Here is a 113941-nt window from a genome sequence, read left to right on the forward strand (position 1 = left end):
CGATCTTCGCCGAGCCGCTGCCGCCGCGCGGAGCGACGTACGTGAGTGATCTGCCGTGGACGGACGAGGTGAACGGCTACGGGCGACCACAGCAGCGCGACCACAGCCATGGCGGGGACCTGCCGCCGGGGACGCTGACGATCGCGGGCAAGACGTTTGCCAAGGGCATCGGAGCGCATGCGGCGAGCTCGCTGACCACCTGGCTCGGTGGTGTCTGCACGCGCTTCGTCGCGGATGTCGGCGTCGACGACGGGACTGAGTCGAGCGAAGGCTCGGTCACGTTCGTCGTGGTCGGTGACGGGCAGACGCTGGCCAACACCCCGGTCATCCGGGCCGGCGACACCGCGACCCATCTGGATCTCGACGTCACCGGCATCAAGAGCCTCACCCTGGCCACCACCGACGGAGGCAACGGCAAGAACAGCGACCACGCCGACTGGGGAACCGCCTCCCTGGCCTGTGCTCCTTAAATCACTGAAGCTTTAAGGATGCGTTGGCCGAGCACGTGGAGCGCATCCCGCAACTCCTGTGGCTCGACCACCGAGAAGGTGTGTTCGAGGGAAGCCAGGCGGTAGGCGTACCAGTCGGGCTCGTTGGTGCTGCCGATCAGCCTGGTGTGGGTCTCGTCGATCGCCTCGAGCCGGCCGAGCTTGCGGGCGAGCACGATGTCGGCGAGCGGCGCGTCGATCACCACCTCGATCTGGTAGCGCCAGCCCTGCGCGAAGTGGTCCTCGATGGCGGTGACCGGATCGATGTCCTCGACCGGCGTGAAGGTGTCGGCCAGCGTCTCGGTCGTGGTGACCCGATCGACGCGCAGCACCCGCTGCGCGTCTTTCGTGTGCGACCAGCAGAGCAGATACCACAGCCCCTGGCGCACGGTGACCGCCCAGGGGTCGACCTCCATCGTCACCGCATCGCGGTCGCCCCGGCGGTAGCCGATACGCAACCGGCGGCCCGCAGAACATGCTTGGACCAGCGCAGCGGTCGTCTCCGGATTCGGATAGGTCCCCTCGGCTGCCTGCCGTGGCGTGATGAGGCGGCGCATCGACTCGGCCGGCTCGGCGACCGGCCTGGGCAGCACCCGGATGATCTTGTTGAGCGCGCTCCCGGCCGGATCCTCGGGGTCGGACGCGCGGTGATGCCCCTCCAGCGCGGCCATCATCAACCCGAGCGCCTCGGCGGTCGAGAACATCAACGGCGGCAGCCGGAAACCTCGCCCGACCCGGTACCCGCCGTACCGGCCTGGGGTGGACTCGATCGGGATCCCCGCCTCGCGCAGAATCCCGACGTACCGGCGCGCGGCCCGGTCGGTCACGCCGAGCTTGAGCCCCAGCCGCTCCCCTGTGATCCCCGGGCAGTCCTGGATCAGTTCGAGCGCCAGCAACGCCTTGGCCGTCGGGCTCAGATCATCCATGAGCACAGTAAACCCGCCTTCCCGGAAGCAGATCGTCCGCATTGCATATTAGCGTTCCGGAGCATGACCGAGCACAACCTGCCATCCGAAGCCCCGATCGCCGGGTCCGAGGTCGACACCCTGCTGGGCTCTCTCGAGCGCCAGCGCGCGATCTTCGCCTGGAAATGCGGTGGCCTGGACTCCACCGGCCTCCGGACGACCCACCCGCCGTCGACGCTCACGCTCGGCGGTCTGGTCAAGCATCTGGCGCTGGTCGAGGACGAGTACTTCACCCGGCGACTGCTGGGCGCCGAGCTCGGAACACCGTGGAACGCGGTCGACTGGGACTCCGACCCCAACTGGGAGTGGCATTCGGCCGCCGACGACACTCCGGCGCAGCTGTACGGCCTCTGGCAGGACGCGGTCGAGCGATCGCGAGCCGCTGTCGCCGGCGTACTGACCGAGGGTGGACTGGACCAGCTGGCGCAGTTCAAGACGTCTCGCGGCGAGTCGCCCAGCCTCCGGCGGATCATCATCGACCTGATCGAGGAATACGGTCGTCATGCCGGCCACGCCGACCTGATCCGGGAGACTGTGGACGGACTGACCGGAGAGGACCCGCCGCGATGAGCATCGAACCACTCGACGACAAATTGACCTTCCGGCCGGCCAACGAGGCCAGCTGGGAGGACCTGCAGGCGGTGATGGGCAAGAGCGATGCCGGGCAGTGCCATTGCCAGCGATTCAAGACCCGCGGGTGGATGTGGTCGGTGACCACCGAGCCCGAGCGGGCGGGGCTGCTGCGGGAGCAGACCAACTGCGACAACCCGAAGGCCAAGCAGACGAGTGGGCTGGTCGGCTACCTGGACGATGAGCCGGTCGGGTGGTGCGCGGTCGAGCCGCGTACGGCGTACCCGCGACTGCTGAGCGGCCGTACGCCGGTGCCGTGGAAGGGTCGCGAGGAGGACAAGGACGACGACTCGGTCTGGGTGATCACGTGCTTCGTCACGCGCCTCGGGTACCGGAAGCGCGGGGTCAGCTACGCGATGGCCCGGGCGACGATCGACTACGCCAAGCAGCAGGGCGCTCGGGCGCTGGAGGGTTATCCGATGCTGCCGGCCGCGGGCAAGGATGTGCCGTGGGGCGAGCTACATGTCGGGCACTACAGCGTCTTCGAGGAGGCCGGCTTCAAGGAAATCAGCCACCCGACACTGCGGCGCTACGTGATGCGGATCGACTTCTAGAACGGAAGCTTGGGCTGCGGCGGAGCGTGCGTCGGGTCGACGCCGTCGAAGAGGCTGCTGACCGACTCGCCCTCGTGGATCCGCTTGATCGCCTCCGCGAACAGCCCGGAGACCGAGCTGACCTGCAGCTCGGGGAAGCCGTCCGGCCGCGGGACCGTGTCGGTGCTGATCACCTCGGTGATCGACGGGTGCGACCGCAACCGCTCGACCGCCTTGCCGGCGAACAGCCCGTGCGTGGTCGCCACCGCGGCCTGGGTGCAGCCGAGGTCCTTCAGCCGGTCGAGCAACTCGATGATCGAGCCGCCGGTGGCGATCTCGTCGTCCAGGATGATCGCCTTCTTGCCGGCCACGTCACCGACGATCGCGTCGATCACCACCCGGTCGTCGGCCAGCCGCTGCTTGCTACCCGCGGCGACCGGAAGCCCGAGCAGCCGGGCGAACTGGGTCGCGGTCTTCGCGTTGCCCAGGTCCGGGCTGACCACGACGGTGTTGGTGAGATCGGTCCCGCGGAAGTGCTCGGCCAGGACACCGATCGCGGTCAGGTGGTCGACCGGCACCGAGAAGAACCCGTGCACCTGCGGAGCGTGCAGGGCCATCGTCAGCACCCGGTCGACGCCGGCCGCGACCAGCAGGTCGGCCACCAGCCGGCCGCCGATCGAGATCCGCGAGGCGTCCTTCTTGTCCGAGCGCGCGTAGGCGTAGTGCGGCATCACCGCGGTGATCTGCGCCGCCGAGGCGCCGCGCGCGGCGTCGATCATCAGCAGCAGCTCCATCAGATGCTCCTGCGTCGGCGGCACCAGCGGCTGGACGATGTAGACGTCCCGCTGCCGGCAGTTCACCTGCAGCTGGACCTGTAGGCAGTCGTTGCTGAAGCGGTGGATCTCCACCGGCGACAGGTCCACTCCGAGATCAGCACAGATCTGCTGAGCAAGGATGGGATGGGCATTTCCGCTGAACACGACGATCTCTCGCACGGCTCTCCCCGGATGCTGTGACCAGACAGCGCAAGCCTAACCGGCCGGGTGCTCGGCCTTGGTCTTGAGGGAGTCCAGCAAACCCTGCAGAAGCGTGACGGTATCCTCGTCGGTCAGGTTGCCGCCCTCGTCGAAGCGCTCGGCCGCCTTGAAGACCATCACCTCGGGCTTGACCACCAGATCCGAGTGGGTCCAGACGAAGACCTGTCGCAGGGCCAGCTGCGCGCGGACGGTGCCGAAGTTTCCCGGTGCGGCACCCATGATCGCCACCGGCTTGTGCAGCAGCGACGAGGTCGCGGCCGGCCGGGAGGCCCAGTCGATCAGGTTCTTCAGACCGCCGGGGATCGAGTAGTTGTACTCCGGCGTCGCGATCAGCAGCCCATCGGCAGCGTTGATCTGCTCGCGAAGCTCCCGAACCTGGGCCGGCAGCGTCTCCTCGGTGTCCAGGTCGCCGTTGTAGAGCGGCAGGCCCTCGAGCCCTTCGTAGATCGAGATCTCCAGGCCGGACGGCGCGTACTTCTGCGCTGCGCGCAGCAGGGCGGTGTTGAGGGATCCGGTGCGGAGGCTGCCGGAGATACCGAGAATCTTGAGGTCAGTCACGTAATGATTAAAACATAAACTACTTCAGCAGGTGCGCGACGGTCTCCGCCGCAGTACGACAGTCCGTGGTTGAGGCGTCCAGGTGAGTGACCAGCCGGAGCTGGGTGGCGCCCACTCCCCCGACCAGCACACCCTCGGCCTTCGCCCCCGCGACCACCTCGGCGACGGTCTTGCCGGTGGCTGCCAGGTCGGCGACGACGATGTTGGTGTCGACCTGGTCCGGCTTGACCGACCCAGGCGCCGCATCGGCAAGGATCTCGGCGATCAGGCGAGCATTGGCGTGGTCATCGGCGAGACGGTCGACGTTGTTGCGGATCGCGTAGAGCCCAGCCCCAGCCAGTACTCCGGCCTGACGCCAGCCCGCGCCCAGTCGCTTGCGCCAGACTCGCGCCTCCTTCACCAGCTCCGCCGAGCCGACCAGTACCGATCCGACAGGTGCACCCAGCCCCTTCGAGAGGCAGACACTCGCCGCCGCGGCGCGCGACGCGTAGGCCGCCATTGATACCCCAGAGGCCACCGACGCGTTCCACAGCCGGGCCCCGTCGAGGTGGAGCGGAAGGCCGACCCGGTCCAGCTCGTCGGCCAGCGCGTCGTACGAGCGCTGGATCGCGCCGCCGCCGAAGTTGTGCGTGTTCTCGACCGAGACGGCGGCCGTCTGGACGAAGTACGGGCCGAGGTCGGGGGCGATCAGCGCGCGGATCTGCTCCAGGTCGATCTGGCCGCCCGGCGCGCTCCAGGTCCGGGTGGTGATCCCGCTGACCGCGGCGTGCGCGCCCAGCTCGGCGCGCGCGATGTGCGCGCTCGCCTCGCAGAGCACCTCGGTGCCGGGCGCGGCCAGGGCCCGGACGCCGAGGATGTTGGCCAGCGAACCGGTGACGGTGAACAACCCGGCCTCGTGCCCGAGCAGCTCGGCGACCGTCTCCTCCAGCTCGGTGACCGTGGGGTCCTCGCCGTACACGTCGTCCCCGAGGGGAGCGCTCGTCATCGCCGCCAGCATGCCCGCGGAGGGCCTGGTGACGGTGTCGGAACGAAGGTCGATCACGATGTCTCCCCTTCGGCCGCCGGCGATCTCACCGGCGGCGTTGCTTCCGGCCGGCCCGAAGCCGGGCGGCCTTCGTCAGGCGCGCGCGGCGCGCAGGCGCTCGGCGACCAGGAAGGCGAGCTCCAGCGACTGGTGCCGGTTCAGGCGCGGGTCGCAGGCGGTCTCGTAGCGGTTGACCAGGTCCTCCGCGACCAGTGCCTCGCCGCCGCCGAGACACTCGGTGACGTCGTCACCGGTCAGCTCGATGTGCAACCCGCCCGGCCAGGTGCCGACCTGCTCGTGCGCGTCGAAGAAGCCCTGCACCTCGTCGATCACGTCGTCGAAGTTGCGGGTCTTGTAGCCGTTCGGCGTCTCGTAGGTGTTGCCGTGCATCGGGTCGCACACCCACGCCACCGGCGAGCCGTGATCGCGGACCGCCTCCAGCAGCGGCGGCAGCCCGGCGCGGATCTTGCCCGCGCCCATCCGGGTGATGAAGGTGAGCCGGCCCTCGATGCCCTTCGGGTTCAGCTTGTCGATCAGCGCCCGGATGTACTCCGGGGTGGTGGTCGGGCCGATCTTCACGCCCAGCGGGTTGCTCAGCGTCGACAGGAACTCGACGTGCGCGCCGTCCAGCTGGCGGGTCCGCTCCCCCACCCAGAGCAGGTGGCCGGACACGTCGTACGGCAGCTCGGTGCGGGAGTCGATCCGGGTCAGGGCGTGTTCGTACTCGAGGATGAGCGCCTCGTGCGAGGCGTAGAAGTCGACCGTCTTGAACTCGTCCGCGGTCGCGCCGCAGGCCCGCATGAAGGCGAGCGCGCGCTCGATCTCACCGGCCAGCTGCTCGTAGCGCTGCCCGACCGGCGAGGACTTCACGAAGTCGGTGTTCCAGGCGTGCACCTGGTGCAGGTCGGCGTAGCCACCGGTGGTGAACGCGCGGGTCAGGTTCAGCGTGGCGGCGGCCGCGTTGTAGACGCCGCGCAGACGCTCCGGGTCCGGGATCCGGGACTTCTCGGTGAACTCCAGGCCGTTGACGGCATCACCCCGGTACGACGGCAACGTCACGCCGTCCCGGGTCTCCTCGCCGGAGCTGCGCGGCTTCGCGTACTGCCCGGCGATCCGGCCGACCTTCACCACCGGCACGCTCGCGGCGTACTGGAGCACGACGGACATCTGCAGCAGCACCCGGAGCTTGGCCCGGATGTTCTCGGCGGTCACCCCGTCGAAGGTCTCGGCGCAGTCGCCACCCTGCAGCAGGAACGCCTCACCCCGCGCCACCGCGCCGATCTTGGTGGTCAGGTCGTCGCACTCACCGGCGAACACCAGCGGCGGCAGCTTCCGCAGCTGACCGATGACCTGGTCGACCGCCGCCTGGTCCGGCCACTCCGGCTGCTGCAGGGGCTTCAGCGCCCGCAGCTCGTCCAGAGTCGGAACCCCAGGTACTTCCCCCGCACTCAAAGTCGCAAATTGCATAGCCCAACCCTATTCCAGGCGGCCCAGCCGCCGCCCGCCCGTCTCAAGTCAGCGAGCTGAGATCCGGCGGAACGTCCACCGCGTGGCTGCGCAGCACGCTCAGCGGGATGGTGTCGAGCGACCGGGCATGGGTCGAAGCCAGTACTACGGGAGCCGCCGCGCCGGCGTGGTACGCCTGCAGCCAGCGCGCGGCGACCACACACCAGCGGTCCCCCGGCGTCAGGCCGGCGAAGTTGAACTCCGGGCGTGGCGTGGTGAGGTCGTTGCCGACCCGGGCCTGATGGTTCAGGAACTCCGTCGTCATCACGGCGCAGACAGTGTGACTGCCCAGATCCTCCGGCCCGGTGCTGCAGCAGCCGTCCCGGAAGAAGCCGGTGACGGGATCGGTCCCGCACTCCTGCAGCGCCTCACCGAGGACGTTCAGCTCGCTCTCCATGCGCCCCATCCTGCGGTACCACGAGGCGCCTGCCGGTCAGGAGGCCTTGGTGTCGCCGAGCCGAGGCTTGAGGTGGTCGTCGATCTTCTCGCCGGCCTTCAGCAGGTCCTTGGCCTTCTCGGCGTACATGTCGACGTACTCCTGGCCGGACAGCTCCATCATCGCGTACATGATCTCGTCGGTGACCGAGCGCAGGACGAACCGGTCGCGCTCCATCCCCTCGTAGCGGGAGAAGTCGAGCGGCTTGCCGATCGCGACGCCGGGCCGGATCAGCCGGGGCAGCCGGCGGCCGGGCTCCTTGATCAGGAACTTCGGCCAGACCGTGCCGGGCGGGTTCAGCTTCTCGGTGTCGATCATCGCCACCGGGATCACCGGCACGCCGGCCACGATCGCCATCCGGGCCACCCCGGTCTTGCCCTTGTAGAGCCGGCCGTCGGGCGAGCGGGTGCCCTCGGGATAGATGCCGAACAGCTCGCCCTTGGCGAGGATCTCCAGCCCGGTGTTCAGCGCGGCCAGCGAGGCCCGGCCACCGGAGCGGTCGATCGGGATCTGGCCGATCGAGCGGAAGAAGGTCGCCATCAGGCGGCCCTTCAGCCCGGGCGCGGTGAAGTACTCCGACTTGGCCGGGAACACGATCTGCCGCGGCACCGCCACCGGCAGGAACACCGAGTCGGTGAACGCCAGGTGGTTGCTGACCAGCAGGGCCGGCCCGGTCGAGGGAATGTTCTCCAGCCCCTCGACCCTGGGACGGAAGAGGAGCTTCGCAATCGGTCCGACGAAAAACCGCCTGAGGAACAGGTACAGCACGCCTTCACCTCCGTCACTCGGCCGACACACTACGTTCCACTCTCCACCACAAGCAACGTGACCGCCAGGAATAGCGGGATCGCACTCTGTGTTGGGGGTTGGTTGCAGACTGGGTGCGATGTCGGTCACGACTGCCGGGCGACACTCGTCCGGGGGTGGGCGGGTGGCCCTGCGGCTGCGACCATTGCGTCTGAGGATGTCTGCGACCTGTCGAGGAGTATTCGTGCCAGTGCAAGCTCACGCGGAGGAGTTCCGCAGCCCGGGGACCGGCGCGAACGCCGCGACCGGGGTGCTGCTGAGCCACGGGTTCACCGGCTCGCCGCAGTCGATGCGCCCGTTCGGCGAGCACCTCGCTGCCGAGGGTTTCGGCGTCGCCGTACCGCGGCTGCCCGGGCACGGCACCCGCTGGCAGGAGATGAACAACACCCGCTGGCAGGACTGGTACGCAGTACTCGACAACGAGCTGGAGCGGTTGCGCAAGGAGCACGACCAGGTCTTCGTGGCCGGTCTGTCGATGGGCGGCTGCCTGGTACTGCGGCTGGCCGAGCAGCACGGCGCCGACATCTCCGGTGTGATCTTGGTCAACCCGTCCGTCCGCACCGACGACAAGCGGCTCGCGCTGCTGCCGGTGCTGCAGCGGGTGGTCCCGTCGTTCCCCGGCATCTCGAACGACATCAAGAAGCCCGGCGTCGACGAGGGCGCCTACACCCGGATGCCGCTGCGAGCGCTGCACTCGCTCTCCCAGCTGTGGACCCTGACCCGGGCCGACCTGGCCAAGGTCACCCAGCCGGTGCTGCTCTTCCGGAGTACCGTCGATCATGTCGTGGAGCCGAGCTCGGGCCGGGCGATCCTGGCCTCGATCTCGTCCCGCGACGTCACCGAAACCCTGCTCGAGGACAGCTATCACGTGGCCACTCTGGACAACGACGCACCGCGCATCTTCGCCGACACCACCACCTTCATCCACCGGGTCGCCGCCGATGCGTGACAACGGCCTGACCGCGTCGACGTACACGTCGATGGGCGGCATCGACCCGCAGCTCGCCGAGCCGGTCCTGAATGCGCTGGCCGAAGCCGGTATCGCCGCGTACGCCGGTCCGCCGGCCGACGGCTCCTCCCCCACGCAGTCAAAGGGCAAGCCCCCTGCGTCTGGGCTGAAGGTCGAAGGCGGTGGCGAGACAACGGGCTCGACTTCGTCCCCCACCCAGCCGAGCGGCGCCGAAAGCGACGCGAAGGCGGACGCGGAAGGCGCGGGTGCGCCGGGCGGCGAGCCGGTGCTGTCCAGCCGCAAGGCTGAGGCCGCCGATGGCGCAGCCGAGGCCGCGGCAGATCCGGCGGCTGATGCTTCCTCCCCCGCCAAGCCGAGCGGCGCCGAAGGCGCCGCGAAGGCGACCGCGCGGATTCCAGCTGGCTTCGAGGAGATTTTTGTTGATGCCGAGTCGGAGCTGCGGGCTCGCGGGGTGATCGCCCGGAGTACCGAGGATGCCGAGTGGGCGTCTTTGGTGGAGCAGTTCAACCTGCCGTCGGCCGAGGGGCACGACGCGACCCCGGTGCCGCGGTGGCCGGCCAGCGAGGACGTGGACGAGAACTCCTACGAGCCGCTGATCGACGTACCGGCCGGGCTGATCGTCGGCGACACCGACGAGGACCCGCCGGAGGAGCCGCCGGCGCGCAGGCACGAGGAGCACCACGACCACTATGTGCCGCCGGAGCCGCCGCGCGGGCCGAAGCTCGACTGGATCAGCCGGATCGCCTGGCTCGGGCTGATCGGCGGCCCACTGCTGCTGATGGCCGCCGCGCTGCTCGACTTCGACACCGGCCGGACCACCACGATCGCCGTCATCGGTTTCATCGGCGGGTTCCTCACCCTCGTCATCCGGATGAAGGACCGGCTGCCCCCGGAGGACACCACTGACGATGGCGCCGTCGTCTAGCAGTTAGGCTGCGGATCGTCGGACAATCCGACGTCAGTACGCCGAGGGAGGCACCCCGTGCAGGTCACCGAAACAGTCGAGATCACCGGTCATCTGATGGACACCGGGCTGCTGTCCCGGGTGCTGGACGACATCCGCGGGTACGGCGGTGAGTACACGCTGGACAAGTTCGACCTCGGCTACGACAAGGACGACCCGTCCACCGTCCGGATGACCGTCGGCGCCGAGGACGAGGAAGCCCTCCAGCGGCTGCTGATGCGGATCCAGACCAAGGGCGCCAACCTGGTCAACCCAGGTACGCCGGAGATCTCCGAGGTGGTCCAGGACGGCGTCTTCCCGGACGGCTTCTACTCGACCACCAACCTGCCCACCAGCGTCCGGCTGAACGGCCACTGGGTCTCGGTCCGCAACCCCGAGATGGACTGCGGGCTGCTGGTCGAGGGCGAGGACGTCCGGACCATCCCGATGTCCGAGGTGAAGGCCGGGATGCGGATCATCTCCAGCGCCCAGGGCGTCAAGGTCACTCCGCCGATCGTCGCGCACAACGAGGAGTCCTTCGGCTTCATGGAGTCCGAGGTCTCCAGCGAGAAGCCGCAGCGCGTCCTGGTCAAGCAGGTCGCCGACGGCATGCGCGAGGCGAAGGCGGCCGGGCTGAAGGTGCTCTGGGTCGGCGGCCCCGGCATCGTGCACACCGGCGCCGCACCGGCCATGGTCGCGATCGTCGAGGCGGGTTTCGTCGATGTGCTGTTCGCCGGCAACGCGCTCGCCACCCACGACATCGAGTCGTCGCTGTACGGCACGTCGCTCGGCGTCGACCTGGCCCGCGGCCGCGGTGTCGAGCACGGCCACGAGCACCATATCCGGGCGATCAACACGATCCGCAAGTCCGGCTCGATCGCCGCGGCGGTCGAGTCCGGCGTGCTCACCTCGGGCGTGATGCACGCGCTGGTGAAGAACGACAACACGTTCGTCCTGGTCGGCTCGGTCCGCGACGACGGCCCGCTGCCCGACGTCTACACCGACGTGCTGGCCGGCCAGCGCGCGATGCGGGCCGAACTGGAGGGCGTCGGCTACTGCCTGATGGCCGCCACCATGCTCCACTCGGTTGCCACCGGCAACATCTTGCCGGCCTCGGTGCCGCTCACCTGCGTGGACATCAACCCGGCCACCGTCACCAAGCTCGCCGACCGCGGCTCCTCGCAGGCCCGCGGCATCGTCACCGACGTGGGCCTGTTCGTCGAACACCTGGCCCGCGAGCTCTCCCCCTCGTACGCCGAGACGAAATAACGTTCCTCCGATGGCACTCAGAACGAAATCCCACTGGTTCGGCGTCGTCCTCAACTCACCGCAACCCCAGGCGCTCGGGCAGTTCTACCACCGCCTGCTCGGCTGGAAGATCTTCACCGACGAGCCCAACTGGGTCACCCTGGCCCCCTCGAAGGACGCCGGCTACAACCTCGCCTGCCAGCTCGAGGAGCCGTACCAGCGCCCGGTCTGGCCCGCCGAGGACGGCAAACCACAGATGCAACTGCATCTCGACCTCGAGGTCGACGACCTGGACGAGGCGGTGGCGCACGCGGTCACGGCCGGCGCCGAGCTGGCGGAGTACCAGCCGCAGGAGCGGGTTCGTGTGATGCTCGACCCAGATGGCCATCCGTTCTGCCTGTACGTCGGCTGAGCAGGCAAGATGTCGGTATGACGGAACTGGTGCACCTGGCTGTCGTTGACGGCGTCGCGTCGATCACCCTCGACTCGCCGCACAACAAGAACGCGCTCTCCCAGCAGCTGACCAGCGAGCTGCTCGACCACCTGGCGGCCGCGGAGGCCGACGACGCCGTCCGGGTGATCGTGATCCGGTCGGCGCTGGACGTGTTCTGCTCGGGCGCAGACCTGTCCGAGGCGACCTCGGTCGGGATGAAGGTCGGCGCGCAGCGGATGGTCGACGTGCAGCGGGCGATCGTGGCGAACGCCAAGCCCGTCGTCGCCCGGGTCACCGGGCCGGTGCGCGCCGGTGGGATCGGCATCGTGGCCGCCTCCGACATCAGCATCGCCGGCCACAGTGCGACCTTCGCCTTGACCGAAGTACGGCTGGGACTCGCGGCCGCGACGATCTCGCTGACCGTGATCCCCCGGCTGACCGATCGCGCCTCGTCCCTGACTTTCCTCACCGGTGACAGCTTCGACGGCGTCGAGGCGGCGAATCTCGGCCTGGTGACCAAGTCGGTGGCGGACGCGGAGCTCGACTGGGCGCTGGACGCAGTACTGAAGTCGCTGCTGAAGGGCGCGCCGCAGGGCCTGCGCGAGTCGAAGAAGCTGCTCAACCGCGAGCTGCTCGCCGACATCGATGCCCGTGGCAACGAATTGGCCGAGCTGTCGGCGTCGCTGTTCAGCTCCCCCGCGGCGCAGGAAGCGATGCTCGCGTTCCTGAACCGCAAGAAGAAGTAGCCGTTTAATCAGTTGCTCGCGCAGCGTCGCGGTTGGTCCACTGGGTGCCATGACGATCACCGCGACGATGCGTACGACGTTCCGCGAGCAGGGCTTCGTGGTGGTTCCTGGTGTGCTCACCGACGAGCAGCTCGCGACCGGACGGAAGCTGGTCGCGGCAGAGCTGGACAAGACCCCACCGGCGCCCGGACACGTGGGTTTCCACTTCGCCTGGCCGCGTTTCGAGGACGGGCCGCATCCGCTGCTCGACTTCTATCGGGAGACGGTCGCGCCGCTGGCGGCCGAGCTGGTGCTGCCTGAGCTCGGAGTCGACGATCCCGACTTCGCGCAGATCGCTACCACGGTTCCGCCCTGGTCGCATCGGCCGGGGGCGCCACATGTCGACGGGGTGAGTCCGCTCGGGCCGGACGGTACGCCGTACACGTTCTCGGTGCTGGCCGGCGTGTGGCTGAGCGATCAGCTGGAGGAATACCACGGCAACCTGCATGTCTGGCCTGGCACGCATCGACGGTTCGGCGAGTATCTGGCCGAGCACGGTGCCGACGCCCTGGCCGAGTTGTCGAAGGACACCAGCGGTGCGCCGTACCCGAAGATCGAGCTGGGTGAGCAGATCCAGACCTTCGGCACGGCGGGGAGCGTGCTGTTCGCGCATTACCTGCTCGGGCACAACATCGGTGGCAACACCGGGCCGGATCGGCGCGAGACGATCTACTACCGGTTGCAGGCGCACGGTCACCGGGATCGGTGGCGCGACGTGGTCACCAACCCGCTGAGCGAGTTCAGGGAAGCTTGAGCTCCACCAGCATCGGCAGGTGATCCGAGCCGGCGATCAGGTCGTCGCGGGTGATTCCCTCGATCGAATCGAGCGGGATCACCCGTCCGGCCAGTCCCGGTGACAGGTGCGCGCCGTCGATGCGTTTGACCGGGTTGTCGGAGTGGAAGGTCGGCCCGGCGTCGACGCCGAGGTCGGTCAAACCCTCTGCTGCCAGACGATCCCAGACCGGGCCGCCTGGTTCCTCGTTGAGGTCGCCGACCAGCAGGTAGGGCAGGTCGAACGACTTGCAGCCGCGCAGTACCTGCTCCAGCTCGCGCTGCCGGCCGAGAATGTGCAGCCCGAGATGGCAGACCACCAAGGCCAGCGGGACGCCGGCGAGCGAAGTACGGCCGCCGACCGAGCCGCCGGGCAGCTGGGTCGCGATGAACCGGAAGCGACGGCGGACGAACGGCCGCCAAACCCTCCAGTGCAAGGGATCCGCGACCTCGATGCCCTCGGCAACCAAAATCGCGTTGCGCGCGGACGCGGCGATGTAGCGCAGCCCGAAGGTCGCTGCCATCGCCCGGCGCTTGCGGCGGGTGCCCCACCAGGTCGGCGCTTCCTGGACCAGCATGATGTCGGGCGCGCAGGCGCGTACCACCCGGGCCAGCGCTTCGCGATCGTCGCCCCAGCGGTGCACGTTGTACGACAGCACCCGCAGCGACGGGCTTTCGGTCATGCCTCGGTGTCGCCGTTCAGCTCGGCGGGGGCCGGCTCTTTGACCGGTTCCTTGAGGGGCTGCTCATCCGTCCGCATCCCCGTACGCCGTCCGACCGACTTGCGCGCCGCCCGCTCGAGCCGGGTCGACCGGCCACTACGCGCAGCCGCCGTCTTGGCCGTCACAGCGGTCGTCTTGACCCGCACCCGGCGCAGCCAGGTCGCCTCTTCGCGAGCCAGGTCAGCCGCGCCGACCATGCCCGCCTCAGGACCCAGTACTGCGCGCACGATTCGCGCCTCGGGCCGGAAGCCACGGCCCGTCAGGGTCCGCTTGAACGCCTCGCGGGCCGGAGCGAGCAGCAACTCCCCCGCGTCGGACACGCCACCACCGATGACGAACGTCCCGGGGTCGAGCGCCGCGGCCAGGTTGGCCAGGCCGATGCCGAGCCAGCGGCCGACGTCTTCCAGCAGCTCGATCGCGACCGGGTCGCCGTCCTTGGCGAGCATGGTGACCATCGGTCCGTTGATCTTGCGCGGATCGCCGTCGGCCGCCTTCAGCAGGTTGTACGCGACCGGCGAACCGGACAGCGCCAGCTCACGTGCTTCGCGGGTCAGCGCGTTGCCCGAGGCGTACTGCTCCCAGCAGCCGCGGTTACCGCACTCGCAGCGATGCCCGCCTGGCACGACCTGCATGTGCCCGAACTCGCCCGCGATGCCGAACTTGCCGCGCTGCAAGGCGCCGTCGTTCAGGATGGCGCCGCCGATCCCGGTGCCGAGGGTGACGCAGACCAAGTGGCTCTCACCCTGACCACCGCCGAACCGCCACTCCGACCAGGCGGCCGCGTTGGCGTCGTTCTCGACCACCACGGGGAGCCCGAGGCGGCGCTCCACCGCGTCGCGCAGCGGCTCGTGCCGCCAGGCGAGGTGCGGCGCGAACAGCACGGACGAGCGGGTGCCGTCGACGAACCCGGCCGCACCGATCCCGACCGCGATCACGTCGTGGCGCGACTCGAGGTCGTGCACGATCTCGGCGATCGCGTCCTCGGTCTCGCGCGGATCCTTGGTGGGCGTGTCCCGGCGCAACCGGTCCAGGATGTTGCCCTCCGGGTCGACCACACCGGCCGCCACCTTGGTGCCACCGATGTCGATCCCGATCGTCAACGCCTGCGTCAGAGCCATCTGCCGACCCTCCTGGTGAATCCCCCGGACTCGCCTGAAAGCCTACTCAACGGTGCTTCTCCGGTGCGGGAGCCGGCTTGCGCGCTAGATCTGCGGCACCGATGAGGCCGGCGTCGTTGCCCAGCTCGGCAAGGCCGAAGGCCGGGTGCGGGCGGTTGGCCTTGGCAGGCAGGTTCTTCTCGAAGGCGACCTGCGCCGACTTCAGCAGCAGCTCCTTGGCCGCGCTCACGCCGCCGCCGATCACGATCGTCTTCGGGTCGAACAGCGTCGCGATGCTCGCCAGCCCCTCGCCCAGCCAGCGACCGAGATCGTCCAGCAGCTCAACGGCGCACGGATCGCCCGTCGCCGCGGCCTGGGTGATCATCGGGCCATCCAGCTTGGCCGGGTCGGTGATCCCACAGACGCTCAGCATCTGCGCCGCCGCCAGCGAACCGGACTCGGCCTGCGCCCGCCCCTCGCGGACCAGCGCCCGCCCCGACGCGTACTGCTCCCAGCACCCGCGAGCTCCACAGCCACACCGGTGCCCACCAGGCACCACCCGCATGTGCCCGAGCTCAGCAGCTACACCGTGCGCGCCGCGCAGCAGCTCGCCATCGATCACCACGCCGCCACCGATGCCGGTGCCGACGGTCACGCAGACCATGTGCTCGACGTCCTTCGCGGCGCCGAAGGCGAATTCGCCCCAGGCTGCAGCGTTGGCGTCGTTCTCGACCACGACAGGCACCTTGAGCGCCTCGCCCACCCGCGCGCCCAGCGGCTCGTCCCGCCAGGCGAGGTTCGGTGCGAACAACACGGTCGAGCGGTCCGACGAGACGAAGCCGGCCGCGCCGATCCCGACCGCCTCGACCTCGTGATCCTTGATCAGCTCAGCGGCCGCGTCGATGATCGCCTGCGCGGTCGCGTCCACCGAGTCGGCCGGGGTGTCGCGATGGGTGCGGGCGCCGATCGTGCCGTTCTCGTCGACGATGCCCGCGGCGATCTTGGTCCCGCCGACATCGATGCCGATGCTCAATCCCATGGTTCGGGGTCCTCACTCACGTCGATCCGGTCCACCCGGGACCGGGCGGGCCGCTCGGGTTCCTGCGTCTTGGCGGTCCGCGACTCTGCGTCCTCCCGGGCCTGGCGCGCGGCCTCCGCCGCGGCTTCCAGCAACGACCGCACCGACCCCAGTACTCCGGCGGCCGCGGTCGACAACTGCTCGATCGTCTCCGGGCTGGTGGTGCGCACCTTCGCGATCAGCTGGCAGACCGGACACCATTGGCACTCCGGCCCGCCACTGCGCGCAGTACCGTGATCGTGCTCTTCCGGTGAGGAGTCCTCAACTTTTTCTTCAGCTGGGGGCGGTTCGTGGTCGTGCCGAGCGGACTGCTGCAGGACGGCGAACAGCTTGGCCGCCTCTTCCGCGACTGAGCCCACGGGCTCCTTGCTCATCGAGTGCCCTCCGAGATCGCAGTCGGCTCGTTGTCGAACTGCTGGCTCATCTGCTCGCGGATCTCCTGCGCCAGCCCCTCGACCGAGTCGAGCGAACTCGCGACCGGCAGGTCGACCGGCTTCGGCAACGGCTCACGCGGGGCGAAACGGATCTGCAGCCGTCCGTCGTCCAGCCTCGCCCCAGCGACCACACCGCGAGCCAGCGCGGCAGGCAGCGGCAGCACGCGACGGTACGACCCGACGGTGATGATCAGCTCGTCACCATGCCGGGCAAGCTCGAGATCACTCGCCGATGCGAGCGGCAGCGGCATCGTCAGCGTGTACGTGCGACCGTCGGTGTCGATGTGCCGATCAACCCACAGCGACGTCTCGTCGGTGGCCCGGGTGAACGGGTCGTCTTTGCCGTACATCTCGACAGCGAAGGCAGCGAGCTCCTCCACGCCGACCGGTTCACAGGCACGGTACGGCGACTCCCAGATCGGCAGCGGGCGGAAAGAGTCGGCGACGTCGTCGAGGATCCCCCGCTGCGCCGCAACCCATTGGCGGCGCCAGTTGTCGGCACCTGCGGCCGGGAAAACGCGGTTGGCGATGACACCGTCGACGCGGTACCCGAACAGGGACAGCGTCGTCAGCGAGCGCCGGGCCTCAGCGACAACGACGGCTTCGGGCGTCAGCACGAGCCGCACCGACGCATCCGGCCCGGTCAGCAGCGTGCGGATGTCGGCCAGGTCGCTCTGCAACCGGCGCAGCGCGTCGAAGACGGTGTCGTCGGGCATCGGCAGCCCCGACGCCTTGCTGAGCAGCGGCCGGAAGGTCCGCACGACCTTGCGCTCGGCGTTGAAGATGCGATCCATGTACCAGCTGAGCGCCTCCGGCAGCGCGAGCAGCCGCAGCGTCTCGGCGGTCGGCGCGCAGTCGACGACGATCACGTCCCAGCGGCCGGACCGGACGTGGTCGCGCACCTCGAGCAGCGCGAGCACCTCCTCGGCGCCCGGCAGCACGGTCAGTTCCTCGGCCTCGATCGGGTCGACGCCGATCACGTTCAGCACCGACCGCAGATACGCCTGGATATCACTCCAGGACCGCTCGAACCGGCGCTGCGCGTCGATCTGCTGGACGAACAGCAGGTCGTCGACCTCGGTCGGCTCACCACCGACCTCGGAGTCGAACGCGTCCGCCAGCGAATGCGCCGCGTCGGTGGACAGCACCAACGTGCGCAGCCCCCGCAAGGCGGCAAGCGTCGCAGTACCGGCGGCCGACGTGGTCTTCCCTACGCCGCCCTTGCCTGTGTAAAGCAGTACCCGAGTCACTGGAATCAGGACTCGACGCGCTTCTTGAGCCCCTTCAGGGCCGTGTCGATGATGACCTTTTCGGCCTTGCGCTTGAGCAGGCCGATCATCGGGATCGCGACGTCGACCGCGAGCCGGTAGGTCACCTCGGTGCCCTGGTCGCCCAGGTCACGCAGTACGTACGAGCCGTCCATGCCCTTGACCATCTTGGCCTGGACCAGCGTCCAGGTGACCTCGTTGCGGGCCCAGACGTAGTCGAGCGTGTACTCGTCGGAGATCGCGCCGGCGTCCACCTTGAACCGGACCTGTTTCGGCCGGCCGGCCTCGTCGGTGGACAGCACCTGGGTCTCGCGCATCGAGTCGGCCCATTCCGGATACGCTTCGAAGTCCGCGATCACCGCCATGATCGCCTTCGGGGTCGCATGCACGACGATGGTCGAGGTGGTCTGCTCTGCCATCGATTCACCTCTTCGCTGCCGGGACGGGTTCTCCACGCGAGAGACTATCGCGGGTTCGGAGCCTGGCCTGCCCTCGCCCGCGGCGCGGCCCTGTTCGAGTTCGTCCTTCAACCGCCAGATGTGTTCACGGTACTGCGCGACGTACCGCTCCCGCAGCCTGCGCAACCGGCGCGGACCGGCCGCGCGGGTGGGGTCGGCCCGCAGGTACCAGTGCACGACGACGCCGTCGCGAACTTGTTCGAGCCACCACTCTGCGGTACCGATGGCCGCGCCGGTGACGGCCCAACGGACGCCTTCGAGGCCGCGGCGCTCGGACGGGGTCAGGGTCAGGTCGGGCCACCATTCGCGCCAGAGGGTGTCCGCGCCGAGCCGCTGGGCGACGTAGGCTGGATCAGCAACGACCAAGTCGTCGCAACTGATGTCGAGCGCCGGCATGCCTGAGTCCTAGGTGTCCTGTGTCCTGTGGGTCACATTAATCTGGCTACTTACGGGTAGCTGACTGTAGCGTGCGCCGGAGTCGACCCTGTCTTGACCGAGGAGACGCCGATGCGTGAGTACACCACCCCTGCTGTGATCGAGCCGCCGACCAGCGGCAGCCTGAGCGATCCCGTCTGGGCGAACGCCGCCTCCCATCCTGACACCGCCGTGTTCAGCCGGCGGGTCGAGGGCGGCTGGCTGGAGGTCAGCGCGGCCGAGTTCGCCCGGCAGGTCAGCGGGGTGGCGAAGGGCCTGATCGCGGCCGGGGTGAAGCACGGCGAGCGGGTCGCGCTGCTGAGCGCGACGCGGTACGAGTGGACGCTGATCGACTACGCGATCTGGAGCATCGGCGCGGCCACCGTGCCGATCTACGAGACCTCGTCGGCCTCGCAGATCCAGTGGATCCTGACCGACTCCGAGGCGGTGGTGGCGGTGGTCGAGAACGCCGCGCACGGCGCTGTGGTCGAGTCGGCCCGGGCCGAGGCGCCGACCCTGCAGGAGGTCTGGCAGATCGAGGCGGGCGCCGTCGACCAGCTCACGGTGCTCGGTCAGGACGTCTCCGACGCCGAGCTGGACAAGCGGCGTACGGCGGTCGTGCCCGGTGACCTCGCGACCTTGATCTACACCTCGGGCACCACCGGCCGGCCGAAGGGCTGCAAGATCAGCCACGCCAGCTTCCTGGACGAGCTCGGTACCGCGACCAAGATCCTGCCGGACCTGTTCCGGCTGGAGGGCGCGTCGACGCTGCTGTTCCTGCCGCTGGCGCACGTGTTCGCGCGGATCATCCAGGTCGGCTGCGTGATGATGCGGGTCAAGGTCGGGCACACCGCGGACGTGAAGAACCTGGTGGCCGACCTCGGCGAGTTCAAGCCGACCTTCATCCTGAGCGTGCCGCGGGTGTTCGAGAAGGTGTTCAACACCGCCAGCCAGACCGCGCACGCGGCCGGCAAGGGCAAGATCTTCGACGCCGCCACGGCGACGGCGATCGCCTACTCGGAGTCGCTCGACAAGGGCGGACCGGGGCTCGGACTGAAGGCCAAGCACGCGCTGTTCGACAAGCTCGTCTACGGCAAGCTGCGCAACGTGCTCGGCGGCCAGGTCGACTACGCGGTCTCCGGTGGCGCGCCGCTGGGCGACCGGCTCGGTCACTTCTTCCGCGGTATCGGCGTACCGGTCCTGGAGGGCTACGGCCTGACCGAGACCACCGCCGCCGTCGCGGTGAACCTGCCCGACGACATCCGCGTCGGCACCGTCGGCAGGCCGCTGCCGGGGGTCACCGTCGGGGTCGCCGAGGATGGCGAGCTCTGCTTCAAGGGTGGCCAGGTCATGCTCGGCTACTGGAAGAACGACGAGGCGACCGCCGCCGCGATCGACCCGGACGGCTGGTTCCACACCGGCGACCTGGGCGAGTTCGACGCCGACGGGTTCATCAAGATCACCGGCCGCAAGAAGGAGATCCTGGTGACGGCCGGTGGCAAGAACGTTGCCCCCGCAGTACTGGAGGACCGGATCCGGCTGCACCCGCTGGTCAGCCAGTGCATGGTCGTCGGCGACGGCAAGCCGTTCATCGCCGCGCTCGTGACGATCGACCCGGAGACCATCGGTGCCTGGGCCACCAAGCACGGCAAGCCAAACGAGATGTCGTCGCTGGCCACCGACAAGGACCTGATCGCCGAGATCCAGACCGCGATCGACGAGGCCAACACCGCGGTCTCGAAGGCCGAGGGGATCAAGAAGTTCTCGATCCTGGAGGACGACTGGACCCAGGAGAAGGGCGAGCTCTCCCTGAAGCTCTCGCTGCGCCGCCACATCGTGATGAAGAAACACGAGGCCGACGTCGAGGCGCTCTACCGCAAGTAACTGAACCGCACCTCGGCGGCGCGCTCGACCTGCTCCAGCTCGTCGCCGAGGGCCCACTCGGCAACACGGGAAACGACCTCGGCAGAGACTGCCGGGGTCGTTGCTGTTGCGGGGATGCCGGTGGTGGTGTGGGCGTCGTGCGGGAGGACTACGCGGAGGCCGCGGGCGAGCGCAGTACGGGCGGTGGCGCTGACGCACATCTCGGACATCAGGCCGCAGAGGGCGACCGATTTCACGTCGTGGGCGGCGAGGAGGTCGGACAGCGGGGTGTCGGCGAAGGAGTCGTCCTGGAGTTTGCGGAAGGTCGTCTCCCGGGCGCCTGGCTCGACGGTGAAGTGGAGGTCCCAGCCGGGCTCGCCGGGTGCGTCGGGCGTTCCTGGGGCCCCGTCGTTCTGGACGTGGAGGACCAAGGCGCCTGCTTGGCGGGCTCTGGTCAGGAGGTCGCCGGCTCGGTCCAGCAGGCGGGGTGCTTCGGGTACTGCGGCGAGGCTGCCTAGCTGCAGGTCGATGAGCAGCAGGGCCTGTACTGGTTCGAGCATGTCGCGATCATAGGGACGGCAGGAAACGGGTGATGGTGGTGATGCGGTCGTTGGTGACGGTCAGGGCCAGAATGCCTGTGTTTGTTCGGGTTTCGCCGTTCACGAAGTAGCAGGTGAACGCGGGGTGGAGGTTGGCGCCGGTTGGCTCGAGGGCGAGAGTCGCGGTACGGGCTGAGGCGCTGGCTCGGAGGAAGGCGGCGATGGCCGGCGGTCCGAAGTACTCGTGTGGTGCGGGTGGCATGGCCAGCCAGGCGTCGTCGGTGAGCAGGGTGGTGATGGTGGCGATGTCGTCGGCGACGAAGGCTTCGGCGAAGCGTTTGGCGACGGCGTGTTCGGTTGCGGTGTCGCGGGGTGCGGGGTCGCGGAGCGCGGCCGGGGTGTTGAGTGAGGCGCGGGCTCGTTGGAGGGCGCCTTTGATTGCGGTCGGGGTGGTGTCGAGGAGTTCGGCGACCTCGGTCAGCTGGAAGTCGAGGACGTCGACCAGGATGAGAGCGGCCGTCTGGCGTGGCGGCATGCGTTGCAGCGCGGTGATGAAGGCCAGCTGGACGTGCTCGCGTTTCACCAGCCGATCGTCCAGGTCTTCGTCGGGGTAAGGCTGGAGCCAGGTGACATCGCCGCGACGCGTCGGCTCGGGCGGTTCGAAGGGTGGCAGCGGCTCGGCGGGCGGGCGGCGTTTGCCGTCGCGGATCGCGTTCAGGCAGCGGTTGGTGGCGATCTTGTAGAGCCAGGTGCGCAGCGACGAGCGGCCGGCGTACGCGTCTAGTCCGCGCCAGGCAGCGAGCAGGATCTCCTGCATCACGTCGTCGGCGTCGGTGACCGAGCCGAGCATCCGGTAGCAGTGCAGGTGCAACTCCCGCCGGTACTGCGCGGCGATCTCCTCGAAGGTCTGCTCCCCCATCGCCACATCGTGCCAGCCCGACCGTTCCGATCGGCGCCGGTGTGGTGTCTGTACCTGCATGACGACACCACTGGAGATCGTGCTCAGCTACCACCGCGCCTGGACCAGCCAGGACTTCGACCTGGCGATGACCTACCTCGCCGACGACATGGTCTGCCACGCGCCGGCCGGGCGACTGGTCGGCGCCGAGGCGTTCCGGGGCTTCATGGAACCGTTCTCGCAGATCCTGGTCAGCTCGGAGCTCGTCGGGTCCTTCGGCGACGAGACGACCGCGATGCTGATGTACGACACGAGCACCCGCCCGGTCGCCGACGCCCCCGGCGCCGAACTGCACACCGTGCGCGACGGCAAGATCGTCGAGCTGCGGATCATCTTCGACCGGCTGCCTTTCGAGCAGGCGCGTACCGTGGCAGCGACCAGATCCGCACCCCCGGAAGGCGCCCAGACCGAGTGACCGTTCTCATTCTTCAGCATGTTCCCTGGGAGAAGCCCGCTGCCTTGGGCAACTATCTGACCGATGCCGGGGTGCCGTGGCGCCTCGACAATCTGACTGCTGCGGTTGACGTTGTTGACGCGCCGCGCATCAGCGAGCTCAGCGGGCTGGTCCTGCTCGGCGGTCCGATGGGTGCCCACGACACCGACCGCTACCCCGGCCTCGCCCTCGAAGCCGATCTGGTACGCCGAGCCGCCGATGCCGGCCTGCCCATCCTCGGCATCTGCTTAGGCCACCAGATCGTCGCCTCAGCCCTCGGCGCAGACCTGCACCCCGGTACTGCGGCCGAGGTCGGCGTCGGCGAGGTCGAGGTGGTGGCCGACGGCATCTTCGGCCGGGCCGGTGACCGCCAACCGGTCCTGCACTGGCATTTCGACGTCGTCGACGCACCGCCTGGCGCCGTAGTACAGGCCTCGACCCCGCAGACCCCGAACCAGGCGTTCACCCTCGGCGACTCGATCTTCGGCACCCAGTTCCATATCGAGGTCACCCCTGACAGCCTCGCCGACTGGCTGGCCGAGCCCGCGATGATCGCCGACCTCCCACCCGGCCTCGCCATCACCCTCCTTGACGACCTCGCCGCGGCTTCGGACGCCATCAAACCGTCGGCGAACCGCCTCTTCGAAGCCTTCGCCAGCGGCCTTCAGAAATAGCTTGGAAAAGTGCTCAATTGGTGAGCACTTCTGGGGCGCATGATGGTGTCAACGAGGTGGACGACCACCTCGACACCGACCCAGGGAGTACCGATGTTCCGCGGATTCGCCACCATCAGCTTCTACGCCGACGACCTCGCCGCCGCCCGTGACTGGTACGCCGAACTGCTCGGCCAGGAGGCGTACTTCGCCTTCCCGCCCGCCCCGGCGCCGCCGGCGTACGTGGAGTTCAGGGTCGGCGACGACGCCGACGAACTGGGGTTCATCGACCGGAAGTACGCCCCGCCCGGCGCCTCCAACGCCCCCGGCGGCGCGGTGATGCACTGGCATGTCGACGACCTGCCGGGCACCTTCGAGAAGCTGCTCGCGATGGGCGCCAAGGAGTACCAGCCGATCACGAAGCACAGCGACTCGGACTTCACCACCGCGTCGGTCGTCGACCCGTTCGGGAATGTGCTCGGGATCATGCACAACCCGCATTACCTGGAGATCGTCGAGGCGCGCGCGGGGAGGTAGCGGAGGGGTGCAGCGCGGGCTGCGGGGCGGTCATCACCACCGGCTCAATTCAATGCTCGTCTGGCCAGCCACAGACACACGACGCTGCCGACCAGTCCGGCCAGGCAGATGGTGAGGTTCGGGCGGAGTACCGTGCCGATCGCGCCGGCCAGCGCGATGCTCAGGCCTTGGATCGCCATCATCCCGCTGGACTGGATGGTGAAGACCCTCCCCCGGTACTCCGGTCCGCTGGCGGCCAGCACGAGCGGATCGATGCCCTGGTTGAAGGCGAAGCCGCTGCCCGACACGGCCAGCAGCATCGCGGCCACCGGGATCGACGGCTCGGCGATGAACGCGATCGCCGGGACCTGGCTCAGCAGGATGAACGGGATGACGAGGCGTCGTCTGGTCGCCGGGGCGAGACGGGTTGCGGCGAGTTCGCCGAGGATGCCGCCGGCGGAGTACCCGGCGAAGAGTGCGCCGGCGGCTGTCGCGGCGGCGCCGGTTTGGGCGGCGTACGCGACAGCCAGGCCGTCAGGCATGGACGAGAACGCGGGGACTACCCAGGTGAGCAGGATGAGTCTGCGGAGTGGGCGATTGGCGCGGAGATAGCGCAAGCCGGTCAGCGAATCCTGCAGCGTGCTAGCGGTTCTTCCGGCCGCAGGCGTGAACGGGGTACCGAAGCCGATCAGCGCGGCCGAGGCGACGAAGGTGACGACGTCCAGGCCGAGCAGCCAGGTTGGTCCGATCGCGGCCACCGCCACCGCGCCGAGCGCGAATCCGGCCAGTACCGTCACCTGAGAAATTGCCCTAAGCAACGATCTCCCGATCGGGAACAGCTCCGCGTCCAGCAGTTGCGCCAGGCTGGCGGCCCGCGCGCCGGCGAAGATCGGCGCGATCAGCCCGGTCAGCAACAAGAGCCCGAGCAGCCCGCCGACTTGCATCCCGGGGATCAGCATCGCGCCGACGCAGGCCGCGCTCAGCAGATCGCAGCAGACCAGGACTCTCCGAGCTGGGAAACGGTCAGAGATCGAAGAGAGCACGATCCCACCGAGCGCGTACGGCAGAAACGAACAGACCAGCACAAGAGCCGACAGCAACGCCGACCCGGTCCGCTCGAACACCAGGATCGACAACGCCACCTGAGCGGCCACGGTGCCGGCCATCGACACGGCATGCGCGACGAACACGCTCCGCAGGCCCGGAACCCGCAGTACCGCGCTGTAGCCGACCGCTGAAGACGTTGTTGTGCTCACCTGCGAAGCCTCCACGCATCCGCGCGACCGGAGTACAGTTTCGGTTGTGGCCGAAAGTTTGCGATGACCGTCCTGCGGTTCAGCCAGGCTGATGCGCTGCGGGTCCGGTTCGGGACGTCGCCGTTGTGGGAGACGATGTCGGCGGTCCGGGTGCTCAATCTGCGGACCGACCGCCCGCTCTATTCACCGTGGATCGCGGGCCGGGCCGAGGTCGCGGCGACGCTGGAACTGGGTTTGCTGCGGGCGGTGCAGCCGCGGAGTGGGTTCACACCTGACTTCCTGACGCCGCCGCCTCGGGCGTCGCGGGCTTCGTTTGCGACAGAGATCGGGCGGGTGCGCAGTACGCCGCTGGATCGAGTGCGGGCCGAGCTGATCCGGTCGCGGGACGAATTGCAGAACCCCGGTGCTGTCGAGATCGACAGGATGCTGGACGATCTGGCCGGCACCCGGGAGCAGTTGGCAGATCAGATCGAGAGTGCGTGGGAGGCGTTGATCAAGCCCGACTGGCCGACGATCAACCGGGTGCTCGACGACGACATCGCGCATCGCGGCCAGCAGTTGACGACCGGCGGGCTGGCAAGACTCTTCGACGACCTCCACCCGGCGCTGACCTGGGAGGACGACCAGCTGATCGCCGCCCGGCACCGCTCCGCCGACGCCGAGCTGACCGGCCAGGGCTTGCTGCTCATCCCCGGCGTCTTCGCCTGGCCGTACCTTGTGATCGTGGTCGAGCCCGGCTACCAACCAACGCTGGTGTACCCCGCGCGCGGTGCCGCGCGACTGTGGTCCGACGTACCGGCTCCGCCTGATCCGCTGGCGACATTGCTCGGGCGGACGCGGGCGACCTTGCTGGTTGCTTTGGACCCACCCGCAACGACCAGCGCGCTGGCGACGCAGTACGGGCTGGCGCTGGCGACCGTGGCAGAGCACCTGGCTGCCCTGCACGGCGCCGGCCTCGCGACTCGGCGCCGGACGGGACATCAGGTGCACTACCGGCGTACAGAGGTCGGCCAGGCGGTGGTCGACGCATCAATCGGCTGACTTAGGACGGCCAGCGGTAGATCCGGCAGGCGGGGTCGGTCGAGGTGGACTGCGGGGTGGTCGGCTTGGGCTGGCTTGGGTTGCTGGGTTGCCAGCCTTGGCCTGGGCACGGCGTCGTTCTCGGTGGGCTGGGGCGATCGGACGAGGTGAGCTCGTGACCGGCTGCGTCGTACGAGCGGACCACATAGTTCTGCAGTTCGGGGTCGTCCTCGTCGTACGGGCTCCAGTTGGTTCGGCCCTCGGTCGGAGCGAACCAGAAGCCGCCTTGCAGTAGGGCTTCGATCGGCGCCATCCCCTTGGGCTGCACCGTCACGCGGGTCACCGGCGCGGCGTACACCCCGGCGTTGCGGGCCAGCGGGTGGATCGGGGAGCCCATCATCGTTGCTCCCTTGCTCGATCTGACGCTCGACTCACTGATCACGCCGCCGGCGGTGCGGCTGCAGAACCAGTACGACGGGATCGGATCGACCTTGACTCCTGCCGGGTCGTCGGGGAATTTCACCTTGCCGTCGCCCATCAGCCAGGTGCTGACGATCTTCGGGTTCTTCACGTCCACGAACTCGAAGGCGCGGACCACCTGGTAGTCCACGAACGGGCGCTTGATGCCGTTGGCCGTGATCCGGTTGGCCTCGGCCAGGCACTGGGTCCTGAGCTTCGCGGCGTCGGCCGCCGAAAGCTCTCTGATCGCCGGCTGCGCCTGTGGTTCGCCTGCCGCCTGTGGGCTGTCCTCCGGTTTGAGAGCCGGTATTGCGAACGCAACGCCGGCGGCGACTGCGAGCACAGCCGCGGCTGCGGCGAGCGGGACCAGCTTGCGGTGCGGCGTACGGGTCTCTTCGGTGTCGATCGCATCCAGCAGCTCGGCGCGAAGCCTCTCGTGCCGGCCGGGCGGGAGCGGGCGTTCGGGACGGCGGTTGAGCAGGTTGTTCATGACAGGTTCTCCAAAGACTCGGCGCGGACGGCGTCCTCCGGTACGGCGAGGCTGAGCTCGCGCAGGTGTTTGCGTGCCCTGGCCAGCCGGGACTTCACGGTGCCGAGCGGAATGTCGAGCGCGACCGCTGCGGACTGCGCGTCGAGCCCGGTCCAGAAACAGAGCTCGACGATCTCGCGCTCGTGCCGCGGCAACTTGCGCAGCAACGCTCGCAGCTGCTTGGCCTCCCGCTCGTCGTCAACCCGAGCCACCACCCGATCGGCATGATCCGGCTCATCGGCCGCCGGTGTCTGCCGCGCCAGACTGAGCCACCGAAACCGCTGCCGTCGCTTCTCGTTCCGGATCACGTAGTCAGCTGTCCGCAGTAGCCACGGCAGCGCCGAGTCATGCACCAGCACGACCTCCGCGCGCCGCCGCCAGGCATGCAGGAAAACCAACGAGGTCAGATCCTCGGCATCACTCCACGACGCGAGTCGCCGGAACACAAAGTTGTAGACGCTCTTGGCATGCCGATCGAACAACGCCCCGAACGCCTCCGACTCCCCCTCCACCGCCCGCCGCCACAACTCCGGATCACTCATCCCCACCGGCAACCCCTCGGGTCTACTCGATCCCACCAGCACAGCCGTCACATCTCCACCTCCGGATAGTCCCCCATCGGGGGCTCTCACCGGATATATGTCCCGACACCGAAACCGGGGTTCCGGAAGCAGGCCATCCGTGCCGCATCACCCGTGTCCTGCCTTCCCCAGCCAGGCAGCCAGCCGCCACCTCCGGCACCTGCAGCAACCCGGCGCCGACGGGGGCACTGTCTGTTGCTCTTGTGGTCCCGGGGTTGGCGGGGTGGTTGAGCGAGAATGCGGGGATGACCAAGGTTCGGAAGGCGCCCGCGGCGAGTAGTCGGCATACCCGCAGGTGGCCTGCCTCGTTGGCGGTGTTGGTCGCGCTCGGGTTGCAGCTCGCGGTGCCGCCGCAGGTGATGGGGACGCCGCGGTGGATCATGCCTGCCATCGGTGTCGCGTTGCTGGTCCCGCTCGTCTGGACCAATCCGTTTCATCTGAAGCGGGACGAGGTCTGGTTGCGGTGGATCGAAGTCGTGTTGCTGGCGGGGCTGGTGGTCGTCAACGCGGTCTATCTGGCCAGCTTGATTGTTCTGCTCGCCTCCGGTGATACCGCGGATGGCAAGGTGCTGGTGAAGGCAGCACTCCTGATCTGGGTGACGAACGTGGTTGCGTTCGCGCTCTGGTACTGGGAGATCGATCGGGGTGGGCCGTTCGCGCGGATGCCTGAGCATGAGCACGAGGAAGAGCGCGCCGATCTTCTCTTTCCGCAGATGACCGTTGAGCTTCCTGGCTGGGAACGGTGGATCCCGGGGTTCACCGACTATCTGTTCGTTGCGTTCACGGCGGCTACTGCGTTCAGCCCGACGGACACGATGCCGCTCACCGCTCGGGTCAAGACGTTGATGGGGATCCAGTCCGGGATCTCGTTGCTGACCATCGCGGTGGTCGCGGCGCGCGCGGTGAACGTGCTCTGAACGGCGGGAACGGCGGGAACGGCGCGGCTGTCCAGTTGCTGAGTATCTCCCTCGACGCCATGTAATGGGTGTGACATGGTTATGCCCATGTACAGGTTCCCGGGTCGTGACGGCCGGGTGGAGTGGTGGGAGGTGGCAGGGAGATGGCACAGGATGCTGCCCGGACCAAGTCCGTCGGGCTGGGGTTCGCGGTGTTCTCGGCGATCACGTTCGGCGGATCGGGGCCGTTCGCGAAGGCGCTGATCGAGGCCGGGATGTCGCCGCAACAGGCCGCCTGGTTGCGGATTCTCGGTGCTGCCGCCCTGCTCGTTCCGCTGGTACTGATCTTTCGCGGCCGCGCCGGGCTGCGCGCCGCCCGCGCTTCGTGGCCGCAACTGGTGCTCTACGGCCTGACCGGGATCGCCGGTTGCCAGACCCTGTTCTTCATCGCCGCCAGCCGGCTCCCGGTCGGGATCGCGATCCTGCTCGAGTTCTCCGGGCCCGTTCTCGTGGTCGCGTGGCTGAAGTTCGGCCGGAAGGTAGCGGTGCCGAAGTCGGCCGCGCTCGGCGTCGGGATCGCGCTCCTCGGGCTGGCGATCGTGGTCGAGATCTGGTCCGGCCTGCAGCTCGATCTGATCGGTCTGCTCTGCGGGCTGGGCGCCGCGGCCTGCCAGGCGACGTACTTCATCCTGATCGACAAGCTCACCGGCGTGGCCGATCCGCTGGTGATGACCGCGGCCGGCAGTGTCGTCGGCGCGATCCTGCTGACCGCGATCTCCGCGCCCTGGGCGATGCCGTGGCACGTCCTGTCCGACACCATCGCGATCGGCGAGCGGTCCGCGCCGGGCTGGATCTTCGCGACCTGGCTGGTCGTGGTCAGCACCGTGGTCGCCTACCTCGCCGGCGCCGCCGCAGTACAGCGGCTGTCCGCGGCGATCGGTGGTGCTGTCGCGTACGTCGAGGTGGTCGCGGCGAGCCTGTTCGCGTTGCTGCTGCTGAACGAGAAGCTCACCACCAGCCAGATCATCGGCGGCGTGATCGTCCTGCTCGGCGCGTTCGTCGCGCAGTCGTCCGTCGGCAAGGTCACACCGCCGGCCATCCCAACTGACGACAGTCCGCCGACGGTGGATGATGAACTCTATGGACTCCATCGCGGTGACATCGTCGGGGCAACTCCGGGGCACGACCACTGACGGGATCACCGCCTATCTGGGGATCCCGTACGCGGCCGACCCGGTCGGACCGAAGGCCTTCCAGGCTCCCGAGCCCGCGCCCGCGTGGGACGGAGTACGGGATGCGACGGCGCTCGGTGCGACCTCGCCGCAGCCACCGTACGAGCCGCCGTACGACGTACTGCTGACCAATCCGCTCAACCCCGGTTCGGAGTATCTGAACCTCAATGTGTGGACGCCAGGCGGTTCCGGCCTGCCGGTCCTCGTCTGGCTGCACGGCGGTGCCTTCCGCAACGGCTCGAACGCAACACCGGCGTACGACGGAACCGCGTTCGCGCGCGACGGCGTGGTCCTGGTCAGCGTCAACTACCGGCTCGGCGTTCAGGGCTTCGGCGTCCTCACCGATGCACCGAGCAACCGTGGACTGCTCGACCAGCTGGCCGCGCTGCGCTGGGTGCAGGAGAACATCGCGGCCTTCGGCGGCGACCCGGGCCGCGTGACGATCGCCGGGCAGTCGGCCGGCGGGATGAGCGTCGCGACGCTGATGTCGATCCCTTCCGCGAAGGGGTTGTTCCAGCGGGCGATCGTGCAGAGCGGTTCGGCGACGGCCACGGCGCTGGCCGCCGATGGCGCGATCATCACCGCCGAGGTAGCGAAGCGGCTGGACGTCGAGCCGACCGCGGCCGGGTTCGCTTCAGTTACGACAGATGACCTGCTGGCGGCGCAGCGCGTCGTCGCGCTCGAGCTGCGGCAGAGTCCGGACCCGACGCGGTGGGGTGCGACCGTGGTGAGCGCGGGTGGCGGCATCATGCCGTTCTTCCCGGTGATCGATGGTGAGCTGATCCACGAGCGGCCGATCGACGCGCTGACCGGTGGCGCTGCCGCGGGCGTCGATCTGCTGACCGGCGTGACCTCGGAGGAGATGCGGCTCTTCTCGATCCCTTCCGGGCTGGCCGCGGGCGTCACGGCTGAGGCGTTGCCGGTGCTCCTCGGGCGGCAAGGTGTCCCGCCGGCGATTGTTGCGGCGTACGTCGCGAACCGGCCTGGCCTGACACCGGGTGAGGTCTACGGCGACATCGTGGGCGACGGGTTCTTCCTGCTGCCGACGCTGCAACTCGCGGCGGCGCAGCGGGCGCATGCGACGGCGTACCTGTACGAATTCGGCTGGAAGTCCCCACTGGAAGGGCTCGGGGCGTGCCACGCGCTCGAGCTGCCGTTCGTGTTCGACACGCTCGCGACCGCCACCTCACCCCTGTACGGCGCGGAGCCTCCGCAGCAGGTGGCCGACCAGATGCACGCGGCCTGGGTGGCCTACGTCGTCACCGGCCGGCCGGGCTGGTCGCCGTACGACGCGACCACCCGGCCGGTGATGACGTTCGGTCAGCCGGATTCCTTGCTGGTCGAGGATCCGCGCGCCGCGGAGCTCGCACTGTGGAGTCAGCCGACCAGCGACTGAACGAGGTCGCGCGGGAGACCGTGGGTTTCGTGCAGGTACTCGAAGTCGCTGTCGTCCAGCGTCTTGTGGAACCTCTCGTGGTCGAGGATCCGGCGGCCGCGCTCCAGCAGGTTGCTGAACCGGATCTCCTCGTCGATCAGGATCCGGCGGACCAGGGTGAGCACCTCGCCCTGGTGGAAGTGCGTGCTGGTGTGCTCGAACAGCTCCATCGGCAGATCGGACAGCGTCCGGGTGTCGTCGGAGCGCCAGAGCAGGGTGAGCACGCGACGGATCAGTCGGCGCAGCACGTAGCCGCGGCCGGTGTTGGAAGGGTGCACGCCGTCGCCGATGATCACCATGCTGGAGCGCAGGTGGTCGATGACGATCCGCTCATCGGTCCGATCGAGCTTCCAGAGTTCGGGAACGATGCGCGTCCACGGCTCGAACAGCTTGGTCTCGTAGACCGACTGCTTGCCTTCCAGCAGCATCGTCAGGCGTTCGAGACCGAGGCCGGTGTCGATGTTCTGCTGCTGCAGCGGTTCGAGCGAACCGTCGTCGAGGCGGCGGTAGCGCATCATCACGTGGTTCCAGACCTCGACCCAGCGGTCGTCGGTGGTCGGCGTACCGTCCGGGTCGCCGTCGCCGGTCCAGACGAAGATCTCCGAGTCGGGGCCGCACGGTCCCGTCGGGCCGTTCGACCACCAGTTGTCGTCGGTGGTCAGCTCGATCGGCAGCCCGAGGTCCTGCCAGGTCTTGAGTGATTCCTGGTCGAGGCCGACCTGGTCGTCGCCGCCGAACACGGTCACGTGCAGCTGCTCGGGTTTGAGCCCGAAGCCGTTGGTGAGCAGCTCGTAGCCCCAGCGCAGGGTCTGCTCGGAGCCGTAGTCGCCGAGCGACCAGGAGCCGAGCATCTCGAACACGGTCAGGTGGGTCGGATCACCCACCTCGTCGAGATCGGTGGTGCGCAGACATCGCTGCACGCCGACCAGCCGGCGGCCGAGTGGATGCGGATCGCCTTCCAGGTACGGCGTCAGCGGATGCATCCCCGAGGTGGTGAACAACACCGGGTCGCCGGGTCGCGGGATCAGCGAGGATCCCGTGGTGGGGATGTGGTCGCGGTCGGTGAAGAAGTCGATGAAGGTCTGGTCGATGGTCATCGCGGTGGTCCTTGTCTGGGTCAGATGACCGGAACGGACCTACACCGGGGCAACAAAAAACCGGCGGACCGTTTCCGGTCGCCGGTGGAGGTGGAGAAGATGTCAGGCAGCGGCAGCCGGAGAGCACGAAGCTCGTACGGCTACTGCGAGGAAAGACATCGGATGCATGGGGAACACCATACAACACAGATCTGCCGCCGCCCCAGGCTGCGCCTGGGGCGGCGGAGGAGGAGAAGCGGAGTGCCCTGGGCGCTGGGGGTGCTGGGTGCTGGGTGCTGGGCGCTGGGTGCTGGGTGCTGGGTGCTGGGTGCTGGGTGCTGGGTGCTGGGTGCTGGGTGCTGGGTGCTGGGTGCTGGGCGCTGGGCGCTGGGCGCTGGGCGCTGGGCGCTGGGCGCTGGGCGCTGGGCGCTGGGCGCTGGGTGCTGGGTGCTGGGTGCTGGCGGGGAGGTTAGCGGAGGTCCAGCAGTTCTCGCAGGATCTGACCGGAGCTGCTCCACGTCCACTCTGCTTGGACCCAGGTGCGGCCGGCCTCGCCCATTGCCTTGGCGCGGGCTGGGTCTGTGAGCAGTTCGGTGATCCTGAGCGCGGCGGCGACCGGGTTGTACGGGTCGACCAAATAGCCCGTCTCACCGTGCCGGACGGTGTCAGGAGCACCACCCGAGTCGCCGACGACGACCGGCTTGCCAGCAGCGGAAGCCTCCAGCGTGACGATGCCGAGCGCTTCGGGCTCGAGCCCGAAACGCCTTGTTCTGCAGGGCATTGCGAAGACATCCGCAGCATCGACGTACGGCGGGACGTCCTCCCACGGCACCGCGCCGGTGAACCGGACGGCATGCGAGACACCGGTCGACAGCGCCAGCTCCTCCAGCCGAGCGCGATCGGGGCCGCCGCCGACGAGCAGCAGAACGGCGTCCGGCACGACGGCGAGCACCCGCGGCCAAGCCTGGATCAGCGTGTCCTGCCCTTTGCGGGCGACCAGCCGCGAGACACACGCGACGACCGGCACACCCTCGAGGCCGAGCCCCTTGCGCACCTGCTCTCCCCCGCAGTCCGGGAAGAAGCGCGACGTGTCGACACCAGGTGTCAGCCGCCGCATCCGGGCCGCCGCGTCCGGTGAGAGCGCCGGCGCGATCTGCTCCTCGCACCACGCTGACACCGACGTCAGCGTGTCGGCCGCGTCACCGATTCGCCGCAACGCCCGCCGCGCTCCCGGCGTACCGGCCCACCAGGTCTCGTGCCCGTGGGTGAGCGCGACGATCCGCCGGGCACCGGCCTTCCGAAGGCTCGAACCCATCAACCCGAGCGGCGCCGCGGCCCCGAACACCACCCGATCCGCGCCAACTCGCTGCATCACCCGTACGACGTCCCGCGTGACCCGTGCCGTCGGCAACAACATCGACGTCCTGTCCCGAACCACCGGAAACGGCAAGGACGAGTCGTACTGCGCAGCGCCCGACGTCCGCGACGTGTAGACCACCACGTCAGACAGCTCGTCGCACAACGACCGGACGAAGGTCTCGATCCCACCCTGTCGCGGCGGGAAGTCGTTCGTGACGACGAGAACCGTCACTTCTGGACCAACGGCGGCACCGGGGCGCCGTGCTCCACTCCCCACGCCCGACCCATCGCGATCCGCTCGGGCGGCGTCGGGTGGCTGGCGAACATCCAGTACCGCCAGCGACTCGGCTCCAGGCCGGAGATGTTGCGCACGGACAGCTCGTGCTGCATCTCGACGAAGTCCGCCGGGTCGTCGGTCAGCCGGAGCGAGTGGTAGTCCGCCCGGGCCTCGATCTTCCGGCTGATCAGATTCTGCACCGGCGCCGCGAGCGTCGTACCGGCGACGATCAGCGCCAGCAACATCGCGGTACGCCGCGGATCCGCCATCCGGGCCCCGAGCAACAATCGCAGCAGCACGATCGCGAATGCCGAGCCGAGTGCCCCGATCAGCGTGCCGTGCAGAACATCACCCTCGGCCGCGTGCCCGAGCTCGTGCGCGACGACCAACCGCACCTGCTGCGGGGTCGCGCTGGTCAGCAAGGTGTCGTAGACGACCAGCCGCCGAGTCGATCCGAAGCCGGACACGTAAGCGTTGACCGTGGTCGTCCGCTTGGACGCGTCGGCGACCAGCACATCCTTGACCGGTACGCCGTCCTGCCGCGCCAGCTCCATGAACTCGTCCCGCTGCGCACCGGCCGGCATCGAGGTGAAGTCGTTGAACCGCGCCTCGACCAGCACCGGGTAGCCGAACGAGACACCCAGCACCAGCACAGCACCGGCGATCGCGGCCGGCGCCCACCACCAGTTCTTCCAGCGCTTGGCCAAGGCAACGAGTCCGAGGCTGATGGCAACCAAAGCCGCTGACATCAGCAACCAGTTCACCGCCCGGTCGCGCAGCCACAGGTCCCAGGCCTCCGTGGACAGCCCGTACTTCCGGGTCACCCGCTCGGCCATCACGTCCGTCGGCAGGGTGATCACGCTCGCGATCAGACCGAGCCCGAGAACGAGCACCGGAACGGCCAGCCACCAGCGGCGCAGCCGCGTCACGACGTACAGGCGGCGGCCGAGCGGGCTGAAGCCGATCGTCAGCGGAACCAGCAGCGACAGGATCCACGAGGTCGTTGACCACGGCAACAGTTCGTGACGGAACCGTTGCTGGCGGTCGATCTCGGCCGTGGTGAAGTCGAGTGCGGCGTCCGGCTTCGGGAGGTCGATCAGGTGCCAGGGCGTGGTCGTCGCGATCACGACGACGAGGGCGGCGGCGAGCACCAGCGCGGCCCATCGGGGGGCCCACCGGATGGCTCGCTCAGACACCGGCGAGCCTCTTCAGGTACTTCTGCCAGTCGGCGGTGAACTCCTGCTCGGTGGTGCCGAGGACGGTGCGGAACGCGTCCGCCAGCCCGGTCGGGCTCTTCGACGCGTGCACGGCCCGGTAGAACTTGACCAACTTCGCCTGCCCCTCCCGCTCCTTGATCAGCCGGCAGGCCAACCAACCCGACTCGTAGGCCTGGGGCAGGTCGGCCGACGAGGCGGCGAACGCTTCCGGGGTGGGCAGCGAGTTCGGCACCTTGCCGGCCCGGACCGCCTTGAACAACTCCTTCGCCGCCGATTCGTCCTGGACGGACACCGCGGTGAAGGCGACGTAGTCGGCGAAACCCTCGGCCAGCCACAACGGTACCGGCGAGGCGGTAGCGGTGGAGGCGACGTGGGTGGTCTCGTGGGTCAGCACGATCCGGCGGCCCTGCTTGCCGAGCTCCTCGAACAGCTTCGGGTTGGCCACGATCCGCAGTGGCGCGCCGACCATCGGGGTGTCCAGCTCGGCCATCGTGACGGCGGCGATCTGGGTGTAGGTGCCCGGCTGGGCGCCCAGCACCGACTCCATCTCGGACTGCTTGGCGGGTAGGTAGATGACCGCCTTCTGCTTCCAGTTCTTGCCCCAGACCTTGGTCACCGACTCGACGGCGCGATCCGTCACGGTCGCGTAGTCGTCGGCGTCGGCCTGCGAGTCGAGGCTGATCACCAGGCTGTGCTCGCCCTTGGCGACCTCGATCCCGCCGAGCGCCCAGATCGGCCGGCGCTGACCGGCCACGAACCGCTCGGTGAAGGACGTCGCGTACGTCGTACCGTCGCGGGTCACGAAGGTGACGGGCAGAGTCTCGCGGGCCGGCTTGGCGTCGAAGCCGGTGAGCTGCCAGGAAACCTCGACCTGTGCGAGCCAGGACTCGGACCCACCGAGCTCGGCCTGCCGGTCCGGGGCCAGCGCGCCGGTGTCGTCGCTGACGTAGCGCAGCTGGAAAGTGGCCAACGGCAACTTCCCGAGATTGCTGTAGATCGTCCGGGCCTGCTGGTCGAACTCGGTCGCCTTCGGGTCGATCGTGTCCAGGAAGCTCGACTTGCGCTCGTCCTGGATCGCGTCGGCCATCTTCTGCAGGACGGCCTGGCCCGCGGCGGCCCGGCGTACGCCCTCGGCTGCTTCGTCGGGAGTCGACTTGTCGGCGCCCGGGGTCTGCGCGGTGTTGCCGACGGCCCCTGGATCGGCGGGCGCGTCGGCGATCTTGCGCAGACCGGCGAAACCGGCCACCCCGACCAGGCAGACCGCTACGCCGAGCGCGACCTTCTTGATGATCGGCCCGTGCGCCGACGTCCAGGTGTTGACCGTCTGGATCGCGGTCGGCCGGCCCGGCCCTTCGCCCACCGCGTGCTGCGCCGGGATCTGGATCGTCGTCTGCTCCGACGGCGATACCCGGTCCGCACCGTCGCCGGGCGGGAGCGCGCTGCCGCGTTCGTCGACCACCTCGGCCCCTCGCTGCTCGCCTGCCCCAGTCAGGGGAGTCACTTCAGGTGCCTCCAGGGACAGTGAAACACGAGCGAGGGCGGGGGTGACAAACGAACCGGCTCCGAGGGGCTGTGTCCCTCGGAGCCGTCAAACATGTCTGACCTGGGCTCAGCCCGGGCGGACCGCGCCGACGTAGCCGCTCATGTAGTCGAGGTCGTCGGTCTTGACCGGACGGCCCGGGTTCGGCGCGTGCACCATCCGGCCGTTGCCGATGTACATCCCGACGTGGTGGATCGACGGGCTGCCGTAGAAGACCAGGTCGCCCGGCTTGAGATCGCCGCGGCTGACCCGGCGGCCCTCACCGAACTGCGCCTTGGAGGAGTGCGACAGCGAGACGCCGGCCTTGCCCCAGGCGTACATGGTCAGACCGGAGCAGTCGAACTGGTTCGGGCCGCTGGCGCCCCACACGTACCGGTCGCCGGTCTGCGCCATCGCGGCGGCGACCGCCGCGCCCGCGCGGCCGTTGGCCGGTACCGGGGTGTCGTCGCCCGAGTCCTCGGGGTCTTCGGAGGTCCGGTCGCCGTCGCGGGTCGGCCGCTCGGCGCGGGCGTCCTTGGCTTCCTTCTCGTTCTCTTCCTTGATCCGCTCGCGCTCGGCGTCGCTCAGCTTGCTGAGCACCTTCTCGGCGGCGTCGACGTTGGCCTGCAGCTGCTTCTTCAGCGCGTCCTGCTGACCCTGCACGGCCTGCAGCGCGGCGAGCTCGCTCTGCTCACTGGCCTGCAGGTCGGTGAGCTTGCCCTGCGCGGCCTGGAACCGGCGGAGCGCCGAGTTCTGCTGGCCGGCGAACGCCTGCGCGGTGGAGGCCTGGCTGAGGAACTGGTCGGGGTTCGACGAGAGCAGCAGCTGCGCCGTCGTCGTCATCCCGGAGGTCTGGTAGCCGGCTACCGCGATCGAGCCGATCTGCTTCTTCACACCGTCGACCTGGGCCTGCTGCTTGGCAATCCCGGCCTGGAGGGCCTTGACCCGGATCTGCGAGGCGGTGATCTGGCCCCGGAGGTCGTTGGCGGCCTCACCGGCGATCGCTGCCTTGTTCTGCAGATCGGCCACCTGGGCCTTCGCCTGCGCCAGAGTCGGCGCCGGATCGGCATCCGCTCCGGTCTGAATGAAGATCACTCCAGCGACGACTGCGGTGGAGGTGATAGCGGCGAGAGCAATTCCCTTGAAGCGCTTCGTGCGGCCGATGGACACAGCCCGGTCGGTCCCTTCCTCTACTCGTGCCGTCCCCGTCAACCCACCTGGTCGGTACGACCGGTCGGTCACCCCTCGGCGCTGAATCTTCGTCACCCGTCCGGTCTGGTCGACCGACACTGTGAGGCAACGAGAGGTAACAGTAGTAACCGATTCGTGACCGGTGCAATCCGCCCCTCTGGTTTGATCCAAACTTAACGTCGGAAAACCCTTCCTCGGCAGCAACCCAGCGTGATCCCGCCTTCTGCAGCAGCAACCGGCCCGACACTACTGACCGTCACCTCCGCGCGCCCGGGTCGGCAGGGGTCCGTAGGATGGCGGTTCGGAGATGCCGCCGCCCCGTGAAGGATGGAATTGACCGAGATCGGCCAACAGTTGCGTGCGCTTCGCCGGCGGACGGGACTGACCCAGGAAGAGCTTGCCGAGAGGTCCTCGCTGTCGGAGCGGTCGCTGCGCGATCTCGAGTCCGGGCGGGTGCAGAAGCCGCGGGCGAAGTCGATCCGGCTGATCGCGACCGCGCTCGAGCTGTCCGACGAGGAGACCCGGCAACTGCTCGCGCTGATCGCCGACGACACTCCCCCGCCGGTCGCCAAGCCGCAACCGACCCGGCTGCAGCAGCTGCCGGCCGCCGACGTGCACTTCACCGGCCGTTTCTCCGAGCTGCGTGAGCTCGACGATCTCGTCTCCGACCGCCCGTCAGCTCGTATCGTCACGATCACGGCGATCGGCGGGAGTGGTAAGACCGCGTTGGCGGTGCACTGGGCGCATGGGGCGTCGGCGCGGTTCCCGGACGGTCAGCTGTACGTCGATCTGCACGGGTTCACGCCGGGGCAGCTGCCGCTCGACCCGGCTGAGGCGCTGGGCAGGATGCTCACCGCGCTCGATGTTCAGCCGGGCGATCAGCCTGCTTCGGTGGAGGAGCGCGCGGCGTTGTTTCGCTCGCAGATCGCGGATCGGCGGCTGCTGATCCTGCTCGACAACGCGGCGACCGCCGAGCAGGTTCGGCCGTTGCTGCCTGGGTCGCCCAGTTGCGCGACCATCATCACGAGTCGCGAGCGGCTTGCCGGGTTGATCGTTCGCGACGGGGCGCGGCCGTTGCTGCTGGACGCGATGACGGGGTCGGAAGCGGGCGAGCTGCTCAGGGGCATCGTCGGGCCGGCTCAGGTGGACGGCGATCGGCGGGCTGCCAGCGAGATCATCGAGCTCTGCAGCAGGTTGCCGCTGGCCATTCGGGTGGTCGCGGCGGGGATCGCGCTCGGAGACCAACGCACGCTGCGCGAAGCAGCGGATGCCCTTGCAGCGCCTGACCGGCTGGAGCGCCTCTCGCTGCCCGACGACCCGGCGGCCTCGGTCCTCCCCGCCTTCCAGGTTTCCTACGACCGGCTCTTCGACGAGCTGAAGTTGCTCTTCGGCCGACTCGGCCTGCTCCCTGGTACTACGTTCGGCCCGAACGTGGTGGCCTCGCTAATGGCGTCGGACGTCGCAACGGCCGCCGAATCGCTGCAGCGACTCGTCGCGCTCAACCTGGTCCAGCCGCGAACCGCCGGACGTTACGGCCTGCACGACCTCGTCAAACTGTTCGCCCAGCGCTGCTCCGGACCCGACGAGCCCGCACTGCGCCGCGCCCTGGACTACTACCTGCAGGCTGCCGACGCCGCCAATCACCAGCTGCGCCCGTCCCGTGTCCGGACACCGATCGATCCGCCGCTGGACGGCGTCGTCACCGAGACCTTCAGTACTCCGGACGCCGCCGGGCAATGGTGTACCGACGAGCTGGTGAACGTCGCCGACGCCGTGGAGCTGTCGATGAGCACCGGCCAGTACCGGTTCGCGGTTCAGCTGCCGACCAGCATGATCGACTACTTCGCCCGCCGGAAGGTGTGGCCGGTCTGGCTGGCGACCCACCAGCGCGCGCTGGTGGCCGCCGACCTGCTCGGCGACAAGGAACGCGAAGGCATCCTGCGCTGCGCCCTCGGCGTCGCCCATCGCGAGCTGCGCGAGCTCGACCTCGCCCAGGAGTACCTCGAAGCAGCCGCCGCCATCGCTCGCGAAGGCAACCACCGGCTGCCGCTCGCGCGGGCGTTGAGTGCGCTCGGCATCCTGGCGGCGGACCGCGGCGAGGACGACCTGGCCGTCGGCTACTACGCCGAGTGCGCCCGGATCGCCGAGGAGGACGGCGACGAGTACGGCGCGATGCTGGCGATCCTCAACGCCGGTTTCCTCCATCTGCGCAGTGAGCAGGTCGGCAAGGCCAAGGACGCCTTCGAACAGGTCCTGCCGATGTGCCGGCGACTCCAGGCCGCCGAGGTGGAAGCGGCCTGTCTCGGCGCGCTGGCCGAGATCATGCGCCTCAGTGGTGAACCGCACCAGGCCCTCGCCCTGTTCCGGGAGAGCGCGGTGCTGGCGGAGCGGACCAACAACCCCGACGGCCTGATCAACGGCCACGAGGCCGCCGCCAAGACGTTGGTGCAGCTCGGCCGGATCCCCGAGGCGAGATCCGCGTACCTGTCCGCCCTGCGAGTCGCCGAGGACCTCGGTGATCCTCGCCGGCTGGACCTGCAGACCGCTCTCGATCGGTTGACGCAGGCCGGGTCCTGATCCCGTCGAGGTGACCGGCCGGCTCGGACCGCGCCACCTCACCACGCCAACTCCCGGCCGTCAGCGGCCGCTCAACCGTCCCCAGCTCGTGTCCTGCATCTTCATCTCCCCAGTAGTCGTTCGACTGACGGGGACGAAGCTATTTCGGCGCGACTGTGGGTAACAGGCGGATGACCGGCAGTTCTCAGGCAGTCGGGGTCAGGCCGAACCGGCAGCGGCCTGTGGACCGGTTTGATCTTGCGATTGCACGCTCTCAACGGCGTGAACCAGTCGCAACGGCGGCACCAGACCGGACTGAGCCAGCACGCCGAGCGCGGCCAGCTCGTCGTCGTCGACCCGCAGCGAACTCTGCTCGGGCGGCATCCCGAGCACCACGCTGACCACGCAGTCCGAGCAGCCGGGACCTCTCATCACACACGCGTCGCAGTCGATCAGCACAACGTCCTCCAAGGTGGGGAAGCACCCGGACTTGCATCCGGCTGAGAAGGACGCTAGAGAACCCCACCGACAGTTTCGGAGTACGGCGGACAGGCGGCCGGTTTCGGCCCCGGATTCGGGCGGGGTTTCAGCCGCGCGCGATGCGGTTGATCAGAGTCGTTGCGGACAAGGCGCGGGCGCCCATCGTGACGGTGCTCTCGGCAACTTCACGGTCGGTGGAGACGACCACGATCGGCCGGCCCGGCGGCTCGGCGCGGACCAGTTGCCTGATCACCTCATCGGCGATCACGCCGGCCGGGCTGAACCGGACCCGGACGCCGCGCGGCGGGTTCAGCTGGACCGGGCCGGACAGCTCGGCGCCGTCGAAGACGACCGTGACCTCGATCCGGCGCTGCGCCACCAGGGCGCCGAGCGCGGTGACCAGCCGCTGGCGCTGCGAGTGCAGCGGTGTCGTCGGCCAGGCTGTCTTGGTGACGTTGTAGCCGTCGATGATCAGGTGGACCTGCGGCAACGCGAGCAGCTCGTCGAACAGCGCGGGGTCGTCGTCGGGCGCAGTACGGCCGACGGGTGCTGTCGCGGGCTCGACGCCGGCCACTGTGTCGGCCGGGCGGAGGTCTCCCCCGGGCGGCAGGGTGAGCTCGCGACGGAGTCCTCCCGCTGCCTCGACCAGCGTGTCCAGCAGCAGGCGGGTGCGGGTCGAGGCCAGCTCGCGCTCTTGGCCCGCAGTACGACGGGCCGCGTGCTCGACCGCTTCCAGTTCGGTGATCCGGGCGCGGAGTTTGCGCAGTTCGCGATCGACCTCCGAGCGCGCCGCGTCGACGCGTTCGTCGGCGGTCTCGGCCTCGGTCGTGCGCAGCTCGAGATCGGTCTGCAGGCCGGTGATGCGCAGGCGGGCTTCGTTGAGCTTGCGGCGCAGGGTGACGTTCTCGGCCTTCAGTTCGGTGATCTGCTCACGCAGCCGGTCGCGCACCTGGCGGGTCTCGGTCCGGGCCTGGTCGAGTTGGTCCTGCAGCCGGTTGACCACGTCCTCGTCGACAGCGGGCTTCTCCGGCGGCAACTGGGCGGCATCGGCGACGCGCTGCTCCCAGTCGTCCGGCCTGAGCAGATAGGCGAGCGCGGCGACCTGGGTCGGCTCCGCGGCCGGTACGGCGAGGCCGTCGGCAACTGCGTCCCCCAGCTCGGGGTGCTCACGGCGTACCTCGAAGGCGACCAGCTTGCGGAAGTGATCGTCGGTCTCCAGGATCGGGCCGAGCACCGAGGCGGACAGCTTCGCGCGCTTGCCGGGAGCGAAACTGGCGAACCGCCGCAGCGGGGGTGGGATGTCTGTCGCGGGCAACTGCCCCAGCGCCTGGGCGGCCAGGTTCAGAACCCGTTGCCGAACCGGTTCGGGCAAGGTGGTGGCAGCGGAGCTCGCGGCGGTGCCTGCCTCAGCCACCGGTCCGCAGTCCGGTCGGAACGGCCCCCTGGCACAGCCAGTGATGCAGACCACAGCGACCGGGCAGGGAGCCCGGATTCACGGTGATCGCTTGTGTACGCATACCCAGAGCGTAGTCGGTACTGCCGCGTGTCCGGAGCGGAATTGTCGGTGGCGGCTTCTAGCGTCGTCGTCATGAGCAGCTCACCGCCGGATCGCGCCGCCGCCCCGGCCTTGCCGATCCGCGGTGTGCAACCGAGTTTCGACGATCTCGGGACGCCGCTGCGCGATGTCACGTTCTGCGTGGTCGACCTGGAGACGACCGGTGGAGCGCCGGGCGAATCGGGGATCACCGAGATCGGCGCGGTGAAGGTGCGCGGTGGTGAGCTGGTCGCCGAGTTCCAGACGCTGGTCAATCCGGCCGAGCCGATCCCGCCGTTCATCGCGGTGCTGACCGGGATCACCGACGGAATGGTCGCGGCGTCGCCGCGGATCGAGTCGGTGCTGCCGGCCTTCCTGGAGTTCGCCCGCGGGTGCGTGCTGGTCGCGCACAACGCGCCGTTCGACGTCGGCTTCCTCAAGCACGACACCCAGGTGCACGGCTACGACTGGCCCGACTTCGTCGTCGTCGACACGGCGACGCTGGCGCGCCGGGTGCTGACGCCGGACGAGACGCCGAACTGCAAGCTGGGCACGCTGGCCAAGCTGTTCCGGACTACCGTCACGCCGAACCACCGCGCCTTGTCGGACGCGCGCGCCACGGTCGACGTACTGCACGGTCTGTTCGAGCGGGTGGGTTCGCTCGGCGTGCAGACGCTGGAGGATCTGCAGACGTTCTCGTCCCGGGTGGCGCCGCAGGTGCGGGCGAAGCGGCATCTCGCGGAGTCGTTGCCGCACGCCCCTGGTGTCTACCTGTTCACCGACGATCGCGGCGAAGTGCTCTACATCGGCAAGTCGAAGGACCTGCGCACCCGGGTCCGGTCGTACTTCACCGCCTCGGAGCAACGCACCCGGATCGGCGAGATGATCGGGATCGCGTCCGGCGTGCGCGGGATCGAGTGCGGTACGGCGCTGGAGGCCGAGATCCGTGAGCTGCGGCTGATCGCCGAGCACAAACCGCGGTACAACCGGCGCTCGAAGTTCCCCGAGCGGCAACACTGGCTGAAGGTCACGGTCGAGCCGTTCCCCCGGTTGTCGCTGGTGAAGCAGGTGCGTGACGACGAGGCGGCGTACCTCGGGCCGTTCACCTCCCGCAAAACGGCCGAGCGGGCGATGGCGGCGCTGCACGAGGCGTTCCCGATCCGGCAGTGCACGGACCGGATGTCACGGTCGCCGCAGGGATCGCCGTGTGTGCTGGTCGAGATGGGCCGCTGCGTGGCGCCTTGCGACGGGCGGATCTCACCGGAGACCTACGGGTCGCTGGTGAACGGGTTGCGGCTGGCGCTGACCGTCGACCCGGCGCCGGTGGTGGCCGCGCTCGACCAGCGGATCGATGTGTTGTCGGCGGATGAGCGGTTCGAGGATGCCGCGGTGCACCGTGATCGGCTGAGCGCCTTCGTCCGCAGCAGCGCCAAGATGCAACGGATGTCGTCGGTCACCGGGTGCGCGGAGATCTGCGCGGCCCGGCGTACCGATGACGGGGGTTGGGAGCTGCACGTGATCCGCCGCGGCCGATTGGCGGCGGCCGGGATCAGCCCACGTGGCACGGATCCACGCAAGTACCTCGAGATGCTCCGCGCGTCCGCCGAGACGGTCCTGCCTGGCATCGGCCCGGTCGCCTCGGCCTCCCCGGAGGAGATCGAGCTCGTACTGCGCTGGCTCGACTCCCCCGGTGTCCGCCTGGTCGAGATGGACGGCACTTGGACCTGCCCGGTCAGCGGCGCCGGCCGGCACGTGGCCCGGCTCGACAACTCGCACTCCGAGGCTCATCACCACCCCAGTGAGCGCCGTCGCCGGATGCGGCCGCTGGGCGCGACCGCTCGCTCTTAATCGGTCGCACAGCGCGGACTGCCGTGAAACTGTTCGGCATGGAACCTGCTGACTTCTACTCGGGCATCGTGGTCGACGCCTACGCCAAGCTGAAGTCGACGAGCTTCGACGCCGGGCCTTATCTGGAGTTCGTCCGGCGGCACGGCGAGCCTGGGTTGGAGATCGGCTGCGGCGATGGTGAGCCGCTGCTCGAGCTGTGCGCGGCGGGGCTCGAGGTCGACGGAGTCGATTCGTCCGGCGACATGGTCGAGCGTTGCCGGGAGAACGCGTTGCGGCGCGGGATCGGAGTACGGGTCTTCCAACAGCGGATGGAGGAACTGGAGTTGGAGCGGCGTTATGCGTCGGTCTACTTCGCCGGGCCTACGTTCAATCTGCTGGCCGATGACGAGACCGCGCTGCGGGCGTTGGTTGCGATCCGCGAACATCTGACGGCTGACGGGTCGGCGCTGATTCCGTTGTGGGTGCCTGATCCCACGTCTGCTGATGAGCTCGGGGTAGCACGGACCACGGAGGACGGGCCGGGGGTTGAGCTCAGGTACACGCCGTTGGCGGAGAGCTATGACAGTGGCGAGCGGACGCGGGTGACGACTACTCGGTACGAGCGGGTCACTGCCGAGGGGGTCGAGGTCGCGGATCGGGAGTGGGTCATTCATTGGCATACGCCTGAGACGTTCCAGCGGTTGTGTTCGGAGGCGGGGCTGCAAGTGACCCGGATCGTGGATGACGAGACGGGCGAGACCGCTGGTGGTTGGTCGACCAGCTTCACCGCCACGGTTCGGCGTTCCTGATGGGGAGGGCTATCTCACGAAACGGCCAGTCAACTGCCTGATCGTCCGGGTGTCAGGCAGAGTTGACCCCGTGACTGATCCGTTCCAGTTCTTCACGCCGGCGCATCTGCACGACGGTTCGGCGTACCGGGCTCCGGTGGAGGCGGTCGACAGTTGGCGGAAGCTGGCCGAGGAGGTGCGGCGCGAGCTGGACCGGATGGGGTTCCCGGCGTCCGTCGTACCGGGTGGGGATCCGAAGGGGCTGCCGCCCGGCGCGCACATCTGGGTCAACGCGATCGCACCGTTCGGGGTGACCCTGGACTGGGACCCGCCGGTGACCGGCAGTCCGGAGTACGTCGAGAAGGTGTTGACCCAGGACATGACGAGCGGGCTGTTCTCGTACGTGGTGACCGCCTCGGAGATCATCGTGCGGGCGCTGTGCAGTGTCCTCAAGGAGGCTGGGTTCACCGTGCTGATCGACCACGCCGAGGGGCGGATGTACAACTACCGGGTGCTGGACGCTCCGCGGTTCCCGAAGATCTGAACCGGCCCGCGCGCACTATGCTTCAGCGCGGTAGGGCTGGATTCGAGGAGAGGACGACATGGTCACCGCGATCGTGTTCATCAAGGCCGACGTCGCACGCATCCCGGAGGTCGCCGAGCAGGTGGCCGCGATCGAGGGCGTCAGCGAGGTGTACTCCGTGACCGGTGGTCTGGACCTGATCGCGATGATCCGGGTGGCACACCACGACGACCTGGCCACCGTCATCCCCGACCACGTGAACCGGGTGCCCGGCGTCCTGAGCACCGAGACGCACATCGCCTTCCGCGCCTACTCCACCCACGACCTGGAGGCAGCCTTCAGCCTCGGCGAGGAATCGGGTTTCTGAAGGACGAACGGCCCGACAGACTGACACGCGCTGAAGTTACGGTGAACGCATGAGCAACCCTCCCGCCGGCTGGTATCCGGACCCCACCGGGCAGCCCGACACCATTCGGTGGTGGAACGGGACCCAGTGGACGAATCGAACTGAGCAGGAAGGACCGGAACCGGGGGCTGGTGCCGGTGGCTCGGGCTCGGGCTCCTCCGGCTCCGCCTCGGCGGATACTGCCGGTACTTCGTCGACAACCAATGCGGGTACCGGCTCGAACGCTGCCGGAGCCGACACACCGGCTGGCGGGACGTCCAGCGCTTCCTCCGGTTGGCCGAGCTCGGGCTCGTCGACATCGTCCGCCACTCCGTCGTCTGACACCTCGGCGCCTAACAACCCAGCGGCGGACAACTCGACAGCGACTTCTGCCTGGCCGACCTCGACCGATTCTGAGCTGTCCCCCGCGGAAAAAGCCAAGTCGACCTGGAAAGCCCCCGCCGAGATATCAACCGCAGCAGGCCACTGGACCCAGCGCCCCCTCCCCCCGGAGGGCGCCGAGCCGATCACCCGCGAAGAGGCAGTAGCGGCCCAGCAAACCGGCTGGAAGCTCCAACTCGCCCCCGACGCCCCCAGCACGACGCCCGACCCGGCCACCGACCCTGAGCCCGAGCCGCAGTCCTGGTCGACAACCAACTGGACAGAACCACCAACGGTTGCTCCGACCCCCAAGGACCCCGCGCCGACCCCCGACGCCGACACCACCCAGGTCATCCCCACCACGTCCCCCCAGCCCACCAGCGGCTGGAGCCAGCAGTCGGGTACTGCAGCGGGCGCGGCAACCGGTGCACCCGCCTGGGGACAGTCAACCGACGCGGAGACCACCCAGATCGACAACTCGGTCCACCAGGACGTCGACTCCCCCGAGCAGACAAGCGACTCCGAGATCACCCAGGTCGCTCCCTGGGGACAGCAGCCCGCCGACAGCCCATGGTCCGCCGGCGACGACCTAGCTACTTCTGGCCATGAGCCAACAGCAGGCAAGGCACAGACCGGTACTACGCCGTGGACGACTCAGGCGGACGACAGCACGGCCCAAGGCGCAACCAATCAGCCGCCTTCAGAGCAGCCGAACGACGCGGACAACCCCCAGTGGGCCTCCAACCCCCAGCAGACCGACACCAGCCCGTGGGGCGGACCAAACGCAGCCCAGACCGGCACCGGCGGCTGGAACGAGTCCGGCGCAGCCCAGACCGGCACCAATGGCTGGGGCGACTCCGGCGCACCGCAGGCGGGCGCCCAAGGTTGGGATAACTCCGGCGCACCCCAGTCGGACGGCCAGGACGCACCCCAGTCAGATGGACAGGGATGGGGGTCCTCAACCCCACCGCAGACGACTGCCGGCGACCACGACGGGTCCGGCGTACAGCAGACAGGTTCCGAGGGCTGGGGTGCTTCTGACGCACCACAGTCAGGTGGCCAGGGCTGGGACAACTCCGCAACGCAGCAGACCGGCAGTGGTAGCTGGGACAGCTCCGCGACGCAGCAGACCGGCAGCGGTGGCTGGGACAACTCCGCGACACAGCAGACCGGCACCGGCAGCTGGGACAGCTCCGCGACACAGCAGACCGGCACCGGCGGCTGGGGCTCCTCCCCCTCGCCCCAGACAGGTGCTGGCGATCACGACGGTGCTGCAGCGCCGCAAACCGGCAGCGACGGCCAGGACGCCTCTGCGTCTCAGGCAACTAGTGGCGACGGTTGGGGCGGGTCCGGCACGCAGCAGTCTGCGGACGACAAGACCGGCGCCTCCGAGACGCCAGCAGCCAATGCCACTGGGTGGGGAGCCTCCGGCTCGCAGCAGCCCGGCGCGGAAGGCTGGGGTACCTCCGGCACACAACAGACCGGCAGCGAAGGCTGGCCTGCATCCGGCACGCAGCAGGGTGGCAGCGAAGGCTGGCCTGCATCCGGAACCCAACAGGGTGGCAGCGAGGGCTGGGGCGCGTCCGAGACCCAGCAGACCGGCGGCGAAGGCTGGGCTGGATCCGGCACCCAACAGGGCGCCAGCGAAGGCTGGCCTGCATCCGGCACGCAACAGCATGGCGGCGACGGCTGGGGCGCGTCCGGGACCCAGCAGACCGGCGGCGAAGGCTGGGCTGGATCCGGCACCCAACAGGGCGCCAGCGAAGGCTGGGGTGCATCTGGCACGCAGCAGGGCGGCACTGGCGGTTGGGGTAGCTCTGCCACACCGCAGACAGGTGCTGGGCAAGACGCAGCTGCGGCGCAGCAAGCGGGTGCTGGTGGGCAGGACGGTTCTGCTGCTCAGCAGACAGGCGCCGGCGGCCAGGGTGGTTTTGGCTCGCAGCAGTCGGGTGGTGATGGCTGGGGTTCGAGCGGTGGCCAGCAAGGTGGTGTGGCAGGCAGCCAGCAAGGTGATGCGGCTGGGAGCCAGCAAGGTGGCGCGGGTGCGAGCCAGCAGGGTGTCTGGGGTAGCACTCCCACCGCGCAGACCGGCGACGGTTGGGGAACTGGCGGAGTACAGGAAGCTGATGCGGGCCAGTGGGGTAGCTCGGCCGCGCAGCAGGCGGCTGGACCGCAGACCGGTAATCAGTGGGGGTCGACCGCGCAGCAGCAGGGCGGTGGGCCTTGGCAGGGTGGTGAGGCCTCGCCTTGGCAGGGTGGTGAGGCCTCGCCTTGGCAGGGTGGTGACGGTCCACAGGGTGGTGGGACGCGGAAGCGGAAGGCCGGTGGTGGTGACGGTGGCGGAGGCGGTTTCAACAAGACTTCGCTGATCATCGGTGGTGCGATCGCGCTGGTGATCCTGATCGTGGTGGGCGTGTTCCTGATCACCAACCAGGGTGACAAGAAGACCGCCGACCCGACGCCGACACCGCAGCCGACCGGCAGCGGGCCGACGACGCCTGGTGCCAACGCGGGGCAGTCGAAGAATCCCAAGCTGCACGAGGGTGACCGGATCAGCTCGGACGCGATCTCGTTCCCGCGGCAGGCCGGCGACTGGTCCGACCGCAAGCGGCTGATCAAGCAACTGGTGAACTCGAGCGGGCAGTACATCACCCTGCAGACCGACTTCGACGGCACCAACGACTGGTACGCGGACATGTTCGTCGGCGGGCTCAGCAACGCGACGCCGTTCAGCGGCGACCCGAAGGTGACCGCGACGACGCTGCTCGGGCAGGTGCAGAAGAGTGCCTATGGCAACATTCCGGTGACGTTCAAGACGCTCAAGAGCGGCGCGGTGAAGCGCTCCGACAAGGCGGGCTGGTACTTCCAGCAGTCCGTCACGGCGAAGTCGCCCAAGGTCACCTCGGTACTGGTCCTGACCGTCGCCGTCTTCGACCTCGGCGACGGCACCGCGGTCGCCTACATCAGCGACATCCCCGCCAACCGGCCGGACCTGAGGACGGTCGAAGGCAAGGTCTACGAGGGAATCAACGTTGGCTGAGAACGAGAACACCCCGCCCCCACCGTCTCCGCCGCCGCCCCGCTCGCCTGCGCGGCACTCCGCGCCGCCGCCTGCGCCTGCCGATCGCGTCGACCGCGTCGCCCCGGTGGACGAGGGCACTGCTGAGGAGTGGTTTTCCTCTCAAGAGTCGTTGCCTGCTGACAACTGGTTCTCCACTCAGTCTTCACCGGCTGCGGCTTCTGAGGCCGCTGACTCGGCTGAACCTGCGGACGGTTTGGAGGGCTCGGGAGGTGCTTTGGGTTCTGATGATCCGTTGATGGGTCAGTCGCGCGCGCCTGCGCCGCCTCCTCCCCCGCCGTACCGTGCGAGCACGGCGCCGGCTGTCGGGGGCCCGCAAGCGCTGGAGCAGGAGCAGGTGCCGAGGTCGCAGTCGCAGTCGCAGTCGCAGTCGCAGTCGCCCCAGGCTCAGCCGTCGGCGCAGGTGCCATCTCAGCCGCAGGTGCCGCAGCAGCCAGCGCAGTCGCAGTCGCAGTCCCTCGCACCGCAGGCTCCGTCGCCGCAGGTGCAGCAGCAGTCATCCCGATCGCAGCAGCCGCAGGTGGCATCGCAGTCACAGGAGCCGTCGTCGCAGTCGGACCAACCGGAGGCGCCGCAGCAGCCAGCGCAGTCGCAGTCGCAGTCGGATGCTCCTGCGCCAGGTAGTCCGCGGTACTCGGGTCCGCAGCAGGGTCCGGCGGTAGGTGGTGCGCAGGGCGGGTCAGCTGCCGGCGGTACGTCGTACAGCCCGGCGCCTCGTGGGCCGGTGAGCGGACGTGTTGAGGACGGAGCGGCGAGTGGCCGTGATGGGGACGGGTCCGCGCCTGGCCGTGTAGCAGGCGGGCCTGCGGCGAGCGGGCCGGTGGCAGGTAGTGCGCCGTACGCGCCGCCGCCGGTCGGGTCGGGGACTGGTGACGGGCAGGGGGTGTACGGGCCGTCGGCTGGTGAGCAGCGGCAGGCTGGTCCGCGTCAGGTTGGTGCTCAGGGGCAGCCGGGTGGTCGAGGGCCGGTGGGGCCGCCGAGTCAGGCGGGCTTGCAGGGGCAGGCCGGTAGTCAGGGACAGGGCGGCGGTGCGCAGGGACCGGCGCCGTATGGACAGGGTGGCCCGCAGGGACCGGCGCCATATGGGCAGGGTGGCCCGCAGGGACCTGGTGGTCCGCAAGGGCCTGGTCCCCAAGGGCACGGTCCGCAAGGACAGCCGGGGCCGAATGTGCAAGGCGGGCAGCCCGGGCCGTTTGGGCCGGGCGGGCAGTCGGGGCCGTACGGGCAGGGTGGTCAGCGGATGCAGTCCGGGGCGCCTGGTTCGCAGGGATCTCGTCAGGGTGGTCCGCAGGGGCAGCCTGGCGGGTACGGCGTGCAGGGGCAGCCTGTGGATGGCTGGCAAGCGCAGGCGTTGAGCGGTGGACGGGTGCCGCATGAGGGTGGTGGCGACCCGCAGCACGGCGCGCCGCGTGGAGTCGGCGGGGATCCGCGGTACGGAGCGCCGGGTGACGGTGGCCGGGGCTCGCAGTACGGCGTGCCGCGCGACAGTGGCCAGGCCTCGCAGCACGGCGTGCCGCGCGACAGTGGCCAGGCCTCACAGCACGGAGTACCACGTGACGGTGGCTCGCAGTACGGCGTACCGCGCGACGGTGGCCAGGCCTCGCAGTACGGCGTACCGCGTGACGGTGGGGTGCCGTATGGCGGTGGTGACGAGGCCTACGGGATTGTCGATGACGTGCCACCCGGCGGCGACGGCGGCAAAAGCGGCCGACTCGTCGGCCTTGTAGGACTGGTAGTCGGTGCCCTGCTGGTGACCGGGCTCAGCGTCAACTGGATCTGGGACAAGGCTGACGCCGTGACGCCGGTTTCGTTGCCTTCGGCCAATCCGGCGCCGTTGGAGACTGTCAGTCCGTCGGCGGCGCCTACTACGCCTCCGCCGCCGGAGGGGCGGGTGCTGGGGTCCAACATTGTTGCTTTCAACAATGACTCGATGCCGTTGATGACGTCGGCCTGGCGGGACAACGGGAAGGCTGACCGGATCGGGCTGGTAGGCGGGGCTTCTGCCTGGTTGACCGTGCATGAGAAGTACGACGGCAAGAAGGCGAGTTGGGGCAACTATGTTGCCTTTGGTGGGCTCAGCAACAAGGTCAAGTACGTGAACACCCCGGCCGGGCGGAAGGCTGCGACCGTTCAGGCCGCTACTACCGCGATCGTCGAGTTGTACGACGAGAAGGTGCAGTTCATCGGGAAGGCCGCGCATGTGCCGGGGACCGTGGCCGGGCATCCGTCGCATGAGCTCAGCATCAAGGTGGTGGTGAACAAGCCGATGTTGAAGGAGACCTTCTCGACCGTGCTGGTCACCGTGATCGATCGGGGTGACGGCACCGCGGATGTCGCGGTCGCGGACATCGCCGGCAGCACGCCGACCCAGATCACGGACTGGCGGGCCAAGGTCCAGGAGATCAAGATCGGCGGCTGAGCCGGCCAGTAGGAACAGAGAGCTAGGAACGGACCTCGGCGCAGGCGGCGATCCAGCGGTCGAGGACGTTCTTGGCCTCGCCGGAGTCGATCGCCTCGGCCGCGCGGTCCATTCCGCTGCGGATTCGGGCGACCAGTGGGCCGGTGCTGCCCTCGTGCGCGGCCAGCGCCGCGCCCGCGTTCAGCAGTACTACGTCGCGCACCGGTCCGGGCTCGCCGTCCAGCAGCGCCCAGACGACCTTCGCGTTGAACGACGCATCGCCACCCCGCAGCGACTCGGGTGCCGCCGGCGCGATCCCCAGCTCTCGCGGGTCCAGCGTTTCTGGCCCGTCGACGACCCCGCGGCCGACCGTCCACACCTGCGACGTCGTCCGGGTGGTCAGTTCGTCCAGCCCGTCGTCGCCGTGGAAGACCAGCGCGTCGATCCCGCGCCGGGCCAGTACGCCGGCCATCAGCCCGGCCACTCGTCCGTCCCCGACGCCGACGGCCTGCGCCGACGGGTTGCCCGGGTTGGCCAGCGGGCCCAGCAGGTTGAACGTGGTCGGCACCCCGAGCTCACGACGCGGTACTGCGGCATGCCGCAGCGCCGGGTGGAACGCAGGAGCGAAGCAGAACGTGATCCCCGCCCGCTCCCCCACCTCGGCGACCTGCGCAGCAGTGAGGTTGAGCGGGATCCCCAGCTCCTCGAGCACGTCGGCAGCACCACAGGCCGACGAGGCGGCCCGGTTGCCGTGCTTGAGCACCTTCGCTCCGGCGCCGGCCGCGACGATCGCCGACATTGTGGAGATGTTCACAGTGTGGGCCTGGTCACCACCAGTACCGACGACGTCGAGCGTCCGGCCCGGTACTTCGATCCGGGTCGCGAACTCGCGCATGGTCGAGACCATGCCCTCGACCTCGGACACGGTCTCGCCCTTGGAGCGCAGCGCGATCACGAACCCCGCCAGCTGCGCGGGACTGGCAGCGCCGGACAAGATCTGCTCCATCGCCCACGCGGTGGCGGAGGCGTCGAGATCCTCGTGCCGCAGCAGCGGGTTGAGCACCTGCGACCAGGTCAGCGAACGCCCGCCAGGCGTAGTACCGGCGGGTGAATCCAGCGGGGCGGCCACGACGCCGGGATCAGGTCGTCGCGGGCAGCTTGGCGACCCGCTGCCGGAGCAGGTCGGCCGTCGCCTCGGCGAGCCGGATCGGGTCGATCGGGTGCGAGACCGCCGCCTCGGCGCGCGACCAGGTCGCCAGCCAGGCGTCCTGCGGGCGGCCGATCAGCACCAGGATCGGCGGGCACTGGAAGATCTCGTCCTTGAGCTGACGGGCGATTCCCAGGCCACCGGCCGGTACCGCTTCGCCGTCCAGGATGACGAGGTCGATCCCGCCCTTGTCCATCAGCTTGATCACGGCCGGCTCGGTCGCGCACTCGAAGTACTCGATCTCGGGCACGTCCATGGCAGGCCGCTTCCCGAGGGCCAGCCGGACGGACTCCCGCGTGGTGCGGTCGTCGCTGTAGACCAGCACCTTCAGCGGACGCTCTGAGCTCATCGATTCATCCCAAGCTGTGTGTCTGTGACGAGTGGACATGCAACAACACCGCGCATGCTACCGGGGCGGCTGCCCGGCTCTGCGCGCCTGCTCCTCCAACCGGTCGAGTCGGCGGTCCTCACGCTTGGCTTCGCGCTGGGACTGACGCACCCACTGGACGAACAGGACGCCGAAGAAGATCAGCCCGACGATGTCGCCCGACCCCCACAGCAGACCGCCCGCGATGTACTGGTCACGCAGCGGTGACGGTGGCCAGGAGCGGCCGAAGCTGGTGTACCAGTCCTCCGCGATCAGTTTGTTCGCGGACATGATCGTGATGCCGAGGAACGCGTGGAACGGCAGCGTCAGGAAGGTCAGGATCAACCGGAACGGGTAGATCACCCGGCCGGGCACCGGGTCGAGTCCGAGCAGCGGCCAGAAGAACAACGCGCCGACCGCGATGAAGTGCACGTGCAGAAGATCGTGGAGCGCGGTCGAGCGCAGCGTCGCGTCGTACCAGCCGCTGAAGTAGAGCGCCCACGGGCTCAGCACGAACAGGGTGAAGCCGATCATCGGGAAGCAGATCACCTTGGCGAAGCCCGAATGCAACACGGAGAGCAACCATCCGCGGGGTCGCTGCGGAAGGGTGCGGAGGGCAAGCGTCACCGGCGCGCCGAGCGCCATCGCGAGCGGGGTGAGCATCGACAGGATCATGTGCTGCGCCATGTGCACGCTGATCAGCACCGTGTCGTAGGTGCCGAGCGCCGACTGGGTGGCGATCACCGCGCTGCCCAGGCCGAGCCCGACGAAGGCGAAGGTGCGGCCGCGGGACCAGCTGTCACCCCGTGCGCGGAGCCGGTGGACGCCGTACAGATAGAGGGCGCCGACCACGATGATCACCGCGAGTAACACCGGTTCGAAGGTCCAGGCGGTCAGCAGCCTGACCGCGGTGAACGGCTCGATCTGGTCGCCTGGTCCGGCGTGGAGGGGAAGCACTGTCCCACAGTAGAAACAGGAAGTCGCCGACATGCATGGGGGTGGGCGTGCTGTCAGATACCTCGACCGACATAATGACGCCGTGGCCACTGCAACCGCGCTCCCAGCGTCTCGTGAACACGGACACCACGACCGTCCCGACATGGTCAGTGTCGGCACGATCGTCTGGCTCTCGAGCGAACTGATGTTCTTCGCCGCCCTGTTCGCGGCGTACTTCACCATCCGGTCGGTAACGACCGCTGCCGCGGTATCCGGTGCGGAGTCCCTCTGGGACGCGTCCACCGAGATGCTGAACGTGCCGTTCGCGGCCGTGAACACGACGATCCTGGTGCTGTCGTCGGTCACCTGCCAGCTCGGCGTGTTCGCCGCCGAGCACGGCAAGGTCGGCCGGACCGGCGCGATCGGCAACGTTCGCGCCTGGGGCATGCGTGAGTGGTTCATCCTCACCTACCTGATGGGCGCGGTCTTCATCGCCGGTCAGGTGACCGAGTACGCGACCCTGATCCACGAGGGCATGACGATCTCGTCGTCGCCGTACGGGTCGGTGTTCTACCTGACCACCGGGTTCCACGGTCTGCACGTGACCGGCGGTCTCATCGCTTTCGTGTTCGTCCTTGCCAGGACGTACATGGCTCGTAAGTTCACCCACGAACAGGCTGTCTCCGCCATCGTCGTGTCGTACTACTGGCACTTCGTCGATGTGGTCTGGATCGCCCTGTTCGCAACCATCTACCTGCTCAAATGAGTGAGAAGAGACATTCCTTGTCACCGGCGCGCTTCCTCTCCGCGCGACGACGGCACCGGTCAGCCGGCCTCGTCGTGCTCCTGTTCGGCCTCCTGGCGGTGGGTTCCGCGTACGCCGCGTTCGCCCCTGACAACGCGGTGGCGGACAACTCGGCCCAGTCCCAGCAGATCGAAGAGGGCAAGAAGCTCTTCGCGGTCGGCTGCGCGAGCTGCCACGGTCTGAACGCCGAAGGCGGTGGCAACGGCGAGGGCAAGTTCGCCGGGCCGTCGCTGATCGGTGTCGGCGCCGCTGCGGTCGACTTCCAGGTCGGTACCGGCCGGATGCCCGCCATGCAGCCCGGCGCGCAGATCCCCCGCAAGACCCCGTCGTACACGGCGGCCGAGACCGAGGCGCTGGCGGCGTACGTCGCCAGCCTGGCCCCCGGCCCGGCGGTTCCGGCGGCGGACTCGTACGACATCAGCAAGGCCACGGACGAGCAGGTCACCCGCGGTGGCGAGCTGTTCCGGACCAACTGCACGGCGTGCCACAACTTCGCAGGCAAGGGCGGCGCGCTGCCGAACGGCCGCTACGCCCCGTCGCTGATGAACGTCGACCCCAAGCACATCTACGAGGCCATGCTCACCGGCCCGCAGCAGATGCCGGTCTTCTCCGACCAGGTCCTGCAGCCGGACGACAAGCGTGACGTGATCGCGTACCTGCATGCTCTCGAGCAGCAGAAAGACCCCGGTGGCTTCGGCCTCGGCCGGCTCGGCCCGGTCTCCGAGGGTCTGTGGGGCTGGCTGGTCGGTATCGGCCTGCTGGTCGGCGTGGCGGTCTGGATCGGCGCCAAGGGCGTCAAGGCCAAGGGAGCGAAGGCCGAATGAGCGACGAGAAGCAGAACCTGCCCGCGGTCCCCGCGGAGCACGACAACCAGGTGGTGCTGGCCGAACCGATCCCGGACCCGGGTGTCGAGCCGCACGAGCTGCGGATCACCGACATCGATCCGAAGGCCGCCGACCGGGTCGAGCGCCAGGTCGCCACCATGTTCGGGTTGGCCGGCGTGCTCGCGCTCGGCTCGTGCGTGGCGTACTTCGCGATCCCGCGCGACTCGATCCTCGAGTTCGGGCCGCTGACCGGTAACGCCAACAACCTGGTGATCGGTCTGTGCCTCGGCCTGTCGCTGTTCCTGATCGGCGCCGGCGCGATCCAGTGGGCCAAGAAGCTGATGGTCGACACCGAGGTCGCCGAGGACCGGCACGACGCGCACTCCACCCCGCAGCAGAAGACCGAGATCATGGAGGCGTTCCAGCAGGGCGCCGCCGAGTCCGGTTTCGGCCGCCGCAAGCTGATCCGCCGGTCACTGATCGGCGCGATGGGCCTGCTCGGCCTGCCTGCCATCGTGCTGCTGCGCGACCTGGGCCCGCTGCCCGGCCGCAAGCTGTACGACACCATCTGGGCCAAGGGCATCCGGGTCGTCAACGACGTCACGCTGCGCCCGATCAAGCCGTCCGACCTGGTGGTCGGCCAGCTGGTCAACGCGGCGCCGGCCAACCTGGCGCCAATGCAGGAGGAGAGCGGCGTCGAGTACCAGAACGCCAAGGCCAAGGCGGCGGTGATCGTCGTCCGGATCGCTCCGAACGAGATCCGTACCCCGGCCGGCCGCGAGAACTGGGGCATCGACGGCATCCTGTGCTACTCCAAGATCTGCACCCACGTGGGCTGCCCGATCTCGCTGTACGAGCAGACCACGCACCACGTGCTCTGCCCGTGCCACCAGTCGACGTTCGACCTGGCCGACGGCGCCAAGGTGATCTTCGGCCCCGCCGCCCGTCCGCTGCCGCAGCTACCATTGGCCGTGGACGCAGAGGGCTACCTTGTCGCGCAGAGCGGCTTCACCGAGCCGGTCGGCCCGAGCTTCTGGGAACGAGGGTGACAACCGTGTCGGACAAAGACTTTCCCCCACCGGTCAAGTGGGTCGACGACCGCCTGGGCATCGGCAAGCTCGGCAAGAAGAACCTGCGCAAGGTCTTCCCGGACCACTGGTCCTTCATGCTCGGCGAGATCGCGCTCTACAGCTTCATCATCCTGCTGCTGACCGGCGTCTTCCTCACCCTGTGGTTCCGGCCGTCGATGGCCGAGGTCGAGTACCAGGGCTCGTACAGCCTGCTCAAGGGCCTGCACATGTCGGAGGCCTACGCCTCCACCCTGGACATCTCGTTCGATGTCCGCGGCGGTCTGCTGATGCGGCAGATCCACCACTGGGCGGCCGTGCTGTTCGTCGCCTCGATGATGGTTCACCTGCTCCGGATCTTCTTCACCGGCGCGTTCCGCAAGCCGCGTGAGCTGAACTGGGTGATCGGCTTCGGGATGCTGTTCCTCGGCATCATCGAGGGCTTCATCGGCTACGGCCTCCCTGACGACCTGCTCTCCGGTACCGGTCTGCGGATCACCCAGGGCATGATCCAGGCCTCCCCCGTGGTCGGCACGTACATGTCGTTCTTCATCTTCGGCGGCGAGTTCCCCGGTGACGACTTCGTCTCCCGGTTCTTCACCGTGCACGTACTGCTGATCCCCGGGTTGATCCTGGCCCTGGTCACGGCGCACCTGTTCCTGGTCGTGTACCACAAGCACACGCAGTACCCGGGCCCTGGCCGGACCGAGAAGAACGTCGTCGGCTACCCGCTGATGCCGGTCTACATGGCCAAGGCCGGTGGCTTCTTCTTCGTCGTCTTCGGCATCACCGCTCTGATGGGCGCGCTGCTTCAGATCAACCCGGTGTGGCTGTACGGCCCGTACAACCCGGCCGAGGTGACCGCAGGCTCCCAGCCCGACTGGTACATGGGCTGGCTGGAGGGCTCCGTGCGCCTGATGCCTGGCTTCGAGAGTCATTTCTGGGGTGTCACGCTCAGCTGGAACCTGCTGATACCAGCGCTGATCATCCCGCCGGCGTTCGTCACCCTGGTGGCCCTGTATCCGTTCATCGAAGGCTGGATCACCGGCGACAAGCGCGAACACCACCTGCTGGACCGGCCCCGCAACGTGCCGACCCGGACCGGGATCGGCGCCGCGTTCATCACCTTCTACGGCCTGCTCTGGATCGGCGGTGGCAACGACCTGATCGCCACCCACTTCGGGGTCTCGCTGAACAACGTGACCTGGTTCCTGCGGTTCGCGGTCTTCCTCGGCCCGATCTTCGCCTTCTGGGCCACCCGCCGGATCGCGATCTCGCTGCAGCGCGCCGACACCGACCGCATCCTGCACGGCCTGGAGTCCGGCATCATCGTCCGGACCCCCGAGGGCCAGTACTACGAGAAGCACACCCCGATCTCGAACTACGAGGCCTACGCGCTCACCGCCCGGGACCGGGACCTGCCGCTGGAGATCGGCCCGGAAACGGACGACAACGGCGTACGGGCCCCGCGTCGGGCACTGAACAAGGTGCGCGCCAAGCTGTCGGCGTTCTACTTCGCGGACTCGGTGCAGAAGCCGACCGCGGCGGAGATCGAGGAAGCTCACTCGCACGGTCACCACGACGAGCACGAAGCCGTCGAGGGCGTCACCGGGACGGTGGAGCTCGACGAGGGCAGTTCTCGTGAGGTCAACCGGCACTAGGCACTTGGCAGTACGCACGAAGGCCCTGGCGATCCGCCAGGGCCTTCGTGCGTTTCAGAGGGCCTTGCTGACCGAGGTCAGGTAGTCGCTGACGGTGCCGCGCTCCCCCGGCGTGAGCGGAGTTGTCACGCTGACCAAGCGGTTGAGCAGCGGGCCGAAGAAGGTCCAACCGAGCTCCACGGCCTCGTCCGACACCGCGAGGTGTCTGCTGCGGCCGTCTGAGCGGCTTCTGAGCCGTTCGAGGTGGCCTGCGGCCTCCAGGCGGTGAATGACCGCCGTCGTCGCCTGAGAGGTCATTCCGAGCCGCTCAGCCAACCATTTGGGTGTCGCCGGCGCGCCGGCTCGCTCGGCGTCGAGGAGGGCGATCAGGGCGCGGACGTCCGTGGAGTGCAGACCGGTACTGCGCGCGAACTCCCCCACGGCCGCCTCCAGCCGCAGCGCGACCTCGCGGAGCTGATGGATCAGCCCGAGCGCCGCCGCTCGTTCTGGATCGGTGGAACGAACTCCTTCTCGCATGAACCGCAATTTACCTCACTGAGTGAGTTATCGTGCGGGAATGACCGCTGAGTTCTTCGCCGCGTACGACAGCTTGCTCGCCCGCTGGGGCGTGCCGACCGAATCGATCGAGGTCGAGGGTGAGTTCGGGGTCACCCGAGTGAACGCCTGCGGGGCGGTCGATGCCCCTCCCCTGGTCCTGCTTGCCGGGTACGGCGCCGGTGGGTCGCCGGCGTGGTTCGGGGTGGCGCCGCAACTGGCGCAGTACCGGCGGGTGTTCGCGGTTGATCTGGTGGGCGATGCAGGGCGTAGTGCTGGTCGGGTTGGCAGCCAGGCGGAGCTGCACCGGTGGCTTGGTGGCGTACTCGACGGGCTGGGTGTCGAGCGAGCGGACTTCTGCGGACATTCGTACGGCGCCTGGGTCTCGCTCAGCTATGCGTTGCAGTCGCCGGGGCGCGTCGGGAAGCTCGCCTTGCTGGACCCCACGGATTGCTTCACCGGTCTGAGCCCCTCGTACATCGCTCGCGCGCTGCCGATGCTTCTGCGGCCGACCCCGGAACGCGTCCGGTCCTTTCTCCGGTGGGAGACACGCGGCATCTACGTTGATCCCGACTGGCTTGATCTTGCCGCGCTGGCGGCTGAGTTCCCCGCGGCCGGGCCGGTGCGGCCGCGACGGCCTGACCTGAAGTCGCAGGACCTCGAGGCCGAACTGCTGGTCGTCGTCGCCGGTCGGAGCCGGACTCATGATCCTGAGCGACTCATCCGTCGGATGGGCGCTTCGGCGCCGCAGGCGAGGGTCGTGCGGCTTCCCGCAGCGAGTCATCACTCGATCCCGGCTGGTCATGCCGAGGAGCTGGCGGGGACGCTGGAGAAGTTCCTCCGGTGATCCGGTGCGCGATTTGTTCAAGAACCGATCGCCGACCGCCCGTAGGTTCGCCTGCGTGACAGCGATCAGCAAGGTCTTCAGCGCCCTTTCCGTGTCGGTCGACGGGTACATCACCGGCCGCGATCCGAGTGCCGGCCGCGGGCTCGGTGACGCGTCGATGCTGTTCGACTGGTACTTCGACGGCGATACGCCGAGCCAGGTGTTCGACGGATTCAAGCTGAGCGAGCCGAGCGCCCGGGTCTTCGACACAGCTGCCGCACGGGTCGGCGTCAGCCTGGTCGGCCGGAACACCTACGACGACTCCGGCTGGGTCAACGGCGGTACTCCGCACCCGAACGCGCCGCTGGTCCTGCTCAGCCATCGCGCCGTACCGGAGACGCGAGACCGGCAGACGCTGGTCACCACCGGGATCGAGGACGCGGTCGCGGCCGCCCGGGAGCTGGCCGGTGACAAGGACGTCGCGCTGATGGGCGGCGGCGTGGTGACGGCTGCGCTCGCGGCTGGTCTGGTCGACGAGCTGATCCTGCATCAGATCCCGGTTCTGCTCGGGGCCGGGCGACCGTTCTTCCAGTCGCTGCCTGAGCACGTCCAGCTCCGGCTGATCGACGCGGTCCCGGCGCCCGGCGTGACGCACCTGCACTACGAGGTGGTCCGATGATCCTCGTCACCGGCGGGCTGGGCATGATCGGCGCCCACACGGCGCGGGCCTTGGTCGACCTCGGACATGAGGTGGTCGTCACCTCCCACCGCCAGACGGAGCTCCCGTCGTTCCTGACCGGCAAAGTTGTGGTCGAGTCCCTCGATGTGACCAATCCGGACGCCTTCCTCGCCCTCGGCGATCGGCACGAGATCAGCGACATCGTGCACCTCGCCGGCAGCATCCCTGGCGACGATCCGATCGACTTCTTCCGTACGGACCTCACGGGCCTGCTCAACGCGCTGGCCGCCGCCCGTGCCTGGGGCGTACGCCGGTTTGCCGTCGCCAGCAGTCTCGGCGTCTACACCGGACGCAGCGAGATCCCCTGGCACGAAGAGCTCTCCCTGCCGACTGCTGACCTGCCACACCCGATCGTCGCGTTCAAGAAAGCTGCCGAGCCGCTGACGCTGAACGCTCTCCAAGGCAGTGGCGTGCAGCCCGTGCTGCTCAGGATCGGGAGCGTTTGGGGCCCGCTGATGGACCCGGACTCGCCGTTCAACCCGATCCCGCCGTACATCAGCTCGGTACTGCGCGGCGAGACGCCGCGGGCGTTGTATTCGGATGACGGGGGCGACCTCTGCTACGCACCAGACGCCGGGCGGGCGATCGCGCTGCTGATGGATGCGGACGAGCTCCGGCATTCCACCTACAACGTGTCGAGCGGGCGAGCCGCCACGAACGGTGAACTGGTGGAGGCTGTCCGGGCGGTTGTGCCGGAGTCTCATGTGGAGTTGCTGCCTGGGCGGGAGAACGGCGCGGGGGTTGATCCGTACGTCGATATCACGCGGCTCACTGCGGAGACGGGCTTCGAGCCTGCTTTCGATGTCGCGGCGGCGGTGGCCGACTATGTCGGTTGGCGCGGAGAGAACAGGCGCTGAGAGGGTGCTCGCGGGGGCGGGAGCTGGTGTGGGTGCGCCCGTGGGGCGGCAGGAACAGCAGCTGGCTCGTAGTCGGCATTCGGGCTGCCACCAGCGTGGTCGCGCTCGCGCGACGGAGGAGCGTCTGGGGCGGGTGGGAGCTGGCACCGGAGTGAGCGACGCAGGAGCGAGCGGGGCGCTGGCGTGGGGAAACAGCAGCCGCCCGGATCCAAAGGATCCGGGCGGCTGGAGATGCTGAGGTCAGGCGAGCGCCGAGCCTGCCTTGTACTTCGCCCAGGTCTCGTTCCAGTCGGTCCAGCCGTTGCCCGGCTCCATGCCGCGCGTCGTGCCGGTGACCACGACAGGATCCCCGCGCAGCGTCTGCGAGAAGTACCACTGGCCGTCCTTCAGTGACATGCCGACGCAGCCGTGGCTGACGTTGTCGCGGCCTTGCGCGCCACCTGACCACGGGGCGCCGTGGATGAACTCGCCCGAGCTCGTGACCCGCTGGGCCCACTTCACGTCGTGGATGTCGTAGTACTCCGGGTCGCCGGGCTTGATGCCGACGGTCCGGGCGTCCATCCGCTTGGTGGCGTACTTCTCCATGATCACCTTGGTGCCGCTGCGGGTGGTGAAGCCGTCCTTGCCCGCGGTGATCGGGATGGTGCGGGCCAGTTTGCCGTTGATGACGACCGTCATCGTGTGCTTCTTGACGTCGACCTTGGTGACCACCGACTTGCCGATGGCGAAGTCGATCTTGCGGCTGGCGGTGCCCCAGACGCTGCCGCCGGCGTTGACTCCCTGGGTGGCGATGTCGACCGAGACCTTGACGCCGGCCGGCCAGTACGTCTTCGGGCGGTAGTTGACCTGCTTGCTGTTCAGCCAGTGCCAGGTGCCCTCGACCGGGACCGAGGTGGTCACCTTGAGGCGCTTCTCGACCGCGGCCCGGTCGGTGACCGGGTTGTTCCAGAAGATCTGCACCGGCATCGCGACGCCGACCGTCTCGCCGTTCAGCGGGGAGACCGAGGCCTTCAGGCTCTTGGTCGCGGCCAGCGTCTTGAAGTTCGAGGTGATCGGGACGCTGTTGCCGTCGCTGCCCTTCGCCGTACCGGTCAGCGTGTACTTCGCGCCGGGCTTCAGCGACGGCTCCGACGTCCACACCGACTTGTTGTCGTTGAGGCTGCCGTCGACCTTGCCGCCGTTGGAGTCCTTCAGCGTCACGTCGGACAGCTCGCCGCCGTCGCTCGTGACGGTGACCGGCTTGTCCGGGCGGACCGCGGAGGCGCCCTTGGCCGGCACGACCTGGACGTTCGCCGCGGCCGGGTCGCCGGTGGGCGTCGCGCTGGGCGTCTCCGAAGTACCGGGCGTGTTCGAGCTGGTGGTGCTACCGGGCGAGTTACCGGTGGACGGAGCTGGATCGGCCGCCTTCGTGTCGCTGCAGGCGGTGCCGACCAGCAGCATCGCGCAGATCCCCGCCACGGCAAGGCCGTGCTTCCGGACCGTACTACTCAACACCTGAGCTCCCCTGTGTAACGATCGGCAACCGCGCCAGCCTAGCTCGCCGGTCGGACATACCCACGCACTGAGAACGTCACCAGTACGGCGGAGCCATGCTGGCCCCGCTGTACTGATGACGTCCGGACAACCGAAAAAGTTGGCGCGCGCAGCGACTAGTGAGCGTGGTCACCACGGTAGTACTCGAACACCCAGCCACTCAGCGTGACGATGCCGATCGCGGCGCCGGCGATGAACAGCCACCAGCCGAAGACCAGGCCGAGCACGATCACCGACAGCGTCAGCGCGCACCACAGCGGCCACCACGAGTACGGCGGGAAGAACCCCAGCTCGCCGGCGCCGTCGGCGATCTCAGCTTCCTTGCGGTCCTCCGGCCGGGCGTCCATCCGGCGGCCGGTGATGGCCAGGTAGTAGGCCACCAGCAGCGACAAGAAAAACGTCATCACCAGTGCGGTGGTGCCGGTCGGATCCTCGGACATGATCCAGTAGATCGGCGTCACGATCAGGACGAACAGCGTCAGGATGCCGAAGACCCAGGCCTCCGCTTTCATGCCTTACCCTCTCCGTCCACGCCGGTACCGTTCGCGATGTTGCGTTCCAGGTTCTCGACCCGGCCCTGGTCCTCGCCGGCGTCCAGCAGGTTGTCCTTGCCGGCGCCGCTGTCCGGGTACTCCGCCATCGCGATCTCCGGGTGGTGCAGGTCGAACGCGGGGCTCTCCGACCGGATCCGGGGCAGGCTGACGAAGTTGTGCCGCGGCGGCGGGGAGCTGGTCGCCCACTCGAGCGAGCGGCCCCAGCCCCACGGGTCGTCGACGCCGACCAGTGGCGCCTTGCGCGACTTGTAGACGTTGTAGAAGAACGGCAGCATCGACAGGCCGAGCACGAAGGCGCCGACGCTCGAGACCTCGTTCAGCGTGGTGAAGCCCTCGTTCGCCCCGTACGACGCGTAGCGCCGCGGCATCCCCTCGACGCCCAGCCAGTGCTGCACCAGGAAGGTCGTGTGGAAGCCGATGAACAGCAGCCAGAAGTGCAGCTTGCCGAGCTTCTCGTCCAGCATCCGGCCGGTCATCTTCGGCCACCAGAAGTAGAAGCCCGCGAACATCGCGAACACCACGGTGCCGAACACCACGTAGTGGAAGTGCGCCACCACGAAGTACGAGTCGGACAGCTGGTAGTCCAGCGCCGGCGACGCCAGGATGACGCCGGTCAGGCCGCCGAACAGGAAGGTGGTGAGGAAGCCGACCGACCACAGCATCGGGGTGTCGAACGACACCGAGCCGCCCCACATGGTGCCGATCCAGTTGAAGAACTTCACCCCGGTGGGCACCGCGATCAGGAACGTCATGAAGGAGAAGAACGGCAGGTTCACCGCCCCGGTGACGAACATGTGGTGCGCCCACACCGCCACCGAGAGGACCGCGATCCACAGCGTCGCACCGACCAGGCCGATGTAGCCGAAGACCGGCTTGCGGCTGAAGACCGGCAGGATCTCGGTGATGATGCCGAAGAACGGCAGCGCGATGATGTAGACCTCGGGATGCCCGAAGAACCAGAACAGGTGTTGCCACAGCAGTGGCCCGCCGTTCGCGGCGTCGAAGACGTGAGCCCCCAAGGCTCGATCCGCCTCCAGCATCAGCAGCGCCCCGGCCAGGATCGGGAACGCGATCAGCACGAGGATCGAGGTGACCAGGATGTTCCAGGTGAAGATCGGCATCCGGAACATCGTCATACCCGGGGCGCGCATCGTGATGATCGTCGTCACGAAGTTCACCGCACCGAGGATGGTGCCCAGACCGGCCATCCACAGACCCATGATCCACAGGTCACCGCCGACGCCCGGCGAACGGACCGCGTTCGACAGCGGCGCGTAGGCGAACCAGCCGAAGTCGGCCGCGCCACCGGGGGTGAAGAAGCCGGAGATGGTGATCAGGCCACCGAACAGGAACAGCCAGAAGCTGAACATGTTGAGCCGCGGGAACGCGACGTCGGGGGCGCCGATCTGGACCGGCATGATCACGTTCGCGAAGCCGACGAACAGCGGGGTCGCGAACAGCAGCAGCATGATCGTGCCGTGCATGGTGAAGAGCTGGTTGTAGACCTCTTCGTTCACGATCTGCAGACCCGGCTTGGCCAGCTCGGCCCGGATCAGCAGCGCCATCACGCCGCCGATCAGGAAGAACGCGAACGAGGTGATCAGGTACAGATGACCGATCAGCTTGTGGTCGGTGGTGGTCAGCCACTTGACCGCGATCGCGCCCTTGCTGCGCCGCCTGGGCAGCGCGGTCGAGGCACCGATGGCGCCCGAGCGCTCGGCGAAGTCGGTCACTTCTCGCCCTCCTGCTCCCCGTGGCCGGGGATGGTGGTCGCGTCCTGACCACCGGTCGCGGCGCCGGTCTGGCCCTTGGCGGCCAGTTCCCGAAGGTGCGCCTGGTACTCGTCGGGCGTGACCACCTTGACGGTGAACACCATCCGGCTGTGGTACAGACCGCACAGCTCCGCGCACTTGCCCGCGAAGGTGCCGGTCTTGGTCGGGGTCAGCTCGAGCTTGTTGGTGCGGCCCGGGATGACGTCCAGCTTGAAGTAGAAGGCCGGCACCCAGAAGGAGTGGATGACGTCCGGCGAGGTCAGGTCGAAGTGCACCGACTCGTTCAGCGGGAGCCACAGCACCGCGGGCTTGTCCAGCGTGCCGGTCTCCCAGACGCCTTCGTTGCCGTCGACGGTGTCCTTGTAGTTGAAGGTCCACTGCCACTGCTGCCCGACCACGTTGATCGTGTGCGACGGGTTGTCCGACATCGCGGTGATCCGGTTGCCGTGCTCGACGGTGTAGAAGAAGAGCACGCCGATGATCGCGAAGGGCGCCAGCGTGTAGAGCACCTCGAGCGGCAGGTTGTAGCGCGTCTGCCGCGGGGCGTCCTCGTTGCGCCGGCGGAACCGCACCGACGCGTACAGGATCAGGCCCCAGGTGAGCACACCGATGACCAGCGCGGCGATCCACGCGCCGATCCACAGACTCCGCATCGCTTCGGTGCGGTCGGACGCGCCCTCGGGCAGGCCGAGTCGTTTCCACTGCTCGGTGGTTTCCGACGAGCAGCCGGCCAGCACCAAGGTGCCTACCGCTACTGACGTCGCCACCAGCAGGCGTCGCTTCGCCGGACGTACCGCGGCGCGGGCCTTCTTCAGACCTGCTGCGCGCGCCACTCCGGGCGTGCCGTTCGAACCCACGGGGCGCCTTTCCCTTCCCAGGTGAGACTGACGACAGAACACTACTGGACACCTCCCCGCGTTCTGCGCATAGGTAGGGCTTAGCGTTTCCGGTGTGATCAACCGTGCATACCTCGACGCCGCGACAGCGGAACCGCTGCATCCCGCGGCGAGGGAGGTGTTGCTGTCGGCACTGGATTCCGGGTGGGCCGATCCGGCCCGTTTGCACCACGAGGGACGGACCGCCAGGCTGCTGCTCGACAACGCCCGCGCGGTGCTGGCCGAAGGCCTCGGAGTACGGCCTGACGAGCTGTTCCTGACCACCTCGGGGACGGCCGCGATCCACTCCGGACTGGTCGCCATGCTGGCCGGCCGGCGGCGGATCGGCGATGTCGTCGTCCACTCGGCGGTCGAGCACTCCGCAGTACTGCATGCCGCGGCCAAAGCCGGTACTGCGTACGAAGTCCCCGTCGACAGCCAGGGACGAGTCGACCTGGACGCATTCGCGGAGCAGGTCCGGCAACCCGGAGTGGCCGTCGCCGCGCTGCAGTCGGCCAACCACGAGGTCGGGACCAGGCAGCCGATCGGGGAGCTCGCCGAGCTCTGCGCGGCCGCGAAGGTGCCGCTCTTCGTTGACGCAGCAGCTTCCGTCGCGCGCGACGCAGTACCGGCCGGCTGGTCGGCGTTGACTGCGAGCGCGCACAAGTGGGGTGGGCCGGCTGGTGTCGGGCTCCTCGCCGTACGGAAGGGGACGCGGCTGTCGCCCGCCTGGCCTGTGGATGAGCGGGAGGACGGCCTCTCCCCCGGCCACCCCAACGTGCCGGCCGCGCTGGCCGCCGCAGCTGCCCTGCAGGCGAGGCTGCTGGAGGTGGAAAACCTCAACAAGCAGCACCGCGCCTGGATCGACGAGCTGCGCCACCGGGTAGCGGCCGACCTCACGGACGTCGAGGTGGTCGGCGACCCGGACGACCGGCTGCCCCACGTCCTCACCTTCTCCTGCCTGTACGTCGACGGCGAGGCGCTGGTCACCGCCCTGGACGCCGAAGGCTTCTCCGTCTCCAGCGGCTCAGCCTGTACTGCGAGCACCCTCCGCCCGTCCCACGTCCTGGCAGCCATGGGCGTCCTCACCCACGGCAACGTCCGCGTCTCGCTCGGCCGCACCACCACCCACGACGAGATCGACCGCTTTGCCACTGTCCTGCCAGGCATCGTCCAGCGGATCCGCGCGGAGGTAGGAATGTGACCCTCGACTGCCGCGGCATGCTCTGCCCACTCCCGGTGATCAAGCTCGCCCAGGCGTTCCCCCAGCTCGCGCTCGGCGACACCATCACCGTCCTCGCCGACGACCCAGCCGCCGCCACCGACATCCCCGCCTGGTGCCGCATGCGCGCCCAGGAACTCGTCTCCGCCGAAGACGGCCAGTACGTCGTACGCCGCCTGAGTTGAGTCAGCCAGGGAACTGGTTCATCCCGATCACCCGCGTCACATCCGGGCAGGAGTCGGTCTCGGTCTTGCCGCCACCTGGCTCCGCGATACCGACCTTCGCCTGCCACTGCCAGCGCGCCGGAAGCCCCTTCAGCGAGACTGCCGGGAACACCAGGGTGATGGTCGAACCGACGATCTGCACGTCGTCGACGTAGACCGGCAGCTGATCGAATTCCCAGTAGAACTGCTTGAGCTGGCCGGCCCTGTTCGGGCTCAGAAAGTACAGGGTGGAGCGGTCGCCGGAAGCGATGGCATCGAACGTCAGGTAGCCGTTCGCCGGCAGCGCCTTCGCGAGCTTGAAGACGATCGTCAGCCGGTGGCCGTCCCCGGTGATCCGGGTCGAGACGAGATCGACACTCTTCACGTCACCCTGGGGATCGGTGCACCCCGCCGTACCGGTCGCCGCGGCCAGCGCCGGGCCGTCCGTCGCTGGCACGGGCTGGGACAGCACCGGGGTGGTCGGCGCCGTGCTCTGAGCCTGATCCGGAGTGGGATCGCAGGCAGCCAAGGACAGCAGAAGGACGGCGGTCAGCAGCCGTACTCCGAAAGCGGTCATGGCGCAGAGTAGGGCTGCGCGAAAAGGGTTGGCCATCTTTTCGGGCACCGTGCAGGCTTCGGAGCGTGACTGACTTTGCGTTCAAGCCGACGTTGCAGGGTGAGCTGGTAGAGCTGCGGCCGATCACTGAGGACGACTATCCCGCGCTGCAGGTGGCGATGGATGATCCCGAGGTCGCCCGGTTCACGGGGAGTCGTGGGGAGATCGGTGAGGAGGCGGCCCGGAAGTGGTATCGGAGCCGCGGTGAGCAGACCGATCGGCTGGATCTGGCCATCGTGGATCTGGCGAGCGGTGGGGTCGTCGGTGAGGCGGTGCTCAATGAGTGGAGTCCGGAGGACGAGAGCTGCAACTTCCGGATCCTGATCGGCGCGGCCGGCCAGGGGCGGGGGCTCGGGACCGAGGCGACCCGGCTGATCGTCGGGTACGGGTTCGAGCAGCTCGAGCTGCACCGGATCGAGCTGGGCGTCTACGCGTTCAACCCGAGGGCGCAGCGGGCGTACGAGAAGGCCGGTTTCGTCGTCGAGGGTATACGCCGTGACGCGTTGCGCTGGGACGGCGAGTGGGTCGACGAGATCGTGATGTCGGTACTGGCCCCTGACTGGCAGGCGCTACGTTCGGAGGTGTGATCGACGCAGAACGTATCGCCGTACTGACCGGCGCCGGGATCTCGACCGCCTCGGGCATCCCGGACTTCCGCGGTCCGCAGGGCCTGTGGACGAGGAATCCGGCCGCGCAGGCGATGTTCGACATCGACGAGTACGTCACCTCGGCGGCCGTCCGGGCCGAGGCCTGGAAGTTTCGCCGGGTCGCCGCGGCCTGGGACGCCGAGCCCAACGCCGGCCACCGCGCCCTGGTCGAGCTGGAGCGTCAGGGCCGCCTGACCGGCCTGATCACCCAGAACGTCGACGGCCTGCACCAGAAAGCAGGCTCCTCCCCCGCACTGGTCCACGAGCTGCACGGCACCGTCTGGTACGTCGACTGTCTCTCCTGCGGCCGCCAGATCCCAATGGCCGAGGTCACACCCAGACTCGAGGCAGGCGACCCCGATCCGGCCTGCGAGAGCTGCGGCGGCATCCTCAAGTCGGCCACCATCTCGTTCGGCCAGTCGCTGGACCAACAGGTCCTCGACGCCGCCACCGAGGCGACCCGCAAAGCAGAGGTCTTCCTCGCGATCGGCACCTCACTCCAGGTCTACCCGGCCGCCGGTCTCTGCGACCTGGCCCTTAACGCGGGCATCCCCTTGATCATCGTCAACGCCGAGCCCACGCCGTACGACGAAGAAGCGACTCAGCTGATCACCACCCCGATCGAGCAGGCCCTCCCCGCCCTCGTCACCTGACCGCCATCGCAACGCCAGCAGATTTAGCGACGAATCCGCAGAGATATGCCCGACGAATCCGCAGCTGAAACCTCGACGAATTCGCAGTACAATCTGTCCATGAATCTGCTGGACCGCAGCGCGGCAGCCGTCGTTCAGGCCGCACTGACCGATACGCCGGTCGTCGTCGTCAACGGCCCCCGGCAGGTTGGCAAGACCACCTTGACCAAGCGGATCACGTATCCGGGCTCGCATGACTTCGCCACTCTCGACGACGAGCCGAGCAGGCAGGCGGCCAGGGACGACGCACGGAACTTCGTCACCAGACCAGTGGATACCTTCGTGATCGACGAGGCTCAGCTGGAACCCGGACTGTTTCGAGCCATCAAAGCCGAGATAGACCGTGATCGTCGCCCCGGCCGTTTTCTCCTCACGGGTTCGTCGCGGCTGCTGGCAGCACCGGACATGGCTGCGTCCCTGGTCGGCCGGGTGGAGACCGTCGACCTGTGGCCCTTCTCCCAGGGCGAACTGGAGGGGCACACGGACACCTTTGTCGACGCGGTCTTCCGATCGCCGGTGGAACTGATTCGCAACGGCCGAACGTCGCGTCAGCAGATCGTCGACCGGATCGTCACCGGGGGATTTCCGGAGATCGTCAGCCGGCAGCCGAACCGGAGGACGGCATGGTTCGACAGCTATCTGACCACCATCACCCAGTCGGTGATTCGGGACATCTCCGCGATCGAGCGTCTCGCCGAGATTCCCCGGCTGCTCCGCCTGTGCGCGGCCCGCACCGGGAACGAGTTGAATGTCAGCGCTATCGCCAGCGACCTGGGGTTCCCTGGCCGGACCGTCGACGGCTATCTCGAACTGCTGGCCCAGGCATTCCTGATCGAGCGGATTCCTGCGTGGTCCACCAACCTCAGCCGGAAGGTCGTCCGGCGACCGAAACTGGTCGTCACCGACACCGGGCTCGCCGCACAGCTGATCGGGGCCACCAGTTCAACCACTGACCGCCCAGGTGGTCCGTTCGGACAGCTACTGGAGACCTTCGTCGCCAACGAGATCCGCAAGCAGTTGACCTGGTCGGCCGAGAAACCGTCACTGTGGCATTTCCGCGATCGCGATGGCGCCGAAGTCGACCTGGTCCTCGAGCACCCGGACGGGCGGGTTGTCGGTATCGAGGTGAAGGCGACCAGTACGCCGAGCAGCACCGATCTCCGCGGACTGCGGTACCTGGCAGACCGGCTCGGTGATCGCTTTCACTTCGGGATTCTGTTGCACACGGCGCCCGAAGCGACCCGGTTCGGGCCCACCATCGCCGCGCTGCCGGTCTCTACCCTCTGGACTCCCGTCACCTGACCGCGACCTTTCAGGCCTTCCGTCGGGGTAGTCGGCGAGTTAGCGTCCCCGGCAGGTCGTACTGGCGTGGGAGGGGACCGAGATGCGTGGGTTCAGGCGATGGACTGCAGGCTTGACGGCAGTGGCGGTGATCGCGCTGGGACTGGGGACAGCGTCGGCCGCGACGGCGGAGCAGGCACAACAGGTAGCGGATCGGGTGATCACGGTCGCCGGTTCGCTGCAGAGCGAGCTGGGGTGCCCAGGTGACTGGGATCCGGGCTGTGCGGCGACCAGCCTGGGGGCGGCAGCGCCGTACACGAAGGTGTTCGACGTGCCTGCGGGGAGTTACGAGTTCAAGGTGGCCGTCAACGGCGCCTGGGACGAGAACTACGGCGCCGGTGGGGTGCTCAACGGGCCGAACATTCCGCTGAGCCTGGCCGGTCCGGCCAAGGTCCAGTTCAGCTACGACGACACGACGCACGTCGTCTCGATGAAGCCGGTCGTGCTGGCCGGATCGGCGGTCACCGCGGCCGACAAGGCGCTGGCGAGCCCGAGTCTGCGGCAGAGCCTGACCAAGGAGCGGTTCTACTTCCTGATGGCCGACCGGTTCGCCAACGGCAACCCGGCCAACGACAAGGGCGGCCTGACTGGTGACCGGCTGGCCACCGGGCTCGACCCGGCGGACAAGGGCTTCTACCACGGTGGCGACCTGGCCGGCGTGATGCAGAAACTCGACTACATCAAGTCCCTCGGTACGACGTCCATCTGGCTGACGCCGTCGTTCAAGAACCGGCCGGTGCAGGGTGAGGGCGTCAACGCGAGCTCCGGCTACCACGGCTACTGGATCACCGACTTCACCCAGATCGACCCGCACCTGGGCACCAACGCGGAGATGCAGCAGCTGATCACGCTGGCGCACAAGAAGGGGATGAAGGTCTTCTTCGACATCATCACCAACCACACCGCCGATGTGATCGCCTACGAGTCCGGCCAGTACGGCTACGTGCCGAAGTCGACCTCGCCGTACAAGGATGCCGCTGGCAACGTCTTCGACGACAAGCAGTACGCCGCCGGCAGCACCTTCCCGCCGCTGGACGCGCAGACGTCGTTCCCCAACGTGCCGGTCTTCAAGAACCCCGCCGATGCGACCGTCAAGGTCCCGGCCTGGCTGAACGACCCGACGCTCTACCACAACCGCGGTGACTCGACGTTCGCCGGCGAATCGTCGGAGTACGGCGACTTCATCGGGCTGGACGACCTGTTCACCGAGCAGCCGAAGGTCCGCGACGGGCTGACCGACGTCTACAAGACCTGGGCCGAGTTCGGTATCGACGGCTTCCGGATCGACACCGTCAAGCACGTCAACCTGGAGTTCTGGCAGAAGTTCTCCCCCGCGGTACTGGCGGCGGCGAAGGCCAAGGGCACCAAGGACTTCTTCATGTTCGGCGAGGTGGCCGACGCCGACCCGAAGTTCATGTCGACCTACACCACCAGCGGCGCACTGCAGGCCACTCTCGACTTCGGCTTCCAGCAGAGCGCCGTCTCGTTCGCGAAGGGCGACGCGACCACCAAGCTGCGCGACCTGTTCGCCAACGACGACTACTACACCGACGCCGACTCGAACGCGTACCAACTGCCGACCTTCCTCGGCAACCACGACATGGGCCGGGTCGGCACCTTCCTCAAGCAGGACGGCGCGAACGGCGCAGAGTTGCTGGCCAGGGACAAGCTCGCGCATTCGCTGATGTTCCTGACCCGCGGCCAGCCGGTGATCTACTACGGCGACGAGCAGGGCTTCACCGGTCCGGGTGGTGACAAGGACGCCCGGCAGGACATGTTCGCGACCCAGACCGCCGACTACGTCGACGACGAGGTTGTCGACGGCACCGGTACGACGACGATCGGCAGCAAGGACAGCTTCAACACCAACTCGCCGATGTACAAGCACATCGCCGCGCTGCAGAAGCTGCGGGCGCAGTACCCGGCGCTTGCCGACGGCACCCAAGTACACCGCTACTCCTCCAACGCGGGCGGGCTCTACGCCTTCAGCCGCTATGGGAAGGACAACACGGAGTACGTCGTAGTCGCCAACAACGAGACGACGGCCAAGACGGCGACGGTTCCGACGTACATGAAGGACAGCCGGTTCAAGCCGATCTACGGCGCCGGCGGAGTGCTGAAGACCGACCGTGAGGGTCGCGTAGTCGTCACGGCCGCGCCGCTGTCGGTGACGGTCTACAAGGCGACCGACACGCTGCCGCGCCGCCGCAGCGCTCCCCCGGTCTACCTGAGCTCACCGGAGCCGGGTGCAGCCGTTGGGGGCCGCGCTGAGATCGCCGCTGCTGTTCCGGAGAACACGCCGGTCACGGTCACGTTCGGCGTCCGTCCGGTCAGTACTACGAACTGGCAGCGACTCGGCTCGGACGACAACGCGCCGTACCGGGTGTTCCATGACGTGAGCGCTCTCCCGAAGGGGACGCTGCTCGAGTACCGCTCGGTGGTGAAGGATGCTTCCGGCAACTACTCGGTCTCCGGCTCGTACGGCGTCGTCGGTGACGCCGCGCCGCCCGGCGGTGGCGGCGGTGGCAGCACCGGCCCGGTCGTGCAACCGGCGAACGTGTCGGTGCCCGGCGACCACAACAGCGAGATGGGCTGCCCGGCGGACTGGTCACCGGACTGCGACCAGGCGCAGCTGACGCTCGACCCGAAGGACAAGGTCTGGAAGGGCACCTACACGATCCCGGCCGGTGAGCACGCCTACAAGGCGGCGCTCAACAAGACCTGGGACACGAACTACGGAGCCGGCGGGCTGCTGAACGGCGCGAACATCTCCTACACCGCGCCGGCCACGCCGACCACCTTCTACTACGAACACGGCAGGCACTTCGTCACCTCCAGTGCCGAGGGGCCGATCATCACCGTGCCGGGCTCGTTCCAGTCGGAGCTCGGCTGTCCGGGAGACTGGGACCCGTCCTGCATGCGGCCTTGGCTGACCGACGAGAACGGCGACGGGACCTACACCTGGTCCACCACTGAATTGGGAGCGGGAAGCTATGAGGCGAAGGTCGCCCACAACCTGTCCTGGGACGAGAGCTACCCGGCGAACAACGTCCCGATCAGCGTGCCCGGCGACGGGCTGGTGGTCACGTTCTCGTACGTGCTCGCGACCCACGTGCTCACGGTGACGACCTCCAAGCCCGGCGCGCAGCCGGATCTCAAGCAGGCCAAGGCGTTCTGGCTCGGCAAGGACCTGCTCGCAGTACCGGCGGTCGCGCATCCTGAGCGGTCGCGCTGGCGGCTGCACTGGTCGGCGACCGGGGCTCTCGCGGTGGATGCCGACGACATCGGCGGCACCTCGGCCGGGTTGCGGGTCGCCCCCAAGGGCATTCCACCGAAGGTGCTGGCGAAGTTCCCGGCGCTGGCCGGCTACACCGCGCTGAGGCTGGATCATGGTGATGCCAGGAAGATCCTGACCGGGCAACTCGGGCTGGCGCAGTACGACGATGCCGGGCGGTTGCTGGACGCAACTGGTGTGCAGATCCCCGGCGTACTGGACGACCTGTACGGCGCTGCCGCGGATCGCTCGTACGGCGTGACGTGGCGCGGCGGGACTCCCCGGTTCACGCTCTGGGCGCCGACCGCGCAGAACGTGACGCTGCTGCTCGGGTCGCAGCGGGTCTCGATGCAACGCAACAACGACGGCTCGTGGTCCGCGGACGGTCGGCGGCAGTGGGAGAACGCTCTCTACCGGTTCGAGGTGAAGGTGTTCGCGCCGAGCACCGGCAAGGTGGAGACCAACGTCGTCACCGACCCGTACTCGCTCGCGCTCGCCACCGACTCGGCGTACTCCGTCGCGGTGAATCTCGAAGCCGCGGCCGGCAAGCCCGCGCTGTGGGCGAAGACACCGTCGCCGAAACTCGCGCGGGCGGTCGACTCGACCATCTACGAGCTGCATGTCCGGGACTTCTCCATCAACGACACCACGGTGCCGGCGGCTCATCGCGGGACCTATCTGGCCTTCGCGGACGAAGGTAACGGGACGAAGCACCTGCGCTCGCTCGCGCAGGCTGGGCTGAACACGGTGCACCTGCTGCCGACGTTCGACATCGCCTCGATTCCCGAGACTGGTCAGGAACAGCCGGCCTGCGATCTCAAGTCGTTCCCGGCGGACTCGGAGCAGCAGCAGGCCTGTGTCTCCGCTGTTGCCGCGAAGGACGGATTCAACTGGGGCTACGACCCGCTTCACTGGCTGGCGCCGGAAGGGTCCTACGCGACGGCGAAGGACGGGCTGGCGCGGGTCGCGGAGTTCCGCACGATGGTCGGCGGGCTGCACAAATCCGGGCTGCGCGTAGTACTGGATCAGGTCTACAACCACACCCCAGCCGCCGGTCAGGCGCCGACCTCGGTGCTCGACAAGGTTGTCCCCGGCTACTACCAGCGGCTGAACAAGACCGGTGGCGTCGAGACCTCGACGTGCTGCAGCAACATCGCCACCGAGCACGCGATGGCCGAGAAGATCATGGTGGACAGCACCGTGTCGTGGGCGCGCAACTACCGCGTCGACGGCTTCCGCTTCGACCTGATGGGCCATCACAGCAAGGCGAACATGCTCAAGGTGCGCGCCGCGCTGGACCGGCTGACCCTGGCCAAGGACGGGGTCGACGGCAAGAAGGTCTACCTGTACGGCGAGGGCTGGAACTTCGGCGAGGTCGCCAACAACGCGCTCTTCGTCCAGGCCACCCAGGGCAACCTCGGCGGCACCGGGATCGGCACCTTCTCCGACCGGATGCGGGACGCGGTCCGCGGTGGCGGCCCGTTCGACGACGACCCGCGGGTGCAGGGCTTCGGCTCCGGCGCCGCGAGCGACCCGAACGGCGCCCCGATCAACGGGACGCCGGAAGAGCAGGCGAAGCGGCTCGCGCACGACACCGACCTGGTCCAGCTCGGGCTGGCCGGCAACCTGCGGTCGTTCACCTTCACGTCGGCGGACACCGGCGCCGTCGTACGGGGTGACGGGGTGGACTACAACGGCTCCCCCGCCGGGTACGCCGACCAGCCGGTCGAGGTGATCAGCTATGTCGATGCCCACGACAACGAAACCCTGTGGGACTCGCTGACCTACAAGCTGCCGGCCACGCTGCCGATGGCCGACCGGGTCCGGATGAACACGTTGTCGCTGGCCACCACCGCGCTGGCCCAGACGCCGTCGTTCTGGCACGCCGGCTCCGACCTGCTGCGCAGCAAGTCACTGGACCGGAACTCCTACGACTCGGGCGACTGGTTCAACACGCTCGACTGGACCGGCGCCGACAACGGCTTCGGCCACGGGCTTCCGCCGAAGACCGACAACGAAGCCAAGTGGCCGTTCATGAAGCCGCTGCTGGCCAACCCGGCCCTCAAGCCGTCCCAAGCCGACGCGCTGACCGCCAGCGCCGCGGCCGCCGACCTCCTGAAGCTCCGCTTCTCGACCCCGCTGTTCCGGCTCGGCACAGCAGACCTGATCAACCAGAAGCTGTCCTACCCGCTCAGCGGCACACCGGCAGCCAAGCCAGGCGTCGTGGTCATGCGCATCGACGACACCGTAGGCCCGAACGTCGACCCCGCTCTGAAGGGCTTGGTCGTCGTCTTCAACACCACCGGCGCACCGGTCACCCAGCAGATCCCCGGCCTGACCGGCGCCACCCTGAAGCTCTCCCCCGTCCAAGCCGCCGGCTCGGACGCAACCGTCAAACAAACCACCTGGACGGCCGCCACCGGTACCGCGACCGTCCCGGCGCGGACTGTCGCAGTACTGGTCCAGCCCTGACGCGAAGACCTCAGCCACCTCACCGGGTGGCTGAGGTCAGGGCACGCGGACCAGGAGGGCTTCGGGGTCGACCTTGGCGGTGAGGATGCGGCCGTTGCCGATCTCGTCGCCGTCGAGCTGGCGGCGGACCGGGGTGGCGGCCTTGACCTGGATGGTGTGGCCGGTGAAGCGCTCGATGTGGCGGCCTTCGGCCATCGACTTGACCACCAGGCTGAGGGCCAGCCGGGGCCAGTGGCTGACCCGGCGGGGGGCCAGCACGACCAGGTCGATCAGGCCGTCGTCGGGCTTCGCGTCGGGCAGCAGTGGGATGTTGGCCTGCAGCGTGCCGACGTTGCCGATCACGACGGTGCGCGCACGGCGGCGTACCGGGGGCTTGTCGTCGATGGTGATCTCCACCTTGACGAACGGGTGGTTCAGGTTCTTCACCGTCGACACCACGTACGCCGCCCAGCCGACGTGCTTCTTCAGCCCGTCGGGGGCGTCGGCGATGATCGCGGCGTCCAGGCCGAGGCCGGCCATCACCACGAACCGGTCCATGCTGAGCTGGTCGCCCTCGACCTGGACGGAGTCGATCCGCTGCTCCTTGCCGTCGAGCAGCTCGGCCAGGGCGGCGTCGAGGTCGAGCGAGATGCCGAGGTTGCGGGCCAGCAGGTTGCCGGTGCCGGCCGGCAGCACGGCGACCGGGATCGCGGTCCGGGCCAGCTCGGCGCAGACCACCCGGACGGTGCCGTCACCGCCGGCCACCAGGACCAGCTCGACCGTCTCGTCGATCGCCCGCTTGGCCATCGTCGTACCGGCGTCGTCCTCGGTCGTCTCCAGCCAGAGGGTGTCGGTGAATCCGCGCTCGGCGAGCGCGGCGTCGACCTTGCCGCGGAAGCCTTCGGGGACCTTGATGGGGTTCATGATCACGGCGGCGCGTGAGCTCACAGTTTTCTGTCCGTCCGAGGAGATAGCGTGCACAAGGTGAGCAGCCTTCCACGGAGTACCCCAGAATCCCAGGGTCTATCCACCGGCGCGCTGGACGCTTTCGTCGCGGCGCTCGATGCGTCCGGTCAGGAGCTCCAGACGCTGATGCTGATGCGGCACGGCCAGGTGGTGCTCGAGGCGGAGTGGACGCCGTACCGGTTGCACGAGCGGCACGCCCTGTTCTCGGTGTCGAAGAGCTTCACCTCGACCGGGATCGGCCTGCTGATCGCGGAGGGCAGGCTGTCGCTCGAGGACAAGATGGTGTCCTTCTTCGACGGCGACGACCTGCCGGACAAGATCAGCGACCACCTGGCCGCGATGGAGGTCAGGCACCTGCTGACGATGTCGACCGGGCACATGCAGGAGGTCGCCGACAGCATCGACCGGGACCCGCGGATGGTTCGCACCTTCCTCGGGCTCGAGGTGGAGCACGCGCCGGGCGCGCCCTTCGCCTACAACAACCGCGCGACGTACACGCTGTCCGCGATCCTGCAGAAGATCACCGGCGAGACCCTGCTGGATTACCTGCGACCACGGCTGTTCGAGCCGCTCGGCATCGACGAGGCGACCTGGCAGCTGTCACGCGAGGGCATCGTCACCGGCGGCTGGGGCCTGAGCATCAACACGGAGTCACTGGCGAAGTTCAGCCAGCTGCTGCTCCAACGCGGCGAGTGGGACGGTAAGCAGCTCGTGCCCGCCGCCTGGATCGACGAAGCCACCAAGAAGCAGGTGGACAACTCCAACCAGGACAATGAGGACTGGCGACAGGGCTACGGGTACCAGTTCTGGCGCGCGCGGCACAACACATACCGCGGCGACGGCGCCTTCGGTCAGTACTGCCTGGTCTTTCCCGACCACGACGCCACGCTGGTGATCACCAGCGCCTCACCGGACATGCAGGCCGTGCTGGACCTGACCTTCGAGCACCTGCTGCCCGCGTTCGAGGGTGGCACCGGCGACGGGACACCGCGGCCGGCGACGCTGGAGCTGCCGGCTCCCACCGGCTCGGCCCCGCAAGGCAACGGCCGGACCTACCAGCTCGACCCGAACGACACCGGCGTCACCGCGATCACGCTGGGCGAGACCGTCACGCTGACCCTGCAGGTGCCAGAGAAGAGCGAAACGCTCGATATCGTTTGCACCCCGGGCGACTGGACCGAGGCGCTCGACACCCTGCAAGACCCACCGCAGCGACTAGTCACCAGCGTCTCCGGTGAAGGCGACACCACGGTCGTGACGGTCCGCTATGTCGAGACGCCGTTCGTGGCGACCCTCCGGTGCCGCCCCGAGGGCGACCGTCTCACCGTCGATCTCCACTTCAACGTCGGCTTCGGCCCGCTGGAGGCGACTCTCACCTCGAAGTAGCCGGCGTGCGGAGATGCCAGTCGGTGATGGCTTGGTAGGCCTGGCCGACTCGCAGTACGAGTGCGTCCGCGTGGCGGGCACCGACGATCTGCAGACCGACCGGGAGGCCTCGCGAGGTCAGACCGCAGGGGACGCTCAGGGCAGGCTGCTGGGTGAGATTGAACGGATACGTGTACGGCGTCCAGCTCGTCCACTCAGGTGAGTGCCAGTTGTCCGGCACATCCTGGCCGACCGGGAAGGCGGTCAGCGGGAGCGTCGGCGTGACCAGTACGTCGTACTGCTGGTGGAACACGCCCATCGCCCGGCCAAGCTCGGCCCGCACGTCGATTGCCTTGAGATAGTCCGCCGCCGTGTACGCCGCGCCCGCCGTACGCCGTAGTCCCGGGTCGACGCGATCACCCACCGCGTCGCCATGAGCCGCCAGCAGCTTGGCCGCTCCCGTGCACCACAACACGTCGAACGCCTCGATCGGATCGGCGAATCCAGGATCGACCTCGGTCACCTGCGCGCCTGCGTCGGCGAGTTTCGCCACCGCCGCCTGCACAAGCGCATCGACCTCCGGATCGTTGGCGACGAACCCCAGATTGCGCGAGTAGGCGATTCGCAATCCCGCCACTCCATCATCAAGCCCGTCGAGGAAGGACCGAGCGGGCGTCGGCATCGCTGACCAGTCCCGCGGGTCGAAGCCGCTGATGATGTCGAGCAGCGCCGCGTTGTCCCGCACGGTCCGCGTCATCGGCCCCGCATGCGACAGCGTCCCGAACGCACTCGGCGGATACAGCGGCACCAACCCGTGCGTCGGTTTCAGCGCCACCGTCCCGGTGAAAGCCGCCGGGATCCGCACCGACCCACCACCGTCGGTCCCGACCGACCACGCCCCCATCCCGAGACCGACCGCGGTCGCCGACCCGCCGCTCGATCCACCCGACGTCCTCGCCGGATCCCACGGATTACCGGTCACCCCGTACTCCGAGGAGTCGGTGACCCCCTTCCACGAGTACTCCGGCGTCGTCGTCTTCCCGAGAATCACCGCGCCCGTCTCACGCAACCGTGCGACACAAGGCGCGTCCTCGTCCCACGGCTGCGCCGCATCGATCAAGGTGCTGCCCCGCAACGTCGGCCAACCCTGCGTCCACAACGCGTCCTTGATCGACGTCGGTACTCCGTCACCCGGGCCCAATGGCTGACCCGACCGCCACCTGGCCTCCGACTCCTTCGCGGCCGCGAGCGCTCCCTCGGCATCGACCAGGACGAACGCGTTCACCTGCGCGTCGTACCGCTCGATCGCGGCCAGCGCGTCCTGGGTGGCCTCGACCGGAGAGAGCGCGCCGGTCCGATAGCCCTCGACAAGCTCGACTGCCTGCTTGGTCATGCGTCTCCCCTGTTCGACGTTGCCGACAATTCAACAGCGATTCGCCGTCGCTCGCTCTTTCCCCGGCCTGGTTGCGAGACTGGGCCGGTGATCACACCTGCCGAACAAGCTGTCCTCGACCGCGTCGACACGGACCTCCTCGTCACGGTCACCCAGCGCCTGCTGCGCGCGACCGGGCAGAACCCTCCTGGCGAGGAGGCGGCGACGGTCGCCGCGTTGAGCGCGGCGGCGATCGAGCTCGGTCTGGAGGTGGTCGAGAGCCGGGTCGAGCCGGGCCGGGAGAACGTCAGCATCACGCTGGCCGGTGGCAACGGGCCGGGGCTGCTCCTGGTCGGCCACACCGACGTCGTACCGGTCGGGGACGGCTGGACGAAGGATCCGTTCGGCGGCGAACTCACCGACGGCCGCCTCTACGGTCGTGGCGCATCGGACATGAAAGGCGGCCTGGCCGCAGCCTTGGTGGCCTTGGCCGCGCTGCGCGGTGCCGGCCTCAGCGGCCCGGTCGAACTGGCCGCCCTGATGGACGAAGAGGAGACCGGCAAAGGCATCCGCTCGTACGTCGACAGCGCGAGCCAGTCGTGGCTCGGCTGCATCACCGCCGAGCCGACCGACCTGCAGACCATCATCGGCGCTCGCGGCGACTCGTACCTGAAGGTCTCCGTGCACGGGAAGTCCTGCCACGCGGGCAACCCGGCCGACGGCGCCAACGCGATCTACGGCGCGGCAGCCGTCATCGCCGAGATCGAGAAACTCCATGCGGAGCTGGCGAAAGCGCCGCATCCGCTGCTCGGCGCCGCGACCTGGAGTGTCGGTCAGATCCAGGGTGGGACCGGTGGCTCGATCGTGCCGGCCGAGTGTGTGCTGGTGGCCGATCGCCGACTGCTTCCCGGCGAGTCACCCGCAGCCGTGCTCGATGATCTGCGGACCCGGGTGGCTGCGCTGAAACTGGAAGACCGTGGCCTCTCGGTCGAGCTGGAGATGCCGATGGAGATGCCGGCCTTCCTGACGCCCGCCGACGCCGACCTGGTGACCGTGACCGACGCGGCGCTCACCGACGCAGGCGGTCCGGGTCTGCCGCTCGGGGGTTGGACGGCAGCCTGCGACGGCGGCTATGTCGCCCGCGACCTCGGCGTACCGGTGGTTGTCCTCGGACCCGGTTCGGTGGTGAGCCAGGCCCATCGCGCCGACGAATCCGTCGGCGTCGACGAGCTCGTGATCGCCGCCAAGACCTACGTATTGACCGCCCTGCGGCTACTTGGCTGATCCGCCCGGGAAGAAGTCGGCACTCTGCACGTACGCCATCGCCTTTGCGAACACCGGATCCGAGTACCGCGCGGCCAGCTCCTCCTCGGTCAGGTCCTCGATCTTGGTCTGGATCCAGTAGAGGTTGCCGAGCGGATCGCGCACCCGGCCGACCAGGTCTCCCCAGGCCAGATTGGTGACCTCGGTGACCGAGGTGCCACCGGCCTCGATCGCCTGCCGGTGGGTCGCGTGCGCGTCCTCGACGTACAGGCGCAGGAAGGCGGGCGTCGGCGGCCAGTCCGGACGGGCGTCGAACATCATCACCTTCGCGTCGCCGAGCTGCATCTCGGCGTGTTCGATCACGCCGTCCTCGGTGGCGAGGCGGAAGAGTTCCTTGGCCCCGAAGGCTCGGGCCAGATAGTCCATCAGCGCAGCGGTGTCCGGCGAGATCATCCACGGCGTGACCGTCGTGTAGCCCGCGGGGATCGGGGTGACCGTCATGGTGCTTCCTCCTACGTCGGCTGGTGAGACCAACGCTAGGCGGAGTACCGGCCAGTTTCTGTCCGCTACTTTCCCAGCTGCCGTTGGGAACCGCGAGGCGGTTCTGCTGGTCCAACTGGCCAGAACCAAGGGGAGGATGTCATGACCAGAGCAACGGCGTTGTCATTGCACGAGTTGGCTTTTCTTTGTGGTGGGTCACGGCGGGCCGTGCTGACGGGGGTGCTCGCGCTCTGCCAGTCAGGGCAGTTGGAGCTCAACGGGACGCGGGTCTACCGGCTCGATGACGGCTGGACCGAGCTCGAGCCGGTGGAGCGGGCTGTGCTCGACGTGGTGCCGGTGGCCGGCGTACAGCTGAGTTCGCTGATCGCGGCCGTCGAGCGGTCGGACGCTGTCCGGGCCACGCGGGGCCGGCTCGCGGCGCTCGGTCTGGCGTTGAGGTGGCCGCTGACCGGGCTCACCGCAGCAGGCCGCCGGGTACGCCGCGAGGCGGCGGTCATGCCGGCAGAAGGGCTGCGCCGCATCGCCCTCCTCGGTCCCGACGCGATTCCGGACGCTGAGCTGCGACGCGCCTTCACCAGCGCCCCGACCAGTACTCCGGCCAGGGTCCAGCCGGATGCGGTCGACACCTTGGTGGTCAGGATGAGGTTGAGCCCCTACTCGACTTCACGACCTGCTTGACCCTGACACGGTGTCAGACCGTACTTCTGGCGGCATGAGCGAATACAGCACCGCACAGCAGGCCACCGCCGCGATTCGCGCCGGGCAGGCCTCGTCCCGTGAACTCACCGAACAACTGCTGGCCCTGATCGCCGCCGACACGAGCGTCAACGCCGTGGTCGAGACGCGACCGGAGTACGCGCTCCAGGCTGCGACTGCCGCTGACGAGGCGGTCGCGGCAGGAGCGGACCTCGGCCCGCTGCACGGCGTACCGATGACGGTGAAAGAGGCCATCGACGTCGCCGGACTCCGTACTACGTGGGGCGATCCGGACTCCGCGGACTATGTCCCCGACACCTCCGCCACGCTGGTCGAGCGGTTGACCCAGGCCGGCGCGATCATCGTCGGCAAGACCAACGTGCACACGATGCTCGGCGACTTCGGGCAGACCGACAACGCGATCTACGGCCGCACCAACAACCCCCATGACCTCACCCGTACGCCGGGTGGCTCCAGCGGCGGCGCAGCCGCTGCGCTGGCGGCCGGGTTGACCTATCTCGAGTACGGCTCGGACCTGGTCGGCTCGATCCGGCTGCCCGCGGCGTACTGCGGGGTCTACGGCCTGAAGCCCACCGCGGGCGTAGTGCCGCTGGACGGGTTTCAGCCACCGGGTATTCCGGCGGTAGCGAACGAGTTCCCGAGCATGTCGAACGTCGGCCCGCTCGCCCGGTCAGCAGGCGATCTCCGTACTGCGCTGCAGGTCACCGGCGGCCCGGTCGGCAAGGCGATGTCGTGGCGGCTGGAGCCTCCGCGGCATCGGACGCTCAGCGACTTCCGGGTGGGCGTCGTGCTTGACCACCCGGATGCACCGGTGACCGCCGAGGTCGGCGCCGCTCTCTCCAACCAGGTCGACGCGCTGGCCCGGCAAGGCGTCAAGATCATCGAGGGCTGGCCCGACGGCGTGGACCCGAGCGATCAGGCGGAGGCGTTCGGCTTCCAGATCGGCCTGTTCTTCGCGCTGAACGGCGACGGCGCCGACTTCAGCACCCTGGCCGAGGTGGTCGCGGAGGAGCGCCGCAGGCTGGCGGCCCGGGCAGCCTGGCAGTCCTACTTCTCCGACATCGACGTGTTCCTCTGCCCGACGAGCTTCACCACCGCGTTCCCGCACGACGACCGGCCGTTCGACGAGCGGACGATCGAGGGTCGGCCGTACGACGCGCAGGTCTTCTGGATCTCGCACGCCTCGCTGACCGGACTCCCCGCGGTGAGCATGCCGGTCCCGTCCGACGGCCTGCCGGTGGGGGCTCAGGTGATCAGCGCGTTCCACGAGGACGACACCGCGATCACCTTCGCGGACCTCGCTACTGGTTCACTCTGACCATGTTCGCGATCGGTGACTTCGCCAGACACGGCCGGGTGTCCGTGCGGATGCTGCGGCACTACGACGCCATCGGGCTGCTCCGGCCCGCGCACGTCGACGACGCGACCAGTTACCGCAGCTACGACGCCGCCCAACTCGCCGACCTGAACCGGATCGTCGCCCTGAAGGATCTGGGCTTCACCCTCGAACAGGTGCGCACGATGCTCGCCGACGAGATCAGCCTGGTCGAGGTCCGGGCGATGCTGAGGTTGCGGCAGGCCGAACTGGAGACCGTTGTGGCCGAGAGCGCCGCGCGGCTGACCCAGGTCGAGTCGCGGCTGCGCAGTATCGAGCAGGGCGACGAGGTGCCGGCCGTGGTGCTGAAGGAGCTGCCGGCCATCCGGTTCGTGGCGTTGTCCGGTACGGCGAACAGCTTCACTCCCGAGGAGATCGGGCCGGTGATCCAGCCGCTCTGCGCCGAGCTGGGCCAGCGGTTGCCTGAGGCAACTGGTGTCCGGCCGAGTGGGCGGTTGACCTGCCTGTACGAGCCGGCCGGCGACGAGGTGCGCCTGCTGGCCGCAGTACCGGCTGCTGTTGATTCCGATGCCGTGCTCAATGGTCTGACGGTGCTGGATCTGCCCGCCACCCGGGCCGCGACGTTGGTGCATCGTGGGCCGATCGACGACGTCCTGCCCGCGTGGCAGGCGTTGGCCCGCTGGCTCGACAACAACGGTCATCAGTCCGGCGGACCGGCCCGCGAGCTGTACCTGGATACACCCGAGGACCCTGCCGACTGGGTCACCGAACTTCAGGAGCCGATCAGAAGCTGACTCAGTTCTCGGCGAGCGACGCCAGGCCGGCGACGATCACCTGGATGCCGAACTCGAACCGCTCGTCGCCCTGGGCGCCCGAGGTGAGCGCAGACGCGAGAGCGATCGTGACCGGGAACTTCGCCGCCGGCAGCCCTTCGAAGAACTGCCGCAGCTCCCCGATGTACCGGACCAGGTCCTCGTCGGACCAGGCAGCTCCGCCCTGGACGCTCTCCTCGAACGCGATCGCGGTGACGTACAGCGGGATCAGGTCGACCGCCCAGGCGGCCGCCTGATCCGGCAGCTTGCCGGCTTTGAGGATCGCGAGCATGTTCTCGGTGCTCTCCAACGCGCGCTCGCCGAGCGGCACCTGGCCGATCGCGGCCCGGGCCACCCCCGGATACGCCCGCATCATCTGCAGCATCGAGCGCATCGTCTCCTTGAGCTGCTCCTGCCAGCGCTCCGGGTCGGGCTCGTGGATCTTGATGATGCCCGCCGCCGCGCGGTCGACCAGCAGCTGGTCGAGCTCCTTCTTGTTCGCGACGTGCGCGTAGAGCGAGGCCGGGCCGGTGTTCAGCGCCTGGGCGACCTTGCGCATCGAGACCGCCTCGTAGCCCTGCTCGAGCAGCAGCTCCATCGCCGCGTCGACGATCCGGTCCCGGCTGAGCGGCTCGCGGACCGGGCGGGCCGGCTTCTCGGGGCTGATCGGCTGCCATGGCGACTGGTTCATGCAGAACACTGTACTTGACACGAACGGTGTTCGTGAGTAGAACAGTGTTCGTCAACGAACACCGTTCTATCTGAGAGGGGGCCGCCGATGAGCACCTCAACCCTGGCCGGATCACCGGCCGAAACCACCGCACCGGCGTACCAGTGGCGCTGGATCGTGCTCGGGACCGTGCTGGTCGCCGAGATCATGGACCTGGTCGACGCCACCATCGTGAACATCGCCGCGCCGTCGATCCGGGCCGAGCTGGGCGGCTCCGAGGCAGCGATGCAGTGGATGCTGACCGGCTACACGCTCGCCTTCGCGATCGGCCTGATCACCTTCGGCCGGCTCGGCGACCTGGTCGGCCGGCGGCGGCTGTTCCTGATCGGCGCGGTCGGCTTCACCGTCTCGTCGGCGATCTGCGGGCTGGCCACCTCGCCGGAGATGCTGATCGGCAGCCGGATCGCGCAGGGCCTGCTCGGCGCGGTGATGATCCCGCAGGGGTTCGCGATCCTGAAGGCGGTCTTCCCACCGCAGGAGATCGGCAAGGCGTTCAGCCTGTTCGGACCGGTGATGGGCCTGTCCGCGGTGGCCGGCCCGATCATCGCGGGCGTGCTGATCAGCGCGAACTGGTTCGACGCCGGCTGGCGGATGATCTTCTTCATCAACGTCCCGATCGGCGCGCTGGCCCTGTTCGGCGCGCTGCGCTACATGCCCGAGGTGAAGACCGAGGGCGCCACCCGGCTCGACACCCTCGGGGTGCTGCTGGTCAGCCTCGCCTCCGGACTGTTGATCTACCCGCTGGTGCAGGGCCGCGAGCTCGGCTGGCCGGCCTGGTCGATCGCGATGCTGGTCTCGTCCGTCGCCGTCTTCGCGCTGTTCGGCTGGCGCGAGCGTCGCTCCGGCGCTCCCGTGATCGACCCCTCGCTGTTCCGCAGCCGCGGGTACGTCGCGGGGCTCGGCGTGATCACCTCGTTCTTCCTGGCGATGTCCGGTTTCATGCTGGTCTTCAACCTGTTCACCCAGCTCGGACTGCACTACAGCCCACTCAAGGCCGGGGTCGCGATGGTGCCGTTCTCGCTCGGAATCGCGATCGGCGCGCCGCTGTCCGGCGGGTTCCTGGCACCCCGGCTCGGCCGGCTCGCGCTGCAGCTCGGCATCGTCGTGATGACGCTGGCGATGGCCGGCGTCTGGTTCACCCTGCACCTGCAGGGCGACGCGACCACGATCTGGAACCTGGTCCCGGCCACGCTGGCCTGTGGGATCGGCGCGGGCATGGTGTTCGCCCCGCTGTTCGACATCATCCTGGCCTCGATCGACGACCAGGCAGCAGGCTCGGCCTCCGGCCTGCTGACCGCGATGCAGCAGTACGGCGGCGCGATCGGGGTCGCGGTGATCGGCACGATCTTCTTCCAGCTGCTGCCGGAGCACCAGTTCCTCGGCGCCACCAAGTCGGCCACCCTGGTCGCGGTCGGGCTGTTCGTGGTCAGCCTGCTGGTCACCTTCGCACTGCCTCGCCGAGCCCGCGAAGAGACCGTCGCGCACTGACGGCAAGCAAAAGCCCCGCTCACCGTTGCCGGTGAGCGGGGCTTTTCGGTGCTAGCTCAGTTGAACGAGTCGCCGCACGCGCAGGAGCCGGTCGCGTTCGGGTTGTCGATCGTGAAGCCCTGCTTCTCGATGGTGTCCACGAAGTCGATCGACGCACCCTTGAGGTACGGCGAGCTCATCCGGTCGGTGACGACGCTGACGCCGTCGAAGTCGGTCACCACGTCGCCGTCGAGCTGACGCTCGTCGAAGAACAGCTGGTACCGCAGTCCGGAGCACCCGCCCGGCTGCACTGCGACCCGCAGGGCCAGGTCGTCGCGACCTTCCTGGTCCAGCAGCGCCTTCACCTTGGCGGCGGCGCCATCGGTCAGCAGGATGCCGCTGCCCGTCGTGGTGCCCTCCGCAGTCTGCACTGCCTCGGTCTGCGCTTCAGTCATTCCTGACTCCAGTCATCTCATGAGCGCCCGGCCGCTTTGGGCAGGCGGCCACGCGCGGAAAGTCCGCTGTCATTCGGGCCAACGTCGGCTGATCCCGAACCATTCCCATGGTCGCACACCATTTTCACGGATCAACTTCACGCCTCACCCCTGAGACCAGCGGCGGCGGTACGACGTACCGGCTGGTCTCAGCGGGCCCAGGTCTTGGCGACCCGCTCCGCGACGGACGCGAGCGAGCCGTGCGGGTCGGCGAAGGCCTGCGCCTCGCCCACCGCGTCGACCAGCGAGTACGCCGACTCGACGCCCATCGTGCGCATCTCGCGGGCGCCGATCTGGACCTTCCCGGCCAGCACCACACACGGCCGCATCGCGTCGTTGGCGACCTTCGCCACGCCGGAGATCACCTTGCCGTCGCGGGACTGGAAGTCGAACGCGCCCTCGCCGGTCAGCACCAGGTCGACCTGCTTGGCCTTGGCCTCCAGACCGGTCAGCTCCGCGACCAGATCGATCCCGGAGACCCGCTCGGCGCCGAGCAGCAGCAACGCGTACCCGAGACCGCCGGCGGCGCCGGCACCCTTCTGATCAGCGGTTTTGCGCCCCGCGAGCTCCGCGAAGGTGGTCAGGTAGCCGTCGACGGCCGGCTTGCGCTCGTCGGTGATGCCCTTCTGGGTCCCGAAGATGTTGGTCGCGCCGCGCAGCCCGAGCATCGGGTTCTCGACGTCGCTCGCGGCCACGAACTCGACCCCGGCGAGCTTGTCCAGCGCAGGCTGCAGGTCGACGGCGGTCAACGTCTGGAGCCCCTTGGCACCTGCCTCGAGAGACCCGCCCTCGCTGGTCGCCCCGAGCGCCGCCAGCAGGCCCGAGCCGGCGTCGTTGGTGCCCGAGCCGCCAAGGCCGAGAACGATCCGCTTCGCCCCGGCCTCCACAGCTGCCGCGATGAGCTGTCCGACGCCGTACGTCGACCCGTCTTCTGGCCGCCGATCAGCGGGCTCAACGAGATGTAGGCCACATGCCTGGGCGGTCTCGATGTACGCCGTCTCCCCCGCGACCAGCACCGCCGCCGGCACCTCGGCGCCCAGCGGCCCGCGCACGGTCACCGCCAGCAGCTTGCCGTCGACAACCGCCGCGAGGACGTCGATGAACCCCGGGCCGCCGTCGGCCATCGGCGCCACCAGTACGACGGCCTGCGGATCCCGCCGCCGCCAGCCTTCCTCGATCGCGGCCGCCGCCTCGACAGCGGTCAACGTCCCAGCAAACTTGTCCGGAGCAATCAGCACGCGCATGCGCCCATCCTCCCCTACCTGGCGCCGGGTCGGCCGCCCGGCAACCACCCCACGGACAGACGAGCCGCACGCTGCGCTCCGGGTGAGGGCAAACCCCCACGGACTGTCGGCGCAGCCCGGTAGCGTCCACGCCGTGCACTGGCCGACCACAGCAACCGAAGCGCTCGCCGTCCAGGACCAACTCCGGGACCAGGTCGACACGACCGGCCCAGGACCCTCATCGGCCGACACCCAGTACGTCGCCGGCCTGGATGTCGCGTACAACGGCGACGACCTGACCGCCGCGATCGTCGTCCTCGACAGCTCGTCCTTGACCGAGGTGGACCGAGCGATCGTTATCGGCCGCACCACCTTCCCGTACGTCCCCGGCCTGTTCGCCTTCCGCGAGGTCCCGGCGCTGCTCGAAGCGCTGGACCAGCTCACCATCACGCCGGACCTCCTCGTCTGCGACGGCCAAGGCCTGGCCCACCCCCGCCGCTTCGGCCTCGCCTGTCACCTCGGCGTGCTCACCGGCCTCCCCACCATCGGCGTGGCGAAGAACGCCTTCGTCGGTACCTTCTCGCCCCCCCCGCCACCGAGCGCGCCTCGTACTCCGATCTGCTGCTCGACGACGAGGTGGTCGGCGCCGTGCTCCGCACCCAGCCCAACGTCAAGCCGGTCTTCGTCTCGGTCGGCCACGGTCTCGATCTCGCGAATGCCATCGAGCACACCCTGCACCTGACCCCGAAGTACCGGCTGCCGGAGACCACCCGGGCTGCCGATCACGCCTGCCGCCTCGCCGCACACCAGGAGTTCCTCGATGACTGAGCCCCGCATCCCCGGGTATGCCGGCCACGAGTACGGCGAACGCATCGCCGCGAGCGCCACCCTGCGACCGGGTGCCACCGCCGCGATCCTCGACGGCGACAAGCTGTTCCTCACCCGGCGCGTGGACAACGGCGAATGGTGTCTGCCGGGCGGCGGTATCGACCCAGGCGAGCGGCCGGCCGAGGCAGCCGAGCGGGAGGTGCTCGAGGAGACCGGGCTGATCGTGCGGGCGACCGCACTGCTCGGTGTCTACTCCGACCCTGATCTGGTGCTGGTCTCCCACGACGGATCCTGGGTGCAGATCATCGGGATCCTGTTCCGCGCCGAGGTCATCGGCGGCACGGCAGGGACGTCGGACGAAGTCACCGAGGTCGGCTGGTTCACGGCCGACGAGGCGGCGGAGCTGACCGTCATCCCGAACCACCGGCTGCTGTTGCCCACGGCGTACGGAGCGGAAGCGCCGTTCTTCAACCCCGCAAAGTAGCGGCGACGGCGTTCGCGGCCCGGCGGCCGGAGACCAGCGCCCCCTGGATCGAGGCGGTGTCGCGGTGGTCGCCTGCGACGTATAGGTTGTCGCCGAGCGCCACCGGCTGACGGGCAGCCAGCGGCGCGGGCTGCTCGGGCAGCGCCTCGCGGATGTCGTGGCGGATGATCAGCTCCCAGGCACCGGCCGAGCGCCCGTAGAGGCGGGTCAACTGCAGCCGTACCTCGGCTTCTGTGGCCTCTGTCGGCCACAAAGTGGTCGCCTGGATCAGGTGGCGGCCGGGCGGCGCGTACGACGGCGCCGCGTTGGAAATGACCGCAGTGTTGAGGATCGGGCCGTTGCGGTGACCGTCGACGACCAGCAGCTTGTCTGCCCGCGGCGCCTCATCAGCTGCGAACCAGTAGGTGCTCAACCCCTTCATTCGCGGTGCCCGCGCGGTGGTGAGCCCCGCTGTCGGGTTGGCGGCGACCACCACGGCCCGAGCGCTTAACTCGCCGTCCGCAGTCTTGACCGAGTTACCACTCACCAACTCAACCCGTACTCCGGTACGCACAGGCTCAGCCAGTCGCGCCGCCAACTGCTCGGGCAGCGCCGCCATGCCGGCGGCCGGGAGACTCGGCGTACCGAGCAGGAAGGCACGGAGCAGGAGTCGCACGAAAGCCGCCGAGGTGGAGCCGTCGGTGGAGGCGAGCACGCCGGCCAGGAACGGTTCGAGGATCTCGTGGCGCAGGCGGCCGTCCACGCCGGCTTCGTCCAGGGACTCGGCGAGCGTGGTGTCGCTGCCTTCACGCAGTCGAGGCACCGACCCCAACGCGGGAGCAGCCCAGGCAGCGAGCCGTGCCAGCTCCAGCGGACGCACATAGCCGCTGAGGAGAGAGCGCCCAATCAGTCCGGGTTCGCGGCGGGGATCGGCGACTGTCGTCGTACCGGCGGCTCCCCCGACCGCGACGCCTGCGGCGAAGGGCTGCAGGTCGAGAGCGGGCAGGTCGACGTACCGGCGTACGGCGGGATAGGACGGGTTGAGCAGCTGGAAGCCGTGATCGCACCGGAACCCGTCGACCAGATCGGTCCGGACCCGGCCACCGACCTGGTCGGCCGCTTCGAGCACCGTGACCGTCAGGCCCTTCTCCTGCAGCCCGAGGGCACAGTTGAGTCCGGCCAGCCCTGCCCCGACCACCACCACGTCAGCCATTGGCCGATGCTTGCACAGCTGTCCGCGCTTGTGCATCCGCGCACAAGATTCCGCAGGTCAGGAAGGTGACGTGGCTCCTGCTGACCGGCACCCCAGGCGTGGCACGATGGTTGACGTGACGACCATTGCAGAGGGTTCGAAGTCTCTCCCGTTGCTGTTCCTGGGCCGGGACACCGACCCGCATTCGGAGCGCGGAGTGGAGTGTCCCGGCGCGTTGCCGCCGGCCTCCGACCCGCATCTCGTCGAGCGGGCGCTGAAGGCCAAGGCTGCGCTCGGCGACCAGGTGTTCGTGCTCGGCCACCACTACCAGCGCGACGAGGTGATCCAGTTCGCCGACGTGACCGGTGACTCGTTCAAGCTCGCCCGCGACGCGGCCAACCGGCCGGACGCGCCGTACATCGTGTTCTGCGGTGTGCACTTCATGGCCGAGTCCGCCGACATCCTCACCAACGAGAACCAGACGGTGATCCTGCCCGACCTCGCGGCCGGCTGCTCGATGGCCGACATGGCCCGGATCCAGCAGGTCGAGGCGGCCTGGGACGCGCTCGCCGACGCCGGCATCGCCGACATCACCGTGCCGGTCACCTACATGAACTCCAGCGCCGACATCAAGGCGTTCTGCGGCCGCAACGGCGGCGCGGTCTGCACGTCGAGCAACGCCGACGTCGCCCTCGACTGGGCCTTCCAGCAGGGCGAGAAGGTGCTCTTCCTGCCCGACCAGCACCTCGGCCGCAACACCGCCGTCCAGAAGATGGGCATCAGCCTGGACGAGTGCGTCGTCTACGACCCGCACAAGCCCGGCGGCGGCCTGACCAAGGAGCAGCTCGCCAAGGCGAAGATGATCCTGTGGCGCGGACACTGCTCGGTGCACGGCCGCTTCACCACCGCCGCCGTCGACGACGTCCGCAGCCGGGTCCCCGGCGTCAACGTGATCGTGCACCCCGAGTGCCAGCACGAGGTCGTCCTGGCGGCGGACCTGGTCGGCTCGACGGAGTACATCATCGACACCATCGCCAAGGCCGAGCCCGGCACGTCCTGGGCCGTCGGCACCGAGCTCAACCTGGTGCAGCGACTGGCCAAGCAGCACACCGACAAGAACATCGTCTTCCTCGACAAGACCGCCTGCTACTGCGCCACGATGAACCGCATCGACCTACCGCACTTCGTCTGGGCCCTCGAGAACCTGGTAGCCGGCCACGTGGTCAACCCGATCAAGGTCGACCCCGACACCGAGAAGTACGCCAAGATCGCCCTCGACCGCATGCTCGCCCTCCCTGGCAAAACCGCCAAGGACTAAGAACTAAGACAACAGCCTGTACTCCGGTCCTCCGGGGTACAGGCTGTTAGTCAGTGGGAGACGCGGGTGGTGTTGTACCAGGTCGCGAGGATGTCGGGCAGGCGATCGGGGGCCCAGCGGTTGACTGGGTCGATTCGGCCGGTCAGGGATGCCAGGCCCTTGGCCAGTTCGCCGACCACGTCGCCTTGCCAGGGGACGACGGCGCCGTCTTCGGGGCCGACGATGACTGAGGGGCCGCCGCGGTCGATGCAGACCACTGGGCAGCCGCTGGCCAGGGCCTCGGCTACTGCCCAGCCGGCTGCTTCGCGCATCGCGGGGGCGAGTAGGGCATCGGCGCGCAGGAGTGAGGACAGGACTTCTTCGCGAGGCAACTGGCCGACGAACTCGACGCGGTCCCGTACTCCGAGCTCTTCTGCCAGCCGCTCGGCGCGGCGCCAGTCGGGGCCGTCACCGACCACGCGCAGCTCCCAGTTGGCGGCTTCCGGCCGGGCCAGGGCGCTGATGCCCATCAGCAGGCCCTTCCACGGGATCAGCCGGCCGACGAACAGCGCCGTTTTGATGCCGGGGGCACCATAAGGCTCACGCGGACCGGACGCCGTGGCGAACTGGCTGATCGCGACGTTCGGCTGGACTGCGACCTCGCGCGCGTACTTGCCGAAGTACTCGGCGACATCCTTGTTCTGGGCAACGACCAGGTCGGCGCTCTGGGCGTGTTTGCGGCCGACCAGCCGCCGGCACAGGCCGGTGTAGCCGCGGCGGACCAGTTCGTTGAGCAGGCCCTTCGAGCCGAGCCAGTGGGCCATCGACAGCGGCACCGTGGTCGAGCCGCCGACCGGGCCCCAGATCACCTTGGCCGTCGACTCCTGGACGACGCCCGCGGGCATCCAGTCGACCGCGAAGGTCAGGTGGTGGATGACGTCGAAGGAGTGCTCGGCGTGCAGCCGCTTGGCGGTCCGCCCGGCCAGCCGCTGCCACAGCGGGTAGTACCAGTACACGTCCGCGTGCCGGCGGCGCAGCTTGAGCAGCCACTTCGGCAGTTCCAGCGGTACGACGGTCAGCGACGGGATCGGCCGGGCGGCCAGCTCCTCGGTGATCTCGTGCGCGAACTTGCCGCGAGTGATCAGCCAGACGTCATGATCGCGCGCGGCGGCCTTCGCCCAGGCCCAGCCCGCGCCCGGCTCCGAGCCACCTTTCGGCCGGCAGGCGTAGGCGCTCAGCAGGATCTTCGGCCGGGCCGGCATCAGAGCGTACCCTCCAACAGCCGTCGCAGGTCCGTGCTGGAGGTCGACGCCGTGTACGGGAAGTAGTGCACGCTGGCACCCACCTCACCGAGCAGCTTCTCCAGCCGGAGCCCCTTCTCGGTGCCCTTCCAGTCGTCACCCTTGAAGAGCACGTCGTAGCGCAACTGCTTCCACATCTCGAACTTGTCGCTGGACCAGTCGCTGACCACCTCGTCGACCAGGCCGATCGCCCGGACGACCTCCATCCGCTCGTCGTGCGGAACGACCGGTGGCCGGCCCTTGATCCGGGTCACCACGTCGTCCTCGACCACGCCGGCGATCAGGTAGTCGCAGTGCTCGCTGGCCCGGCGCAGGATGTTCAGGTGACCGATGTGGAACATGTCGTAGACCCCGGGGGCATAACCAACCACACCCATCAGCCCTGCACCTCCGTCGGTCGGGGAGCCGGCTGCAGCGCGGCCATCTCCTTGTACCACTTGGTGATCGCGGCCAGCAGGAAGACCAGGTTGGCCGCCAGCAACGCGCCGTACAGGGCGGTGAAGACGGTCGGCCAGCCGAACGCCAGGAAGACCAGACACAGTACGCCGTAGTCGGTCGGTGCTATCAGCAACGACTTCAGCACCGAGTCACCACGCACGTTGGCGGTGCTCGCGCCGTGCCGGCGGCGCAGCTGGTCGATCAGGATCAGCCCGAAGAACATCACCGCCGAGACGCACAGGTAGGCCAGTGGCACGAGCAGCACCAGCTCGTTGCTGAAGGCATCGAAGCGGTAGAGCGAGATCAGCACCGCGCTGTGCAGCAGGGCGATCTTGACGCAGTCGATCATGTGGTCGAGCCACTCGCCCAGCGGCGAGCCGCCGCCGCGCAGCCGGGCCAGCTGGCCGTCGGCGGAGTCGAAGGCGTAGCCGAGCACCAGCAGCGCGGTCACCGCCAGCGCGAGCGGCAGGCTCGGCTCGACGGTGGCGATCAGCACGATGCCGACCAGCGAGCAGAAGCCGCTGGTCAGGCTGACCTGGTTCGGCGTCCGGCCGGCCAGGAAGGCGCCGGCGGCCAGGTAGCGGCCGATCCGGCGGTTGACGAAACGCGAGTAGGCCGGAGTACCGGCGGACGGCTTCTGGGCGCGCGCCAGCTCGGCGACCACGTCGCCGATCGAGCGTCTGCTCATGCGACGGAGCTGCGTGACTGCCGCTGGTCGATCGCCGCGCGCAGAATCTGGCTGCGGGAACCGCGCCCGGAGACCAGGACGCTGATCAGACCGGCAGGTACGCCGTCGAGCTCGTCGGGACCCAGCACTCCGTCGGTGCCGTCGGCAGCGAAGACGACGTCGGCATCGAGCTGATTGACCAGCCACGCCGCCTCGACGCCGTCGACCTCGACCACCTCGTCGACACAGCGCAGTTGATCAATGATCTGGGCGCGCTCGACGATCGACACGAACGGACGAGCCCCCCAGGCTTCGACGGCCCAGTCATCGGTCAGCACGCCGACGACCAGGTGGTCGCACTGCTCCTTCGCCCGCTCCAGCACGTCGAGATGACCGACGTGGAACAGATCGAAGACCCCGCTCAGATAGCCGATGCGTTGCGGCACCTTGTGCTCCCCCACTGAGCCCTTCCGGGCCCTGCCCCGTCGCCCCCCGGGCGAGTTGATCAACGAACTCCTGGCGAACATCCGGAGAACCGGACCCCACCAGTGACCGACGTGACCCCCCACGTCAGGAGTGACCTTACACCGCGTAATCGCCACCCGCCTAGCTACTCGCTTCACCGCGTGCCTGGCCGCGCGCGCCGGTTGTGTCGGCCGCGTGCCGGGCGATCGCATCGGTGTAGATCCTCTCCGTAGCCGCCAGATCGCGCTCCGGAGTGAAGCGGTCGAGATACACCTGGCGTGCTCGTTTCCCGAAGGCTATCGAAGTCGCCGGCTCGGTCAGCAACCCGAGGGCCTTTCGGAGGTCTTCGGTGTCGCCCGGAGCGACCAGCGCGCCGGTCTCGCGGTCGTCCACCAGCTCGGCCAGCGCCCCGATCCTGGAGGCCACCACCGGTACTCCGTGTGCGAACGCCTCGATCACCACCAGGCCGAACGTCTCGTACGACCGCGCCGGTACGACGACCGCTCGCGCAGTACGCAGTACGTCCATACAGTCCGCCCACGGCAGCGCGCCGAGCACCTTGACCGACGGGTCGCGGCGGGCCCGCTCGTCCGCTTCTTCTCTGAGCGGCCCGTCGCCGACCACCACGAGCTGCCCCAGCGACGCGTCCCAGGCCTTGAGGAGATCGCCGAAGCCCTTCTCCTCGGTCAGCCGCCCGAGGAAGACGACTGCCTCCCCCGCACCTTCACGTACTGCGCCCGAGTGGGCGACCGCGTGCGGCTTGACGACGATGCGGTCGGGATCGAACCCGCCGGCGACGTACCGGGAGCGGACGAACTCCGACGGCGCGATCAGCGTGGTGACGTAGCGCTGCCAGGTATTGAGTGCCTGGTGGACCGTGATGCCGGCGATCAGCGGCAGGCTCTGCACCTTCGACTCGCGGTAGCAGCCGTGCACCGCGCCACGCCACGGAATCTTGCCGACGCAGGACTCGCACGGGCCGCCGTTGCGCTGCAGGACTCCGTTGGCGCACATCAGCCGGAAGTTGTGGAGCGTGGCAACGATCGGAAGGTCCTGACGGGCCGCGGCTCGCAGTACCGAAGGGCTGAACAGCGGAAAGGTGTTGTGCACATGCACGATGTCCGGACGCGCCGACTGCAATCGGAATGTTAAATCGCGTTCGTCGGCAAATGACCATATGGAGCGGAACGGTAACAGCGCGCGATCTTTTCGGCTCATTTGCGCAATGTCGTCACTGTGCTGCGCGTAAAGCTCAACAACATGTCCTGATGTACGCAAAAAATCAGCCGTTTGATCGACCACAGTGTTCTCGCCACTGGGTTGACCCGAACGGTAACGGTTGTGCAACATAGCGACCCGCATGGCACCACCATAAGTCTCGCGGTGGTGACAACAGGTACTTGACAGGCCGCACCTGGGGACGAACGACCGCGCGCCGAGACACCCGGAGGGTGCTTTGAGCAGGATTAAGTCGAGAAGGGCTCTCTACGCTGCCCTTATCGCCGTGGCGCTGGCCGCCGTTACAGTCGCCTACCCCGTCATCTCTCATCAGAAGAACGCGGCTTCGGCCGACAAGTCACGCGACACCGCCCAGAGCGGCCCGGCAGGACCCGCGGTCCTCCCCTCGAAACACCCGACCGCGAAACCGACCCGGGCCCCGGGCACCGTCTCGAGCAAGCCGCCGACGGTGGCTCCCTCGAAGACCGTTGCGCCCAGCAAGAAGCCGACCAAGTCGGCACCCACCCAGAGCGAGCCCACCACCACGGCTCCGCCGCAGACGCCGAACGAGCCGGCCATCGGCGAGACCGACGCCGGTCCCGCCGTCGCCGGACCGTGCAGCGGCACGGTGATCAAGCCGGGCCAGAACGCCCAGGCCGTGGTGAACTCCCAGCCGGCCGGCTCGACCGTGTGCTTCGCGGCCGGCCTGCACCGGATCAGCCAGACGATCCGGCCCAAGGCGAACATGACGATCGCCAGCTCGTCCCGCGCGGTACTGACCGGCTCGGTGCCCCTCACCAGCTGGGCCAAGTCGGGAGCGACGTGGATCACCCGCGGCGCGCTGCCGGCGGCGTACGGGAAGAGCGGGCAGTGCGAGGACAACAAGGCGAACATCTGCCACCTGCGTGAGCAGGTCTACCTCGGCGGCACCCACCTGACCCGGGTCGCCTCGCAGGCAGCGGTCAAGGCCGGCACCTTCTACGCCGACTACGCGGCCAACGCGATCTACCTCGGCAGCAACCCGGCCGGGAAGGCGGTCGAGATGGCGAAGACCGCCACCGCGATCGAGTCGAACCAGCCCGGTGTCACCGTCCGCGGCCTGACCGTCGAGCACTTCGCCAGCCCGGCCCAGGCCGGCGCGCTGGTCTCCGGCCCCGGCTGGACCGTGAAGGCGAACGAGGTCCGCTGGAACAAGTCGGTCGGCCTGATGCTGGTCAAGGCGAACAACGCCCGGATCGAGCGCAACCTGGTGCACCACAACGGCCAGCTCGGCCTCGGCCAGTACAGCTCGCTGAAGGCGAACCTGACCCGCAACGTGATCACCTACAACAACACCGACGGTTTCTGGATCGCCGACTGGGAGTCGGGCGGCATCAAGTCGACCCGCTCGTCGGGCACCGTCAGCGGCAACCTGATCCGGTCCAACAAGGGGGTCGGCTTCTGGGCCGACGTCGCCGACGACGGCCGGGTGATCAGCTCCAACAAGATCGTCTCGAACGCCGCCGACGGGATCCGGTACGAGATCAGCCGCAACGGCGTGATCGAGAACAACACCATCACCGGCAACGGCTTCGGCACCGGGCGTGGCTCCGGCACCTCGCTGTGGGACGGCGGCGGGATCAACGTCAACACCTCCTCGAACGTGACGGTCCGGAACAACACCGTCTCCGGCAACGTCAACGGCATCTCGATCCAGTCCCGCACCCGCGGCGACGGCCCGTGGGGCCGCTACCTGCTCCGCAACGTGGTGGTCACTGGCAACACGATCGGGATGACCGGCGGCACCCAGGCGACCGGGATGGTGCAGAACTCCGGCGCCGAGGTCCCCGCGGGGCACCTCACCTTCAGCGCCAACCGCTACCTGCTGGACAAGCTGGCCGCGCAGCGGTTCGCCAAGTTCGGCACCAAGCTCAACGCCACCGGCTGGCGCAGCGCCGGCCTCGACATCGCTGGGAGCTTCCAGGTGAGCTGAGCCGGCACGACACTCCCGAGCCCGATGCCCCGGGCAAGCATCACGGAGCGCAGTTTTCGATCACACAGCGCAATTGATGCACCCAGCAACCAGCTGAAACACGCCTGGGGCAACTGACTCGGAAGAATGCCGATTCCCCTGTTCGCAGGGAGGCCTGGTCGGTATTGGGGGGCCTGCGCAACCATTTGCGTAGTGCCACGACTACTACAAGTAGTAGTCTTCTGGGGAAGGCCGCACCAGGGGGGTGCAGAAAGACAAGTACCCAACCCCCGGAGGGTCGTCAGTGAAGAAGTCAGTGACCATCATCTGCGTCGCGGCAGCCGGTGCGGTCGCCATTACGGGGATCGTCGCCGGAACGCGGACCAATATGGCCTCGGCGTTCGGCGAGGAGAAGTCCGGCATCCTGCCGGGAGACCGCCCGCACAAGCCGTGGCCGCCTCGACATACCCCGAGACCGACCGTCAGCGTGTCCACCACGCCCACCCCGACGCCGACCGTCACCAAGCCGACGGAGACGCCGACCACCAAGCCCACGCCGACACCTACGCCCACCCCGACCGAGACGCCCACCAGCACCCCCAAGCCGACCACCCCGGCGCCGGGCACCTTCCCGGCCGGTCCGTCGCAGGCGCCGGAGTGCAAGGGCACCACGATCGGCACCGACCAGAACGCGGCCGACGTGATCGACAAGGCCGCCGCCGGTACGACGTTCTGCTTCGCCTCGGGTGTGCACCGGATCGACCGCACGCTGAAGCCCAAGCCGAACACCACGCTGGGCAGCGACGACGGCGCGGTGCTGACCGGATCGGTCCCGCTGACCAGCTGGACCGCGGACAACGGTGACTGGGTCACCCGCGGCGCGCTGCCGGCGGCGTACGGGATGACCGGGCAGTGCGAGGACAACGCCGCCAACATCTGCCACCTGCGCGAGCAGGTGTTCCTGAACGGCAAGCACCTGACCCGGGTGAAGACCCGGGACAAGGTCGCGGCCGGCACCTTCTACGCCGACTACGCGGGCAACGCCGTCTACCTGGGCGACAACCCGGCCGGTCAGTCGGTCGAGATGTCGAAGACGGCCACCGCCATCCAGTCCAACGCGACCAACGTCGCGGTCGTCGGGCTGACCGTCGAGCACTTCGCCAGCGTGCCGCAGGCCGGCGCGGTCGTCCTCGGCACCGGCTGGCGGGTGTTCGCCAACGACATCCGCTGGAACCACGCGGTCGGCGCGATGCTGGTCAACGCCGACGGCGCGACTCTCGACCGGAACCTGATCCAGTACAACGGTCAGCTCGGCGTCGGGCAGTACAGCACCGCCAACGGCAAGATCGTCGGCAACCAGGTGAGCAACAACAACACCGACGGGTTCTGGATCGCCGACTGGGAGTCGGGCGGCATCAAGACCACCTGGTCCACCAACGGCTCGGTCTCCGGCAACCTGATCAAGGCCAACCGCGGTGTCGGCCTGTGGAGCGACGCGTACGACGACGGCCGGGTGTTCAGCGACAACCAGATCGTCGACAACGCCGCGGACGGCATCCGGTACGAGATCGGCCGCAACGGCACGATCGAGAACAACACCATCACCGGCAACGGCCTGGGCACCGGGCGTGGCTCCGGCACCTCGCTGTGGGACGGCGGCGGGATCAACGTGAACACGTCGACCAACGTGACGGTCCGCAACAACACGCTGGCCGGCAACGTCAACGGGATCTCGATCCAGTCCCGTACCCGCGGCAACGGCCCGTGGGGCCTGAACGTCCTGCGCGGTGTGATTGTCAGCGGCAACAAGGTGACGATGCGCGGCGGCACCACGTCGACCGGCCTGGTGCAGAACTCCGGCGCCGCGATCCCGACCGGCGAGGTGGTGCTGAAGGGCAACACCTACGTGCTCGACAGCCTGACCGCGGACCGGTTCCAGAAGTTCGGCCAGTGGTTCAGCGCGGCCGAGTGGAAGGCCACCGGCCTGGATCTGGACAGCCAGTTCAAGACCGGCTGACCTCTCCCCTCACCAAGGTCAGGCAGCGGCCGTCGCGAGCAGCATCTCGCGGCGGCCGCTGCCGTTCACCGCGTCAGGCTGGAGACCTGGTCGATCAGCAATTGCCTGAACACGGCGTTACCGGGCAGATCGGCGCCGAAGACAGACTCCACGCCCAGCAGCGCGTCGACCAGCGCCGGGGCTGATGCTGTTGAGGAGACCGCGGCTTGCAGCCTGCTCGCCTGCGGGTCGTCCAGCGGCGTACCGGCAGTTGTTGCCTTGGCCACCGAAACCATCCACGCAGCGACCGCCAGGCTCGCCAAGCGCGGCTCAGCGTTGACCTCGAGCCGGTCGCGAATCGTGCCGAGCAGCCGAACCGGCAGCTTCACCGACCCGTCCATCCCGACCTGCGCCGTGCGGTGCTTGAGCGCCGGATTGGCGAACCGCTCCAGAACACTCCCCCCGTACTCCGCGAGGTCGAGTCCGTCCGGCGGCGTCAACGTCGGGATCACGTCGTCGCTCATCAACTCCCGGGCAAGCCCCGCCAGCTCGTCGTCACGCACCGCCTCGGCGATCGTCTCGTAGCCACGCAGACCGCCGAGATACGCGAGCATCGAGTGCGTCGCGTTGAGCATCCGCAGCTTCGCCTGCTCCCACGGCGCGACATCACTGGTCAGGATCGCGCCGGCCTTGTCCCACTCCGGTCGCGGCCCGGCGAAGTCGTCCTCGATCACCCACTGCAGGAACGGCTCGGCCACCACCACAGCCTCATCCCGTACGCCGAGCAGCGCCGCCGCCTCGTCGCGATCGGCCTCGGTGGTGGCCGGCACGATCCGGTCGACCATGCTGGCCGGGAACCGCGCGACTTCCAGTTGCTCGACCAACGACTTCGCATCCCGGGAGGCAGCGGCGTAGTCCTCCATCAACCGCCGAAGGAAGGGGCCATTGGCAACCAAGTTGTCGCAGGACACCACCGTCAGCGGCCCGGCCCCCGCCCGGGAGCGTTCCACCAGCCCTGCCGCCAGCTGGCCGACAACCGTCCGAGGTGGCCGGCCGGCAAGGTCCGCCTGGATCTCCGGGTCGGTCAGGTCGAGCCCGCCCGCAGCGGCCGCTCGATACCCCTTCTCCGTCACGGTCAGGGTCACCACCGAGACCGCCGGGTCGGCGATCCGCGCCACCACCGCGGCCGGATCGTCCGGCGCCGTCAGCACCTCGCGGATGCTGCCGATCACCCGGATGCTGGAGTCGCCCTGGCCGCGGGTGAGTACGGAGTACAGGCCGTTCTGTGGGGCGAGCTGGTCGCGGACCGCCGAGGAGCGTTGGCTGACCCCGCAGATCCCCCATTCGGCGCTGCCGCTGAGCGCCGCGGCTTGCTCGGTGAAGACGGCTTGGTGCGCCCGATGGAAGGCACCCAGCCCGAGATGGACGATGCCGACCGACAGCTTCGCCGGGTCGACGTCAGGCCGGTGGGCGGCGGGAAGGCTGGACAGGTCCAGTCGTGCAGTCATGCCGTGACCTCCGCTGCGCCGTTGGACGCGTGGGCTCTGGTTTCCTCAAGGGTGGCGACGTGGCCGGTGCCACCGAGACCGCTGACTGACAGCGAAGCAGCTGCCACGCCCAGACGGACGGCGTCTTCCAACGCGTCGCCGAGTGCGAGTCGAGCGGTCACCGTGCCGGCGAACGAGTCGCCTGCGCCGGTCTGGTCGACCACCGCGGGCGCCGGGATCACCGGGATCTCCACCAACCGGCCGGCATCGTCGAGGAGCACACCCTCGGATCCACGGGTCAAGGCAACTGCTTCGACGCCGAGCTCTCTGATCGCGGCACTGACCGCGGCCGGATCGTCGGAACCGCTGATCAACTGCGCTTCCCGCGGCCAGGCCGGAGTAACAAGCCGGGTGTACTGCGCAAGCGCACGCAGGTGATCGGCCGCTCCTGTGGCGTTGACGAGCCGCGGACGCCAGTTCGGGTCATAGACGAAGCAGCGCGCGGTGGAAGCGGCCAGCCGGACTGCCTTGGCGGACAGCGGCGAGATGGCGCAGGCGATCCCACTCGCCAGCACTGCCCCGACTCGGGAGACCAGATCGATCGGCACGTCGCCCGGACCCAAGCCCGAGCCGGCGCTCCCCCGGCGTACGTAGGTGAACTCCCGCGCGCCGGACGGGTCGGCGTGCTGCAGGTAGAGACCGTGTTGACCCGGCACCCGCAGTACCTGCGAGGTATCGATGCCCAGGGCAACCACTCGGTCTAGCAGCCGGTCTCCCAGCTCGTCGTCGGGCACCCGGGCCAGCAACGCGGTGTGGGCGCCGGCTGCCGCTGCTGCGGCCGCCGAGTTGAGCGCGTCCCCCGAGAAGTTCAGCGTCAGCGCCGCCCCGGCGTCGAGTGGCTCGGTCGAGCTGAGCTCTACCAGGATTTCGCCGATCACCAGTACGTCGGGAATCACCATGCGTGCACCGTTCCGTCCTCCAGGCGGTTCACCGGCAGGTAGGCCGGCCGATACGGATAGGCGGCCGCGGCCTCTTCGTCGAGCTCCACGCCGAGCCCTGGCTGTTCGCTGGGCTGCAAGTAACCGTCCGCGAAGCTGTAGCTGTGCGGGAAGACGGCATCGGTCTCCGGCGAGTGCGGCATGTACTCCTGCAGGCCGAAGTTCGGGATCGAGATGTCCAACTGCAACGCCGCCGCCAGGCAGACCGGCGACAGATCAGTCGCGCCATGCGAGCCGCTGCGGACGTGGTGCAGCGCGGCCAGGTCGAAGATCCGGCGCAGATGCGTGATCCCACCGGCATGCACGACTGTCGTCCTGATGAAGTCGATCAACTGCTCCTGGATCAGCTGCTGACAGTCCCAGATGCTGTTGAACACCTCACCGACGGCCAGCGGCGTGGTGGTGTGCTGCCGGATCAGCCGGAATCCCTCCTGCAGTTCGGCGCGAACCGGGTCCTCGATCCAGTACGGCGCGTACGGCTCGAGGCTCTTGCCCAGCCGGGCCGCCTCGATCGGCGTGAGCCGGTGGTGCACGTCGTGCAGCAGCCGCAGCGTGGGGCCGAACTCCTGCCGGACCGCGTGGAAGACCGAAGGCACGTGCGTCAGGTATTTCTCGGTCGACCAGACGCTCTCCCCCGGCAACTCCAGCGCAGCGTTCGCGGGCTCGTACGTCGTACCGGGTGTGCCGACCCCGTACGTCGACGCGAGGCCGGGGATGCCGGTCTGGATCCGGACTGCCTTGTAGCCAAGCCCGACGTACCGGTCGACCTCGGTCAGCAGCTCCTCGGTGGTCTCGGCGCTCGCGTGACCGTAGACAGTCACCCCGTCACGGCTGCGACCGCCGAGCAGTTGGTAGACCGGGAGGCCGGCGACCTTGCCCTTGATGTCCCACAACGCGGTGTCGACTGCGGCGATGGCCGACATCGTGACCGGGCCACGCCGCCAGTACGCGCCATGGTACAGGTACTGCCAGGTGTCCTCGATCCGCGCCGGGTCGCGACCGATCAGCAGCGGGACCACGTGGTCTTCGAGATAGGACGCGACGGCAAGCTCGCGGCCGTTGAGAGTGGCATCGCCGATCCCGGAGACCCCCTCGTCGGTCTCGATCTTCAGCGTGACGAAGTTGCGTCCAGGACTGGTGACCACCACCCGCGCGGCCGTGATCCTCATCGGGTCGCCACGGCCGTGGAGTCGCGCACCATCAGCTCGCCCTGCAAGGTGTCGAGGGTGCGGGGGCCGAGGGCCGCGTCGGGATCGTCGAGCAGCGCCAGCAGCAGGTCGACCGCGATCTCACCGGCCCGCTGCTTGGGCAGCCGGACGCTGGTCAGCGCCGGCCGGGACATCCCGGCCATCGCGATGTCGTCGATGCCCACCACGCTCAGGTCGCCGGGTACGTCGATCCCCCGGGTGTGCAACCGGGCCAGCAACCCGATCGCTACCAGGTCGTTGAAGGTCACCACCGCGGTCGCCCCGGTCGCGACTGCCTGGTCGGCGGCCGCCACGCCACCGTCGTACGTCGGAGCGAACTGGCCGACCGGCACCAGCTCCACTCCCTGGGTCTCCGCGGCAGTCCGCAAGCCGAGCTCCCGCTGGACACTCGACCAGGAGGTGGCCGGCCCGCCGACCCAGGCGATCCTGCGATGACCGAGCGCGGCAAGGTGGCTGATCGCCTGCCGCATCCCGCCCTCGTTGTCGAAGGTCACGGCGGGGACGCCCGCCACCACCCTGTTCACCAGCACGACATTGGTGTCCTGCGCGATCGCCGCGAGCTCGTCGTCGGTGGCTCGCGGCGAGCAGAGGATCAATCCGTCCACCTGCTTGGCCAGGGCGCGCACCAGGCCGGCCTCGGCCATCGCGTCCTCGTCAGTGTCAGCCAGGAAGACGGCGACGTCGTGGGAACGGGCCCGGGCCTGAACACCCTTCATCACGCTCGGGAAGAACGGATTCGCCAGGTCGGGGACGACCAGGCCGATATTCCCGGTCCGGCCGGTGATCAGGCCGCGAGCAGCCTTGTTCGGCTCATAGCCGAGCTGGTCCGCGGCCTGCCGCACCCGCGCGCGGGTGGTCGCATTGACCACCTCGGGCAGCGACAGCGCGCGCGAGACCGTCGACGCCGAGACGCCCGCCAGCCGGGCGACATCGCGCAGGGTCGCCGGCATCCGCCACCTCCAAGTCGTCGAGGCACCGAGTGTGCAATCGGTTGCAACATCATGTCAAGCAGCCCCGGGTTGTGCTGAAGTAGCGAGACTGCAATCCTTTGCAGTGCTCGTTGCAGCCCGACTTGACGGAGGACTCATGCCGAAGGCCCTGCAGCCCCACCCGGACCGTGCCCTGCCGGCTGGTGAGGCCCGCGAGGTGGCGCGCCGGATCCACGCGTCCACCAAACACCTGCCGCTGCTCTGTTTCCACGGTCACGTCGACGCCGAGCTGTTCGCGACCGACGCGGCGTTCGGCAACCCGGCCGATCTGCTGGTCGTTCCCGACCACTACGTGACCCGGATGCTGGTCTCCCAGGGCGTCTCCCCCGACCTGCTCGGGCTGCCGCGGCGCGACGGCGTACGGACTGCGGAGCCGCGCGACATCTGGCGTGAGTTCTGCTCGCATTGGCACCTGTTCCTGGGCACCCCGAGCCGGTACTGGCTAGAGCACGAGTTCGCCGAGGTGCTCGGCCTCCGGGTCGCGCCGTCCGCGGAGACCGCCGACGACCTGTACGACGAGATCTCGGCGCGGCTGGCCGAGCCCGAGTTCCGGCCGCGAGCCCTGCTCGACCGGTTCAACATCGAGATCCTCGCCACGACCGACGCAGCCACGGACGATCTTGCCCAGCACGCCAAGGTCGCCACCGAGCTGCCGGGCCGAGTGATCCCCACCTTCCGGCCGGACGCGGTGGTCCATGTGGCCCGCCCGGACTGGACCGAGCTGATCGGTCAGCTCGGCGCGCGAGCGGACACCGACACCTCGTCGTACCAGGGCTATCTCGCTGCGCTGCGGCAGCGGCGGCAGGTGTTCCTGGCCGCCGGCGCGCTGGCGACCGACCACGGACACCTGAGCGCCGCGGCGACGCCGCTCGACGATGCCGACGCGGAGCGGATCTACCAGGCCGCGTTGCGCGGTGAGGTCGCGGCTGAGGACGCCGCCGCGTTCGCCGGGCACATGTTGTTCCAGATGGCCGCGATGTCTGCCGAGGACGGGCTGGTGATGCAACTCCACCCCGGCGTACTGCGTGATCACCATGGCGGCGTGCTCGCGACGTACGGGCCTGACCAAGGTCACGACATCCCGGTGGCGACGGAGTTCACCAGGTCGCTACGGCCGGTGCTGGAGAAGTTCGGTCACGCCGAGGGCTTCCGGTTGGTGCTCTTCACCGTGGACGAGACGGCGTACTCGCGGGAGCTGGCGCCGCTCGCCGGCGTCTACCCGGCCGTGCGGCTGGGTGCGCCGTGGTGGTTCCTGGACAGCCCGGACGGGATGAGCCGGTTCCGCGAACTGGTGACCGAGACGGCCGGGTTCTACAACACGTCAGGCTTCGTGGATGACACCCGCGCCTTTCTCTCCATCCCTGCCCGCCACGACCTGTCCCGGCGGATCGACGCCGGACATCTCGCGAAGCTCGTGGTCGAGCGCCGGATGGACGAAGAGGACGCCTTCCGGGTCGCGCAGGACCTTGCCTACAACCTTGCCCGCGACACCTACGTCCGCTGAGTTCGGGTGAGGCCGGAGGTGATCCGGTCGGCGACCGCGCGCCGAAGCTTCGGGGGTAGCCGCTCCGTGGTCAGCGAGTCGTAGAGCCACAGGCCGTCGGCTGCCAGCCGCGCGATGAACTGGTCGAGCGCGGCCGGGTCGTCGACGTCGATGGCCGGTGGTGGGACCCAGCGGTCCAGCACCTCGTCCCACGGAGCCGCGTAGTCGGGGGTGGTCGAGCCTTCGAGCATGAAGAGGAGCTCGGCCCGGGTGGCGCTCTGGATGGCGACCTGGGCGTAGGCGGTGAGGCGCTCGGTCGGCGTGGCCTCGGCGGCGGACTTGCCCGCTGCTGCGGACAGGTCCGACTCCCACTGGTCCGCAAGGTGCTGGTGAATGGCCTGGACCAGGTCTTCGCGAGAGGCGAAGTGGTACAGGAGTCCGCCCTTGGTGAGGCCCGCCTCGGCGGCGACGGAGTCGAAGGTGACGCTCTTGACGCCTTCGCGCTCCACGATGCGGGCGGCCGCCTCGAGGATCTGGGTTCGCTTACTGGTGCGCATAGCTGCGGGCCTCTTCGTGGGTGCGGACGGACGGTGCTGATCCCGGGCGGCGCAGGAGCAGACCGGTCACGATCGTGCCGAGCGCCATCACCGCGGTGACCACGATCATCACCGCGAAGTAGGCGCCGTCGAACGCGTCCGACGCGGCAGCGACCAGGGACAGGTTCTCATCCCCGGCCAGCGCGAGAGCCGCATCCAGGCTGTCCCGCGCCGAGTCCGGTACTCCGGCGGGCAGGTCGATGGTGGCGGCGTACACGGCGGTCAGCAGGCTGCCGAGCAGTGCGACCGCGATCAGGCTGCCGAACTCGTAGGACACCTCCTCCACCGAAGAGGCCATACCGGCTCGCCGGGCCGAGACGTTGTTCATGATCGCGCTCGACGCGACCGACATGGCCGCGCCGAGGCCCGCGCCGGTGATCAGCAGCCCGGCGATGAGCCAGCCCAGGCTGGAGTCGAAGTTCAGCAGGACCAGCAGCGAGCCGACGGTGCTCAGACCCAGACCGCCCGCGACGATCGGGAGCAGCCCGACCCGGTGCAGGATGGCGCCGGCGACCATGGACGTCGGCAGCGCGCCCAGGGCCAAGGCCGCGACCAGGAGTCCGGCGCTCAGCGGACTGAAGCCTTCCACGAGCTGGAAGCGCTGGGTGGTGACCAGCTGGATGCCGGCGAGGCCGAACATCGAGAACCCAGCTGCTGCCACTCCGGCCAGGAAGGCCCGGTTGCGGAAGATCGCGAAGTCGAGCAGCGGGTAGGGCAGGCGGCGCTGACGGCGTACGAAGGCGTAGCCGGCGATCACGGCCGCGAGGACGGCGACGGCGATGACGGCGTACGCGGGTGAGGTCTTCGCGGTCTCCTTGATCGCGGGGACCAGTGCGACCAGGGCGACGAGCGCGAGCAGCGAGGAGAGCAGGTCCCAGCGCTTGGTCGGATCCGAGTCGTTGGGCGGGGCAACAACCAAGGTGGCGATCAGCGCAGCGACGACGACCGGGACGTTGATCAGGAAGACCGAACCCCACCAGAAGTGGCCGAGCAGCAGCCCGCTGATGATCGGGCCCAGGGCGCTGCCGACGATCGCCAGGGTGCCCCAGACGGCGATCGCCAGGTTGCGTTCGCGCTCGTCGTCGAACGCGATCCGGATCAGGGCGAGGGTGGCCGGCATCATCGCCGCGGCGCCGACGGCCAGGAACGCCCGGGCCGCGATCAGGGTCTCGGCGGTCGGCGAGAAGGCGGCGGCCAGCGAGGCGACGCCGAAGATCACCAGGCCGATCAGGAACATCCGGCGATGCCCGATCCGGTCCCCCAGCGTCCCGCTGCCCAGCAGCAGGCCGGCCATCACGACCGGATAGGCGTTGATGATCCACAGACTCTGCGAGCTGCTCGCCCCGAGATCCTGCACCAGCGTGGGCAGGGCGGCGTACAGGATCGAGTTGTCCAGGGTGATCAGCAGCAGCCCCGCGCTCACCACGGCCAGCAGTAACCAACGGCTTCTCATAGTCGTAACTGTACCTTACGAAAGGTACAGTTACGATCGTGGGACCGGCGGCTGACCTATAGTTGGGCAACTTTCGGGGTCGGCTGGTGTGGGGGAACTGATGGCACGCGGGTTCAGGTCGGCGAGTGTTGTGGTGCTCGCCGTCTTCTTGGTTGCTGGTTGCAGCGATGACAAGGCAGCGCCGACGGCGAACGAGCCGAAGGTCGAGATCCCGACCGCGGCGCCGGCGGCGGCGAGCGCGAAGCTCGGGCCGACCGGGCCGGCGACCGCGGCCAAGTGCGTCGGGGTGGCGATCCCGGTCGGCGTCGAGCCGCAGGACGTGCTCGATGCGAACCCGGCCGCCAAGACGTTCTGCTTCAGCAAGGGGCTGCATCGGATCAAACGTGCGCTCCGGCCGGTGGACGGGTCGACCTTGGCGAGCAGCGAGGGCGCAGTACTGACTGGGTCGGTGCAGTTGACCGGCTGGCAGGCCGATGGGAACCGCTGGGTCGTGCGCGGCGTGTTGCCGGTGGCGTACAAGCTGAAGGGCAAGTGCGAGGACGAGAAGACGAACCCCTGCCAGCGGGGTGAGCAGGTTTTCGTCGATGGCGTGCATCTGACTCGCGTGATGAGCCTCGAGCAGTTGAAGCCGGGGACGTTCTACGGCGACTACGAGGCCAGTGCCGTCTATCTCGCCGACGATCCGGCCGGCAAGGCCGTCGAGATGTCGAGCACGCCGACGGCGATCCAGGTCTCGGCGAACGACGTGACGGTCCGCGGACTGACGATCGAGCACTTCGCCAGCCTGCCGCAGGGCGGCGCCCTGGAGGCCGGCGACGGGTGGAAGGTGATCGCCAACGAGGTCCGCTGGAACCACGGCGTCGGGGTGATGGTGATCCAGGGTGACGGCGCGACGGTCAGCGGGAACACGGTCGCCGACAACGGGCAACTGGGGATCGGGCAGTACAACTCGGCCGACGTGAAGATCACCGGGAACCTGGTGACCCGCAACAACACCGACGGATTCTGGATCGCGGACTGGGAGTCCGGCGGGATCAAGTCGACCCGGTCGTCCGGCGAGGTGTCCGGCAACGACATCGTCGCGAACCGCGGGATCGGGATGTGGAGCGACATCGCGGAGTACGACCGGATGATCGTCGGGAACCGGATCCGGGACAACGCCGCGGACGGGATCCGGTACGAGATCAGCTACCAGGCGACCATCTCCGGAAACGTTGTCGAGAGCAACGGATTCGGGACCGGCCGGGGCTCCGGGCCGAGCCTGTGGGACGGCGGCGGGATCAACGTGAACACCTCGGCCGGGGTCAAGGTGATCGGCAACCTGATCAAGGGCAACCGGAACGGGATCGCGCTCCAGTCACGCACCCGGGGCGACGGGCCACGCGGGCTGTACGTGCTGGCCGACGTGGTGATCGAGGCGAACCAGGTGGTGATGGACGAGCAGACCGCCAGCACCGGAGTCGTCGAGAACAAGGAGTCCCCGGCCAAGGACGGCGCGATCCGGTTCAGCCGGAACAGCTACCGGATCGGCGACCAGCAGGCACAGCGCTTCGCTTATCGCGGCGAGACGATGACCTGGGAGCAGTGGCAGGCGGCCGGCTTCGACAAGGACAGCGTCACCGGTTAGATGTAGCGCTGTTTGACTGGTTTGGGCGGCGGCGGATGCGCCTTGGCTCTCAGCCGGTCGGCATCGCAGACGGCAGCTGCCACCAACAGGTGCAGCGTCATTGAGCTCAGGTCGGACAGGCCGCTCTCGTTGAGCGAGGCAACCGTCACGTAGCCGAGCAGCAGCGCGCCGCTCGCTTTGATGTACGGCGTCGGCGCGCGAAGGACCGAGATCCAGGCCAGGATGAACGCGATGCCGACGATGGTGACGGCCAGCAGCCCCGTCTCCCAGTAGAGGCTCAGCCAGCTGTTGTCGATCGCCATCACGTCGATGTCGCCCTCGCCGCGACGCAACAGCACCCGCTTGTTGCCGAGGCCGTGGCCGATGATCGCGGTCTGCAGCGAGACGTCCTCGTCCAGCACGTACTGCCAACTGGTGGTCCGGCCGCTCAGCGAGCTGATCTGCTTGGTGCCCTGGCCCCGCAGCAACCACGTCTGCAGGGACGGGATCACCAGGAAGGCCAGCCCCAGCAGGGCCGGCACCGAGATCGACGCTATTCGGGCGAACCAGGTCTTGCGGGTCAGGAACAGCGCCAGCACCAGACCGACAGCGACCGCGGCGGCCGCGGTACGGGTCCGGCTGGCTGCGACCAGGACGACGCCGATCCCGATCATCACGCCGGCCGGGATGAACGAGATCTTGCGGGCGAAGAACGCGATGATCGCCAGCCCCAGCAGGATCGCGCCGACCTCGCCGACCCGCGGCGGCAGCATCGGGATCAGCACGCCCTGCAGGCGATACCCCGTACCGAACGAGCTGAGCGGCCGCCAGGCCACCGAGGGTCGCCAGATCACGCTGAGCACAACGGTCAACGCCAGCAGCAGATGCGCGAACAGATGCGCCCGGACCAGCCGCTCCGGCACCCGGATCAACGGCCGCCACAGCATGAACAGCAGAATCAGGCCGATCATGAACCGGGCGAGCCGCAGCAGCGGGCCGCCCGGATCCGCGAGCAGGAACGCGGTGGCGGTGGCGAACATCGCGTAGGCGACGTACAAGGTGGTGGACGGACTCGCCCGGGTCCGGAAGCCGGGCTTCGTCGCGGCCAGGCAGATCAGGAAGATCGCCCCGAGCAGGACGCCCTTCATCAGGCTGTTGGTCGAGCCCGTCGATCCCTGCGGCGCCGCGGCCCGGGAGGACCAGGGCTGCACGCCGAGCACCAGCAGGCACCACATGACGAGCCAGAGCCAGGTCGCTTTCCCTGTCTCCGCGTCGTCCGTGGTCCCGGGCACCGGGGGTGCCGTCAGCGTCATGGTCACCGGCCCGTCAGCGCAACGGCGGTGCAGCGGTCTCGGCCGGGGTGTAGTTCAGCGGGATGCCCAGCGAGTCGTCGTGCTTCGAGCAGCCGATCAGTACGACGCCCAGCACCGGCGCGCCCGCGAACTTCAGCGCGGCCGTGAGCCGGGTCAGGTCGGTCTCCTTGTCCTGACCGACCTGCACCACCAGCACCGACGCGTCCACCGCCGCGGCCAGCGGCGTGATCCCGTGCCGGCCGACCGAGGCCGGACCGTGGATGACGACCGAGTACCCCGGAGGCAGATCCGCCACGATGCCGGCCACCAGCGACGGGCCGACGGCCAGCGCCGACTCGTCGCGGCTCAGGCCGGGCGGCAGCACGTAGAGATCGGCCACCGTGCCCGGACGGAACATCTTGCGAGCCCGTACCGCGCGCGTCGCGGCCGGCTCGTTGACGAGATCGGTCAGGCCTTCGTGATCGGTCAGGTGCGACAGCACCGGCGTACGCCGCAGGTCGGCGAGCACCAGCAGCGTCTCGCGGCCGTCGCGGGCGCTGGCCTCGGCCATCGCCAGCGCGATCCCGGCCGAGTTCGGCGTCGGTGAGGCGGAGACGACCAGCAGTGCGCCGGCGCCGCTGGAGCCGATCCCCTTCGGGTTCAGCTCGCGGCGGGCGAGCGCGCCACTCGCCTCGGTGCCGAGAGCGGTGATCTCCGATGGCCCCAGCTGCGGCGCCGCGCGAAGCCAGAACCGCAAGCGGAAGCCCAGCCGGTACCGGCGTTGGCCGATCGCGGCCGTGATCACCGGCGCGCTCGCCGCCCGGGCGGCCTGGTCGCGGGTCAGGATGAACGGGCTCAGGTGCGTGCTGACCAGGGCCAGACCGAAGCCCAGCACCAGGCCGAGGATCGCGCCGACGGTGATGTCGCGCATCACCAGCGGTGACGAGGAGGCAGTGTCCTTGGTGGCCGGGGTGACGAGCGTGCTGCTCGCGCCGACACCGGTCAGCGCCTTCTGCATCGCGGCGGCCTCGTCGGCGGCCTGCCTGGCCTCGGAGGCGAGACCGACCCGCTGGTCACGCAGCGAACTCGCCTCTTGGGTGTCGCCTCGTCCCTGCGCCTCGGTGATCTCCTTGGACAGGTTCTTCGACTGCTGGTTGGCGCTCTTGGCCCGGTCGGTGGCCTGACTGGCCAGCGTGGTGAGCAGCGTCTTGGCCTCGGTACTGCGCTGGGCCAGGTAGATCTGGGCGATCGCGTTGGCCCGGCGGACGGCCTCGTCGGCGGTCGGGCCGTCGATGGTGATCAGGTAGGCGTTGTCGGTGACCGCCTTGACCCGGGTCACCCCGGCCAGCGCCTGGACCGAGTCGTCCGTGGTCGGCATCTGGAGGAACTTGGCGACCTCGCGCAGGATCTGCGGGCTGGCCATCACCCGGGCCTGGGTCTCGGCCGGCAGGTCGAGCCCGAGCGGGCCGCTCTTGTCCGAGCCGGTGGGCAGCTTGCCGACCAGGGCGGGCGGAACCGCCGGGCCGATCACGACCTGGCTGGAGGCGGTCCAGCGCTCGGTCTGCGACAACGAGAAGAACGCCGCGCCGCCGATGCCCAGCAGCACGCAGCCGATGATCAGCCATTTGTGCCGCAGAAGTGACTGGGCGGTGTCCCGCCAGACCACAGTGCCCGGTTCCATCCGGTGGTCCCCCTAAATCCTCACTCGGCGCATTCCGTCACGCCAGGTGACCGGATCCTTGCCGGGGCCAGGATATAGGTATCGGCGTGGCAGTCCCTACCTGAGTCAGGTCACGGTCGGTGTACCAGTTTGGCCCGATCATGCCGTTGATGGAAGCAACAATCGCCCGTAACGCTCACGCTGTGTCACGATTCCTGGCAACTCGCCGGGACTGGCCGTTAGGAGACTGGCCAAAGCTCACTTTCTGTGGCCTACTCTGTCTCGGGGGATTTTAGGGACTACCACACAACGGGATCACTTGTACGGCGTCGGGGTAGACGCCGGTCCGAGGGGGGACACCGCAGGATGAAGAAGAAATGGCTTTTGGCGCGCCTTGGCCTGGCCGGCGCACTGGTGGCTGGAGCCGGAGTGATGGTGCTGGCGCCGCCGGCCCAGAGCATCCAGGCCTCGCTGTCAGCGCAGGACAGCCCGGTCTGGCAGACCAATGCCAGCGTCCAGGGCATCGCCGTGGCGGCCGG

105 protein-coding genes and 1 pseudogene (2 of these 106 only partly in view) are annotated in these 113941 nt (G+C 68.7%); 52 read left to right on the plus strand and 54 right to left on the minus strand.

The window, feature by feature from the left end:
- A protein-coding gene (locus AB0P21_RS06165; RefSeq protein WP_363694104.1) for a glycoside hydrolase family 97 catalytic domain-containing protein crosses the window boundary here: on the plus strand, nucleotides 1-470 show its 3' portion. Its footprint begins 2146 nt before the window's first position; only the last 470 of its 2616 coding nucleotides appear in the window; the start codon falls outside the window, past its left edge; its stop codon occupies nucleotides 468-470.
- Here AB0P21_RS06165 and AB0P21_RS06170 read toward each other — a convergent pair.
- Entirely contained in the window at nucleotides 467-1414 is a 948-nt protein-coding gene (locus AB0P21_RS06170; RefSeq protein ID WP_363694106.1) for a WYL domain-containing protein, read from the minus strand. The two genes, AB0P21_RS06165 and AB0P21_RS06170, sit on opposite strands and share 4 nt — an antisense overlap.
- A 63-nt stretch (nucleotides 1415-1477) precedes the next feature.
- Between AB0P21_RS06170 and AB0P21_RS06175 the strand changes: the two genes are divergently transcribed.
- Together AB0P21_RS06175 and AB0P21_RS06180 are read left to right on the plus strand one after the other, a co-directional pair.
- The gene (locus AB0P21_RS06175; RefSeq protein WP_363694108.1) at nucleotides 1478-2023 is read left to right on the plus strand and encodes a DinB family protein; all 546 of its coding nucleotides are present in this window, start codon (nucleotides 1478-1480) and stop codon (nucleotides 2021-2023) included.
- Nucleotides 2020-2637 carry a GNAT family N-acetyltransferase gene (locus tag AB0P21_RS06180; RefSeq protein ID WP_363694110.1) on the plus strand — a complete coding sequence of 206 codons (618 nt, stop codon included), beginning with the start codon at nucleotides 2020-2022 and terminating at the stop codon, nucleotides 2635-2637. Before AB0P21_RS06175 ends, AB0P21_RS06180 begins: the two co-directional genes overlap by 4 nt.
- Here the strand turns inward: AB0P21_RS06180 and AB0P21_RS06185 are convergent.
- The 6 genes from AB0P21_RS06185 to AB0P21_RS06210 all read right to left on the minus strand — a co-directional run bounded on the left by AB0P21_RS06185 (nucleotide 2634) and on the right by AB0P21_RS06210 (nucleotide 7945).
- Nucleotides 2634-3611 carry a ribose-phosphate pyrophosphokinase gene (locus tag AB0P21_RS06185; RefSeq protein ID WP_363694112.1) on the minus strand — a complete coding sequence of 326 codons (978 nt, stop codon included), beginning with the start codon at nucleotides 3609-3611 and terminating at the stop codon, nucleotides 2634-2636. The genes AB0P21_RS06180 and AB0P21_RS06185 overlap by 4 nt on opposite strands.
- Before the next feature lie 36 nt (nucleotides 3612-3647).
- Nucleotides 3648-4211, minus strand: a complete 564-nt coding sequence (locus AB0P21_RS06190) for an NADPH-dependent FMN reductase (protein WP_363694114.1) — start codon at nucleotides 4209-4211, stop codon at nucleotides 3648-3650.
- 19 nt (nucleotides 4212-4230) lie between these two features.
- Nucleotides 4231-5253 (minus strand): GntG family PLP-dependent aldolase, encoded by a 1023-nt coding sequence (locus AB0P21_RS06195; RefSeq protein ID WP_363694116.1) that lies wholly within the window; start codon nucleotides 5251-5253, stop codon nucleotides 4231-4233.
- Nucleotides 5254-5328: 75 nt separating this feature from the next.
- Nucleotides 5329-6702, minus strand: coding sequence for a class II 3-deoxy-7-phosphoheptulonate synthase (locus AB0P21_RS06200; RefSeq protein WP_363694118.1), 1374 nt, complete (start codon nucleotides 6700-6702; stop codon nucleotides 5329-5331).
- Nucleotides 6703-6745: 43 nt separating this feature from the next.
- Complete coding sequence (locus tag AB0P21_RS06205; protein ID WP_363694120.1) at nucleotides 6746-7138, minus strand: DUF2237 domain-containing protein; 393 nt, start codon at nucleotides 7136-7138, stop codon at nucleotides 6746-6748.
- Nucleotides 7139-7174: 36 nt separating this feature from the next.
- Nucleotides 7175-7945, minus strand: coding sequence for a lysophospholipid acyltransferase family protein (locus AB0P21_RS06210; RefSeq protein ID WP_363694122.1), 771 nt, complete (start codon nucleotides 7943-7945; stop codon nucleotides 7175-7177).
- Between the two features lie 223 nt (nucleotides 7946-8168).
- Here AB0P21_RS06210 and AB0P21_RS06215 point away from each other — a divergent pair, with 223 nt between their 5' ends.
- The 6 genes from AB0P21_RS06215 to AB0P21_RS06240 are packed head-to-tail and all read left to right on the plus strand — an operon-like array spanning nucleotide 8169 to nucleotide 13117.
- Nucleotides 8169-8933 carry an alpha/beta fold hydrolase gene (locus AB0P21_RS06215; protein ID WP_363694124.1) on the plus strand — a complete coding sequence of 255 codons (765 nt, stop codon included), beginning with the start codon at nucleotides 8169-8171 and terminating at the stop codon, nucleotides 8931-8933.
- On the plus strand, nucleotides 8926-9879 hold the full coding sequence (locus tag AB0P21_RS06220) for a hypothetical protein (protein WP_363694125.1): 954 nt from the start codon (nucleotides 8926-8928) through the stop codon (nucleotides 9877-9879). Before AB0P21_RS06215 ends, AB0P21_RS06220 begins: the two co-directional genes overlap by 8 nt.
- A gap of 57 nt (nucleotides 9880-9936) precedes the next feature.
- Entirely contained in the window at nucleotides 9937-11166 is a 1230-nt protein-coding gene (locus AB0P21_RS06225; RefSeq protein ID WP_363694127.1) for a TIGR00300 family protein, read from the plus strand.
- A 10-nt stretch (nucleotides 11167-11176) separates the two neighbouring features.
- A complete protein-coding gene (locus tag AB0P21_RS06230) occupies nucleotides 11177-11557 on the plus strand; it encodes a VOC family protein (protein ID WP_363694128.1) in 381 nt (126 codons plus the stop codon).
- Between the two features lie 17 nt (nucleotides 11558-11574).
- Nucleotides 11575-12324 (plus strand): enoyl-CoA hydratase-related protein, encoded by a 750-nt coding sequence (locus tag AB0P21_RS06235; RefSeq protein ID WP_363694130.1) that lies wholly within the window; start codon nucleotides 11575-11577, stop codon nucleotides 12322-12324.
- Nucleotides 12325-12373: 49 nt separating this feature from the next.
- Entirely contained in the window at nucleotides 12374-13117 is a 744-nt protein-coding gene (locus tag AB0P21_RS06240) for a phytanoyl-CoA dioxygenase family protein (protein WP_363694131.1), read from the plus strand.
- Here the strand turns inward: AB0P21_RS06240 and AB0P21_RS06245 are convergent.
- The 6 genes from AB0P21_RS06245 to AB0P21_RS06270 are packed head-to-tail and all read right to left on the minus strand — an operon-like array spanning nucleotide 13104 to nucleotide 18587.
- Nucleotides 13104-13817 carry an endonuclease/exonuclease/phosphatase family protein gene (locus tag AB0P21_RS06245; RefSeq protein ID WP_363694133.1) on the minus strand — a complete coding sequence of 238 codons (714 nt, stop codon included), beginning with the start codon at nucleotides 13815-13817 and terminating at the stop codon, nucleotides 13104-13106. The genes AB0P21_RS06240 and AB0P21_RS06245 overlap by 14 nt on opposite strands.
- A complete protein-coding gene (locus tag AB0P21_RS06250) occupies nucleotides 13814-14974 on the minus strand; it encodes an ROK family glucokinase (RefSeq protein WP_363694135.1) in 1161 nt (386 codons plus the stop codon). The genes AB0P21_RS06245 and AB0P21_RS06250 overlap by 4 nt, the downstream gene beginning before the upstream one ends.
- A gap of 46 nt (nucleotides 14975-15020) precedes the next feature.
- Entirely contained in the window at nucleotides 15021-15992 is a 972-nt protein-coding gene (locus AB0P21_RS06255; RefSeq protein ID WP_363694136.1) for an ROK family glucokinase, read from the minus strand.
- The gene (locus AB0P21_RS06260; RefSeq protein WP_363694138.1) at nucleotides 15983-16405 is read right to left on the minus strand and encodes a hypothetical protein; all 423 of its coding nucleotides are present in this window, start codon (nucleotides 16403-16405) and stop codon (nucleotides 15983-15985) included. Before AB0P21_RS06260 ends, AB0P21_RS06255 begins: the two co-directional genes overlap by 10 nt.
- Complete coding sequence (locus tag AB0P21_RS06265; RefSeq protein ID WP_363694140.1) at nucleotides 16402-17715, minus strand: ArsA family ATPase; 1314 nt, start codon at nucleotides 17713-17715, stop codon at nucleotides 16402-16404. The genes AB0P21_RS06260 and AB0P21_RS06265 overlap by 4 nt, the downstream gene beginning before the upstream one ends.
- A 5-nt stretch (nucleotides 17716-17720) precedes the next feature.
- The gene (locus tag AB0P21_RS06270; protein ID WP_363694141.1) at nucleotides 17721-18587 is read right to left on the minus strand and encodes an SRPBCC family protein; all 867 of its coding nucleotides are present in this window, start codon (nucleotides 18585-18587) and stop codon (nucleotides 17721-17723) included.
- Between the two features lie 111 nt (nucleotides 18588-18698).
- Here AB0P21_RS06270 and AB0P21_RS06275 point away from each other — a divergent pair, with 111 nt between their 5' ends.
- Entirely contained in the window at nucleotides 18699-20489 is a 1791-nt protein-coding gene (locus tag AB0P21_RS06275; RefSeq protein ID WP_363694143.1) for an AMP-dependent synthetase/ligase, read from the plus strand.
- On the opposite strand, the gene AB0P21_RS06280 is transcribed toward AB0P21_RS06275, so the two are convergent.
- Nucleotides 20477-21028, minus strand: a complete 552-nt coding sequence (locus AB0P21_RS06280; RefSeq protein WP_363694145.1) for an isochorismatase family protein — start codon at nucleotides 21026-21028, stop codon at nucleotides 20477-20479. The genes AB0P21_RS06275 and AB0P21_RS06280 overlap by 13 nt on opposite strands.
- A 7-nt stretch (nucleotides 21029-21035) precedes the next feature.
- Entirely contained in the window at nucleotides 21036-21926 is an 891-nt protein-coding gene (locus tag AB0P21_RS06285; protein ID WP_363694147.1) for an RNA polymerase subunit sigma-70, read from the minus strand.
- A 58-nt stretch (nucleotides 21927-21984) separates the two neighbouring features.
- Between AB0P21_RS06285 and AB0P21_RS06290 the strand changes: the two genes are divergently transcribed.
- From AB0P21_RS06290 to AB0P21_RS06300, 3 genes are all read left to right on the plus strand, one after another.
- A complete protein-coding gene (locus AB0P21_RS06290) occupies nucleotides 21985-22380 on the plus strand; it encodes a nuclear transport factor 2 family protein (protein WP_363694149.1) in 396 nt (131 codons plus the stop codon).
- Nucleotides 22377-23072, plus strand: a complete 696-nt coding sequence (locus tag AB0P21_RS06295) for a gamma-glutamyl-gamma-aminobutyrate hydrolase family protein (protein ID WP_363694150.1) — start codon at nucleotides 22377-22379, stop codon at nucleotides 23070-23072. Before AB0P21_RS06290 ends, AB0P21_RS06295 begins: the two co-directional genes overlap by 4 nt.
- Nucleotides 23073-23165: 93 nt before the next feature.
- Nucleotides 23166-23588, plus strand: a complete 423-nt coding sequence (locus AB0P21_RS06300) for a VOC family protein (RefSeq protein WP_363694152.1) — start codon at nucleotides 23166-23168, stop codon at nucleotides 23586-23588.
- A gap of 44 nt (nucleotides 23589-23632) precedes the next feature.
- Here AB0P21_RS06300 and AB0P21_RS06305 read toward each other — a convergent pair whose 3' ends face one another.
- A complete protein-coding gene (locus tag AB0P21_RS06305; RefSeq protein WP_363694154.1) occupies nucleotides 23633-24823 on the minus strand; it encodes an MFS transporter in 1191 nt (396 codons plus the stop codon).
- Nucleotides 24824-24886: 63 nt separating this feature from the next.
- Here AB0P21_RS06305 and AB0P21_RS06310 point away from each other — a divergent pair, with 63 nt between their 5' ends.
- The gene (locus AB0P21_RS06310) at nucleotides 24887-25864 is read left to right on the plus strand and encodes a DUF5937 family protein (RefSeq protein ID WP_363694155.1); all 978 of its coding nucleotides are present in this window, start codon (nucleotides 24887-24889) and stop codon (nucleotides 25862-25864) included.
- A gap of 1 nt (nucleotide 25865) precedes the next feature.
- On the opposite strand, the gene AB0P21_RS06315 is transcribed toward AB0P21_RS06310, so the two are convergent.
- Together AB0P21_RS06315 and AB0P21_RS06320 are read right to left on the minus strand one after the other, a co-directional pair.
- Entirely contained in the window at nucleotides 25866-26792 is a 927-nt protein-coding gene (locus AB0P21_RS06315) for a hypothetical protein (RefSeq protein ID WP_363694157.1), read from the minus strand.
- Nucleotides 26789-27424, minus strand: a complete 636-nt coding sequence (locus tag AB0P21_RS06320) for an RNA polymerase sigma factor (protein ID WP_363694159.1) — start codon at nucleotides 27422-27424, stop codon at nucleotides 26789-26791. Before AB0P21_RS06320 ends, AB0P21_RS06315 begins: the two co-directional genes overlap by 4 nt.
- 233 nt (nucleotides 27425-27657) lie before the next feature.
- Here AB0P21_RS06320 and AB0P21_RS06325 point away from each other — a divergent pair, with 233 nt between their 5' ends.
- The 3 genes from AB0P21_RS06325 to AB0P21_RS06335 all read left to right on the plus strand — a co-directional run bounded on the left by AB0P21_RS06325 (nucleotide 27658) and on the right by AB0P21_RS06335 (nucleotide 30936).
- Nucleotides 27658-28329 (plus strand): hypothetical protein, encoded by a 672-nt coding sequence (locus AB0P21_RS06325; protein ID WP_363694160.1) that lies wholly within the window; start codon nucleotides 27658-27660, stop codon nucleotides 28327-28329.
- A 143-nt stretch (nucleotides 28330-28472) separates the two neighbouring features.
- Nucleotides 28473-29501: an EamA family transporter gene (locus tag AB0P21_RS06330; protein WP_363694161.1), complete on the plus strand. Its 1029-nt coding sequence runs from the start codon at nucleotides 28473-28475 to the stop codon at nucleotides 29499-29501.
- Nucleotides 29449-30936 carry a carboxylesterase family protein gene (locus tag AB0P21_RS06335; protein ID WP_363694163.1) on the plus strand — a complete coding sequence of 496 codons (1488 nt, stop codon included), beginning with the start codon at nucleotides 29449-29451 and terminating at the stop codon, nucleotides 30934-30936. Before AB0P21_RS06330 ends, AB0P21_RS06335 begins: the two co-directional genes overlap by 53 nt.
- Here AB0P21_RS06335 and AB0P21_RS06340 read toward each other — a convergent pair.
- From AB0P21_RS06340 to AB0P21_RS06360, 5 genes are all read right to left on the minus strand, one after another.
- Nucleotides 30918-32072, minus strand: coding sequence for an alanine--tRNA ligase-related protein (locus AB0P21_RS06340; RefSeq protein WP_363694165.1), 1155 nt, complete (start codon nucleotides 32070-32072; stop codon nucleotides 30918-30920). The genes AB0P21_RS06335 and AB0P21_RS06340 overlap by 19 nt on opposite strands.
- Nucleotides 32073-32520: 448 nt before the next feature.
- Entirely contained in the window at nucleotides 32521-33642 is a 1122-nt protein-coding gene (locus AB0P21_RS06345; protein WP_363694167.1) for a glycosyltransferase family 4 protein, read from the minus strand.
- Complete coding sequence (locus AB0P21_RS06350; RefSeq protein ID WP_363694168.1) at nucleotides 33639-34883, minus strand: M48 family metallopeptidase; 1245 nt, start codon at nucleotides 34881-34883, stop codon at nucleotides 33639-33641. The genes AB0P21_RS06345 and AB0P21_RS06350 overlap by 4 nt, the downstream gene beginning before the upstream one ends.
- Complete coding sequence (locus AB0P21_RS06355) at nucleotides 34876-36405, minus strand: hypothetical protein (protein ID WP_363694169.1); 1530 nt, start codon at nucleotides 36403-36405, stop codon at nucleotides 34876-34878. The genes AB0P21_RS06350 and AB0P21_RS06355 overlap by 8 nt, the downstream gene beginning before the upstream one ends.
- 108 nt (nucleotides 36406-36513) lie before the next feature.
- Nucleotides 36514-37593, minus strand: coding sequence for an NlpC/P60 family protein (locus tag AB0P21_RS06360; protein ID WP_363694171.1), 1080 nt, complete (start codon nucleotides 37591-37593; stop codon nucleotides 36514-36516).
- Nucleotides 37594-37947: 354 nt separating this feature from the next.
- On the opposite strand from AB0P21_RS06360, the gene AB0P21_RS06365 reads away from it, so the two are divergent.
- On the plus strand, nucleotides 37948-40191 hold the full coding sequence (locus AB0P21_RS06365; protein ID WP_363694172.1) for a helix-turn-helix domain-containing protein: 2244 nt from the start codon (nucleotides 37948-37950) through the stop codon (nucleotides 40189-40191).
- A gap of 198 nt (nucleotides 40192-40389) precedes the next feature.
- Here AB0P21_RS06365 and AB0P21_RS06370 read toward each other — a convergent pair whose 3' ends face one another.
- Both AB0P21_RS06370 and AB0P21_RS06375 read right to left on the minus strand, forming a co-directional pair.
- The gene (locus tag AB0P21_RS06370; RefSeq protein WP_363694173.1) at nucleotides 40390-40629 is read right to left on the minus strand and encodes a hypothetical protein; all 240 of its coding nucleotides are present in this window, start codon (nucleotides 40627-40629) and stop codon (nucleotides 40390-40392) included.
- Between the two features lie 127 nt (nucleotides 40630-40756).
- Nucleotides 40757-42064 carry an NYN domain-containing protein gene (locus AB0P21_RS06375; RefSeq protein WP_363694175.1) on the minus strand — a complete coding sequence of 436 codons (1308 nt, stop codon included), beginning with the start codon at nucleotides 42062-42064 and terminating at the stop codon, nucleotides 40757-40759.
- 174 nt (nucleotides 42065-42238) lie between these two features.
- On the opposite strand from AB0P21_RS06375, the gene AB0P21_RS06380 reads away from it, so the two are divergent.
- The 6 genes from AB0P21_RS06380 to AB0P21_RS06405 all read left to right on the plus strand — a co-directional run bounded on the left by AB0P21_RS06380 (nucleotide 42239) and on the right by AB0P21_RS06405 (nucleotide 51586).
- A complete protein-coding gene (locus tag AB0P21_RS06380) occupies nucleotides 42239-44032 on the plus strand; it encodes a DEDD exonuclease domain-containing protein (protein ID WP_363694177.1) in 1794 nt (597 codons plus the stop codon).
- A gap of 38 nt (nucleotides 44033-44070) precedes the next feature.
- Nucleotides 44071-44820, plus strand: coding sequence for a class I SAM-dependent methyltransferase (locus AB0P21_RS06385; RefSeq protein ID WP_363694179.1), 750 nt, complete (start codon nucleotides 44071-44073; stop codon nucleotides 44818-44820).
- Between the two features lie 70 nt (nucleotides 44821-44890).
- The gene (locus AB0P21_RS06390) at nucleotides 44891-45343 is read left to right on the plus strand and encodes a hypothetical protein (protein ID WP_363694181.1); all 453 of its coding nucleotides are present in this window, start codon (nucleotides 44891-44893) and stop codon (nucleotides 45341-45343) included.
- A gap of 58 nt (nucleotides 45344-45401) precedes the next feature.
- The gene (locus tag AB0P21_RS06395) at nucleotides 45402-45689 is read left to right on the plus strand and encodes an Lrp/AsnC ligand binding domain-containing protein (protein ID WP_328322457.1); all 288 of its coding nucleotides are present in this window, start codon (nucleotides 45402-45404) and stop codon (nucleotides 45687-45689) included.
- Nucleotides 45690-45738: 49 nt separating this feature from the next.
- A complete protein-coding gene (locus tag AB0P21_RS06400; RefSeq protein WP_363694182.1) occupies nucleotides 45739-49128 on the plus strand; it encodes a hypothetical protein in 3390 nt (1129 codons plus the stop codon).
- Between the two features lie 1366 nt (nucleotides 49129-50494).
- Nucleotides 50495-51586: a hypothetical protein gene (locus AB0P21_RS06405; protein WP_363694184.1), complete on the plus strand. Its 1092-nt coding sequence runs from the start codon at nucleotides 50495-50497 to the stop codon at nucleotides 51584-51586.
- Between the two features lie 22 nt (nucleotides 51587-51608).
- Here AB0P21_RS06405 and trpD read toward each other — a convergent pair whose 3' ends face one another.
- From trpD to AB0P21_RS06420, 3 genes are read right to left on the minus strand one after another with little or no spacing between them, the layout of a single operon-like run.
- Entirely contained in the window at nucleotides 51609-52694 is a 1086-nt protein-coding gene (trpD, locus tag AB0P21_RS06410) for an anthranilate phosphoribosyltransferase (RefSeq protein ID WP_363694185.1), read from the minus strand.
- A 10-nt stretch (nucleotides 52695-52704) separates the two neighbouring features.
- Nucleotides 52705-53121 carry a hypothetical protein gene (locus AB0P21_RS06415; protein ID WP_363694186.1) on the minus strand — a complete coding sequence of 139 codons (417 nt, stop codon included), beginning with the start codon at nucleotides 53119-53121 and terminating at the stop codon, nucleotides 52705-52707.
- A gap of 57 nt (nucleotides 53122-53178) precedes the next feature.
- The gene (locus AB0P21_RS06420; RefSeq protein ID WP_363694188.1) at nucleotides 53179-54096 is read right to left on the minus strand and encodes a cytochrome c oxidase assembly protein; all 918 of its coding nucleotides are present in this window, start codon (nucleotides 54094-54096) and stop codon (nucleotides 53179-53181) included.
- Nucleotides 54097-54238: 142 nt separating this feature from the next.
- Between AB0P21_RS06420 and AB0P21_RS06425 the strand changes: the two genes are divergently transcribed.
- Genes AB0P21_RS06425 through AB0P21_RS06440 form a run of 4 tightly spaced genes read left to right on the plus strand, consistent with a single transcriptional unit; the run spans nucleotide 54239 to nucleotide 58432 of the window.
- Nucleotides 54239-54841 (plus strand): heme-copper oxidase subunit III, encoded by a 603-nt coding sequence (locus AB0P21_RS06425; protein WP_363694432.1) that lies wholly within the window; start codon nucleotides 54239-54241, stop codon nucleotides 54839-54841.
- Nucleotides 54838-55704 carry a c-type cytochrome gene (locus AB0P21_RS06430; protein WP_363694190.1) on the plus strand — a complete coding sequence of 289 codons (867 nt, stop codon included), beginning with the start codon at nucleotides 54838-54840 and terminating at the stop codon, nucleotides 55702-55704. The genes AB0P21_RS06425 and AB0P21_RS06430 overlap by 4 nt, the downstream gene beginning before the upstream one ends.
- Nucleotides 55701-56753: a Rieske 2Fe-2S domain-containing protein gene (locus AB0P21_RS06435; protein WP_363694191.1), complete on the plus strand. Its 1053-nt coding sequence runs from the start codon at nucleotides 55701-55703 to the stop codon at nucleotides 56751-56753. Before AB0P21_RS06430 ends, AB0P21_RS06435 begins: the two co-directional genes overlap by 4 nt.
- Nucleotides 56754-56758: 5 nt before the next feature.
- Nucleotides 56759-58432 (plus strand): ubiquinol-cytochrome c reductase cytochrome b subunit, encoded by a 1674-nt coding sequence (locus tag AB0P21_RS06440; RefSeq protein ID WP_363694192.1) that lies wholly within the window; start codon nucleotides 56759-56761, stop codon nucleotides 58430-58432.
- Between the two features lie 54 nt (nucleotides 58433-58486).
- Here AB0P21_RS06440 and AB0P21_RS06445 read toward each other — a convergent pair whose 3' ends face one another.
- On the minus strand, nucleotides 58487-58948 hold the full coding sequence (locus AB0P21_RS06445) for a MarR family transcriptional regulator (protein ID WP_363694194.1): 462 nt from the start codon (nucleotides 58946-58948) through the stop codon (nucleotides 58487-58489).
- A 40-nt stretch (nucleotides 58949-58988) separates the two neighbouring features.
- Between AB0P21_RS06445 and AB0P21_RS06450 the strand changes: the two genes are divergently transcribed.
- From AB0P21_RS06450 to AB0P21_RS06460, 3 genes are read left to right on the plus strand one after another with little or no spacing between them, the layout of a single operon-like run.
- Complete coding sequence (locus AB0P21_RS06450) at nucleotides 58989-59813, plus strand: alpha/beta fold hydrolase (protein WP_363694196.1); 825 nt, start codon at nucleotides 58989-58991, stop codon at nucleotides 59811-59813.
- Between the two features lie 55 nt (nucleotides 59814-59868).
- A complete protein-coding gene (locus AB0P21_RS06455; protein WP_363694198.1) occupies nucleotides 59869-60471 on the plus strand; it encodes a dihydrofolate reductase family protein in 603 nt (200 codons plus the stop codon).
- Nucleotides 60468-61388 (plus strand): NAD(P)-dependent oxidoreductase, encoded by a 921-nt coding sequence (locus tag AB0P21_RS06460; RefSeq protein ID WP_363694199.1) that lies wholly within the window; start codon nucleotides 60468-60470, stop codon nucleotides 61386-61388. Before AB0P21_RS06455 ends, AB0P21_RS06460 begins: the two co-directional genes overlap by 4 nt.
- A 240-nt stretch (nucleotides 61389-61628) precedes the next feature.
- Here the strand turns inward: AB0P21_RS06460 and AB0P21_RS06465 are convergent, their stop codons facing one another.
- The 4 genes from AB0P21_RS06465 to coxB all read right to left on the minus strand — a co-directional run bounded on the left by AB0P21_RS06465 (nucleotide 61629) and on the right by coxB (nucleotide 66104).
- Nucleotides 61629-62882: an Ig-like domain-containing protein gene (locus AB0P21_RS06465; RefSeq protein WP_363694201.1), complete on the minus strand. Its 1254-nt coding sequence runs from the start codon at nucleotides 62880-62882 to the stop codon at nucleotides 61629-61631.
- Between the two features lie 155 nt (nucleotides 62883-63037).
- Nucleotides 63038-63433 carry a cytochrome c oxidase subunit 4 gene (locus AB0P21_RS06470; protein ID WP_363694203.1) on the minus strand — a complete coding sequence of 132 codons (396 nt, stop codon included), beginning with the start codon at nucleotides 63431-63433 and terminating at the stop codon, nucleotides 63038-63040.
- A complete protein-coding gene (ctaD, locus tag AB0P21_RS06475) occupies nucleotides 63430-65208 on the minus strand; it encodes a cytochrome c oxidase subunit I (protein WP_363694205.1) in 1779 nt (592 codons plus the stop codon). The genes AB0P21_RS06470 and ctaD overlap by 4 nt, the downstream gene beginning before the upstream one ends.
- Nucleotides 65205-66104: a cytochrome c oxidase subunit II gene (coxB, locus tag AB0P21_RS06480; protein WP_363694206.1), complete on the minus strand. Its 900-nt coding sequence runs from the start codon at nucleotides 66102-66104 to the stop codon at nucleotides 65205-65207. The genes ctaD and coxB overlap by 4 nt, the downstream gene beginning before the upstream one ends.
- A gap of 94 nt (nucleotides 66105-66198) precedes the next feature.
- On the opposite strand from coxB, the gene AB0P21_RS06485 reads away from it, so the two are divergent.
- Nucleotides 66199-67326 carry an aminotransferase class V-fold PLP-dependent enzyme gene (locus AB0P21_RS06485; protein WP_363694208.1) on the plus strand — a complete coding sequence of 376 codons (1128 nt, stop codon included), beginning with the start codon at nucleotides 66199-66201 and terminating at the stop codon, nucleotides 67324-67326.
- Complete coding sequence (locus tag AB0P21_RS06490) at nucleotides 67323-67529, plus strand: sulfurtransferase TusA family protein (RefSeq protein WP_363694210.1); 207 nt, start codon at nucleotides 67323-67325, stop codon at nucleotides 67527-67529. The genes AB0P21_RS06485 and AB0P21_RS06490 overlap by 4 nt, the downstream gene beginning before the upstream one ends.
- 1 nt (nucleotide 67530) lies before the next feature.
- Here the strand turns inward: AB0P21_RS06490 and AB0P21_RS06495 are convergent, their stop codons facing one another.
- A complete protein-coding gene (locus tag AB0P21_RS06495; protein ID WP_363694212.1) occupies nucleotides 67531-68124 on the minus strand; it encodes a hypothetical protein in 594 nt (197 codons plus the stop codon).
- A 65-nt stretch (nucleotides 68125-68189) separates the two neighbouring features.
- Here AB0P21_RS06495 and AB0P21_RS06500 point away from each other — a divergent pair, with 65 nt between their 5' ends.
- The 4 genes from AB0P21_RS06500 to pulA all read left to right on the plus strand — a co-directional run bounded on the left by AB0P21_RS06500 (nucleotide 68190) and on the right by pulA (nucleotide 76589).
- On the plus strand, nucleotides 68190-68750 hold the full coding sequence (locus AB0P21_RS06500; RefSeq protein ID WP_363694214.1) for a GNAT family protein: 561 nt from the start codon (nucleotides 68190-68192) through the stop codon (nucleotides 68748-68750).
- Nucleotides 68747-69463: a Sir2 family NAD-dependent protein deacetylase gene (locus AB0P21_RS06505; RefSeq protein WP_363694216.1), complete on the plus strand. Its 717-nt coding sequence runs from the start codon at nucleotides 68747-68749 to the stop codon at nucleotides 69461-69463. The genes AB0P21_RS06500 and AB0P21_RS06505 overlap by 4 nt, the downstream gene beginning before the upstream one ends.
- A 99-nt stretch (nucleotides 69464-69562) precedes the next feature.
- Complete coding sequence (locus AB0P21_RS06510) at nucleotides 69563-70804, plus strand: ATP-binding protein (protein WP_363694218.1); 1242 nt, start codon at nucleotides 69563-69565, stop codon at nucleotides 70802-70804.
- A gap of 121 nt (nucleotides 70805-70925) precedes the next feature.
- Nucleotides 70926-76589 (plus strand): pullulanase-type alpha-1,6-glucosidase, encoded by a 5664-nt coding sequence (pulA, locus tag AB0P21_RS06515; RefSeq protein WP_363694434.1) that lies wholly within the window; start codon nucleotides 70926-70928, stop codon nucleotides 76587-76589.
- A 36-nt stretch (nucleotides 76590-76625) separates the two neighbouring features.
- On the opposite strand, the gene AB0P21_RS06520 is transcribed toward pulA, so the two are convergent.
- Entirely contained in the window at nucleotides 76626-77516 is an 891-nt protein-coding gene (locus AB0P21_RS06520; protein WP_363694219.1) for a diacylglycerol kinase family protein, read from the minus strand.
- Between the two features lie 36 nt (nucleotides 77517-77552).
- Here AB0P21_RS06520 and AB0P21_RS06525 point away from each other — a divergent pair, with 36 nt between their 5' ends.
- Entirely contained in the window at nucleotides 77553-78920 is a 1368-nt protein-coding gene (locus AB0P21_RS06525) for a serine hydrolase (RefSeq protein WP_363694221.1), read from the plus strand.
- Here AB0P21_RS06525 and AB0P21_RS06530 read toward each other — a convergent pair.
- Nucleotides 78907-80292: an amidase gene (locus tag AB0P21_RS06530; RefSeq protein WP_363694222.1), complete on the minus strand. Its 1386-nt coding sequence runs from the start codon at nucleotides 80290-80292 to the stop codon at nucleotides 78907-78909. The two genes, AB0P21_RS06525 and AB0P21_RS06530, sit on opposite strands and share 14 nt — an antisense overlap.
- An 87-nt stretch (nucleotides 80293-80379) precedes the next feature.
- On the opposite strand from AB0P21_RS06530, the gene AB0P21_RS06535 reads away from it, so the two are divergent.
- Complete coding sequence (locus tag AB0P21_RS06535) at nucleotides 80380-81555, plus strand: M20 family metallopeptidase (RefSeq protein WP_363694224.1); 1176 nt, start codon at nucleotides 80380-80382, stop codon at nucleotides 81553-81555.
- Here the strand turns inward: AB0P21_RS06535 and AB0P21_RS06540 are convergent.
- Nucleotides 81544-82035: a VOC family protein gene (locus tag AB0P21_RS06540; protein WP_363694226.1), complete on the minus strand. Its 492-nt coding sequence runs from the start codon at nucleotides 82033-82035 to the stop codon at nucleotides 81544-81546. The genes AB0P21_RS06535 and AB0P21_RS06540 overlap by 12 nt on opposite strands.
- A gap of 141 nt (nucleotides 82036-82176) precedes the next feature.
- Between AB0P21_RS06540 and AB0P21_RS06545 the strand changes: the two genes are divergently transcribed.
- Genes AB0P21_RS06545 through AB0P21_RS06555 form a run of 3 tightly spaced genes read left to right on the plus strand, consistent with a single transcriptional unit; the run spans nucleotide 82177 to nucleotide 84882 of the window.
- A complete protein-coding gene (locus tag AB0P21_RS06545; RefSeq protein WP_363694228.1) occupies nucleotides 82177-82713 on the plus strand; it encodes a TIGR04222 domain-containing membrane protein in 537 nt (178 codons plus the stop codon).
- A gap of 34 nt (nucleotides 82714-82747) precedes the next feature.
- Entirely contained in the window at nucleotides 82748-84070 is a 1323-nt protein-coding gene (locus AB0P21_RS06550) for an amidase family protein (protein WP_363694230.1), read from the plus strand.
- 2 nt (nucleotides 84071-84072) lie between these two features.
- Nucleotides 84073-84882, plus strand: coding sequence for a MerR family transcriptional regulator (locus tag AB0P21_RS06555; protein WP_363694232.1), 810 nt, complete (start codon nucleotides 84073-84075; stop codon nucleotides 84880-84882).
- 1 nt (nucleotide 84883) lies between these two features.
- On the opposite strand, the gene AB0P21_RS06560 is transcribed toward AB0P21_RS06555, so the two are convergent.
- Entirely contained in the window at nucleotides 84884-85591 is a 708-nt protein-coding gene (locus tag AB0P21_RS06560; protein ID WP_363694233.1) for a TetR/AcrR family transcriptional regulator, read from the minus strand.
- An 87-nt stretch (nucleotides 85592-85678) separates the two neighbouring features.
- On the opposite strand from AB0P21_RS06560, the gene AB0P21_RS06565 reads away from it, so the two are divergent.
- Entirely contained in the window at nucleotides 85679-87118 is a 1440-nt protein-coding gene (locus AB0P21_RS06565) for a DHA2 family efflux MFS transporter permease subunit (protein WP_363694235.1), read from the plus strand.
- A gap of 56 nt (nucleotides 87119-87174) precedes the next feature.
- On the opposite strand, the gene AB0P21_RS06570 is transcribed toward AB0P21_RS06565, so the two are convergent.
- Both AB0P21_RS06570 and AB0P21_RS06575 read right to left on the minus strand, forming a co-directional pair.
- Nucleotides 87175-87552, minus strand: coding sequence for an iron-sulfur cluster assembly accessory protein (locus AB0P21_RS06570; protein ID WP_270131092.1), 378 nt, complete (start codon nucleotides 87550-87552; stop codon nucleotides 87175-87177).
- A 188-nt stretch (nucleotides 87553-87740) separates the two neighbouring features.
- Complete coding sequence (locus tag AB0P21_RS06575) at nucleotides 87741-88835, minus strand: glycerate kinase (RefSeq protein ID WP_363694237.1); 1095 nt, start codon at nucleotides 88833-88835, stop codon at nucleotides 87741-87743.
- Here AB0P21_RS06575 and AB0P21_RS06580 point away from each other — a divergent pair.
- The 3 genes and pseudogenes from AB0P21_RS06580 to AB0P21_RS06590 all read left to right on the plus strand — a co-directional run.
- A pseudogene (locus AB0P21_RS06580) lies at nucleotides 88834-89337 on the plus strand (endonuclease V); the annotation flags it as partial. The gene AB0P21_RS06575 and the pseudogene AB0P21_RS06580 overlap by 2 nt on opposite strands.
- Nucleotides 89338-89450: 113 nt before the next feature.
- On the plus strand, nucleotides 89451-89642 hold the full coding sequence (locus AB0P21_RS06585) for an endonuclease V (protein WP_363694239.1): 192 nt from the start codon (nucleotides 89451-89453) through the stop codon (nucleotides 89640-89642).
- The gene (locus AB0P21_RS06590; protein ID WP_363694241.1) at nucleotides 89635-90126 is read left to right on the plus strand and encodes an NUDIX domain-containing protein; all 492 of its coding nucleotides are present in this window, start codon (nucleotides 89635-89637) and stop codon (nucleotides 90124-90126) included. The genes AB0P21_RS06585 and AB0P21_RS06590 overlap by 8 nt, the downstream gene beginning before the upstream one ends.
- Here AB0P21_RS06590 and AB0P21_RS06595 read toward each other — a convergent pair.
- Entirely contained in the window at nucleotides 90110-91318 is a 1209-nt protein-coding gene (locus tag AB0P21_RS06595) for an NAD(P)/FAD-dependent oxidoreductase (protein ID WP_363694243.1), read from the minus strand. The two genes, AB0P21_RS06590 and AB0P21_RS06595, sit on opposite strands and share 17 nt — an antisense overlap.
- Before the next feature lie 106 nt (nucleotides 91319-91424).
- On the opposite strand from AB0P21_RS06595, the gene nadA reads away from it, so the two are divergent.
- Nucleotides 91425-92615, plus strand: a complete 1191-nt coding sequence (gene nadA / locus AB0P21_RS06600) for a quinolinate synthase NadA (protein WP_363694245.1) — start codon at nucleotides 91425-91427, stop codon at nucleotides 92613-92615.
- A 50-nt stretch (nucleotides 92616-92665) separates the two neighbouring features.
- On the opposite strand, the gene AB0P21_RS06605 is transcribed toward nadA, so the two are convergent.
- The 5 genes from AB0P21_RS06605 to AB0P21_RS06625 form a co-directional block, all read right to left on the minus strand.
- On the minus strand, nucleotides 92666-93856 hold the full coding sequence (locus tag AB0P21_RS06605; protein ID WP_363694247.1) for a glycosyltransferase: 1191 nt from the start codon (nucleotides 93854-93856) through the stop codon (nucleotides 92666-92668).
- Complete coding sequence (locus AB0P21_RS06610; RefSeq protein ID WP_363694249.1) at nucleotides 93856-94272, minus strand: adenylyltransferase/cytidyltransferase family protein; 417 nt, start codon at nucleotides 94270-94272, stop codon at nucleotides 93856-93858. Before AB0P21_RS06610 ends, AB0P21_RS06605 begins: the two co-directional genes overlap by 1 nt.
- A complete protein-coding gene (locus AB0P21_RS06615) occupies nucleotides 94272-95021 on the minus strand; it encodes a CDP-alcohol phosphatidyltransferase family protein (protein ID WP_363694250.1) in 750 nt (249 codons plus the stop codon). The genes AB0P21_RS06610 and AB0P21_RS06615 overlap by 1 nt, the downstream gene beginning before the upstream one ends.
- Nucleotides 95018-95446 carry an adenylyltransferase/cytidyltransferase family protein gene (locus tag AB0P21_RS06620; protein WP_363694251.1) on the minus strand — a complete coding sequence of 143 codons (429 nt, stop codon included), beginning with the start codon at nucleotides 95444-95446 and terminating at the stop codon, nucleotides 95018-95020. The genes AB0P21_RS06615 and AB0P21_RS06620 overlap by 4 nt, the downstream gene beginning before the upstream one ends.
- A gap of 160 nt (nucleotides 95447-95606) precedes the next feature.
- Complete coding sequence (locus tag AB0P21_RS06625; RefSeq protein ID WP_363694252.1) at nucleotides 95607-96827, minus strand: glycosyltransferase; 1221 nt, start codon at nucleotides 96825-96827, stop codon at nucleotides 95607-95609.
- Between the two features lie 325 nt (nucleotides 96828-97152).
- Here AB0P21_RS06625 and AB0P21_RS06630 point away from each other — a divergent pair, with 325 nt between their 5' ends.
- On the plus strand, nucleotides 97153-98655 hold the full coding sequence (locus AB0P21_RS06630) for a right-handed parallel beta-helix repeat-containing protein (RefSeq protein ID WP_363694253.1): 1503 nt from the start codon (nucleotides 97153-97155) through the stop codon (nucleotides 98653-98655).
- A gap of 283 nt (nucleotides 98656-98938) precedes the next feature.
- Nucleotides 98939-100651: a right-handed parallel beta-helix repeat-containing protein gene (locus tag AB0P21_RS06635; RefSeq protein WP_363694255.1), complete on the plus strand. Its 1713-nt coding sequence runs from the start codon at nucleotides 98939-98941 to the stop codon at nucleotides 100649-100651.
- A 65-nt stretch (nucleotides 100652-100716) separates the two neighbouring features.
- Here the strand turns inward: AB0P21_RS06635 and AB0P21_RS06640 are convergent, their stop codons facing one another.
- The 4 genes from AB0P21_RS06640 to AB0P21_RS06655 are packed head-to-tail and all read right to left on the minus strand — an operon-like array spanning nucleotide 100717 to nucleotide 105273.
- On the minus strand, nucleotides 100717-102138 hold the full coding sequence (locus tag AB0P21_RS06640) for a mannitol dehydrogenase family protein (RefSeq protein WP_363694256.1): 1422 nt from the start codon (nucleotides 102136-102138) through the stop codon (nucleotides 100717-100719).
- Nucleotides 102135-103076, minus strand: coding sequence for a sugar kinase (locus AB0P21_RS06645; RefSeq protein ID WP_363694258.1), 942 nt, complete (start codon nucleotides 103074-103076; stop codon nucleotides 102135-102137). The genes AB0P21_RS06640 and AB0P21_RS06645 overlap by 4 nt, the downstream gene beginning before the upstream one ends.
- On the minus strand, nucleotides 103070-104284 hold the full coding sequence (manD, locus tag AB0P21_RS06650) for a D-mannonate dehydratase ManD (protein ID WP_363694260.1): 1215 nt from the start codon (nucleotides 104282-104284) through the stop codon (nucleotides 103070-103072). The genes AB0P21_RS06645 and manD overlap by 7 nt, the downstream gene beginning before the upstream one ends.
- The gene (locus AB0P21_RS06655; protein WP_363694261.1) at nucleotides 104281-105273 is read right to left on the minus strand and encodes a LacI family DNA-binding transcriptional regulator; all 993 of its coding nucleotides are present in this window, start codon (nucleotides 105271-105273) and stop codon (nucleotides 104281-104283) included. The genes manD and AB0P21_RS06655 overlap by 4 nt, the downstream gene beginning before the upstream one ends.
- Before the next feature lie 136 nt (nucleotides 105274-105409).
- On the opposite strand from AB0P21_RS06655, the gene uxaC reads away from it, so the two are divergent.
- Nucleotides 105410-106816, plus strand: coding sequence for a glucuronate isomerase (gene uxaC / locus AB0P21_RS06660; protein WP_363694263.1), 1407 nt, complete (start codon nucleotides 105410-105412; stop codon nucleotides 106814-106816).
- Here the strand turns inward: uxaC and AB0P21_RS06665 are convergent.
- Nucleotides 106804-107352, minus strand: coding sequence for a TetR/AcrR family transcriptional regulator (locus tag AB0P21_RS06665; RefSeq protein ID WP_363694265.1), 549 nt, complete (start codon nucleotides 107350-107352; stop codon nucleotides 106804-106806). The two genes, uxaC and AB0P21_RS06665, sit on opposite strands and share 13 nt — an antisense overlap.
- The gene (locus AB0P21_RS06670; RefSeq protein WP_363694267.1) at nucleotides 107339-108844 is read right to left on the minus strand and encodes an MFS transporter; all 1506 of its coding nucleotides are present in this window, start codon (nucleotides 108842-108844) and stop codon (nucleotides 107339-107341) included. The genes AB0P21_RS06665 and AB0P21_RS06670 overlap by 14 nt, the downstream gene beginning before the upstream one ends.
- A 100-nt stretch (nucleotides 108845-108944) precedes the next feature.
- On the opposite strand from AB0P21_RS06670, the gene AB0P21_RS06675 reads away from it, so the two are divergent.
- Nucleotides 108945-110471, plus strand: coding sequence for a right-handed parallel beta-helix repeat-containing protein (locus AB0P21_RS06675; RefSeq protein WP_363694268.1), 1527 nt, complete (start codon nucleotides 108945-108947; stop codon nucleotides 110469-110471).
- On the opposite strand, the gene AB0P21_RS06680 is transcribed toward AB0P21_RS06675, so the two are convergent.
- The gene (locus AB0P21_RS06680) at nucleotides 110468-111763 is read right to left on the minus strand and encodes an O-antigen ligase family protein (protein WP_363694269.1); all 1296 of its coding nucleotides are present in this window, start codon (nucleotides 111761-111763) and stop codon (nucleotides 110468-110470) included. The two genes, AB0P21_RS06675 and AB0P21_RS06680, sit on opposite strands and share 4 nt — an antisense overlap.
- 13 nt (nucleotides 111764-111776) lie before the next feature.
- Nucleotides 111777-113423, minus strand: coding sequence for a Wzz/FepE/Etk N-terminal domain-containing protein (locus tag AB0P21_RS06685; RefSeq protein ID WP_363694271.1), 1647 nt, complete (start codon nucleotides 113421-113423; stop codon nucleotides 111777-111779).
- A gap of 345 nt (nucleotides 113424-113768) precedes the next feature.
- Between AB0P21_RS06685 and AB0P21_RS06690 the strand changes: the two genes are divergently transcribed.
- Nucleotides 113769-113941, plus strand: the beginning of a protein-coding gene (locus AB0P21_RS06690) for a LamG-like jellyroll fold domain-containing protein (protein WP_363694273.1). Its footprint extends 2035 nt past the window's final position; the window shows 173 of its 2208 coding nt (coding positions 1-173); the start codon lies at nucleotides 113769-113771; its stop codon lies beyond the right edge, outside the window.

The organism is Kribbella sp. NPDC056861 (assembly GCF_040687575.1).
Taxonomy (GTDB): Bacteria; Actinomycetota; Actinomycetes; order Propionibacteriales; family Kribbellaceae; genus Kribbella.

Coding starts and splice junctions, on each gene's coding strand:
- AB0P21_RS06170 (WP_363694106.1), bottom strand. CDS start 1,414: ATGGATGATCTGAGCCCGACGGCCAAGGCGTTGCTGGCGCTCGAACTG.
- AB0P21_RS06175 (WP_363694108.1), top strand. CDS start 1,478: ATGACCGAGCACAACCTGCCATCCGAAGCCCCGATCGCCGGGTCCGAG.
- AB0P21_RS06180 (WP_363694110.1), top strand. CDS start 2,020: ATGAGCATCGAACCACTCGACGACAAATTGACCTTCCGGCCGGCCAAC.
- AB0P21_RS06200 (WP_363694118.1), bottom strand. CDS start 6,702: ATGCAATTTGCGACTTTGAGTGCGGGGGAAGTACCTGGGGTTCCGACT.
- AB0P21_RS06205 (WP_363694120.1), bottom strand. CDS start 7,138: ATGGAGAGCGAGCTGAACGTCCTCGGTGAGGCGCTGCAGGAGTGCGGG.
- AB0P21_RS06220 (WP_363694125.1), top strand. CDS start 8,926: ATGCGTGACAACGGCCTGACCGCGTCGACGTACACGTCGATGGGCGGC.
- AB0P21_RS06230 (WP_363694128.1), top strand. CDS start 11,177: ATGGCACTCAGAACGAAATCCCACTGGTTCGGCGTCGTCCTCAACTCA.
- AB0P21_RS06235 (WP_363694130.1), top strand. CDS start 11,575: ATGACGGAACTGGTGCACCTGGCTGTCGTTGACGGCGTCGCGTCGATC.
- AB0P21_RS06240 (WP_363694131.1), top strand. CDS start 12,374: ATGACGATCACCGCGACGATGCGTACGACGTTCCGCGAGCAGGGCTTC.
- AB0P21_RS06245 (WP_363694133.1), bottom strand. CDS start 13,817: ATGACCGAAAGCCCGTCGCTGCGGGTGCTGTCGTACAACGTGCACCGC.
- AB0P21_RS06250 (WP_363694135.1), bottom strand. CDS start 14,974: ATGGCTCTGACGCAGGCGTTGACGATCGGGATCGACATCGGTGGCACC.
- AB0P21_RS06255 (WP_363694136.1), bottom strand. CDS start 15,992: ATGGGATTGAGCATCGGCATCGATGTCGGCGGGACCAAGATCGCCGCG.
- AB0P21_RS06260 (WP_363694138.1), bottom strand. CDS start 16,405: ATGAGCAAGGAGCCCGTGGGCTCAGTCGCGGAAGAGGCGGCCAAGCTG.
- AB0P21_RS06270 (WP_363694141.1), bottom strand. CDS start 18,587: ATGCCGGCGCTCGACATCAGTTGCGACGACTTGGTCGTTGCTGATCCA.
- AB0P21_RS06275 (WP_363694143.1), top strand. CDS start 18,699: ATGCGTGAGTACACCACCCCTGCTGTGATCGAGCCGCCGACCAGCGGC.
- AB0P21_RS06280 (WP_363694145.1), bottom strand. CDS start 21,028: ATGCTCGAACCAGTACAGGCCCTGCTGCTCATCGACCTGCAGCTAGGC.
- AB0P21_RS06285 (WP_363694147.1), bottom strand. CDS start 21,926: ATGGGGGAGCAGACCTTCGAGGAGATCGCCGCGCAGTACCGGCGGGAG.
- AB0P21_RS06290 (WP_363694149.1), top strand. CDS start 21,985: ATGACGACACCACTGGAGATCGTGCTCAGCTACCACCGCGCCTGGACC.
- AB0P21_RS06300 (WP_363694152.1), top strand. CDS start 23,166: ATGTTCCGCGGATTCGCCACCATCAGCTTCTACGCCGACGACCTCGCC.
- AB0P21_RS06310 (WP_363694155.1), top strand. CDS start 24,887: ATGACCGTCCTGCGGTTCAGCCAGGCTGATGCGCTGCGGGTCCGGTTC.
- AB0P21_RS06315 (WP_363694157.1), bottom strand. CDS start 26,792: ATGAACAACCTGCTCAACCGCCGTCCCGAACGCCCGCTCCCGCCCGGC.
- AB0P21_RS06325 (WP_363694160.1), top strand. CDS start 27,658: ATGACCAAGGTTCGGAAGGCGCCCGCGGCGAGTAGTCGGCATACCCGC.
- AB0P21_RS06330 (WP_363694161.1), top strand. CDS start 28,473: ATGGCACAGGATGCTGCCCGGACCAAGTCCGTCGGGCTGGGGTTCGCG.
- AB0P21_RS06335 (WP_363694163.1), top strand. CDS start 29,449: ATGGACTCCATCGCGGTGACATCGTCGGGGCAACTCCGGGGCACGACC.
- AB0P21_RS06340 (WP_363694165.1), bottom strand. CDS start 32,072: ATGACCATCGACCAGACCTTCATCGACTTCTTCACCGACCGCGACCAC.
- AB0P21_RS06380 (WP_363694177.1), top strand. CDS start 42,239: ATGAGCAGCTCACCGCCGGATCGCGCCGCCGCCCCGGCCTTGCCGATC.
- AB0P21_RS06385 (WP_363694179.1), top strand. CDS start 44,071: ATGGAACCTGCTGACTTCTACTCGGGCATCGTGGTCGACGCCTACGCC.
- AB0P21_RS06395 (WP_328322457.1), top strand. CDS start 45,402: ATGGTCACCGCGATCGTGTTCATCAAGGCCGACGTCGCACGCATCCCG.
- AB0P21_RS06400 (WP_363694182.1), top strand. CDS start 45,739: ATGAGCAACCCTCCCGCCGGCTGGTATCCGGACCCCACCGGGCAGCCC.
- AB0P21_RS06415 (WP_363694186.1), bottom strand. CDS start 53,121: ATGAGCTCAGAGCGTCCGCTGAAGGTGCTGGTCTACAGCGACGACCGC.
- AB0P21_RS06425 (WP_363694432.1), top strand. CDS start 54,239: ATGGTCAGTGTCGGCACGATCGTCTGGCTCTCGAGCGAACTGATGTTC.
- AB0P21_RS06430 (WP_363694190.1), top strand. CDS start 54,838: ATGAGTGAGAAGAGACATTCCTTGTCACCGGCGCGCTTCCTCTCCGCG.
- AB0P21_RS06435 (WP_363694191.1), top strand. CDS start 55,701: ATGAGCGACGAGAAGCAGAACCTGCCCGCGGTCCCCGCGGAGCACGAC.
- AB0P21_RS06445 (WP_363694194.1), bottom strand. CDS start 58,948: ATGCGAGAAGGAGTTCGTTCCACCGATCCAGAACGAGCGGCGGCGCTC.
- AB0P21_RS06450 (WP_363694196.1), top strand. CDS start 58,989: ATGACCGCTGAGTTCTTCGCCGCGTACGACAGCTTGCTCGCCCGCTGG.
- AB0P21_RS06460 (WP_363694199.1), top strand. CDS start 60,468: ATGATCCTCGTCACCGGCGGGCTGGGCATGATCGGCGCCCACACGGCG.
- AB0P21_RS06470 (WP_363694203.1), bottom strand. CDS start 63,433: ATGAAAGCGGAGGCCTGGGTCTTCGGCATCCTGACGCTGTTCGTCCTG.
- AB0P21_RS06495 (WP_363694212.1), bottom strand. CDS start 68,124: ATGACCGCTTTCGGAGTACGGCTGCTGACCGCCGTCCTTCTGCTGTCC.
- AB0P21_RS06510 (WP_363694218.1), top strand. CDS start 69,563: ATGAATCTGCTGGACCGCAGCGCGGCAGCCGTCGTTCAGGCCGCACTG.
- AB0P21_RS06530 (WP_363694222.1), bottom strand. CDS start 80,292: ATGACCAAGCAGGCAGTCGAGCTTGTCGAGGGCTATCGGACCGGCGCG.
- AB0P21_RS06540 (WP_363694226.1), bottom strand. CDS start 82,035: ATGACGGTCACCCCGATCCCCGCGGGCTACACGACGGTCACGCCGTGG.
- AB0P21_RS06545 (WP_363694228.1), top strand. CDS start 82,177: ATGACCAGAGCAACGGCGTTGTCATTGCACGAGTTGGCTTTTCTTTGT.
- AB0P21_RS06550 (WP_363694230.1), top strand. CDS start 82,748: ATGAGCGAATACAGCACCGCACAGCAGGCCACCGCCGCGATTCGCGCC.
- AB0P21_RS06555 (WP_363694232.1), top strand. CDS start 84,073: ATGTTCGCGATCGGTGACTTCGCCAGACACGGCCGGGTGTCCGTGCGG.
- AB0P21_RS06560 (WP_363694233.1), bottom strand. CDS start 85,591: ATGAACCAGTCGCCATGGCAGCCGATCAGCCCCGAGAAGCCGGCCCGC.
- AB0P21_RS06565 (WP_363694235.1), top strand. CDS start 85,679: ATGAGCACCTCAACCCTGGCCGGATCACCGGCCGAAACCACCGCACCG.
- AB0P21_RS06570 (WP_270131092.1), bottom strand. CDS start 87,552: ATGACTGAAGCGCAGACCGAGGCAGTGCAGACTGCGGAGGGCACCACG.
- AB0P21_RS06575 (WP_363694237.1), bottom strand. CDS start 88,835: ATGCGCGTGCTGATTGCTCCGGACAAGTTTGCTGGGACGTTGACCGCT.
- AB0P21_RS06590 (WP_363694241.1), top strand. CDS start 89,635: ATGACTGAGCCCCGCATCCCCGGGTATGCCGGCCACGAGTACGGCGAA.
- AB0P21_RS06595 (WP_363694243.1), bottom strand. CDS start 91,318: ATGGCTGACGTGGTGGTGGTCGGGGCAGGGCTGGCCGGACTCAACTGT.
- nadA (WP_363694245.1), top strand. CDS start 91,425: ATGGTTGACGTGACGACCATTGCAGAGGGTTCGAAGTCTCTCCCGTTG.
- AB0P21_RS06605 (WP_363694247.1), bottom strand. CDS start 93,856: ATGCCGGCCCGGCCGAAGATCCTGCTGAGCGCCTACGCCTGCCGGCCG.
- AB0P21_RS06610 (WP_363694249.1), bottom strand. CDS start 94,272: ATGGGTGTGGTTGGTTATGCCCCCGGGGTCTACGACATGTTCCACATC.
- AB0P21_RS06615 (WP_363694250.1), bottom strand. CDS start 95,021: ATGAGCAGACGCTCGATCGGCGACGTGGTCGCCGAGCTGGCGCGCGCC.
- AB0P21_RS06625 (WP_363694252.1), bottom strand. CDS start 96,827: ATGCGGGTCGCTATGTTGCACAACCGTTACCGTTCGGGTCAACCCAGT.
- AB0P21_RS06640 (WP_363694256.1), bottom strand. CDS start 102,138: ATGACTGCACGACTGGACCTGTCCAGCCTTCCCGCCGCCCACCGGCCT.
- AB0P21_RS06645 (WP_363694258.1), bottom strand. CDS start 103,076: ATGGTGATTCCCGACGTACTGGTGATCGGCGAAATCCTGGTAGAGCTC.
- manD (WP_363694260.1), bottom strand. CDS start 104,284: ATGAGGATCACGGCCGCGCGGGTGGTGGTCACCAGTCCTGGACGCAAC.
- AB0P21_RS06655 (WP_363694261.1), bottom strand. CDS start 105,273: ATGCCGGCGACCCTGCGCGATGTCGCCCGGCTGGCGGGCGTCTCGGCG.
- uxaC (WP_363694263.1), top strand. CDS start 105,410: ATGCCGAAGGCCCTGCAGCCCCACCCGGACCGTGCCCTGCCGGCTGGT.
- AB0P21_RS06665 (WP_363694265.1), bottom strand. CDS start 107,352: ATGCGCACCAGTAAGCGAACCCAGATCCTCGAGGCGGCCGCCCGCATC.
- AB0P21_RS06670 (WP_363694267.1), bottom strand. CDS start 108,844: ATGAGAAGCCGTTGGTTACTGCTGGCCGTGGTGAGCGCGGGGCTGCTG.
- AB0P21_RS06675 (WP_363694268.1), top strand. CDS start 108,945: ATGGCACGCGGGTTCAGGTCGGCGAGTGTTGTGGTGCTCGCCGTCTTC.
- AB0P21_RS06680 (WP_363694269.1), bottom strand. CDS start 111,763: ATGACGCTGACGGCACCCCCGGTGCCCGGGACCACGGACGACGCGGAG.
- AB0P21_RS06685 (WP_363694271.1), bottom strand. CDS start 113,423: ATGGAACCGGGCACTGTGGTCTGGCGGGACACCGCCCAGTCACTTCTG.